The following is a 111,751-nucleotide window of genomic DNA, read 5'->3' on the forward strand; positions in this document are numbered from 1 at the left end:
CCACCTGCGGCAATTGCGCCCACGGCGCTGCCTGTTCGATGCCGGAGCGCGGTGCTAGAGTCGCGCCCCATGAAAATGGCCCGCCACACTCGCTCACTGACTGCATGGATGCTGTACGCCAGCGTGCTGTTCAGTCTGTTCGCGTGCGGTATTCATCACGGCCAGATGAGCGCGCTAAACCTCAGCGGCCTGGGCGGCGGCTTCTGCTCGGTGTCGGCAGCCAGCGGTGCAGGCGTGGAGCTGACCGGGTCGGATTCGCAGAGCGTGCACCTCGACCAAGTCAGTTGCCCGCTGTGCTCCTCGTTTGCAGCGGCGGTGGCGGTTAATAGCAGCGCCTGGTCGTTGGATTACATCCCCGCCCGCAGCATCGCGCCCATCGTCGTTCGCAGCTTCGCGCAACCGCCCCCGCGCCACGACTGGCCCTCGCTCAACCCCCGCGCTCCACCCATCGCCTGAACTGCCTCACGCGCCTTGCCGCGTTTTGTTGACGTGCCGTTTCGCAGGAAACGCGCACCCGCTTATCTGGCTTTTCAGGATTTCATTCGATGGCTTATTCGCCTGTGTTTTTCCGCTCATTCGGCGGCCTGTTTCTGCTCGTTCCCGCCTTCACTTTTGCCGCCACACCGGGCGATTCAACCCTGACCCTCGGCGCCGTGAACGTCACTGCGCCCGATGCCGGCCCGCTGGCCAGCCGCAATATTCTCAGCTCAGTCGATGTGGTCGGCAGCGACATCATTGAAAAGCAGCCGGTGCAATACAGCTGGGAGCTGTTCAACCGTGTGCCGGGCGTGATGCTTACGCAATTCAACCAGGGCACCACGTCCGGCAAGTTGTCGTTTCGTGGCTTCAATGGCGAGGGCGAAGTGAACGCCGTGAAGCTGCTGATCGACGGCATTCCCAGCAATACCAACGACGGCAACATGCCCTTTATCGACATGGTGTTCCCGCTGGATATCGACAGCATTGAAGTGGTGCGCGGCACCAACGACCCGCGCTACGGCCTGCACAATATCGCCGGCAACGCCAGCATCAACACCCGCATTGGCGGCAGCGAGGGCAAGCTGCGGGTGCGTTACGGCAGCTTTGATACCCAGGAAGTGCAGGTGGTCAAAGGCCTCGAAAGCGGCAACTGGAGCCAGAACTATTTCCTCGCCTACCAGCAAAGCGACGGCTACCGCGACCATGCCAACGCCGACCGCCAGAGCTTCGCCGGCAAGTGGTTTTACACGGCCGATGAAGACGCCTGGCGCGCCGGCTTGATCCTGCGCCACTACCAGGGCGACGCCGACGAAGCCGGTTACCTGAACCGGCGCGATGCCCACGATCACCCGCGCGACTCCTACGCCAACAACGCCACCGACCAGGGCAACCGGGAAATGAACCAGGCCAGCCTGCACCTGGATTTCAACCTGGAACACGACCTGTCGTGGGCCAGCAAGGCCTACCTTAATACCTTTAAAGACGAGCGCTGGACCCAATACTGGCGCAGCGTTTCCCAGCAGGAACGTGTGGCCGATGAACGTCAGTACGGCGCCCTCAGCACTCTGACATGGCGCCCGGAAGTGGAATACCTGCATGGCTTTGCCCTGGAAGGCGGCGCCGATGTGCAGCGTCAGGAAAACCAAAGTCGCCGCTACCGCACCACGCAGCGCGTACGCAGCGCGCAAACCCGTGATCAGCAGTTCGACCTGGATGTGGTAGGCGGTTATGTGCAGGCGGTGATTGAGCCAGTCGAGTCGCTGAAAATCATCCCGGCGTATCGGGTGGACAAGGTCTACGGCGACTACAGCAACGAACTCACCGGCGAGCGCGCCGACGTCAACGACTACGGCCTGATCCGCCAGCCAAAACTCAGCGTGGTCTACGCCCCGTGGGAGCACGCCAGCCTCTACGCCAACTGGGGCCGTAGCTTTCAGATCGGCGTGGGGTCGGCCAGCTACCGCCTGGCCAGCCAGCGCGACGACCTCAACCCCTCGATCAACGACGGCTGGGAAACCGGGCTCAAATTCAACCCGGCGTCGTGGCTCGACGGGCGCATCGCCTACTGGGAACAAAAGGCCTCGGACGAGGTGCAACGCAAACTCAACGATGCCGTCGGCGACTCGGAAAACATCGGCGAAACCCTGCGCCGTGGCTACGACATTCAGGTCAATCTGTACCCCACTGAGGCTACCAGTGTGTGGCTGTCGTACTCGCGGCAGTTCTCGGAAATTCTCAAACCCAACCCCAACCTGCCCGCCAGCAAAGGCCAGGAAATGGACCACGTGCCCCATCACCTGTATGCCTTGGGTTCCACCTACCAGGCCAGCGAAGCATTGCAGCTGTCCGCGTGGGTCAACGGGCAAAGCGACTACTACCTGGAACGCACCAACAGCACCGGCAAGTACGGCGACTTTGTGTTGCTCAACCTGGGCGCCACCTACCAACTTAGCGCTGAGGTGAGCATCGACCTGCAACTGAAAAACCTCACGGATCGCTACAGCGAATACGTGTGGTACGACGCCACCGCCAGCGTGCAGCAGTCATTGCACGCGCCGGCTGATGGCCGTGCGGTGTATGCGGGGCTGACGGTGGATTTCTAACGCGTGTTGCTGCGGTAGTCGGCTTGCCTCACAAACGAGGTGAGCCGGCCACACCGCTCAGCTACCATGGGCGCCCGACCGTTCTTTCTGGTAGTAAGCGTGCACGGAACCGAAGAAAGCCTTGAGCAGAAGTCCTTCGCTCAATTGCGCCCGCTGGTGGTTTCCAGCGAAGTACTGGCGGTTGCTGTCTGTCTGATCGTGCTGATCGTGGCCGATGTTAGCCAACGCATTTCGCCGCTGCTGTACGGCTTCAGCGTGCTGTCGGCTGGCATTTGTTTGCTCACCTATCGGGCGCGTACCACGCAACAACTCTGGCTCAGCGGGCTGCTATTGGTATGCGCGTGCACCGCCTGCCTCGGTGCGCTGGCCAACGCCATTGGCAACCCGGCCATCTGGTTTCTGCCTATCGGTCTCGTATTCAGCCTGCCGGTTTCAGCGATGCACGCCCATCCGAGCCACGCGCTAAGCACCGGCATCGCCGTATGGGCCACGTTGTTTGCCGTGGTGCAACCGAGCTTTGATCGGCCACTCGACCTCACCCTTACGCTCATGCTGATTACCGCCAGCCTGCTGATCGCCACCATGGTCTGCACCACGCTGTGTCGCACCCGCAAAGATGTGTTCAACCTGCAAAGCCAACTGCACGACATGGCGTACCGCGACACCCTCACCGGGCTGCCCAATCGCCGGGCATTTATTCAGCGTCTGACTGCCACGGTTAGTGCCAGCGAACCTCGCGTGCCGCTGTTTTTCCTGATGCTCGACGTCGACGACTTCAAGAAGATCAACGACGGCCACGGCCACGATGTTGGCGACCGCGTGTTAGTGGAAGTGGCCAATGTGCTCAGCGAACAAAGCCCCGGCCATAACGTCGCCCGGCTTGGCGGAGAAGAGTTTGCCGTCGCCGCGCAGCTCGCCGATGCAGGCGCCGCCAGCGCCCTGGCGCAGCGGATTGTCGATGCCGTGAATGGCCAGCCGGTGCTTGGCGTCGCGCTTTCAATCAGCATTGGGGTGGCGCAGCACCTGCCAGACGAAACCCTGTTCAGCTTGATGCGCCGCGCCGATCTGGCGCTGTATGAAGCCAAACACCAGGGCAAAAATCGCTATGCGCTGGCCGCGCCGGCTCCTTCAGCTGCCTGACAGCCGGATAAGCAAAACTAATACGCCATGAAGGCTAATCATTAGACCTGATGGCCTTCAGCAGCGAGGATTCAGCGGGCTGACCGATACTGGTCTTTACATCTGCTAAGGAAAATGCCGTTGAAATGCCGACTCCACGCCTTGATTCGCACGCTCCGTACCCTCGACGCGGCATGGGGCTGTTACGCCATGCGCAACCTTAAACGCCGCTGAACCGGAGAATTTCACATGCCACTGGTCTTGCCTGTTCTCGACGCTGAAATCGCCACCCTCGCGCCGGGCTTCCGGGCGCTAAGCATCGGCGTTGAAGCCGCGCCCATCACCCAGCCACAGGTGGCCGCCGACGCCATGGGTATTGCCTGCGCTGCCGTGTTGGCCGGTGACCCTGCGTGGGGCGAAGCGCACCTCGCCGCTTGGGCGGACACCTTCCGTCTGTTCGGCGCCAAACCGCAGCGCACGCCGTGTTCGGCCGAAGCACTGCGCAAGCGCGTATTGCGCGACGGCACGCTGCCGAGCATCGATCCGGTGGTGGATCTGTACAACGCCATCAGCCTGCAATTCGCCGTGCCGGTGGGCGGCGAGAACCTGGCCGCCTACGTGGGGCCGCCGCGTTTGACCGTGGCCGATGGCACCGAGCTGTTCGACACCTTCAAAGACGGCGCGCCGGCCAATGAGTCGCCGGAAAAAGGGGAAGTGATCTGGCGCGACGACATTGGCGTCACGTGCCGCCGCTGGAACTGGCGCCAGGGCGTGCGCACTCGCCTGGATTGCACTGCCACGCGTATGTGGTTTGTGCTAGAAGCATTGCCGTCGATGCCGCGCGACGCGCTGCAAGCGGCCGGCGATGCGTTGGTCGACGGGCTCGAAAAAATGATGCCCGGCGCTCGGGTAGACACACAGATGGTCGAGTTTTACTGAGGCATCTGTGTCTGGCAGGGCCCGTGGCCAACGTGATAATTCTTCGGCCTGCTCATTCGCTAAATAGGCGCGGCCATGGCTTTCGACTTCCATCACCTGCTGCTGGTGCTCACCGTGTACACTCTTGGCGCCGCCAGCCCCGGCCCGAGCAACATGCGCATCATGGGCGTGGCCATGCACCGAGGGCGGCGGCCAGCGCTGATGCTGGCGGCGGGCATTATCAGCGGCTCGTTTTTTTGGGGCGTGATGGCGGCGTCCGGGGTGTCGGCGTTGCTAACCACCTATGCGCAAGCCATCGGTGTGCTGAAGATCATCGGCGGCGCGTACCTGTTGTTCCTCGCCTTTAAAGCCGGGCGCTCGGCGCTTACCTCCCAAGCGCAGCATGAACAAGCGCTGGCCGCCGCTCCGCCTGTTTGCGGCGCGACGTTGTACAGGCAAGGCTTGCTGATGCACCTCACCAACCCGAAGGCGATTCTGAGCTGGATCGCCACCATGGCCCTCGGCCTTGGGCCCGGCGCCACCTTGTCGACGGTGATCACGACCCTGGGCGCCTGCGCGGTGTTGAGCGTGAGCATTTTTGGCGGCTATGCGCTGATCTTCTCCACCGCGCCGATGGTGCGCGCCTACCGCCACGCCCGGCGCTGGATTGAAGGTGCGCTGGCATTGGTATTTGCGGCGGCGGGCATAAAACTACTGATTTCCCGCACATAACGGGCGGCGTGGAGGGCAGGCCATGAAACCGATCACCCTGGATGTTTCCAACTCACCAAGCGCCGAGGCCCAGCAGGTAATTCTCGATGGGTTGCGAGCGTTTAACGAAGGCGACGTGGGCGCTTCCGACAATCAGCCCCTGGCCGTTCTGCTCCGCGGTGGCGACGCACCAGATGAGGTACTCGGCGGCTTGAGCGGCTATACGGCGTGGGGCTGGTTGTTTATTGAAAAGCTCTGGGTGCCTGAAGCACTTCGCGGCCAAGGTTACGGCGGCAAGCTGCTGGAAGCGGCGGAGCAGCAAGCGCTGAAGCGCGGCTGCCACGGCGCCTGGCTGGACACGTTTAACCCCGACGCCCTGGCACTTTACCAGCGCCACGGGTACGCCGTGTTTGGCCAATTGCCGGAATTTCCTAAAGGCCGGTCACGGTTTTTCCTGAAGAAATCCCTCGGCTGATTCAGCCCTCGTTCTGCGCTTCGCTGCTTTGCACCGGAGCGCTTTCAGCCTCGGCCGCGAGCTTCGCGCGGTCAGCTTTGCTGATGTATTTCGGCTTACTTTTCGGCGCGAGTTTGGCGCTGGCCTTTTTCGCGTGGGCTTTGAGGAGCTGATTGATTTTTTTGCGGCGGTTCATGGTGTTTGCTCTGGACTCGGCGAGGGCGTTTGCGCTGCCGGTTGGATAATTTTAATGCGCGCCAGCAGATGTTCATCACTGGACTGAAACGCGGCAATCGTCGCTGCGAAACCCAGCGAGACGAGTACAAAGGTGAGCGCCAGCGACAGGTTGATGAAATGCGAACGCGTCGGCCCGAAGCCAATGCTCGATTGCTCGGGCCGCGCAGAGTTGTAATGAACTTCAACGGTTTTTGCTGTGCGTAGTTTATCCAGCAGCTTGGCATGTTGCGCGTGCCCGGTGCTGGGGCCGTAGCCGAAATTCAGCGTGTTGCCTGGGTAGTCGGCCCCCGCGACCTGATAGCGGTACGCAACCTTGACCTCATAGGAGCTGGTGCCTTCGCTGTCCGCGTGAGTGTTCAGCGTGACGCGTTCTAGCTCGGCCACGGCGGTGGGCCAATGCTCGGCGCTGATAGCCAGGCGCATGGCGCTGGCGCTTTTCCAGAGCAGGTAGAGGCCGGTGCCGGTGGACAGGGTCAGTGCGATGGCGGCGATCCATAGTCCCACTTTCATTGCTCCTTTTCTCCTTGGGCGGGGCGGCGTTTTTTTGGGGGGACGGTGTTGGTCGGGCAATCCGGAATGAGTTTTACAGGTAACGGTACTCCTACCAAAACCTCCGTCATCCTCGCGCACGCGGGGATCCAGAGTTTTTCAGGTAACGGTGTTCGTCGGGCAATTCTGGATTCCGAATTGTCGGACCACCGCTTACGCGGGAATGACGGTGGTTTAGTTCAGTCCACCGTCACTTCCGCAAACGCTACGGATGTTTTTATAAATCCCCCCCGTCACACCAACATCGCCTGCATCAACCCCCTAAACGTATTCCGATAAATCTTCTGAAAGTGCTCAACGCTGTCCCCCAAATACCCAAACCGGTGCATGGTGATGAGCCCCTGGCAGGTGCTGAGCATCAGCGTGGCGGTGCGGACTGGGTCGGTGTCGGGGCGCAGTAGGTTGGCGTCGCGGCATTCGCGGATGCGGTCGATGAGCATCTGGAAGTTTCCCCGTCGTAGCGCCGCCAGTTGCTCTACTACCTCAGGGTCTACTTGCGGCGTGCGGTTGAGGAAAAACACGTCGTAGTGGCTGGGCTGTTCCAGGCCGAAGGCGAGGAATTGCTCGGAGCAGATCAGCAGCCGGTCCAGCGGGTCGTTGCCGGTCAGGGCGCGGCTTAAGTAGCGCGAGAAGGTGTGCACGCCTTCGAGAAAAATTTCACTGACCAGCTCTTCTTTGTTTTTGAAGTGCCAGTAAATTGCGCCCGGCGTAACGCCTACCACGGTTGCCAGTTTGCGCATGGAAAGCCCTTTGGCGCCCTCGTCCAGAAACAGGGTGCGGGCTTGGTCCAGTATCACGGCGCGTAGGTCTTGTTTGGACAACGTGAGCCTCATCGGGCAGGAAAAAAGCACAGCGTGCGAAGCGGCCATTATCGGCAAAGCGTCAGCGGCCCACCAGCGACGCGTTGGATTAAAAACAGGGCGTAAAAAAGGCCAGGAATCACTTCCTGGCCCGCTGCGCAAAACCCAAGCGCGTGCTTGAACCGCGCCAAGGGGACGGGGTGGCTAGCTCAGGTGAAGCGCTCGCGCAGGGTTTGTTTGTGCACTTTTCCGGTTGCGCCCATGGGCATCTGTTCGATGATTTCCAGCCGCTCCGGCAGCCACCAGTTCGGCACGTGCGCCTGCAAGTGCGCGCGAATGGTGGGCAGGTCCAACGGGTGGCCGTCTTTAAGCATAACGATCAGCAGCGGGCGCTCGGACCATTTGTCGTCGGCAACCGCAATCACTGCGGCCAGCGCCACGGCTTCATGGGTTTGCGCAGCCAGTTCAAGCTCCAGCGAGCTGATCCATTCGCCGCCCGACTTGATCACGTCTTTGGAGCGGTCGGTCAGTTTCAGAAAACCGCGGCTGTCGATGTGGGCGATGTCGCCAGTGGCGAACCAGCCGTCGTCGGTGCAGGCCGAGCCTGGCTGGCGGAAGTACTGGCCAGCCACCCAATGGCCTTTGACGTGCAAATGCCCGGCGCTGAATCCGTCCCAGCCCAACGGCTGACCAACGTCATTAACCACGCGTAAATCGATGCCCCAGATGCCGCGCCCTTGTTTGAGTTTTTCCTGCAGGCGCAGTTCTTCGTTCTGGTGGGCGGAGTCGGGCAGGGGACGGTTCACGGCGCCGATGGGGCTGAGTTCGGTCATGCCCCAGGCTTGGAGAACATCGATTCCAATTTTTTCGAAACGCAGCAAAAGCGATTTATCCACCGCCGCGCCGCCGATAAACACTTCTTCCAGGTAATCGAGCTTCAGCTTGTTATCGTCGAGGTAGTTGAGCACGCTTTGCCAGATGGTCGGCACGCCGAGCGCCAGGGTGACTTTTTCCTGCTGCATGAGCTCGGCGAGACTCGCGGCGTCCATGCCGCTGCCGGGCATCACCAGCTTGGCGCCGGTGAGCAGGGTGGCGTAGGGCATGCCCCAGGCGTTGACATGGAACATCGGCACCACCGGCATCACCACCGAGAGCGCCGACAACGCCGCGCAGTCGGGCAGGGCGCTGACCAAGGCGTGCAGCACGGTGGAGCGATGGCTGTAGAGCACGCCTTTGGGGTTGCCGGTGGTGCCGGACGTATAGCAGAGCGCGCAGGCGCTGCGCTCGTCCAGCTCGGGCCAGAGCAATTCGTCGCTCTCACGGCTGAGCAAGGTTTCGTAGGCCAGGCAGCCGGCGGGCAGGGAGTGGGTGAGTGCCTGTTCGTCGCTCAAGGCCACCCATTGCAGGTTGCCTTGGCGCACGTGGGCGATTTTTTCGACCACGTGGGCCAGGTCGGTATCGAAGAACAGCAAGGTGTTTTCCGCGTGTTCGATGATGTACGTGAGTTGCTCGGCATGCAGGCGCGGGTTGATGGTGTGGCAGATGGCACCGATGCCCGCGCAGGCGTAGTACAGCTCCACATGGCGATGAGTGTTCCAGGCAATGGTGGCGATGCGGTCGCCAGGCTTGGTGCCGAGGGCCAGCAAGGCGTTGGCCAGTTGCCGGGTGCGTTTGGCCAGGTCGCGGTAGGTGTTGTTCACGACACTACCGTCGCTCAGGCGGCTGACGACCACCTGTTCGGGGTGAAAGCGTTCGGCGTGTTCGAGCAGGCTGCTGACCAGCAGCGGTTTTTCCATCATCAATCCAAGCATCTTGTTTTCTTCCTTATGTGCCGGGCTTTTTACGGGGGGACTAGTGCAGGGCTTCTTCCAACAACCGCTGGTAATCGCTGGCTTTGGGTTGGCGCGGGTTGGTCATGGTGTTGAGGTCGGCCATGGCGTGGTGCTCCAGCCCTTCAAGGTGCTCAACGCGAACACCCATTTGCGCCAGGTTGGCGGGCAGGCCGAGTTGCTGATTCAGGCCGCTGAGGTAGTCCGCCAGGTCGGCGCTGGGCGCCAGGCCCATGGCGCGTTTGATGCGCTGGTATTTCTCGCCGACGTAGGCGTGGTTGAAGCGCAACACCGCCGGCAACAGCACGGCGTTGAGGGTGCCGTGGTGCAGGTTAAGTGCGTGCAAACGGCCGACCGCATGGCTCATGGCATGCACGGCGCCCAGCCCTTTGATAAACGCCAGGGCGCCTTCGGTGGAGGCCATCATCATGTTCCAGCGGGCGTCCAGGTCGCTCCCATCGGCGAACGCCTTGAGCAAATACCCCTCACCAATCGCGCGCTCCAAACCATCGAGCCCCACCGCTTCGGCAGGCGGATTCACCACCGGTGAAAGCACCGCTTCAATGCAATGGGTGACCGCGTCCATGCCAGTCGAGGCGGTGAGGCTGGCGGGCATGCCGAGGGTCAACAGCGGGTCGCAGATGGCCAATCGTGGCAGCAACAAATCGCTGACAAAAGTGAGCTTGCGGCCGTCTTCGCAGATGATCACGCTCGCCACGCTGGCTTCCGAGCCGGTGCCTGCGGTGGTGGGAATTGCAATCAGCGGGGCGACGTCGCGAATCTTCTGTTTGCCGCCTTCGGTGGCGGCGTATTGCGCTAGCGGCCCGGGCTGACGGGCGAGCAGGGCCACGGCTTTGCCCAGGTCCATGGGCGAGCCGCCGCCGATGCAAATCACCCCGTCGCAGTCGGCGCTGCGGTACAGGGCTAGCGCCTGCAGCACAGCGGCTTCGGTCGGGTTGCCGGGCACGTCGCTGAACAGCACGAACGGCACGTCGGCGGGCAATTGCTCGCGCAAGGTTTGCACAATCGCGCCTTTGGAAATGGTCGGCCCGCTGACAATCAGCGGCCGGTGCATGTTCAGGCGTTGCATGCCACGGGCCAGGTGCTTGATGGCGCCGTGGTCGAATTGAATCTGGGTGAGGTAGCTCAGCACTGCCATGGAAAGCTCCTGATCACGAAAGGCCGAGGTCGGTTCGGGCCGTGGCAATCAAGGCGCGGTAGACGTTGCCGAGCATGCGGTTGGCCTTGTTTTCGTCGATGCCTTGCGGCTCGTAGCTCGCGGTGAATGTCACCTCGCAGCGTCGCCCAGCACAGCTGATGCGCATGCTCGCCTGGTACTGCGCCAACGGCATCGGGCCGTGCTCGGTCATGGTGTAGCTGAGTACAAACGCCGCGTCGTCGCGCGCATCCAGGCGCTCCACCAGCACGCCGCCACCTTGCATGTGCAAGTGGCGCGTGCTGCCAATTCCGTCTCCTTGCATGTCCACGCGCTCTGCCAAGCCGGCTCTGGCAATGGCGGCAAAGTCGCGCATGGCGAGCCAGGTATCGGCGGCGCTTTTTTCTACGGTTTCGCTGTGGCTGAACGAGTGCATAGGTAAATCTCCTGAACGTGTGTTTATCTTGTACACCTACGCCTGTTGGCGGCGCAACAGCCTTATCGGCGGTTTTTTCCTAACGCTACAAAAATTTACTTAGCAGCCGCTTTACGTAAATAACTAAACATGCGTTCAATGATTTTGCGTTCCGCCTTATGCGGTGGAGACGGATGTGCGACCCGCTTGCTGGTCAGCTACGACATCTCGCCCCCATCCCTTCAATCTCACCCACCAGTCAGCGGGAGAAACACCATGGAAACGGTCGGCAAGCCCTATCGCAAAACCGTCGGCATCAGCGGCACCTTCGACGCCATCATCATTGGTTCGGGCATGGGTGGTTTGAGCGTCGCCTCGATGCTGGCCCAGGAAAACAAACGTGTGTTGTTGCTGGAACAGAACACCGTGATCGGCGGCATGACCCAAGCGTACTCGCGCAACGGCTACCGCTGGACCGTGGGCATGCACTACATCGGCGACGTCGGCTCCACGCAGTCGGCCGGGTGGAAACTGTTCAACTACGTAACCGGTGGCGGGCTGCAATGGACGCCCATGCCGAACATCTTCAACCGCATGGTGATCGGCGATAAGCAGTATGAAATTCCGTCAGGCATCGAAGCCTACGGCAACCTGCTGAAAGCGCATTTCCCCCATGAAGCCGACAACATCGACACCTACCTGGCGCTGATCGGCAGCGTGTCGAAAAGCTCGGCTGGCTACTTCGCGCAAAAAGCCCTGCCAGAGGCCGCCGCCGAACGGGCCTACGAGGCCATGTGCTCACGCTTTCACAGCTACTCCGACCGGCTGACCATTGACGTGCTGTCGGAGCTGTTCTCAGACCCGGAACTGATCGCCGTGATCTGCGCCAACTGGGGCGACTACAGCCTGGAGCCGAGCAAAAGTTCGTTCGCCATGCACTGCATGTTGGCCAAGCACTATATGAACGGCGCGCTGTATCCGGTGGGCGGCGGCATGGCGTTTTCGCGTTTGATGGCGCCCATCATCGAGGCGGCCGGCGGCGTGCTGCTGCACAGCGCCGAGGTCAGCGAAATTGTGCTGGAAGAGGGCGCCGCAGTGGGCGTGCGCATGAGCTCGGGCGAGGTGGTGCGCAGCCCGATCATCATCAGTAATGCCGGCGTGCAAAACACCTTTGGCCGCCTGCTGCCGGCGCCGGTCAGCGCCGAGTTGGGCCTGGATGCGCTACTGGAGACAGTGAACGACACCTACGCGGTGGTCGGCCTGAACATCGGCTTCAACCAATCGGCCGAGGCGCTGGGCTTTACGCCTGCGAACGTGTGGTCGCACCCGAGCAACGACTTACAAGCCAATCTGGACGCCCATAAGGCCGACTTCAACGCGCCGTTTCCGTGGTCATTTATCACTTTTCCCTCCACCAAGGATGCCTCGTGGGACAGTGAGTTTCCCAACAAAGCGACCGTGGAAATGTACGCCTACACCCACTACAGCCACTTCGAACAATGGGCCGGCACGCGCTGGATGAAACGCGGCGACGACTACCTGGCGCGCAAGGAAGTGATCCGCGAGCGGCTGCTGGAAGAACTGTTCCGCCACGTACCGCCGCACGCGCGCGACGCGGTGGATTACGTGGAGGTGTCGACGCCGCTGAGCTACGAAACCTTCGCCAAACGCGAGCGTGGCGGGTTTATGGGCATCGAGTCGTCGCCGGCACGCTTCCAGCAAAAATGGCTGCGGGCGCAGACGCCGGTGAAGGGGCTGTATATCACCGGCCAGGATTTGGCCACGGATGGGGTGATTGGGGCGTTGGTGGGTGGGGTGTTGTGTGCGTCGGCGATTGTTGGGAAGGATTTGATGGGGGCGATTCGGGGGGCTTGAGGGCGGGGGTGACGGTGGAGTAAATAAAAACCTCCGTCATCCTCGCGAAGGCGGGGATCCAGAATTGCCCGACGAACACCGTTACCTGAAAAACTCTGGATCCCCGCGTGCGCGAGGATGACGGATGTTTTTATCAAGACTCCCGCTCTCCTCAGCGCTGCCGCCCCATCTCCTCCAACAAATGCCCCACCGCATGCTCCACAAACGCCGTCACCGCCGCCGGTATCTGGCGACGACTCGGGTACACCACGTACATATCGATATCCCGCTGCCGATAGTCCGGCAGCACTTCAACCAATGTGCCCGCCGTGAGGCTGGCAAACGCAATCGGCTGCGGCAGAAAGCAAATCCCCATCCCGGCCGCCGCCGCTTTCAGTTGTGCCTGTGCCGTGTTGGCGCACACGCGGCCCGTCACTTCGCACTGCGCCTCGCCCTGCGGCCCGGTGAAACGCCAGGTGGTCGAGCCGCTGGGTGTGGCCGGAAAAATGCACTGGTGCTCGCTCAGTTTCTCGATGGCGGCGGGCGTTCCGTGGGTTTTCAGATAATCCGGACTGGCCACCAACACCCGGCTGCTGACCAGTATTTTACGTGCGACCAGGCTGGAATCCGGCAGGGCGCCCGCGCGGAAGGCCACGTCGATGCGTTCGGCGATCAGGTCGACATGGTTGTCGCTGAGCATGAATTCCAGCTGAATTTTCGGGTGCTGCTCAAGAAAGCGCGCCACAAACTCCATTTGGAACACGTCGAAGAAATCCGCCTGGGCGGTCACCCGAACGCGGCCTGCCGGTTCGTCGCTGCCGTCGACAAAGCGCCGGCTTACGTCCAGCAATTCGCCCACCTGGCTGGCGCTCTGCTCGAACAACGCGCGGCCGGCATCGGTGAGCGCCAGCTTGCGCGTGGTGCGGTGGAGCAGGCGCACGCCCAGGGTTTCTTCCAGCTGCTTTACGCGCCGGCTCAAGGTGTTCGAGGGCACGCCCATGCGCCGGGCGGCAGCGGCAAAGCTGCCCGCTTCGACAATCTGAACAAACAGGGCCAGGTCGTTCAGATCCAGCATCGCAATTGCTCCATAAGTGGACGAGTGAAAGGCAATTGTAGCCGCTAATCAAAGCAATGCCGACGCCCTATGATCACTCCCACATTCACCGCTGCCCCGTTCAACGGCAGCTTCCATCAGGAGTCGTCATGTCTATTTCAGCGCTTCGTACGGCCATTGGTAGCCGCACTGTCAGCCACCGCACCTGCGGCCATAAACATGGCGCCATCGTGCGGTTGATGAGCCCGAGCGATTTCGGCGAGCTGATCAAGCCGTTTGTGTTTCTCGACCTGTTCGAGGGCGACCGCTCGTTCCTCGGCCAAATGCCCATGCACCCGCACTCGGGCATTGCCACCGTCACGGTGATCACCGAGGGCAATTTGCACTTTGATGACCCGCAAGCCGGCAGCGGCGAAATCGCCTATGGCGGCGTGGAGTGGATGCGGGCCGGTGGCGGCGTGTGGCACGGCAAGGAAATGAGCGCCGGCACCTCGCAGCGTGTTCAGGGTTTCCAACTGTGGCTGGCCTTGCCGCCAGAACTGGAGAACGCCGAGGTCGACAGCCAGTACATCGAAGCTGCCGCCATGCCCCACGCTGGCCCGGCCCGAGTGATTGTCGGCGAGCACGCCGGGGTGCGCAGCCCGGTGCGAGCGCCGGAGGGCGTCAATTATTTGCTGGTCACGCTGGGTAAAGGCGAGACCTGGGAATACACGCCGCCGGCGGGACACAGCTCGTTGTGGGTGAGCGTAAGCCGGGGCCACCTGAGCGGGCCGGAATTTATCGAGGCCGGCGAATTGGCGGTGTTCGAACAAGGCAGCCAGCCCGTGCGGCTGACGGGCGGCAAAGACGGCGCGGTGTTCGTGCTCGGCTCGGCCAAACCCCATTCCCATGACCTGCACCTGGGCTACTACTCGGTGCACACCAGCCCCGAAGCGTTGCAGGCAGGCGAAGCAAAAATCGCTGAAATCGGGCGGCGGCTGCGCGAGCAAAGCAGGGCGAAAACGGCGTCCGGCTCGGTGCCCATTTTCAAATAACAGTGCGTTATCACACGGCCCCTCGGCCCTCGAATTTTCGGGAGAACATCATGAGTATCGGCATCATCGGTTCAGGCGCCCTGGGCGCAAGCGTGGCACGTGCGCTGGCGAAAAAGGGCATCGCCGCCACCATTTCTAACAGCCGTGGCCCGGCATCGTTGGCCGCCTTGGTGGCTGAGTTGGGCCCAAGCATCACGGCCGGCACGGTGGCCGACGCCGCTAGCGCTGACATTGTGTTCGCCGCCATTCGCTGGACCGACGCCGAGGCCGTGATGAGCGCGTTGCCAGCCTGGAATAATCGCATCGTCATCGACGGCACCAATCCGGTGGCGTTTCTGGACCCCGCCAGCGACGACGCCAACGACCCTAGCAATCCGCTGGCCGCGTATGGCATCAAAGCCATCGATCTAGGCGGCAAAGATTCCAGCGCGGTGTTCAGCACCTACGTAAACGGCGCCCGCGTGGTGAAGGCGTTCAACCATTTGGATGTGAATGTGTTGGCTGAGCCAGAAGTGGCCGGTGGCAAGCGCGTGCTGTTGTACTCCGGTGATGACGCCGCCGCGAAAACCGAGGTGCGCGCGCTGATCGAAGCCATGGGCTTTCACCCGGTAGACCTGGGCTCGCTGGCCGTGGGTGGCCCGTTGGCGGCGCTGCCGTTTGGCGCCTTTGCCGCGCAGAACCTGATCAAGATTTGAAGCCGTTTGCTTGAACGAAGGCCCGCCACCGTTGGCGGGCCTTTGGCGTTTTCGGCGATCAGGTTTCCACGCCGCTGTCGCGCTCCTGTTCGTTTTTCGCCGCTTCATTCTCGCTTTGTGGCTGGTCGTTTTCCGCCGAATCGTCGGTCGGTTTGCCAAGTAATTCATTGGTGGATTTCTGCGCGCTGTCGATCTGCTCGTTCAGCGCATTCACCGTGTCGCTCACCGTTTCACGGGCAATCTCTTTCGCGGCTTCGCCGGCTTTCTGTGTGAATTTTTGTGCCGAGTCTTCGGCCATTTCACAGCCGCTCAGGGTTAAGCCAAGCGCGGCGAAGAGGGCGAAAAGGGTCAGGCGTGGTGCGTTCATGTGTGTCTCCAGCAGGGGAGTGCGCCACGGTTTCAGCGGGGCGCGCAATGGATCAGGAATGTTCGGTGTTGGTGTCGGCAGGCGGGTCGTTGCGGGTTTTCCACAACGACAACAGCACGCCGCCAAACAACAGACCGAGGGTTACGCTCAGGGAAATAACCGGCGGGGTTTTACCGATTATTCCCACCAGGAAAATCTTGCAGCCGATAAACACCAGCACCAACGCCAGGGCGTATTTCAGGTAGGCGAAGCGATGGATCATCGCCGCCAGGGCGAAGTACAGCGCGCGCAGGCCGAGGATCGCGAAGATGTTCGAGGTGTAAACAATGAACGGGTCCTGGGTGATGGCGAAAATGGCCGGCACGCTGTCGACGGCAAACACCAGGTCTGCACATTCGATCAGCACCAACGCCAGGAACAACGGTGTGGCCCAGAGCACGCCACGACCTTCGGCGTTCGGCTGGCGCACGAAGAAGTGGCCTTCGTGCAAGCGGTCGGTGACGCGCATATGGCGGCGAAGAAATTTCACCATCGGGTTTTGCGACAGGTCCGGGTGATCGTCCACCTTGCTGAACAGCATGCGCACGCCGGTCAGCAGCAGGAAGGCGCCAAACACGTAGAGAATCCAGCTGAACTCGGCGATCAGCGCGGCGCCCAGGCCGATCATCAAAGCGCGCAGCACGATCACGCCGAGAATGCCCCAGAACAGCACCTCATGCTGGTACTTACGCGGGATGGCCAGGAAGCTGAAGATCATCGCCATGAGAAAAACGTTGTCCATCGACAACGACTTTTCAATCAGAAAACCGGTGTAGAAATCCATCCCGGCGTCGCCGCCTTTCATCTGCCAAACCCACAGGCCAAAGAGCAAACCGGCGGTGATGTAACCGGCAGACAACAGCAGGCTTTCCTTCACTCCAATTTCGCGATGCTCACGGTGAAGTACCCCGAGGTCGAAGACCAGCAGGCTGATGACGATGGTGATGAAGACGAGCCACAACCAGGTGGCGGTGCCGAGGAACTCGGCCATGAAGAACGGTTCTAGGGTGCTCATAAGCCCCTCCTAAGTCAGAGTTGTACAAACTGCAACTCCGACATGGCAGCTTGAGAAAGCTGTCAGAGGGGCCCGGCGTCGCCGCGACAATTTAACAGGCGATGCAACCGGCTCAAGTGCCTAGTCGTTGCAAAGTATCTCTGCCGGGCGGGGCTTTAGGGGCTATGAGCGGTTGCGGCGGGCGTTAGACCAACGCGTCCAGCGCGGCGATCACCTCGGGCGGCAGCACCAGTTCGGCGGCGCTGAGGTTTTCCTGCAAGTGCTTGACCGACGAGGTGCCCGGAATCAGCAGCAGGTTCGGCGAGCGTTGCAGCAGCCATGCCAACGCCACCCGCATTGGCGATGCACCGAGGCTTTTGGCCACGCTGGACAAGGTGTCGGACTGCAACGGCGTAAACCCACCCAGCGGGAAAAACGGCACATAGGCGATGCCCTGTTGCGCCAGGTCGGCAATCAATTGTTCATCGTGGCGATGGCAAAGGTTGTAGTGATTTTGCACACACACCACCGGCGCAATGGCCTGCGCCTGCTGCACCTGAACGGCCGACACATTGCTCAAGCCCAAATGGCGAATCAGCCCTTGCCGTTGCAGCTCGGCCAGCGTGCTGAAGCCGTCTTCGATAGACGCCTCGTCCGGTGCGTGCATGTTGCCCCAGGCGCGGTAATTCACCACGTCCAGCACCTCGACGCCCAGGTTGCGCAGGTTGTCATGCACCGCGCTTTTCAGCTCGGCGGGGCTGTGCGCCGGGTTCCAGGAGGCGTCAGCGCCACGTACTGCGCCGACTTTGGTGACGATCACAAGCTCGTCGCCATAAGGCGCCAAGGCTTCGCGAATGAGTTGGTTGGTCACGTGCGGGCCGTAGAAGTCCGAGGTGTCGATATGGTTCACCCCGGCGGCCACGGCAGCGCGCAGCACGGCGAGGGCGGCGGCGCGGTCTTTCGGCGGGCCAAACACCTGCGGACCGGCCAATTGCATGGCGCCGTAGCCCATGCGGTTAACGCGGCGGTCGCCGAGTAGAAAAGTGCTGGCGTTGCTCATGAGTACGGCCTCGTTTCGGTGGGGGAGGCGGCCACTATAGGCATTGACCACTGTGCTGATAATGCGCTGCAATCGGCACGGGTTGTGCGGAGCGGCGAACAATGCAAACAGACATTCAAGACCTGCTGGCCTTTGTCACCGTGGTTAACGCGGGCGGCTTTCGCGAAGGCGCGCGGTTGAGCGGCAAATCGGCCTCCAACCTCAGCGAAGCCGTGCGCCGGGTGGAAGCCGACCTCGGCGTGCGCCTGCTCAACCGCACCACCCGCAGCGTGGTGCCCACCGAAGCGGGCACGCGCTTGATGGAGCGCATCGTGCCGGCGCTGAGCGAAGTGGAATCGGCGCTGGACGTGGTCAACGACTTCCGCGACCGCCCCTCCGGCACGTTGAAACTCAACGTGCCGCTCAGCGCCGCGCGGCTGGTGCTGCCGGCGATCATCACGCCGTTTCTGCAAGCGCACCCGGATATCCGTCTGGAAATCATCGCCGAAGAAAGCTTCGTCGACGTGCTGGCTGCCGGTTGCGATGCCGGCATTCGTTACGACGATCGCCTCGAGCAAGACATGATCGCCGTGCCCATCGGCCCGCGTGTTCAACGCTGCGCCACGGCCGCGTCACCCGCTTACCTGGCCGCCCACGGCACGCCCAAACATCCGCGCGACCTGCTGCAACACGCCTGCATCCGAGGCAAATTCCCCAGCGGCGCGATGCCGTTGTGGGACTACGAGCGCAAGGGCGAAACCATCAGCGTGGACCCCAGCGGCCCATTGATCGTGCGCGTGGGCGGCGCCGTCGACCTGGCCGTACAAACGGCCGTCGACGGGCTGGGCGTGATTTACCTGTTCGAAGACTGGCTACGTCCGCATTTTGAAAGCGGCGCGCTGGTGCCGATATTGCAGCCGTGGTGGCAATCGTTCTCCGGCCCGTTTCTGTATTACCCGGGCCGGCGCTATTTGCCGTCGCCGTTGCGGGCGTTTATCGACTTTGTCAAAAGCAGTGCTTGAGCCGGGCCGCCGTAATCAGAAACCGGCCTCGCGCCAGGCCACCGCACCGGCTGTACGCAGGAACCGCGAAATCGGCGATTCCCAATTCCCTGCGATCGCCACGCGGCCGCGTACCAGCAGGCTGGTGGAGGGAACGGCGGTATCGAGGGCGAGTACCACGCGGTAGACAGCTTGTTCAGGATAGAGAAGGCCGCCTTTTTCGCGCACTAGAATATGCCCGCCCGAGGTGGCCGACAGCGAGGCTTCGCCGAGCGTGCGGCTGGCGTTGTGGTCGATGCTGGCGACGTGCGCTTTTACGTTTGGCCCGCCCATACCGTCGGCAATAAACAGCGCGCGATCGCCAATCTGCAAGCGGCGGATTTCGTCTTCGTCGACATAGGTCACCACCTGCCAGGGGCCGTCGCCGATCAGTTCGCCCAAGGGCTCCTGGCCTTGCAGCCAGTCGCCTTGGCGGAGGTCAGGGTCGATGTCCACCAACCGGCCGGGGTAGGGCGCAGCGGGTTGATAGCGCTGCAAGTCGGCGCCCACCGTGGCTTGTTCGGCGTTGGCGTGGGCGAGTTGGTCCTGCAACAACAGCCAGTCTTTGCGGGTTTTGTTGTCGAACGCGGCCGCGCCGGATTGCCAGCTCAGTGCATCTTGCCGTGCGCCGGCTTCCCTCGCGCGCAATTGCAGGTCGGGGGAAGCCAGGCGCAGCAGCGCTTGTTCAGCAGCCACGACCTGACCGTTGGCGACGGGAAGTTCGCTGACCATCGCGTTGGCCGGTGCGTACAACGCCATGTGCTGTTGCGGTTGCAGCAAGCCGCTGGTCAGCACGCGGTTGGGCCAGGGAATAAACACCAGGCCAACCAGCAACAGCATCAGCAATGCCGATAACCGCACCCGCCCGTGCTGTCGAATCGTCGGCCAGCGGCTGCGCCATTCCTTGACTTCACGCCACAGCGGCATGGCGATAAACCAGCTGATTTCGACGATAAACAAGAAGATGCCCACGGCCTTGATAAAGAAGTGATAGACCAGCGCGGCGATGCCCAGAAACAGCACCAGGCGGTAAATCCACACCGCCCAGGCAAAGATCACCAGCCCCTTGTGCCGGCGCGGCGGAAAGTATTCCGGCGGCGGTTCCTGAACATTGAACAGGCGTTCGCGCAAATCCCAGCGCGCCAGGGCAAAGGCGCGGCTGTGCAGATTGGGGATGCCGAGGTAGTCGGACAGCAGAAAGTAGCCGTCGAAGCGCATAAACGGGCTGCCGTTGATAATCAGCGTCGACACCCATGTGGTGGTCGAGAGCAGAAACGCGATCTGCTTGGGTCCACCTTCCGGCAACCAGGCCCACGCCAGCGTGGCCCAAGCCGCAATCGCCAGCTCGGTGAGGATGCCGGCACCGGCTACGGCCAGTCGTTGCTCGCGGCTGGGCAGGCGCCATACGTCGTTGGTGTCGGTGTATGCCACCGGCCACATCACCAGAAACGCCAGGCCCATGGTCGGCACGCGGCAGCCGTAGTGCTTGGCAGTGAAGGCGTGGCCCAGCTCGTGACAGGTTTTGGCGAAGAACAGCGCCGCGCCATAGGCGGCCATGCCTTGCCATGTGAGCGTGTCCATAAGGGTGGCGACGAAACGCTCGCTTTCGCGGTACGCCGACATGCCGCCGAGCACAGCGGCCAGTAGCGTTAGCCACCAGAACACCGGCGTGAAGGCAAACCCCACGTACGGCTTGGCGCGGCGTAGCAAACGGTCCGGGCGCACCAGCGGAATACGGAAGAACAGGTAGTTGTGCAGCAACCATTCACTCCAGGTGCCGCGCTGTTTGGCCAGGCTGGCGGCGAAAGCGGGCGCCGCGCCGAGAGAAGGCTGCAGCAGGTGCTGGTCGCGCAGGAATGTTTGCAGCTCGTCGAAGGCGGGCAGGTCGAGTTCGAGTGTGGTGTCCCGGTTTACTTCTTCGACAATGGCGCGCGGTTGGCCCAGGTGCCAGCGGCTGAGCATTTCAAAGTTGGGCCAGTCGATCTGGAAAAACAGGTTGCGGGCCGGGTCGTGTAGCGTCCAGCTCGGTTGCCCATCGCTCAGCCGTGGGCCGGGTTCGATGGTCAGTTCGTCGCGCAGAATGGGGAGTGTTGCGGCCATGTCCTGCGCCTCAGATCGCCAGGAACTGGCGCACGGCAGCCAGTGGCCGACGCAGCACCCAGTAGGCCAGCGGCACTTGGTCGCCGTAGAGCTTTACCGTGCCTTTCAAACCGATGCGTTGATCCGACGGGGTCACCAGCGTGGCGCGCACGCGGTAGGCGAAACTGCCGTCTGGGCGTGCCGTGGCACGGTGGCTCATGTAGCGAATGGTGCCCTCAAGCGAGGTGAGCGGCGAGGCGGCCAAGTACAACTGCAAAGGCGCACGGTCGGCCAACGGAATGGCGTCGCCGATGGGAATCCAGGCTTCGATTTCCACTTCATTGGCGGCGGCCACTTGCAGTATTTTCTCGCCGGTTTGCACCGGGCGGCCGATCCATTCGCTGGGGTCGTCGAGCAGTACGATGCCGGCGCTTGGGGCGAGCACGCGGGAGCGTTCGGACTGGCCCTGAAGGAACGTGGCTTGCGCTTCTTTCTCAGCGATCTTGCCCAGCAGCGTGGAAATCTGCGCGCGCGCTTGCGGGTCGTTGAGCATCATCTGGCTGGCCTGCCGGTACTCGGCGCGTGCGGTGGTCAGCGCTTCGCGTGCCACGGCCAGGCGGCTATCCAGCGGCGCCTGATCGAAGGTGAACAGTACCTCGCCAGGGTTTACGCTCTGGTTCGGGCGTACGCTGAAGTCGGCGATCACGCCGTCCAGCGGTGCGCGGATAGTGGCCGGGTTAGCCGGCACCAGTTCGCCTTGGGCCAGCACCGTGAGCCGCACCGGAAAACACAGCACCCCAAGCACGATAGCCGCGCCGATGGCATAACGGCGCCAACGCAAGCCGCTGCCCGTACGTTTGCCCCACGGCGTCCAGCGCGCCGGACGCTGTAAGGCCAGCCACGCGTGTTGCCAGATGTCGCGCCATTCGCTGAGTAACGGATTCAGCTCCGGCGCCAGCGGATGATCGGCGCCCAGCAGCAGGCCACCGTCTACGGCGGGCAGCGGCAACCAGGTGGCATAAGCGGGCAGCCATTCGGCCCATTCGGCGCTGATCTCGGCGGGTAGCGCGTTGATGTCGATGGCCAGCGGCGCGTCGCTGGTGTGTGTGCTCGAAAGATGCCGGCCGAGCCGCTGTAGCCACTGTGCGTACGGTACGTTGCCGTCCACCGACACCACGCCCGACAGCGCGCGCACGCCGCCATCGCTCAGCCATAACGCGGCCTGGCGGTAAGCGAGCAGGGCGCGGGTGTCGTTTACCAGCACAAAGCCCAGCTCGGCGGTGGTGGCTGCCGCGCGCGCCCGTTGTCCCAGTTCGATCAATGTCAGTAGCGGGTTGGCGGGCGCGGTTACCGCTTCATTCATGTGCGCCGACCATCCGCTGCGGCGGCGAGCCCGGCGAGGCGGTTGGCGCCGTGGCTGCGAGCGTCACGCAGTTGCTGGGTAAGGCTGCTGCGGCCGGCCAACTCTGCGGCTGCCGGCACCGCGGTCTGTGCCTGATCCGGCCGCGCAATAACGATGTCGAACTCCTGTATCGCCTCATGGCCCAGGCCGTCGCGGGCGATTACGCGCACGGTGAGTTTGCCGCTGAAATCAGCCGGCGCCTTGCCTTCAAAGCGACCATCACGGGAGTTGAATTTCAACCAGCTCGGCAGCGGACGGCCATCGGCCAGCTCTGCGGTCAGGCGCACGGTTTGCCCCGGCTGGCTTTGCATAAACGATTCGGCGTTCACCTGCAGATTCACGCGCTCGCCGCTTTGCACCACCAGGTCAGTAACCGGCGCGCGGCTGCCAAGGGCATCGCGACCGCCCATAAATACCAGGCCTGCCGCAGGGCTCATCAGTTCGGCCATGCCGCCGTTGACTTCGGCGCTGCCAGACAGCGCATCGCCAAACAAGGTCGGCGATTGCCAAGGGTTACCTACACCGTTATCGAACGTGGGCGGCATGGGTGCGGCCGGTTCGCTGACGCTTGGCGGCAGAAACGAGGGCGGTTGGGCAATCGGCGGCAATGGATCAGGGCGAACCGGTGGAGTTTGGAAGCCTTCGGTAGGCGCGGTCGGCACGGTCGGCGGCACCAGCGTGCCGACAATCAGCTCACCCGTGGTGGTGTCGGTGGCGCTGTTACCGGCCAGATCGACGACCGTGGCGGTCACGCTGTATTGCTGGTTCAACGTTAACGTCAGCGCGCCGCTCACCGGCACCGCCGAGGATAAATCCAGGCTCCAGGCGCCTGCCACCGGCGTTACGTCGTACGTCGCGCCGCCTACGGTGATGGTCAGGGTTTCTCCGGCCGCCAAGCTGGCATTGCCGGTGAGCAGCGGCGTCACGCTCGGCGTAGTCAGCGGGTCCACGGTCGGCACGGTGGCGGCGGTGTCGTAAATATACGACTGCGACAACACGGGGCCGTCGTTGCCGGCGATGTCGACCACTTTGACTTGCAGCGTGTCGGAGCTGACCAGCGTTTGCCCGTTGAGCACCCAACTGCTGCTGCCGACGGTGGCGGACGCGGTGGCCCACGTCGCGCCGCTGTCCAGCGACACCAGCACGCTTTCGCCGGCCGCCAGGTTGGCCGACAACGTGCCGCTGATGTTTTGGCCTGAGTTACGGGTAATGAAGTCACTTTGCGAGGTGCCGGAGTCGGCCGAGAAGTTCAGGCTTGCGACGGAGGTGTTGGAGCCCGTGGTGTCCAGCACGTACGCTGCGGTGCTGGCGTTGCCGTTATTGCCGGCAGCATCGGTGACACGAAAACGCAGCGTGTCGCTGCCGGCTAGCGTTACGCCCGTCCAGCTCAGCGTAGTGCCGGACACCTTGCTGGTGATGTCGGCCCAAGTGGCGCCGTTATCCAGCGAGCCGTAGACAATGTCCCCCGCACCGGGCGCGTTGCTCAGGGTGGCGCTGATGGTTTGCGCGGCGACGTTGGTGATCAGGTCGCTGTCGCTGGCGCCGTTATCAGCCGAAAACGAGATACCGCTGAACGTAGTGGTTGGGTTGGTGGTATCGAGCACATAGGCCTGAGCGAGGGCGCCGCCGTTGTTGCCGGCGTCGTCCGAGACACGAACCTTCAGCGTGCTGCTGCCCGTCAACGTCTGGCCCGCCAGCGACCAGTTTTTGCTGCCGACGCTGATAGTGGCCAGTGTCCAACTGCTGCCATTGTCGAGCGAGACATACACGTTCTCGCCAGCTGCCAGGTTGGAAGTCAACGTGCCACTGATGGTCTGCGCCGCTGTTTTGGTAATGAAGTCGGTGCCCGAAGTGCCGGTATCGGCGGAAAATTTCGCAGTGTTGACGGTATTGGTCGGCGCCGTGGTGTCGATGATCAGGTCTTTATTCGCGCTCAGCGAGCCCGCCGTGCCGGGCGTGGCCAGGGTTACCGAGGCGTTCTGGTGACTGCCGCCGGCTTCAATGATGGTGGCGCCGTTTAGCGCCAGGGCAGTGGTGGCGCTGTAGTCGAGGTCGCTGCTGTTCTGACCGGCAGCCACCACGTATGTAAAGGTCAGCGTGGCGCCGCCCGAGCCACCGGAATAGGTGGCAATGCCGCCGTCGCTAAGCGCCAAGGTCGGCGAGCCGTTGGTGGTGTCGACGGTGACCGCGCTGGAAAAGTCGACGGTGATGGTAACGGTTTGGCCCGCGCCATAGCTGCCGTCAAGGGTGCTGGCGGCGACGTTGGTCACGCTTGGGTTTGAGCCGTCTACGTTCACGCCGGCTGTGCTTGCCACGCTATTGAGCGTTGTACTGGCGTCATTGCCGGCCGTATCGCGCAGGGTGCCGCCGTTGGCAGATAGGGCCCCTACGCTAATACCGTTTGCGTCGGAGTCGCCGTTGACGACGGTGTAGCGAAACACCAACGCACTCGTGCCCGAGCCGGACACGTAGGTGGCAAAGCGCGTGGTTGCGCCGACCGTCAGGGCAATTCGCGGCGTGCCGCCGGAAGAATCGACGGTGACGGCTTCGCCGAAATTCACCGTGAAGTCCAGGTTGTCGCCGGTGTGGTAAGTGGCACTCGGCGGTACCGCCACCGCTGTGGTGGCAGGTGCCGAGGTGTCCAGCGTGTACGCCTGAATGCTCGTGACGCTGTCGTTTCCCGCCAGGTCGGTGACGCGAAAACGCAGGGTCGAGTTGGTGGAGACGAGCGTGGCGCCCGTCCACGTTAGCGTTGTGCCGCTCACTTTGCTGGTGACGTTGGACCAGGTAGTGCCGTTGTCGGTAGACGCCCACACGGTATCCGTGCCGCCTGGCACTGCGCTGAGGGTGGCTTGAATGGTTTGGCCGGAGAGGTTGGTGACCAGATCATTGGATGACGACCCGGTATCGGCGGAAAACGTGACGTTGCTGAACGAGATGGTGGGCGGTGTGGTGTCGAGGGTGTAGGTATGCGTGTAAGGCGTAGTGGTATCGCCGTTGGCAGCGATGACGCGTGCCTGAAAAGTATTGGAACCGGCCAACGTGGTGCTGGTGCTCCAGGTATTGCTGCCCACGGAGTAGGTGGAAGCATCCGCCCAGTTGGCCCCGTTATCGAAAGAAACTTGTACCCGCTCGCCGGTCGAGAGGTTCCCGGAAAGCGTGCCACTAATCGTTTGTGCCGCCGTCTTGGTGACGAAGTCGGTATTGGTGGTGCCGTTGGCGGCGGTGTCGGCCGATAGCGTGGCGCTGGCGACGGTCGGCGGTACGAAGAGGGTGATGCCGAAGTCTTGAAAAGTGGTGTAGTTGGCCGCAGTAAAAATCAGGCTGGTGACATTCTGCAAATTAAGCGTGATCGGATGAAGCAGGCCGTCGGCGGGGCCGAGGTTGACCGTCACATTGTCGGTGGTGCCGTCGGCCCGGGTGAGGGCAATATTCATTGAACTAACGAACGAAGCCACTTGAACGTTGCTTAAGTTGAAGCTGGAGCCGTTTTGGATGGTGACCTTTAAATAAATACTGTTTTGGTCGGCAGACATCGAATACAAACCCGAGCCGTCGCTATAGACATACAGCTCTGGCCCGCCGCTTTCGAATCGGATCGGTGTTCCACCGACCGCTTTGTTGATGGAATTTACCTGTCCGTTGCCATCGATATCTGCGCCGTTGTCATCGCCATCCTGGCCGTTAACAAAGCTGACCGTTTGAAGCACGCCGTTGTAGTCTGGCAGCGAAAGCGCTTGCGCTTCGATAGCGCCGCTATGCGCTTCCAGCACCCAGTCTCCTCCCTGTTTCGCTGCACCGGTCAGGTCAGTCGAAGCCGCTACATCAGCCCCGGTTGCCTGGGCCACGCCATTGAGCAGTGCCGTGCTGTCGCCGGTGTCGCACCCGTACAGCAATAAATCGCCTTCGCTACCCAGTGCCCGCCCCAACTGCGCCAGTTCGGCTTGGGTAGTGGCATCGCTCAGCGACGCTTCGCTGATATGGGCGGTGCCCAGGTTGAGCACGCCTTCGGAGCCATGGGACAAGATGTGAATGGCATCGAGCCCGCTCTGCGTCGAGGCCCATTGGGCAATCTGCGCCAGGCCGTCTTTGCTGCCGTCGAATTCGACAATGCCCATGCCGTCACGGACGCCGGCTTCCAGCGCCTTGTAGTTGGCGAGCGAGGTGTCGACCAGCACCACTTCTTTTCTGCCGTTATCTTTGGCTGGCTCCGCTTCACGTACGGTGACAGCAGGCGGCAAGGCCGGGGCGGCCGCCGCAGCAGCGTCGGGGGTTTGTGCGGCGTGGGCCGCATCGGCCACGGCGGCGCCGTCAAACATAAAGCGTTGTTCCAGAGACAACAGCTGCGAGGTGCGCCGCAAGCGTGGGCCGGCCGTTGCGTTCATTGCAGAACGAAGCAGGGACGCGATGGACTGGTTCATGGCTAACTCCTGAGGCAGCTGTTCGGAACAACGCTGATCACGTAAAGGCGGCTCGGGCCGCTTTTGTTCTTTATTGCGACGGCGGTTTCATCACCACGTTGCCGCTCATGCCGGCCATCAACTCGTCAAAGCGGCCATCAATCACCGCGCTGAGTTTGATCGACTGGGTTACCGCGTCAACCCGCGCGCCTATGCGCTGCACTTTGGCCGGGTAGGTGTTGCCGGTTTCATCAATGCTCACCTCAAACGGCGTGCCGGGCCGCAGCCAGGCCAACCAGCGCGAGGGCACGATAAATTCAAGTTCCAAGGTGCTGTCGTCGAGAATTTCCAGCAGCGCCTGGCCCGGCTGCACAAACTGCTGCTCGCGCACTTTCTGCTCGGCAATGCGACCGGGAAAGGGCGCGGCGATCTGACATTTGCTGAGCAACGTGCGGTTGGCTGCCACCTCGGCCTTGGCTTTCAGCGCCTCGGCTTTGGATACATTCAACTCGATGTTGCCTACCGAGTTGAGCTCCGCCAGTTTCTGGTTGCCTTTCCAGCCGGCGTCGGCGGCCATTTGCGCGGCCTCAGCCTTGTTCAACTGCGCTTGCTGGAGCAGGCAATCGAACTGCACCAGCGTTTGCCCTTGCTTGAACGACGCCCCTTCAGCCAACGGCAAGCGGGTGATCTTCGCGCCGATTTCTGCCGAAAGCGTGGTGTAGCGCTGTGGCGTGAGCTGGGCGCGAATCTCGCGGTGGTCCAGAGACGACTCAGCCGCATTCACGCTGCAGGCCGCGAGCAAGGCGACCAGCGTCAGCGCTGTGCAACCCGCTTTCATTGGGCGGCCTGCACCGGCGGCAGTTGGCCCTGGTTCCAGGTGTGCAGGGCGTTGCCGACCACATCGGTGAGCTGCGCCAGCGGCATGCTGTCGGAGCCTTCAACCACCGGCTCTAGACCCAACGTGGCTTGCAGGCGCGAGGCCGCGGCCTGGCTGTTGGACAGCGCCTGGTAACGACGCAGCTGCGACAGCACCGCCGCGCTTTGCTGCGAGACGCGGTCCAGCGGCGTGAGTTTCGAGGCCTCCGCCTGGTTGCTGATTTGCGTAGACATGCGCTCGTCTACCGAGGCAATGGCGTCCGCGCGCGCCAGTTGGCGAGTGGCGTTGGCGTATTGCAGGCGGGCGATATGCAGTTTGGTCAGCACCACCATTTGCGTGGCCATGCGGCGCTGGTCAGCGAGGGCGACGCCGGCATCGGCCAGGCGCATTTGCGCCGGTGCGGCCAGCAGACCCATGAGGTTGTACGAGATCTGCACGCCCGCATCGGTCCAGTGGCGGTTGATCAGGTACTCGTCATCGCTGGTGCGGTAGCTGTAGTTGAACGACACGCCCGGGAAGAGTTTAAGCAGGGTGCGGCGGGTTTCTTCCTGGGCAATGCGAGCGTTGTAAATGCCTTCGCGCAGGTCTGGGTTGCGAAGCAGGGCGTATTGTTCCAGCTGGTCCACCGGCTGGTTGAGCCAGGCACCGTTGTTGTCGTTGGCCGGCTCCACCACGCTGAAATTGGCCACCAGCGGCAGGTTGGTCAGCGCCGCCAATTCAACACGGGCGGTAGACAGTTCTTGCTGAATCATCTCTAGCAGCCGCAGGTTTTCCAGAAGCTGGCGCTGATAGCGCAGCGGTTCGAGCGGCGAGCGGATTTTCTCGTTCTCGGCGGCTTGGGCGTCTTTCAACGCCGCTTCGGAATCGGCGATGGTGGTGCGCAGCACCGGCAGCAACTTCTGCGCTGCAACCACGCGCCAGTAAGCACCGCGTACTTCTTCCATCAAATTGTGCAGTGCCTTGCGACGGCGTTCGCCGGCAATAAACACGCGGTCGGCGTTCTGTTTGGCGGCGTAGTAGCTCTGGCCGAAATCCAGCAGACTCCAGGAAATGCCGATATCGCTGGTGACTGCTTCGCGGCTGGAGGAGATATACGGGTTGGCCAGTGACGGTTCGCCAGTCACGGAATCTTCGCTGCGTGAAATCAATTCCTTGTCGCGGCCACGGTAGCCGGCGGAGGCGATGAGCTTGGGCAGCATGTCGAACTGGCCGACTTCAAACGTGCCTTGCGCCACCGCTTGTTCCATCGCGTGGTAACGCTGCTCGGCGTTGTACTTGATAGCGCGAGCCACCGCGCCTTCCAGGGTGAGCGGGCCGTTAAGCGGTTCTACATCGCGAACCAGGGCGGCTTTGTCGGCGGCCACCGTGCTGCGCACTTCATCTTCGGTCAGGGCGGCAGTGCCGAACTTCAATGTTGAGCAGCCCGCCAACATCAGCAGCCCCCCAACAAAAACCAAACGTGTGGAATAACGCAGTGTTGATGCGGGGAGGGACAGGCGCATTGAAGGCTCTCTGGTTAGAAGTCACAAAGCGACCTGTCTACGAACTTCCGTGGTCGCACAGCGGTTCGCGAGTGTAATCGTAGGAAGATTTCGATGAATAGAGGGGAACTTTAATAATTGCATTGGCTCTAAGCGCGCTTTTTCCGGCAGCGCGATAGATTTGGCGGCCAGCACCAGTCAGCGCCGCGTGCGAACCCATCACCACAATGGGCATCCACTGTTGCACACACCCACAAACAGGAGACCAGCATGAGCCAGTACCAGCCAATGAATTGCGACCTGTATGACTACCTCGAAATCGCCTGCATGCACGCGTATCCATTGCGCATTGAGTTAGTCGATGGCGGCGAGCTCAAGGCCACCGCGCTAGACACGCGCACCGCCCCGAGCAAAGAAGAGTTCTTGCGTATTCGCGATGAGCAGGGCGAGCGGGAAATTCGACTGGACCAGTTACTCGCCATCACCCCGCTCAACGAGGGCGCGCAGTTTGGCCGGGTAGAATTGTCCGGCCAGGCGTGCGAAGCGCCGAAGTCATAACGCAAAGAAAATAGCCGCCCACATGAGGCGGCTTTTTTTACGGATTAACCCAGCTTCACATTCATGGTGATGCGCGCCGTGAAAACCTTCACGCCGCCTTCGTCGAAAATGTCCACCGGCACCACTTTGTCGCCGCCGGTTTGCCAGTCGATGGCGCTGCCGTCGGCGATGGCGCGTACCGAAGTTTTGGCTTTGGCCAGGTATTCGACGGTCATGCCTTTTGGAATCCAGCGCGCGCCGGCTGGAATCGATACTTCAGTCATCATGCCGCCGGCCAGTTCGGCTGCGTTGCACAGGGCGATGGCGTGAACGGAGGCGAGGTGGTTGGTGATTTCTTTACGAAACGGCACGTTGACTTCGCCACGACCGGGTTCGAGCACGGAAATTTCCGGCGTGATGGTGCTGAAGTACGGGGCCATTTGGCAGGCCATGGAACTGAACGCCGAGGCGCCAACGCTTTGGTACATGCTGAGTGTCTGACTCATGGACGGTGACCTTTAACGAGTGAAGAAAGCGAAATAAACACAGAAGTAGAATTCTGTTCTAGAACAATATTCTGGTAGTTGGACGCTGTCAATCACTCGTCGGGTCGGTGCGTTTGTCTTACCATCGCGCTTTTTCCGGACGCGACCATGGAACCTGTTGATCTGCTTGAGCGTTGCTACCCTGGGCGTCGCGCCGAGACCAAGCGGCAAATCCTGCGCACGGCGCTGGCGCTGTTCAATTCCCAGGGTATTGAAGCCACCACCATCGACACCGTGCGTGCCGAAAGCCAAAGCAGCGTCGGTTCGATCTATCACCATTTCGGCAACAAAGAAGGGCTTGTAGCCGCGCTGTTCATGGCTGCGCTCGATGACCAGGCGCGCCTGCGCGACAGCTACCTCGCGGGCATCACCTCTACCCAGCAATGGGTGCACGCGCTGGTGCACAGTTATGTGGATTGGGTGGTGACCGAGCCGGACTGGGCACGCTTCCAATACCAGGCCCGCCACAGCGTGGCGCAGGGCGCTTTCAGTGAACAGCTCAAGGAGGCCAACCTGGCCAGAAGCGCGCAATTGCGCGACTGGTTCAGCGACGCCGCGCACCGCGAAGAATTGCTCGATCTGCCGCGCGAACTGATTCCCTCGCTGATCATCGGCCCGGCCGAAAACTACTGCCGCGCCTGGCTCTCGGCGCGGGTCAAACAAAGCCCCGACGCCTATCGCCAGCCATTGGCCGAGGCGGCGTGGCGGGCGGTGGGGCGGGTGTAGCGCTGCTGTAGGGCCGGTCCAGGCGACTCTCGTCAAATTGGGCAAGAAACGAAACAAATCAGGCAAGAAGCCGCCAGCCGCTGTGCGCATACTTCCGCGATCCATTCGTAGGAGTCGCCTGTGAAACAAGCCGTCAAATCCACTGCAGGTGAAAACCCCAACGTTGCCGTATTGGCGGACGCCGTGGCCCGGCTGTTGCGCGCCGATGACGACCTGGTAACGGCCTATCCCGCCCTCAGCCTGTTCCGCCGCCGCTCGGTTACCGAGCCCATGCATTGCCTCTACGGGCTGGGTATTGGCTTGGCGTTGCAGGGCGCCAAACGGGTGATGGTCGGCGACGAGGTGCTGCATTACCGGCCGGGCGAATCGATTGTCACCAGCGTCGACCTGCCGGTTCTGGCCCATGTCACCGAAGCCAGTGCGGCCAAGCCGTACCTCGGATTGATGCTCACGTTCGACCGCGCGCTGGTGATGCAAGTGGCGGAAACCCTGAACCTGGCCCCGCGCATGAAAGACGAGCGCTTCCGGCCCATTACCGTGCAAGCCCTGGATACCGACGTGGTAGATGCCCTGATCCGCCTGGTGGCCTTGCTCGACAACCCGGAGCTGTTGGCACCGCTGGCGCCGCTGATTCAAAGCGAAATCATCGTGCGCCTGCTCAGCGGTGTTCACGGCCCGCAGCTGCTGCACATTGTGGCGGCAGGCTCGCCCAAGCAGCACATCGCTAAAACCGTGGCCTGGCTGAAGAAAAACTTCCGCGAAACCCTGCGCGTCGACGACATGGCACAGAGCGCGCACATGAGTCCTTCCACCTTTCGCCAGCACTTTCGCGCGGTCACCGGCATGAGCCCGCTGCAGTACCAAAAGCAGCTGCGCCTGCAGGAAGCGCGGCAATTGATGCTCAGCCAGAACGTCGACGCCAACAGCGCCGGGGCCATGGTCGGCTACGAAAGCTCCTCGCAATTCAGCCGCGAATACAGCCGCCTGTTCGGCGCGCCACCGCAGCGCGACATCCGTCGCATACGCCTATAACGCGGGGCTTGCAGCCCAACGGTTGTGTCTGGAAATTTCGTTGAATCAGGCAATTGCGCGCGTGGATCAGGCAAGTGATCCGCGTGCCCAGCCGCGCATACTGGCCGCCAGCTATTCCCTCGACCATGCCGCACCGCGTTCTTCGCGCCGGAGGATTTCATGCTCACGCTCACCGTCAATAACCAAGAAATGCGTGTCGACGTCGCCCCCGATACGCCGCTGCTGTGGGTTCTGCGCGACACCTTGCAGCTAACCGGCACCAAGTTCGGCTGCGGCATGGCGATGTGCGGCGCGTGCACCGTGCACCTTGATGGGCAGGCGATTCGCTCCTGCGTAACGCCGGTGTCGGCGGCAGTGGGCAAGCCGGTGCACACCATCGAACACATCGGCGACAACGGCACGGGCAAGGCGGTGCAGCAAGCCTGGCAGCAGTTGGATGTCGTGCAGTGCGGTTACTGCCAGTCGGGGCAGATCATGAGTGCGGTGGCCTTATTGGAGAAAAACCGCGCGCCTACCGATGCCGATATCGATCAAGCCATGGCCGGCAACGTATGCCGCTGCGCCACTTACGTGCGCATCCGCGCTGCCATTCACCAAGCCGCCAAGACGCTGGCGTAAGCGAGGGATCAGCCATGAGCCATTCGATAGAAAACCAGAGCCGTCGCCGCTTCCTGCAAGGCTCTGCTGCCGGGCTGACCCTGGCGGTGTATTTTCCCTGGGCGATGAAACCGCATATCGCCCTCGCAGAAGGCCAGGCCGCCGCGCCGGCATTCGAGCCCAATGCGTTTGTGCGTATCGGCGAGGACAACAGCGTCACCGTGTACGCCAAGCACCTGGAAATGGGGCAGGGCGCCTACACCGGTCTGGCGACGATCGTGGCTGAAGAACTGGACGCCGCGTGGTCGCAAGTGCGGGTCGAAAGTGCCGCTGCCGACGCCAGTCGCTACAGCAACTTGCAGTGGGGCTCGCAAGGCACCGGCGGCAGCAGCGCTATCGCCAACTCGTGGGAGCAACTGCGCAACGCCGGCGCCTCGGCGCGCGCCATGCTGGTGGCAGCCGCAGCGCAACGCTGGCAAGTGCCGGCGAGTGCCATCGCAGTCGCCGACGGGGTGGTCAGCCACGCCGCCAGCGGCAAAACTGCGACCTTTGGCGAGCTGGCCAACGCCGCCGCTGAACAGAAAGTGCCGGCTCAGGTTCAGCTCAAAGACCCTAAAGACTTCAAACTGATCGGCCAAGCGATACCGCGCAAAGACTCCGCCGCCAAGGTCAACGGCACCGCGCAGTACACCCAAGACATTCACCTGCCCGACATGCTCACCGCCGTGGTCGCCCACCCGCCGCGCTTTGGCGCCACGGTGAAATCCTTCGACGCCAAACCGGCATTGGCGGTGGCCGGTGTGGTCGATGTGGTGCAGATTCCCAGCGGCGTCGCCGTGCTCGCGCGCGACACCTGGAGCGCCAAGCGCGGGCGCGATGCGTTGGTGGTGCAGTGGGATGAAACGGCCGCGTTCAAATCCAGTTCGGCCGAGCTGGAGGCGCGCTTCAAAAAGCTCGCGGAAAAACCTGGCGCCGTCGCCCTCAAGAAAGGCGATGCCGACACCGCCATGACCCAATCCAAGCACGTGCTGGAGGCCGCGTACGACTTCCCGTACCTGGCCCACGCCGCCATGGAACCGATGAACTGCGTGATTCGCGTAGGCAAGGACGTGTGCGAAGCCTGGTTTGGCGCGCAGATGCAAACCTATAACCAGCAAGTGCTGGCCGAGCTGTTCGGGCTAAAGGTCGAGCAAGTCAAAATCAACACCCTGTACGCCGGCGGCAGCTTTGGGCGACGCGCCAGCAAGAACGCCGATTACATTCTGGAAACCGCTCATATCGTCAAAGCCATCAACGCCCGCGCCCCGGTGAAAATGGTGTGGCTGCGCGAAGACGACATGCAGGCCGGCCTCTATCGCCCCATGTTTCACCACACCCTGCGTGCCGGTCTGGACGACAAGGGCAAATTGCTGGCGTGGCAGCATCGTCTGGTGGGCCAATCGGTGCTCGCCGGTTCTCCCTTCGGCGCGGGCATGAAAGACGGCATCGACCCCACCTCCGTTGAGGGCGCGTCCAATCTTCCCTACAGCATCGACGCCATGCTGGTTGATCTGCACACGCCCGACGACATCCCCGTGCCGGTGCAGTGGTGGCGCGCAGTGGGTTCCACCCACACGGCGTTTTCCACCGAAACCTTTCTCGACGAACTGGCCCAGGCCTCGGCGCAAGACCCCGTCAGCTGGCGCCTGGGCATGCTGGACAAACACCCGCGCCATGCCGGTGTGCTGAAACTGGCCGCCGAGAAAGCCGGTTGGGACAAACCGCTGCCGCCCGGCAAAGACGGCGAGCGCCGGGGCCGTGGCATCGCCGTGCATGAAGCCTTCGGCTCGTTTGTCGCCCAGGTGGCAGAAGTGACCGTGCAGAGCAACGGCCGCTTCAAAGTCGACCGCGTGGTGTGCGCCGTGGACTGCGGCATTGTCGTCAACCCCGACGTGGTCCGCGCCCAGGTTGAAGGCTGCGTGGGCTACGGCTTGTCGGCGGCACTGAGCGAAGCCGTGACCTTTATTGACGGCAAAGCGGAGCAGAGCAACTTTCACAACTACACGCCGCTGCGCATCAACGACATGCCCGTCGTTGAAGTGCACATCGTGCCTTCGGCCGCCGCGCCCACCGGCATTGGCGAGCCTCCGTTGCCGCCACTGGCACCGGCCGTGGCCAACGCGCTGGCGGCGGCGACCGGCAAGCGCATCCGGCGTCTGCCGATTGGCAACCAGTTGGTCGGTTGACCATGCAGCACCTCGACGTGCACGTCGCCGAGCAGGCGCTAGCCTGGGCGAGCGCCGGCGAAACGGTGTGGCTGTGCACCGTGCTCAGCACCTTCGGCTCATCGCCCCGTGAACCCGGCTCCATGCTGGCCGCGCGTGCCGATGGCCAGCACGTAGGCTCGTTGTCGGGCGGCTGTGTGGAGGAAGATTTTCTCGAACGTCTGCAAGCCGGTGCGTTCGAGCGTGACGTCAGCACCGTGCGCTACGGCGACCCGGATGGCCCACAAGGCGCGCGAATCGCCTTGCCCTGCGGCGGCATTCTCAACGTGCTGGTGGAACGTCTGGCGCCCACCATTGCCACGCGCGAGCAACTGGAAACGCTGCTGGACACGCTGCTCGGCCAGCGCCACGTGATCCGCCAGATCGACGTGCGCAGCGGCGCGGCAACGGTGCTCGCCGATGACGGACTGGGCCAACGGGTGACCGAACTGCCCGACCAGCATCAGGTACATATTCGCGTTGGCCCGGCGGCTCGGCTGATCATTGCCGGCATCTCCCCGGTCTCGGTGGCCTGCGCCGAATTTGCCCGCACCCTGGGCTTTGAAGTGATCGTCTGCGACCCGCGCGAAGACGCGCAGGCCGGCTTCACAGTGCCGGGCATTGAGGTGCGTAAGGAACTGCCGTCATCGTTTATAGCCGCCGGCGGTTGCCACGGCGCCACCGCCATCGTCGCACTCACCCACGACCCGCGCATCGACGACCTGGCCATGATCGAAGCGGTGCGCACCTCGGCGTTTTACATCGGCGTAATGGGCTCGCTGCAAACCTCACAAAAACGCGCTGAGCGTTTGCGTCGTTCTGGTGGTTTGAGCGACGCCGACATTGCCCGATTGCACATGCCGATTGGCTTGGACCTAGGCAGCAAAACACCGGCCGAAATCGCCCTGGCCGTGATGGCCGATATTGTTCGAGTACGGCGCGGTAGATGAATTGATTTTGTAGGAGCGGCTTCAGCCGCGAGTTTTTGCTCTATCGCTCGTGATCTACCCTGCACCCGTTCACAAAACGTTCAACCGACGCGGTAATGATTGAACATTCAAAATTCAGCCAGACGAGAAACTCGGGATCCAGTATTTCAAGCCGTACACGGTAGATCGGCGAACGTATTCATTACGGGGGGGTAGGTCAAAAGCGGAAGTCACAATCTCGCGGCTGAAGCCGCTCCCACAGGGGGGGCGCGGGCTATTTCTGTTTCGGCCGCTCAACCCGCAATGCATCCAGAATCAACGAAAACGCTGGCGAAGGCTGGCGGCGTGACGGGTAGTACAAGTGATACCCCGAAAACGGCGGACACCAGTCTTCCAACACCCGGCGCAGCAAACCCTGGCTCAGGTAAGGCTCGAATTCCTCCTCCGGCAGATACGCGATGCCCATGCCGCCGAGCACCGCGTCGGCCACGTGGGTGGTGGTGTTGAACACCAGTTGACCGTCGACCCGCACTTTTACCGGCTGCCCACGGCGCTCGAATTCCCAGGCATCGACGCCGCCATAGGTGGGAAAGCGAATGTTGATGCAGCGGTGATTGGCCAGGTCGCGCGGCGTTTTCGGAATCGGGTTGTCGGCGAAATAATCCGGCGAAGCCACCGCCGCCATGCGCACGTCCGGGCCGATGGCGACGGCGATCATGTCTTGCGCCACCGTTTCGCTAAAACGCACGCCGGCGTCGAAGCGGTCGGCGACGATGTCGCGAAAGCCGTAGTTCACGTCCAGCTCCAGCTTGATATCCGGATACTGGCGCAGCACCGGCATCAGTTTGGGCAGCAGGGTGGTTTTGATGATGTGGTCGCCGCAGGAAATACGCACGGTGCCTGCCGGTTTGTCGCGCAGTTCGGTGAGGGCATCCAGCTCGGCCTCGATTTCATCGAAACGATGGCCGATGGCTTCCAGCAACCGTTCGCCCGCCGCCGTGAGCGAAACGCTGCGGGTGGTGCGGGTCAGCAAGCGGATTTGCAACCGCGCCTCCAACGCCGACACCACCTGACTGATCGCCGGCTGCGTGACGCCTAAGTGCGCCGCGGCCCGGGTAAAACTGCCCTCGCGCGCCACCGTCACGAAGGCCAGCAGATCGTTGAAATTGTGTTTTGTCATCGCCGATTGCGCCTTGTGTCCGGTAACGAGATCGCAGGGTGTGCCCAACCTGTAGGAGCGACTTCAGTCGCGATCCCTGGCAACGAAATTCTCGCCCATTAATGGCTCCGTTATTCATCAGCTCAGCTTATAGCCCAAGTAAGCATTCATCAGCTAATCATTAGCTGCCTGCACCGTCACAATGGCCACCTCGTAGAACCGACGCCTACAGCCGGCGCCGCAATGCGTGCTTGCCCATTCCTTTCAACAGGTGCGTCCGATGAATCGATTCAGCGTTCTGCTCTGCCTTTTGCTCAGCTCGTTTACCGCCATGGGAGCCGACATGTCCAACGGTGCCAATAACTTCTACACCAGCGAAAACGTCACGGTGCAGAAGGTGCAGTTCAACAACCAATACCAGATGCGCGTTGCCGGCAATTTGTTTATGCCCAAGGGCATCAAGCCTGGCAGCAAGAATCCGGCGATTATCGTCGGCCACCCGATGGGCGCGGTGAAGGAGCAGAGCGCCAACCTCTACGCCACGAAAATGGCCGAGCAGGGTTTCGTCACCTTGTCGTTGGATTTGTCGTTTTGGGGCGAAAGCGAAGGGCAGCCGCGCAATGCGGTGTCGCCCGACATCTATGCCGAAGACTTCAGCGCTGCCGTGGATTTTCTCGGCACCCACGCCCTGGTGGATAAACAACGCATTGGCGTGATCGGCATTTGCGGCAGCGGCAGCTTTGTGATCAGCGCGGCGAAAATCGACCCGCGCATGAAAGCCATCGCCACGGTCAGCATGTACGACATGGGCGCCGCCAATCGTAACGGCCTCAACCACGGCTTTAGCCTGGAACAGCGCAAGCGCGCTCTCGCCCAGGCGGCCGAGCATCGCTATGTGGAATTCACCGGCGGCGACAAGGCCTACACCAGCGGCACCGTGCACAAGCTCGACGCCAATTCCACCGCGATTGAACGCGAGTTCTATGACTTCTACCGCACCCCGCGCGGCGAGTTCACGCCGGCTGGCCAGTCGGGCGAACTGACCACGCACCCGACGCTGACCAGCAACGTCAAGTTCATGAACTTCTACCCGTTCAACGACATCGAGACCATTTCGCCACGCCCCATGCTGTTCATTACCGGCGCCAACGCGCACTCCCGTGAGTTCAGCGAAGCGGCGTACAAGCTGGCCGGCGAACCCAAGCAATTGGTAGTCATCCCCAACGCCGGGCATGTGGACTTGTACGACCGCGTCGAGCTGATTCCTTTCGCCACACTCACCGACTTCTTTCGAGCGAACCTCAAGTAATGACTGTTGCCGATAACCCCACCACCCAACCCGCTGCGCACGGCTGGAGTGCCGTGCTGGCAATGTCGGTGGCTGCCTTTGCTTTGGTGGCCTCCGAGTTTTTGCCGGTGAGTTTGCTCACGCCCATCGCCACGGATTTGCACATCAGCGAAGGCCAGGCCGGGCAGGCTATCGCGGTGTCCGGCGCGTTTGCCGTGCTCACCAGTTTGAGCATCGCCAAGCTCGCGCGGCAGATGGACCGCCGCGTGTTGCTGCTGTGGCTGACGCTGCTGATGGTGGTCTCCGGCACGTTGGTGGCGGTGGCGCCGAGCTACCCGATTTTCATGCTCGGACGCGCGTTGATTGGCGTCGCCATTGGCGGCTTCTGGTCGATGTCGGCCGCCACCGTGATTCGCCTGGTAGTGCCGGCCAACGTGCCGCGCGCCCTGGCGATTCTTAACGGCGGCAACGCGCTGGCTTCAGTGGTGGCGGCGCCGGTGGGCAGTTACCTCGGGGCGATCATCGGCTGGCGCGGTGCGTTCTTCGCCGTGGTGCCGCTGGCGGCCATTACGTTCTTGTGGCAGTGGCTGACGCTGCCCCGTTTGCTGCCGTTGGCGGGTGCCAATGCGCGCGGGCTGCTGACGGTGCTGAAGCGGCCGGAAGTGCTGTCTGGGCTGTTGGCGGTGAGCCTGTTTTTTATGGGCCAGTTCACCTTGTTCACCTACCTGCGGCCGTTTCTGGAAAGCGTCACCCATGTCAGCCCGTCAGGGTTGTCGCTGATGCTGTTGGTGCTTGGTGTGTGCGGGTTTATTGGCACGGCGCTGATAGGGTTGCTGCTCAACCGCACGCTGTTCCCGACGCTGGTGATCATTCCGCTGCTGATGGCGGTGATTGCCCTGGTGCTCACCGGGTATGGCGACTCGCAACTGCTCACCGCCGGCTTGCTGGCGCTGTGGGGATTGGTCGCCACCTCGGCGCCGGTGGCCTGGTGGACCTGGTTGGCCAGAACCCTGCCCGACGACGCCGAAGCGGGCGGCGGCCTGATGGTCGCCATCGTGCAGTTGGCCATTACCTTTGGCGCCACGGCCGGTGGTGTGGTGTTTGACGCTCAAGGCTATCAAGCCACCTTCGGGCTGAGTGCGGGCATGTTGGTGGTGGCGGCGGTGCTGGCTGTTTGGGCGGCGGCATGCGCGCGCAGTAGCCGCTTGCGGGCGATGGATCAGCCGGCGGTCTAGGCCCATTGCAAGCGGTTATAGCGGCTATGCGCCTCTGATATTGGCGTGGGCGCCGAGGGCTCCTTAGAGTCGGGCGGCACCCATTCCAACAAGATCAGAAGAGTCTAGCCATGCCTCGTTTCCGCCTGAGCGCCCTTGCTGTGGCGCTGGTGTTTTCGTCTGCCACGTTTGCCGATACACCGCTCGAATCGAAACCCGCTTCGCCCGCCACCCGCGCCCTCAATCAGGCGTGGCTACAGCGTTTACCGTTCGCCGATACGGCCGACTTCGACGACGCCCGTCGCGGCCTGGTCGCGCCGTTCACCGGCGTAATCAACAACGAAGCCGGGCAGCCGGTGTGGAACCGCGCCGCCTATAACTTTATCGACAACGCCGCCGCGCCAGACAGCGTGAACCCGAGCCTGTGGCGTATCGCGCAGTTGAATAACCTCGCCGGTCTGTTTCAGGTGAGCGAACGCATCTACCAGGTTCGAGGCTTGGATTTGTCCAACATGACGCTGATCGAAGGCGACAGCGGCGTGATTGTCATCGACCCGTTGATCAGCGCCGAAACCGCCCGCGCCGGGCTTGATCTGTATTTCCAGCACCGCCCGCGCAAACCCGTGGTGGCAGTGATTTACAGCCATGCCCATGTCGATCATTTCGGCGGCGTGCGTGGAGTGATCGACGAGGCCGACGTGAAGGCCGGCAAGGTGCGCGTGATAGCGCCGGACGGCTTCTACGAACATGCTATCAGCGAGAACGTACTGGCCGGCCCGGCCATGATGCGTCGGGCGCAATACATGTACGGCGCGCTGCTGCCGCGCAGCGCCCAGGGGCAAGTGGACGCAGGCCTTGGCAAAGGCACGCCGAGCAATGCGCGGGTGACCTTGATCGCGCCCAGCGAAGTGGTCAGCAAGCCGTTGGAAACCCGCACGGTCGACGGCGTGGAAATCGAATTCCAGCTCACCCCCGGCACCGAAGCGCCGGCGGAAATGAACCTGTACTTCCCGCAATTCAAAGCGCTGTGCATGGCCGAAAACGCCACCCACACCCAACACAACATCCTCACGCTGCGCGGTGCCCAGGTGCGCGATGCGAAAGTGTGGGCGCAGTACCTCGACGACGCGCTGGTGCGCTACGGCAATAAAACCGACGTGCTGTTCGCTCAGCACCACTGGCCGACCTGGGGCGCGCAAGGCATCGGCAGTTACCTGGCCGATCAGCGCGACATGTACGCGTTCCTCGACAGCCAGACCCTGCGGCTGATCAACCAGGGCCTGGGCCCCGTTGAAATCGCCGCGCAGCTCACCTCGCTGCCGCCGCGTCTGGCCAACAAATGGTACAGCCGCGATTACTACGGTTCCCTCAGCCACAACGTGCGCGCCGTGTACCAGCGCTACATGGGCTTTTACGACGGCAACCCGGCCACCCTAGATCCCTTGCCGCCGCAAGCGGCTGGCGTGCGCTATGTGCAAGCCATGGGTGGCGCCCAAGCGGTGCTGAATCTCGCCCGTCAGTCGGTGGAAAGCGGCGACTACCGCTGGGCTGCGCAGCTTCTCAACCACTTGGTATTCGCCGAGCCGGACAACCAACAGGCCCGTGCCCTGCAAGCCGACGTACTGGAACAGCTCGGCTACCAAAGCGAGAACGCCACCTGGCGCAACGTGTACCTCAGCGGCGCTTTCGAACTGCGCAACGGCGTGGCCACCAGCAAACCGCGTAGCACCGCACCAGACATGGTTCGCGCACTCACCCCGAGTTTGTTTTTCGACTACCTGGCCGTGCGCCTAGACGCCCTGAAAGCCGCCGACGAAGACCTGACCATCAACTGGCACTTCACCGACCTCAACGAGGATTACGCCCTGACCCTGCGCAACGGCGTGCTCACGCACCGCAACGGCAGCCGTCACGAACACGCCGACATCAACGTCAGCATGAGCAAGGAACTGCTCGATCGCATCGCCTTAAAGGAAACCGGGTTTCTAAAAGAATCGATGATTGGCGGCATCGACATTGAGGGCGGGAAACTGAAATTACTGAAATTGTTGGGTGGGCTTGATGAGCCGAATTCGCAGTTTAATTTGGTGACACCGTAAGCAAAATGCATCGCGGCTGAAGCGGAGTGCCGCCCAGCCGCTCTTACAAGGGTTCACATACCCCCCGTAGGAGCGGCTTTAGCCGCGATGCTTTTAATCAATAGACGCCGGACTAAACGCAGCAAAGCCCAAAAAAACCGCCATTAACGCCACCGCCAACCCCGTGCCCAACACCATCCAAACCCGCGCTTCACCCAGCTCTCGCTGCATCATCGCCACGCTATGCCGGTACCGCCGGCCTTCGCTAACGGCCAACCACGCCGCCGTGCCCAGCGCTAGCCCCAGCACCCAGACCTGTTGCCCGCGCAGCGCCAGACACGCCACTACCAGCAACGACAATTGCGTACGCCGCCATGCCAGGGCAGTGCGTTCGGCTTGCAGGCCGAGGTCGGTTTCAGCCATGGCCGCGCAGCCAGAACAAAGCCAACAACAGCAGCGCCGCCAGCCCGCAGCACAGGGCCAGCAGCGGCACCAGCCCGGCCAAAGGCAACGGGCGGCCGTGGCGTAGTGCGCGCTCCACGGCCAGCCAACGTAAGCACGCGCCGCCGCATACCAACATGCTCAGGGCCAGCAGACTCAAGGTCATGGCCAGGCGCAGCAACGGTTCGAAGGCGTGGGTGGCAAAGGTTTCGACGGCGATACCGCCGCCCAGCAGGGCCAACGCCGTGCGTATCCAAGCGAGAAAGGTGCGCTCGTTGGCGAGGGTAAAGCGCGGGTCGGGCTCGGTGCCGCCGAGTAGGGTGTGCGCCAAGGGTTTGCGTGGGGCAGGTGGGTTCATGGCAGACCTGAATAAAAAACGCCGCCGAGCTCTCACACCCGACGACGTGGGGAAGGGATCAGCGCAGGCCTTTGCTACGCAGTGCGCCCGGCGAGTAATCCGAGGCGCTGGCTTTGTAGGTGAAGTCGAACGGCTGGCGCTGTTCGTTGGTCAGGCCCGAGGCCAGGTAGCGGCCGTTGTTGAGGTCGTAGGTGATTTCCATGGCGTTCACCGCCGCCTGGCCGACTCCGTGGTAGTAGCTGTGCGCTTCGCCCACGCGCCAGAGTTCGCCACGGTTGTCGTAGTGGTCGGCTTCGAGAATCGCCCAGGTGTCTTCGTCGATGAAGTAGTGACGCTTGCTGTAGATGTGGCGCATGCCGGGTTTCAGCGTGCCGATCACTTCCCACACGCGGTGCAGCTCGTAGCGGGTGGCGTCGGGGTTGATGTGGCCGGGCGTCAGCAGGTTTTCGTACTTCAGGTCCGGCGAGGCCAGGCGGTAGCTGTTGTAGGGCACGTAGAGGTTTTTCTTGCCCACCAGTTTCCAGTCGTAGCGATCCGGTGCGCCGTTGAACATGTCGCGGCTGTCGGCGGTGCGCATGCCGGCGGTGGTGGGGCCGGCGGTGTCGTAGGCGACACTTGGGGCACGACGAACCCGGCGCTGGCCGGCGTTGTACACCCAGGACAAACGCGGCTCAGTCACTTGGTCGAGGGTTTCGTGCACCAACACCACTTCACCGACCATGCGCGAGGGCGCGGTGATCTTGTGGCTGTAGTAGTAAAGAATATTGCCCGCTTCGTCCGGCTTGAGGCCGCTGACGGCTTCGCGGCGGCTGAAGTATTGCAGCGTGGTCATGAGGGTGTAGGCGCCGTCTTTTTGCGGCGCGGCGCTGTCGGTGGTCAGGCTAAAGCTGGGGTTGCGGTTGCGCGTCAGGTGGTTCCACAACACCTCCAGGCCGGTTTTGGGCATGGGGAAAGCGACCACGCCGGCAAAGCCTTGCACGCCATTACCGTCGTTGATCAGCTTGGCCTCGGTGGCGTTGCGCGCAGCGGCGTCGCTGGCTTGATCGTCCACGGCCACGGAGCGGTGGCTGGGGTAGACCGGCAGGCGAAAGGTGTCGGGGAAGTGTTGCAACAGGGCGATTTGCCCCGGGCTGAGTTGGTCTTTGTATTGGCTGTAGTTGCGCGCATCGATGGTGAACAGCGGCTTCTCGTTGGCATACGGATCGGCCGGCGTGCCGTTGCTGGTCAGCGCTGGCTTGGTGCTTTTCAGGCCGCCGTCCCAGGCGGGAATTTTGCCGTCGGCACTGGCGGCGCGCTCAGCGCCGATGGGGGTCAGGTCGCTTTTCAGGTGCGCCGCTTCGTCCGCCGTGACGGCAGCATGGGCCGCGCTCGCCAACAGGCTGGTGAGTAACAGGCCGCGTTGAATCAGGCAGTAAACAGGTTTCATGGGAACTCCTTAGAAATTCACGCCGACGCTGATGGACACATAGTCGCGGTCGCCGCGGGTGCCGTAGTCGCCGTCGATAAAGTCGGTGTATGCCAGGCTCGCGTTGTAGGTGTTGTTCAGCGAGGCATCGAGGCCGACGCTGATGGCCTTGGAGCCTTCGCTAAAGGCCGAGCCTTCGCCGGGGCCGTTGCCGTCTACGTCGTGTTGCCAGGACAGGTTCGGGCGCAGGTCCACGCCGGCAATCGCGTTCGGGTAGCTGAGGTTGGTGCGCAGCCGGTAGCCCCACGAGAACGGCGTGAGAAAGCCTTTGTCGTTGCAGTGTTCCGGCGTGCGCGAGTTGTTCAGGCATACGCTGTTGTTCGCCAATACGCCGCTGCCAAAGGTGCCGCTGCGGCCGTAACGCGGGCCGTATTTGCCTTCCAGCCCACCGACATAGGTGGCGCCCACTTCGCCGACAACCACCATCTGGTCGGCGCCCAGCACCTGGCTGAAGGAATGCGTGGCCGTGACTTGCGCCTGGCTGACTTCCTTGCGGCGGTAGCCGTTGAACAGCGCGCTATTGGCCGGTGGGCGTGTGCCGTCTGCCACCAGCGGCGAGCGCGAGGCGTTGTTGAGCAGCGATTGGATGATGTCGGTACCGTTGAGCTGAATCGGCATGTTTGGCCGGTAGCTGATCTCGCCTTGCAGCGCGGTGCCGGTGTCCAGGTTGGTGGAAAAACTCAGGCCGTACAGGCGAATGTCTTCCGGGTACTGCGCCAGGTATTGCGAGGTGCCCATGCGCAGGGCGCCTGCCAGGGTTTGCCCGGCGCCGGCCAGAAACGCATTGCAGTTGCCCAGCGGGATGCCGGCATTGCGGCACAGCTGGCCGGCAAACGCGGTGTTGGTGACGTAGGGGCTGCTGATGGTGCCCATGTAGGGCAGGCGGCTGTGGTAGTTGGCGATGTACGCGCCGAACTCGGTGTCCAGCTCGGCAGCAAACCAGCGCAGCGACATGCCCCACTGACCGCTGTTGCGCGCGTCGTCGTCTTTGGCGCGGGGGATGCGGATGCCTTCACCTGTCAGGTTGACGCCAAACGGCGTCAGCCCGCGCACCGCCGTGGCGTTGCCGGTCAACACGTTGCCCACGTCCAGGCCGTCGCAGCCGTCGGCGAGAAAGTCGTTGCTGGAAAAGAAGGTGCCGCAGTTGTCGAGCTGGGTCTGTTCCCAGTCCAACTGGTAGAAGAAATCGCTCGACAGCGACTCGGTGAGGTTCTGCGTCACGTAGAACATATTCACCGGCACCAGGCCTTCTTTCACTTCCGAGCCAGGGCGGCGCAGGGCCGACAGGTTGAACGGGTTGATCACGTTGAGCCCGCCCTGAATAAACGTGCTCTCACCCCAGTTCACCACCTGCTTGCCCAGGCGTGCCGAGCCCGGTTGATCGGCGAGGGTGTAGTTGTAATAGGCGAAGGCATCCAGCAGTTCGGCGCCGGCCGATTTCGCGGACTGTTTGCGGTTGTTGTCTTCCACGTTTTTGAAGCGCTGGTCTTCGTCGCGCAGCACGTAGTCGTACCAATAGCTGCCGCGCAAAAACACGCCCATGTCGCCGTGGCGCAGTTCCAGATCGTGGTTGCCTTTGAACAAGCCGGAGAAGGCATCGCCAGAGGCAAAGTTGCGGCGGCCATCGTCGCCGGTGGCGCTTTGCAGTTGCTTGGGGTCGGGGTTGGCGGTGGAAATGCTGGTGCCAATGGACAACGAAGAGTCCAGCTGGCCTTCAACTTCGCCGAGTTGGAAATCCACGGCCATGGCATTGCCGAATAGGCAACTTAGTGGCAATAACAAACAGGCTGGCGTGATAACGCCGTATCGCTTGAATTTCATCACTCTCTATCCTCTTGTTGTTGTCGAGTGAGTTAAAAGTTCAGGCGCAAAGGCAATAAGAGTTGAATCAGCAGGCACTGCCAGGCCTCGCCGTAGGCGGCGGGGTACGGGGGTTCGACGCGATTGAAGGGCGGACGAAAGTTATGCCTTGTTTTCAGGCTTATTGTTCTGCGCGGTGAGGTTTGCGTTATAAAGCGGTGTTTTAAAACTCCAGGTTTAACGTGTGCTCGTTGGTGTTTCATCGATACTATGGGCGCACGAAAAGCCCCACAAATAGTGTCTTCGCATACTTGCCATACCGCTTTGGCATAGCTTGAGAGAAGGGTGTTATGACCTTAAAACAGCTTCGCTACCTGATCGCCATTGCCGAGGCGGGCAGCTTTTCCTCGGCCGCTCGCCGGGCCTATATCGCCCAGCCGGCATTGAGCCGGCAGATCGGTTTGCTGGAGAGTGAATTGGAGCTGCAGTTACTCGAACGCCAGCACGATGGCGTGGTGCTCACCGATGCCGGGCGCCGGCTTTATGAAGTGGCGCGCTCGGTGGTGCAAAAGCTCGATTCGGTAAAAGACGAACTCAGCTCCACGCGAGGTGATCCGAAAGGCCAGGTGGCCATCTCCATTCCCGCCACGGCCTCGACATTGCTGCTGCCGGAGATCATTTCCCGCGCGGCGGAAAAATTCCCCAACATCATTCTCACCGTGTGGGACGGCCTGACCCGCGAAGGCGGGCAGGCAATTGAGTTGGGCAAAGTGGATTTCGGCGTGGTGCCCAATGCGGAAGAGCTGGAGCACGTCACCGCCGAGCCGATTTTCACCGAAGACTTGTATTGGGTTGGGCGGGGTCCGGGGCTCGAAAATGACGAGCCCATAACCCTCGCCGAAGCGGGCGCCACCCGTTTGGTAATGGCGCCACGGGCGTTGCACTTGCGCCGCCGAATCGAGCAGGCAGCGATGGAGGCGGGGGTGAATTTGAATGTGGCCTATGAGCAGCAATCGGCACCGGGCATTGGCAGTCTGGTGCGCACTGGCCTGGCAGCGACCATCAGCAATTGGCCGCCGCTGGAGGAGCTGTTCAAGCCCACTTCAGCGCGGCTGATTGTCGAGCCGCGCATCACCCGCACGGTGTCGATTGCCCACTCCATTCACAAGCCGCTGTCGTTTGCCGCCTCGTGCATGCACGACCTGGTGCGCACCATTTTGCTCGACGCAGTGCGCGACGGCCGGTGGCGCGGCAGCTTGATCGAGCGCAGCGCCGACGACTTCACTCAGGCGATGGAGCCGGCGGGCAGCCCGTCGTCCTGAGCCAGGCGCTGCTGCGAGCGCTGCGGGTTCATGGTCAGCAAACCGATCACCCCGGCCACCAGCGCCACGGCGCCGCACACCAGAAAGCCCAGCGCGTAACCTTCCGGGTGATTGGCGCCTGCGCCGTGCACCAACAAACCAGTGACTACCGGCGCCGACAACCCGGCCAGCGAGGCTACGCCATTGCCGATGGCCAGAATGCCGCCACGCTGGCTGCTGGGGGTGAACTCCGCAAGCATCGCCGGGCCAACGGAGTACATCACCAAGGCGAAACCGCCACTCAAGGTCAGGGCGATGATGCGCGTGGTCACCGACAACTCATGGAACATCAAACTGGCGGAAAACAGGCCGCTGGCAATCAGGCACACCGACACAAACGTGCCGCGCGCCACCCGCGATTGCACGCCACGGCGCATCAGACGTTGCGACAGCCAGGCCATAAACAGGCTCAGCGGCGTGGTCACCACCACGAACAGCACAAACATTTTGCCGGTCTTCAGCGGGTCGATACCCAGGCCGATTTGCAGGTAGCTCGGCACCCAGGTCAGCGTCAGCGCCAGCGACCAGTTGGCGGCGAAATGGCAGGCGTAGTTGCCTAGCACGGTGGGGTCGGTGAGCAAGCGGCGATAGGGCACGCGATGGCTGTCGGGCTTGAGTTGGGTGGCGCGCAGGGTGTCGAGCGTGCCTTCGCGGCCGAGCAGCAACCACAGCGCGCACCACACCAGGCCGATGGCCGCCAACACCGCGAAGTTGGCGCGCCAGCCGTAATTCAGGCTGATCCAGGGAATCATCGCGCCGGCCACCAACAGGCCCAGCGCGCCGCCCGAATGCAGCAACGCCACCGGCAGATTGCGGCGGTTATCGGGAAACCATTTGTACAGCGCGTGGGTGGCGACCGGCGACGCCGGGCCTTCGCCGATGCCGAGCAGCACGCGGCAGGCAACGATCATCCACAGTGAACTGACCAGCAGCATCGGCAGCTGAATCAGCGCCCAGAACAAACCCATGCCCAGCAGCAGGGTGCGGGTGGGCCGACGGTTGGCGAGAAAGCCGCCGACCACCGCCGACACCGCAAACAGCCAATGCAGCGCGCCGCCAATCAGGCCGAACTCGGTGGGGGTCAGTTGCAGCTCTTCGGTCATCGGCACGGCGACCAGGCCGATCACCACTTTGTCGAGGAAGTTGACCAGCATCATCAGCGCCAGCAGCACGGCAATGGTCCAGGCCGTGGCGGGGCGGTAGGCGGGAGTAGGGGGCGTCATGGCGCGATCTCATTGTTGTTATTCGGAAGGTGAAACAGCCCCGTCGTTCCTCCCTGGTGCGACGGGGCGAGGTGGGCGTTTAGCCCGGCAACAAGATGCCTTTGGCGATGGTGTTGCGCTGGATTTCGCTGGTGCCGGTGAGCACGCGCATCATGCGTGTGGCGCGGAATAACCATTCCACCGGATGACCTTGAATCAGCCCGGCACCGCCATGGATCTGCACCGCCTTGTCGGCAATGCGAAACGCGGTTTCCGAGGCGAACAATTTGCACATTGGCGCCTGCACCTTGATGTCGCCGCCGGCATCGTTATTGGCTGCTGTGGCGTACATCATGCTGCGGGCGGCATACAGCTCGGTGGCCATGTCGGCGAGCATATGGTTGATGCTCTGGAACATGGCAATCGGCTGGCCGAACTGCTTGCGGGTGCGGGCGTAATCCAGCGACAGGTTCAGCGCCAGGCCGGCCATGCCGAGCATGGTCGGGCAGTGCAGCAGGCGGTTGAGGGTAATGCGCCCCATCGCCAGTTTGAAACCTTCGCCTTCGTCGCCAATGCGGTTGGCCGCCGGCACGCGCACGGTGTTCAGGCTGATATTGCCATGGGCACCGCCGCCCGACATCACCGAATAATCACTGTCCACTTGCACGCCTTCAGCATGCAAATCGACGAAGAATGCCGAGATGCCTTTCGGCCCACGGCCCGGCTCGGTGACCGCCAACAGCACCGCCAGGTCGGCGTAGGTGGCGCCGGAGATATAACGCTTGGCGCCGCTCAATACGTAGTCGTCACCGTCACGCACGGCCGAGGTGGTGATGGCGGTGGCATCGGAACCGGCTTCGGCTTCGGTGAGGGCAAAGCACACGGCTTTTTCGGCGCGGCAGATCGGGCGCAAGAACGCCTCGACCTGATGTTCATTCGCCACCTTGAACAAATGCCCCACGCGCGGTGGGCCGGACAGCTCGCCAAGAATGTGCGGCGCCAGCGGGCAGCCGGTGAGCACAGCGGCTTCCTTCACCGCGCACAGCTCGGCAACGGTCAGCCCGGCGCCGCCTAGCTCCTGCGGCAGCATGGCGTTGTAGAAACCCAGCTCGCAGGAACGCTGCCACACCTGGCGCAGCAGTGGCTTGGCCACTGGCTCGCCCCAGACGATATTTTCGCGCTTCACCAACAGGTCGAGTTCATCGCGCACAAAGGCCTGAATGCCGGCAATCAGTGCGCTGGCTTTTTCACTCACGTTAATCATGGTCGTCCCCTTAAATGCGGCGTTCGCTGTTCTGCCAATACGCTTCGCGAATCAGGCGGCGCACGACTTTTCCGTTGGGGTTTTTGGGCAACTCCTGGACGAAATCCACCGCGCGCGGTTTTTTGAAACCGGCCAGCGATTGCCCGCAGTGTTCGATGATGGCTTCGGCGCTGAGGCTCTGGCCTGGCTTGAGCACCACCACCGCGCGAACCGCCTCGCCCCATTGGTCGTCCGGCACACCGACCACGGCGGCTTCGAACACTTCGGGCAGGCTGTACAGCACCTGTTCGACTTCGGTGGGGTAGATGTTGAAGCCGCCGGAAATGATCATTTCCTTTTTGCGGTCGACGATAAACACGTAGCCGCGCTCATCCACCGTGGCCAGGTCGCCGGTCAGGTAGTAGCCATCGCGCATGACTTCGGCAGTTAGCTCCGGCGACTGCCAGTAGCCCTGCATGATGTCCGGGCCCTTGACCACGATCTCGCCGATTTCACCGGGGCGCACATCTTCAAACGCGTCGTTGACTACCCGCAGATCGGTCTCGAAATAGCAGCGCCCGCAGGAGGCAAGCAGGCGGGGGTCGTCAAGGTGGTCCTGCTCGGTCAACACGGTGACCAGCGAGCAGGTTTCGCCGGCGCCATAGCCTTGCACCAGAATCGGCCCGAACACGTCGATGGCCCGTTGCACCAACGCGGGCGCCATGGGCGCAGCGCCGTACATGACCACGCGCAGGCTGGACAAATCGTACTGCTCCACGCCCGGCACATTGACCAAGCGATTGATCATCGCCGGCACCAAAAACAGGCGTGTCACGCGCTCGCGCTGGATGGTCTCTAGCAACAAACGGTCGTCGTATTTTTCCAGCAGCAAATTGCAGGCGCCGACTGCCAGCAGCGGCATGACCTGCATGCCGCTGGCGTGGGTGATGGGGCCGACGTGGGCCATGACGTCGGTCGGTGCCGCGCGCCGCGACGGGCTGGCGATGCTCTTGCGGATCAGCGCCTTACGGTTGCCGAACGACAACATGGCCGCCTTCAGCACACCGGAGCTGCCCGAGGTGTAATGCAGCACGGCCAGCGCGTCGTCCGCCGGGTCGGCGTGCACGGGCGCTTCGCTGCCGCCGGCGAGCACGGCGCTGTAGCTGATATCGCCGCTTTCGTCGTTCAGCGAAATGATCCACTGCAACCGCGCCACCTCGCCACGACGCGCCTTGAGCGCAGCGGCGAAACGGCTATCGGCGACTACCGCCTGGCTGTGGGAGTCGTTGAGCACCTGGATGATTTCATCCAGCGAAAGGCGCGCGTTGATCGGCACCTTGACCATGGCGCGCTTGTAGAGCGCGATTTCCGCCTCCACCAGCTCCACCCGATTGGGCGCCAGGATGGCGACATGCGCGCCTTCGGCCAGGCCGAGCGCCGACAGGCCGGAAGCCAGGCGATTGGTGCGACGTTCGAGTTCGGCGAAGGTCAGGCGTTGTTGGCTGTCGATCAGCGCCATGTGGTCAGGCCAGTACAACGCGCTGCGGCTGACGATTTTTCCTAAGTTCACTGTTGTTGTTCTCACCGGCAGGAAATGTGCGCCGATGCTACTGAGGGGGGGCTTAAGAGAACCAATACAACAGTACGATGCAGGCCATACCAATATGGAATGGCCGCGAACTTCTGGTCGTCGGCCATGCTGCGTTGAAATCCCTCCGGCCGTGCTCACGTACTTATGTACGCTGCGCGGTCCGGCGTGATTTCGCCTTGCCTGGCTCTAGCCAAGAAGCCCGCTATACCGCGTGTTTCTGTGGGAGCGACTTCAGTCGCGATTCCTGGAAACATGTGGGCCCGAGTAACGGCTGGCCCTCACCCCTAGCCCCTCTCCCGTAAACGGGAGAGGGGAAGCGATCGGCGTACACGGTTAGCTCCCTCTCCCGTTTACGGGAGAGGGTTGGGGTGAGGGGCTGTTGATTTTGAAGGGGCGAGGTTTATTGGAACAACAGCGCCGTAACGCCATCCGCTTCCAACGGCCGACTGAGGAAATACCCTTGTCCCTCGTCGCAACCCACGGCTTTAAGCATCTCCAAATGCTCGGCGGTTTCGATGCCTTCGGCGGTGACGGTTAGTGACAGTGCGTGCCCCAGGCCGACGATGGAGAGAATGATGGCTTCGTCGTCATCGCTGCCGTCGATGCAGTTGAGAAAGCTGCGGTCGATCTTCAGGCCGTCCAAGGGGAAGGTGCGCAGGTAGCTGAGGGACGAATAGCCGGTGCCGAAGTCGTCCATGGCCAGGCGTACGCCCAGCTGTTTGAGGGTTTCCATCATTTCCAGGGCGCCGGCAGCATCTTCGATCATCACGCTTTCGGTGATTTCCAATTCAACCCGTGCCGGGCTGATGGCCGATTCGCGCAGGGCGGTTTCGATGCGCTCGACCAGGTCGCCGCTTTTGAATTCGATGGGCGACAGGTTGATGGAAATAAACACCTCGTCCGGCCACGTTGCGGCCTGAGCGCACGCGGTGCCGATTACCCAGTTGCTCAGCGCGATGATCAACCCGGTTTGCTCGGCAATCGGAATAAAGGTGTCGGGCGGTATCAGCCCGCGCTCCGGGTGCTGCCAGCGCACCAGGGCTTCCACGCCCACCAGGCGGCCATCGGCAATGCGGTAGCGCGGTTGGTAGTGCAGGCGCAGTTCGTTGTGCTGAATGGCAAAACGCAGGTCGGTTTCCAGGCGGCGGCGTTCGATGATTTTCGAGTTCATCTCCCCCGAATAGAACCGCCATGTGCTGCGCCCGCCGGCTTTGGCTTCGTAAAGCGCGATGTCGGCATAGCGCAGCAGTTCGCTGGCTTCCATCGCGTCATTGGGCGCCATGGCAATGCCGATGCTGGCGCTGACGAAGGTTTGCTGGCCGTCGACGTCGATGGGCTGTTCGATGGAGTCGAGCAAGCGTTGGCACAGGGTTTCGACATGGCTTTGGGTGGTCAGGTCGGTGAGGATCAGCACGAACTCATCGCCGCCGAAGCGGGCCACCAGGTCGTCCTGGCGCACGCATTCGGTGAGCCGCGCCGACACCACGTTGAGCACCACATCGCCGGCCGCGTGGCCGAGCAGGTCATTCACCGGCTTGAAGCGGTCGAGGTCGAGGCTGAGCATGACCAAGGGTTTTTCACGGGTCGGCACGGCCTTGAGTTTGCCGTCGAGAAACTTCTGCAGGCGGGTGCGGTTGGGCAGGCCGGTGAGGGCGTCGTGTTGCGACAAGAATTCGATTTGCCGCCGTGCTTCCACCTCGCCCGTGACGTCGGTGGCGGTGCCGCGAAAGCCGTCGTTGCCCATGGCGCGGGCCGACACGCGGGTGATGCGTTCCTGGCCTTGGGTGCCGACATAGCGGCAGTGGATGCTCGTGTCGGTGCGCCGGTGGGCGCTGCTTAGCCACTGCGACAGCGTGCCTTGCTCGGTGGTTAGCAGGGTGTCGATGTGGCTGCCCAACCAGGTGCCGCGAGACAGCCCCGTTACCGCTTCGAAGCGCTCCGAGAGGTAGGTGAAGCGCCCGCTTTGGTCGATTTCCCAGATCCAGTCCGAGCTGATTTCAACGATGTCGCGAAACCGCGCTTCGCTCACCGCCAGGGCGCTCTCGCTGCTTTGCAACGAGTGATAACTTTCGTCCAGCGCCTTGGCGCCAGCGGTGGTGCGGCGCAGCAGAACCCAGGCCATCACGCACACCAGCAGCGCCACGCCGCCCAGCAGCGGTAAGCCCAGGGCCAGCAAGCGCTCGCCAGGTCGCTCGGGTTGCCAATGCAAATACCCGGCGATGCCGTTTTCGCCGAGCGGCAGAATCGAGCGTTCGTTCAATTCGTTCGGGGTTGCCAGGCGCAAGCCATCTACACCGAATTCGCGGCCGACCGTCGCCAGCCGGGAGTTGTCGAGGATGTCGACAAAGATCAGCACCGAGTGTTGCCGGTCGTCTGCTTTTACCGTCGGGTCGGTGCCGGGCGTAATGGCGGCAGCGGCCACCAGCGCCGGTGCGCCATCGAGGTTGATAAACCGGGTGGTCGGCGATTCGTCTTCGGCGCCGTCTCGCGCTGCGGCCACGATGGGCGCCAGTGATTCCTTGAGCCAGTCGCTCGCCGATACCGATTGCAGCTGACCCTGAATCACCGAGTACACCGTGCGGTCGGTGTCATCGACCACAAACATGGCCTGGAAGCCGAAGTCGTCGTACAGCGAGGGACCGATGTTCTGCCGCACGTAGGCCCAATCGGTGTCTACCTTAAGGTGCAGGTGTTGGTAGGCATCCCCCCAGAAGGCATAGTCCTTGACCACCGAGCGCAGGGATTTTTCAAACGAGTGCACCGCTTTCTCGGTGTAAAAGGTGCCCTCGGTTTCTTCCGTGCGGTCCATGTCGCGAGCAAGGTAGACGAGCAGATAACCGGCGAGCAGAAACACGCTGGCCAGCAAGCCGATAAATTTGAACAGGGAAATGCGCGTGAGAGCCACGCTGGTGCGATTAAGGGAAGCGGCAGGCTGGGGCGGTCGGACATCGGTCATAGGCTAGGTACAACTCTTAATTCAATTTTCTAATGCACCTTCAGTTTATGCGACCGTCATAGGAGCGCTAGGTGCTGAATGCTTAAACATCACCGGGGCTTGCGCCAGAGGGCTTGACCCGGCGCTTTGTGCTTTACAAATCAGGGAAAAAAACTAGCGTACACACCCAGTGGGCCCACCCATTTACCGCCGCTGCCGGCGCTGGCTACCGTTATTCAGGAGAGAAAAACATGGCTACGTTTACCCCCGGTCACCTGCACATCGAGCGCCACGCGCTGACGCCCAACGATGTGAGTTACAACATCTGCATCGATTACGAAGTTTCTTCCGATGAGCAAAAAGGCAAGGGCATGCTCTTCACCTTGCACGGCACCATTCAGGGCAAAGACGTGCGCGAGAGCTTCTTTCTGCCACGGGAAGAGGCGTACAACTTCGCCAGCAACGTGACGAAAATTGCCGAAAAATACGGCATTCCGAAAAGCCAGAGCAGCATCGGCTCGATCCACAAACACTACGACGCCATGTTCGAAGACGTACGCGCGCAACTGGCGATGAAACCAGGCGAGCCGATAAACCCTGAGCATTTTGAGTGAGTAACCGATGGCGTTAACCGAACAGCGCTGGCCAGCGGATGCACCCGAGCTGGCAGACATTCAGCGCTTCAACTCCAAACTGAAATGGATGCCGCGCTTTCGCATCCGCAATCGCATTGCCCCCACATTGCTGCAAGCGCTGTTGCGGGTCGGCCAGGTCGGCGGCGGTGCGAAATTGGCGCGTCATGGGCTGAGCGTGCATACGCGTTACGTCACCACGCCGGAAGGTCGGGTGCCGTTGCGTATTGTTCAGCCCAAAGGCCCGGTCAAAGGCGTGGTGCTGGATTTTCACGGCGGCGGCTGGGTGATCGGCAACGCGCAAATGAACGACCACCTGAATGCTGCCATGGTGCGCGACTGCGACGTCGCCGTGGTGTCGGTGGATTATCGGCTGGCTACATCAACGCCTATTCAAGGTTTACTGGCCGACTGCCTGGCAGCCGCGCGCTGGCTACTGAGTGACCAGACGGCGCTGTTCAAAGGCTTGCCGGTGATTGTGGTGGGCGAGTCGGCCGGCGGGCATCTGGCGGCAGCGACGTTGCTGGGACTGAAAGCCTGGCCCGAGTTACTGCAGCGAATAAAAGGCGCGGTGTTGTACTACGGCGTCTACGACCTGACCGGAACTGCCAGTGTTCGCAGCGCCGGCCGCGACACCTTGGTGCTCGACGGCCCCGGCATGGTCGATGCGCTGCGCCTGCTGACGCCGGGCCTTACCGACGAACAACGCCGGCAGCCGCCGTTATCGCCGCTGTATGCCGACCTCAGCGGCTTGCCGCCAGCGCTGAGGTTTGCCGGCGAACTGGACCCGCTGCGCGACGACACCTTTGAAATGGCCAAACGCTGGGGCGAGGTCGCTGACGTGGAAGCCAATCTGTTGCCAGAAGGGCCCCATGGCGTGGTTCAGTTTCCAACAGTGATGGGCAAACGCGTCACGGCCTATGCCAGAAGCTGGATCAACCAACGGCTGGCCTAGCGCCCACACTCTTTGTAGGAGCCAGCAAGCTGGCTCTTACGAAAAGCGTCGGCCTTAATCGGTCACTTTGACCACCTTGGTATCGCTCGGCGCAACGGGCGCGCCGTTCAATGTGGTCGGTATCAGCGGTGCCAGCGTCTGGCCGCTGGCTTTGTCGATCAACTGCGAATGCACTTCGCCCTCGCCAAACAAATGCGCTTCCCCCCATTGGCGTAACGCCACCACCACGGCGAACAGTCGTTCGCCCCGTTCGGTCAGTACATATTCCTGGTAGGCGCTGCCCTCGTTGACTGGGCGGGTGGTCAGCACCTCGGCTTGCACCAACAGGCGCAAACGGTCGGCCAAGATGTTTTTCGCCACGCCCAGGCTGCGCTGGAAATCGCTGAAGCGATGCTTACCGTCGAAGGCGTCGCGCACGATCAATAACGACCAGCGATCGCCCATTACCTCCACCGCTCGGGCGACAGGGCAGTGTTCAGCAGGTAGGGGTGCGTCTGTCGGCATGGTGTGCTCTTCAAGGGGGAATCTGGTTGCACTTTAAAACCACTGCGCCTAGGCTTCAAATGGTTTTAATTTGAAACCAGGTGGGCGGGCATGACTTCAGCAGGTTCTTCTTCGTTGTCTTTGACGGACGACAGCGCGGCCAGCACGCCGCGCGCGGTGGTGGCGCTGTTCGCGGCTGCCAGCGGACTCAGTGTGGCCAATGTGTATTTCGCCCAGCCGTTGCTGGACGCGCTCGCTGCGGACTTTTCCATCAGCCACGCCACGGTCGGCGGGGTGATTACCGCCACGCAAATTGGCTGCGCGTTAGCGCTGTTGCTGTTGGTGCCGTTGGGCGACCGCATGGACCGGCGCCGGCTGATGCTCCTGCAGTTAGTCGCGCTGGTGCTGGCGCTTATCGCGGTCGCCCTGGCGAACGGCACGCCGCTGTTGCTGGGCGCCATGTTGGCCATCGGCCTGCTGGGCACCGCCATGACCCAGGGCCTGATCGCGCTGGCAGCGAGTACCGCCAGCGCCAATGAGCAGGGGCGGGTGGTGGGCGCGGCCCAAGGTGGCGTGTTTGTTGGCCTGTTGCTGGCGCGGGTGTATGCCGGGGCAGTCAGTGACTTGGCCGGCTGGCGCTGGGTGTACGGCCTGTCGGCGGGGCTGATGCTGCTCATGGCCGCGGCACTCTGGCGCTATCTGCCGTTAACCCGCCGCACGCCGGTCACGCTGAGCTACCGGCAGTTGCTCGGCTCGATGCTCACCCTGTTGCGCCATGACCGCGTGCTGCAAACGCGCGGCATGCTGGCGTTGTTTATGTTCGCCGCTTTTAGCGTGTTTTGGAGCGCCCTGGTGCTGCCGCTGAGCGCGCCGCCCTATGGATTTTCCCACACGGCCATTGGCGCGTTTGGGCTGGTCGGTGCGGTGGGGGCGTTGGCGGCGTTTCGCGCGGGCGCCTGGGCGGATCGCGGCTTCGCCCAGCGCACCACGTTTGCCGCGTTGCTGGCGTTGCTGCTGGCGTGGTGGCCGCTGTCGATGCTCGAAACGTCGCTGTGGGCGCTGATGCTCGGCATCGTGCTGCTTGACTTGGGCGGGCAAGCGCTGCACGTGACTAACCAGAGCCTGATCTTGCGCAACCGCCCGCAGGCGCCCGGTCGGCTGATTGGTGTGTACATGCTGTTTTATGCGGTGGGCAGTGGTGTGGGGGCGTTGGCTACTACGTTGGTGTACGCGAGCGCTGGGTGGCAGGGCGTGTGCTGGTTGGGGGCGGGGATTAGTGCGCTGGCGATGGGATTTTGGTTGGCGACGCGTTGATGAGCGGACATTTCGTTGCGCCCGACCCTCTCCCCCAGCCCCTCTCCCGCAAGCGGGCGAGGGGAGACCAGCGGCGCTCGGCTTCCTTGGGTCGAAGTGCGATCGGCTCCCTCTCCCGCTTGCGGGAGAGGGCTGGGGAGAGGGCTAGTTTTTAACCGGCGCTCAGGGCGCCAAGCTGCGCAGCATCAGATTGGTCGCCGCGTTCACGCCTTTCTCCAGCTCTTCCCACGAGCGGTGGCTCAGGCAATGGGCGTTGGTGTACGGCATGATCATCTCGGCCAGGCCGTCGGTGACTTCATCCAGCGGCGTTTTCTTTTCGAATTCACCGGCTTTGCGGCCGTCGTCAGCCAGGCGTTCGAGAATCGCGTAGAGCTGCGCCTGGTGGCCGGCGGCGGTGCACCAGTCGCCGTTAATGGCTTCCACCACCACTTCATTTACGCGGCGCTCGACCACCAGCAAGTCGTAGCTGAATTTCAGCGCGCTTTTCATAAACAGGCGCAGGCGTCGGGTGGCGGATAGGTCCTGGTCGGCAATGGCGCGCAATTTGTCGCCCATCTTTTCCAGCGTGTGCGCGCAGATGGCTTCGCCGATGGCTTGTTTGGATTCGAAGAAGCGGTAGATGTACGCCGTGGAAATGCCCATGGCTTTACCAATGTCGGCCACCGAGGTTTTGCGGTAGCCGAATTCGCGAAACAAGCCTTCCGCCACGGTGATGATCTGCACGCGGCGATCATGCTCCGCCGGGCCGCGTTGGCCGGAGGTGGGGAGGGCGCTGGTGTCGAGTTCGCTGTGCATAGGCCTGGTAACTGAATAGGGGAGCCGGTGGCAGGTGGGCGATTCTAACGCAAACCGGCCAGCGGGCGCCGCGTCGGCAGCGCCCGCTTAATGCGCTCAGGTAATTGCAGGTTGCGCCACCGACGTTGCCGGCGCGTCGGCCGACGGCGGTTTGACCTTGAACCAAATGGCGTACAACGCCGGCAAAAACAGCAGCGTCAGCACCGTGCCGATGGCCGTGCCGCCAATCAACGTGTAGGCCATCGAGCCCCAGAACACCGAGAACGTCAGCGGAATAAACGCCAGCACGGCGGCCAGCGCGGTCAGCAGCACCGGCCGTGCGCGCTGCACCGTGGCTTCGACGGCGGCGTGGTACGGATCGAGCCCCTCTGCCTGATTGGTGTGAATCTGGCCGATCAGAATCAGTGTGTTGCGCATCAGAATGCCGGACAGGCCAATCAACCCGAGAATCGCGTTAAAGCCAAACGGCTGGTTGAACAGCAGCAACACCGGCACCGTGCCGACCAGGCCCAGCGGCGCGGTAAGCACCACCATGGTCATGGCCGCAAAGCTGCGCACCTGAATCATGATCACCACCAGGGTGAACAGCAGCATGATCGGGAAAATCGGCGCCAGGGCGTTGTTGGCCTTTAAGGATTCTTCAACGTTGCCGCCCATTTGAATCTGATAGCCCAGGGGCAGGGCGTCGATCACCGGCTTCAGTTCGGCCAGCACTTGCATGGACACCTGCGGCGGCTGCATCTGCTCGTTGATGTCGCCGCGCACGGTGATGGTCGGCATGCGGTTGCGGCGTTTCAGAATCGGGTCTTCGGCGCGCACTTCAACATGGCCAATCTGGCGGATCGGCACGCGCTGGCCGGTGCGGCTGGTCAGCGTCATGTCTTCCATGCGCGTCGGGTCCAGGCGTTCTTCATCGCCGGTGCGAGCCATTACCTCCACGGTACGAATGTCTTCACGCACTTGCGTCACGGCGGTGCCGGTCAGCAGAAACTGCAACTGCTGCGCGGCTTCGGCGGAGGTCAGGCCCATGACCTGCAAGCGGTCTTGGTCGAGCACGAAATGCAGGGTCGGTTGTTTTTCCGACCAGTCGGTATTCACCTGGCGCATGTTCGGGTTTTTGCGCATCACCTCGGCCACTTGCTGGGCGACGCCGCGCAGGGTGTCGGCGTCTGGGCCCATCACACGGAACTCCACGGGGAAACGCGTGTACGGGCCGAACACCAATTGCGTAACGCGCACCCGCGCTTCGGGCGCCAACTGGTTTTCCACCGCCACCCGCATGCGCTGCTTGAGCACGTCGCGGGCAGTTTGGTCATCGGTCAGCACAATGATTTTGGCGAACGAGGGGTCGGGCAGCTCCGGGTTATAGGAGAGGAAAAACCGTGGCGCGCCCTGGCCGATGTAGCTGGTGACAATCTTGGCTTCCGGCTGGCCCTTGAGCCATGCCTCGACCTTTTGCGTGGCCGCGCTGGTGGCGTTGATCGAGCTGCCTTCGGGCAGTTGCACTTCAATCAGCAACTCGGGGCGGTCGGAACTGGGGAAGAACTGTTGTTTCACCGCGCCCATGCCCACCACGGCCAGGGCGAACAGCCCGAGCACAGCGCCGGCCACCAGGTACTTGTGGCGGATGGCGGCGCTGATCAACCGGCGCAGGCGCTGGAAGTTCGGCGTGGCATAAATTGCAGCGTGGCCGCCTTCAACTTTCTTGATGTCGGGTAGCAGCTTCACGCCCAGGTATGGCGTGAAAAACACCGCCACCACCCAGGAAATAATCAGCGCAAACCCGACGATCCAGAAAATATTGCCGGCGTACTCGCCTGCGGTAGAGCGCGCAAAGCCCACCGGCATCAGGCCGATCACGGTCACCAGCGTACCGGCGAGCATCGGCGCCGCGGTGTGGCTCCAGGCATAGGAGGCCGCTGCCGCCCGTGAATAGCCTTCCTCCAGTTTCACCACCATGATTTCGATGGCAATGATCGCGTCGTCCACTAAAAGGCCGAGGCCGAGAATCAGAGCGCCCAAGGTGATGCGGTCGAACACCCGGTCGGTGGCCAGCATCACGATCAACACGGCGGCCAGCGTCAACGGCACGGCGGCCGCCACCACAATGCCGACCCGCCAACCGAGGCTGAGCAGGCTGACGATCATCACCACGGCAAGCGCGACGACGAACTTGATCATGAATTCGTCAACCGACTCGGTGATATTCACTGCCTGGTCCGTCACCTTGGTAAAGCTGATGCCTTGCGCCAGGTTGGCAGAAATTTTCTGCTCCTCGGCCTTCAGCGATTTGCCCAGGTCGAGGCCGTTCCAGCCCTCCTTCATCACTACGCTGAGCACCAAGGCGTCTTCGTCGTTGTGGCGGATTAAAAAGGTGGCCGGGTCTTCGTAACCGCGCTTCACCTCGGCCACGTCGCTGAGCTTGAGCGTGCGGCCTTGGGAGGCGGCGATGGGCGTGTTGCGGATTTTTTCCAGATCATCGAAGGCGCCGTCCAGACGCACAAACACTTGCGGGCCTTTGGCTTCAATGGAGCCGGCCGGGGTGATCGCGTTCTGGTTGTGCAACTGGTCGAAAATCGCCTGCGGGCTCACGCCCAGGGTGGTCAGGCGTGCATAGGAGAACTCAACGAAAATTCGCTCTGGCCGCTCGCCCAGAATGTCGACTTTCTTCACCCCCGGCACTTGCAGCACCTGCTGGCGAATGTCCTCGGCCTGGCGCGCCAGAAAGCGCTGCGGCAGGCCATGGGCTTTCAGCGCATACAGGGCAAACGACACGTCGGAATATTCGTCATTCACAAATGGCCCGAGCACGCCTTGGGGCAACTTGCGGGTTTCGTCGAAGAGCTTTTTGCGTGCCTGATAAAACTGATCGGGCACCGCAGCAGGCGGCGTGGTGTCGAGCAACGTCAGGGTCATCAGCGCCAGGCCGGGGCGAGTGATGGTTTCCACGCGGTCGTACCACTTGAGTTCTTGCAGGCGCTTTTCCAGCGGTTCGGCCACCAGATTCTGCATGTCTTGCGCGGTGGCGCCGGGCCACACGGCGGTCACGGTCATCACCTTGACGGTAAAGGCCGGGTCTTCGGCGCGGCCCAGTTTCATAAAGGCAATCAGCCCGGCGAGGGTGACGGCAATAATCAGGAACAGCGTGACCGAGCGCTCGCGTACCGCCAGCGCGGAAAGGTTGAAAGCACTCATGGCGTCACCGCCAGCGCATTACCCAGGCGCACTTTCTGATTGCCATGCAGCAAGTGCGTGCCTAGTGCCACCACGGTTTCGCCGGCTTTCAGTTCGCCGCTGATGCGCGCGGTTTCAAGCCCCAGCCCGATCACGCTAACGGCCCGTGCCTGCAACGTCAGCGCCACGGGGTCGACCACCCACACGCTGTACGCGCCGCCGTCATTGCGCAGCGCGCTGAGGGGCACGGTCAGTGCCGCTGAAGTGTTCGCCGGGTCGCCGCGCAAGGTGATTTTGATAGTGGCGCCCAGCGGTGCGTTGTTCAGCGTGTCGTCCAATACATAGCGGGCCGCGAAGGTTCGGGTGACGGGGTTGGCCGCTTCCGACAGCTCGCGCAACGTGGCGCTGGCGGGTTGGCCTTGGCTGCCATACAGCTGCGCGTCGGCGCGAGATTGCAGGGCGGGGCGCAGGGTTTCCGGCAGTTCGATGGCGGCCTCGCGGGCACCGTCTTTAGCCAGTTGCACCACCGTTTGCCCAGCCGTTACCACTTGCCCGGGTTCGGCAGCGGTGTTGACCACCAAGCCATCCACATCGGCCTTGAGCTCGGCGTAGTGGCTGGCGTTAGCAGCAACATCGGCCTGCGCTTGCGCGGCGTCCACCTGCGCCTTGGCACTGTTCAGCGCGGCTACCGACTGGTCGTAACTCATCGCCGAAATCGCCCCCGCCGTCACCAGCGTGCGCAACCGCGCTTCATCCGCTTGCGCCTGCACAAAGCGCGCTTTGGCGGCGGCCACCGCGCCTTTCTGGTTGGTGATGGCAAGGTCCAGATCAACCGGGTCGATCTTCATCAGCGTCTGCCCCTTGCGCACCCGCTGGCCCACATCCACCAGGCGCTGAACCACCTTGCCCGACACGCGAAACCCCAAATCGCTTTGCACCCGCGCAGCAACCACACCGGTAAAGGTTTGGCTGCGCGAAGTGTCGGGCCGCACCAGCGCCGTGCTCACCAACGGGTCGGCCACGCGTGGATCGCTTTGCGGCGGCTGGCCGCAGCCAGATAACACCAGCGCGCTGGCAGCGAGAGAGAGAAGGGCAGCGGGACGTATCGACATGACGAGCTCCGGAAAATTCAGGCTCGCATTATTCGTGGTTGTTTACGGTATTGTAAATGCGTAACTCGATTGCTTTTCGTTGATGTCGAAAATCAGCTATTTTGATGGGGTATGCATTGGCATAACCGTTTTTGCGGGTTACTGTTTTGCAAGTTAGTAAACAAAAAGCCGAACGCGACCACAGGAATCACCATGCCGCCCTTTGCCCTGCGCCCCCTCTGGATGGCGCGTCTGTTGCCCGTTTTTTTGCTAGCCGGTTGTGCTGTTGGGCCCGATTACCACGCGCCGTCAGCCCCGGCGCCGGCGCCGTTTCGCAACCAGGCCCTGCTCGACCAACGCTCCGCGGCCGGCCAGGCGGCAGACATGACGCAGTGGTGGACAGGCTTCGCCGATGACGGGCTGGTGACCTTGGTCAATCAGGTGCTGGCGCAAAACCTCGACCTCGCGCAAGCCGTGGCCCGCGTCTCGCAAGCCAGCGCTCTGAACCTGTCGGCCCGTTCCGCCCTGTTGCCCTCCGGTGACCTGAACGCACAAGCCAGCCGCGCCCATCAATCCCTCGAAGACCCCATGGGCCGGCTCGCCAGCTCGACGCCCGGCTATGACCGCAACGCCAGCCTGTACCAAGTGGGCGTGGGCGCCAGCTGGGAAGTTGACGTGTTTGGCGGCCTGCGCCGACAGCTGGAAGCGGCCGATGCCCAGCAGCAAGCCAGCGTGGCGCAAGCGGCGGCAGTGCGTTTGATGGTCACCTCGTCGGCCGCGCGCGGCTACATCCAACTGCGCGCCCTGCAAGCGCGGCAAGCCGTCGTGGAAAACCGCGTTCGCACCCAAAGCGAGCTGGTCAAACTCATGCAACTGCAATACGCCAAAGGCGTAATCGCCAACCTGCAACTCAAACAGGCCGAAGGCGTGCTGGCCACGGTATCGGCGCAAGTGCCGCCGCTGCGCAGCGCCATTGAAAGCACCCTTAACTCGCTGGAAGTATTGAGCGGCGTCGCGCCCGGCAGTTTGCACAGCACGCTTGCCGTGGCTGCCGCTATTCCGACCGCACCCGGCATCGACACGGCGGGCGGACAAACCCAGATGCTGCGCCGTCGCCCCGACGTGATCGCCGCCGAACGCACCCTGGCCGCCTCCAACGCCCGCATTGGCGCCGCCGTAGCCGACTACTACCCCTCGTTCTCCCTGGGCGCCTTGCTCGGCTCGGCCACCACCGTCAGCGGCAACCTGCTCTCCAGCGACGCCAACCTGGCCCAAGGCGTGCTCGGCTTGCGCTGGCGCCTGTTCGACTTTGGCCGCGTGCGCGCGGAAGTCGACTACGCCAAAGGCCGCGACGCCGAAGCATTGGCCGCCTACCAACAGACCCTGCTGCAAGCCACCGCCGACGTCGAAACCGCCATGACCCAACTGGTGCAAAGCGAACAACAAACCGCGCTGCTCGAAGGCGGCGTACGCGCCCTGACCGACGCCCGCAGCGCCGCGTATACCGCCTACCAACAAGGCAGCGTCAGCTTCCTCGAAGCCCTCGACGCCGACGACCGCCTGCAACAAGCCCAGGAACAGCACCTGCTTGCTCGGGCCGCGGCCGCGAGTGCGGCGGTGGACTGTTTTAACGCGTTGGGAGGGGGATGGAATACGCCGGGGGAAGTGGCAGTTAGTGATCAAAAGCATCGCGGCTGAAGCCGCTCCCACAGAGGCCAACGCCGTCCCTGTGGGAGCGGCTTTAGCCGCGATGCTTGTGACCTTGATCTACCGCTTTTGATTTACCGCTTGTGATCTACCGCTCTTGATCTACCCGCCCCATTCATCGCAGGCCGAATGGAGTCGACGTGTAGGGGGTTGAGCGGCCGGGAGCCGCGAAAGGCGTGTCGGGCCAAGGATGGCCCTTATCGCGGGGACGCCTAGTCCGGCCCCCGGAGCGGCGACGGAATGAGGGGACCTGGAGCGCAGCGGAAGGCCAAGGTAGGGGCAAGCGTTTTTGCTTACTTTTTCATGGTCCGGCATACCGGCGACTGGAAAAAGTGAGTCGCGCGTAAGGCGCGAAACAAAACGTTCAGCGCCCGCGGTAATGAATACGTTAGGCCAATTCAGCCGTACGACGGAAGATTCTGGATCCCGAATCGTCGGACCGCCGCCTGCGCGAGGATGACGGGGGGGGTGGTTGCGATGCGCGTAAGGCGCGAAAGCCAACGCTCAGCACGCGCGGTAATGAATACGTTAGGCCAATTCAGCCGTACGACTGGAAATTCTGGATCCCGAATCGTCGGACCGCCGCGTTCGCGAGGATGACGGGGGGGTGGTTGAAATGCGCGTTAGGCGCGAAAGCCAACGTTCAGCGCACGCGGTAATAAATACGAGCGGCCACTTCAGCCGAACGACTCGAAATTCTGGACCGCCGCCTGCGCGGAAATGACGGTCGATCACTGATCGGCTGGTGACGAAACACCAAACAAAGGAACCCCGTTATGCCCCACACCCGCATCGTCATCACCGGCATGGGCCTCGTCTCGCCATTGGGCGTCGGCATTGAACCCGTCTGGCAGCGCCTGCTCGCCGGCCGCTCCGGCATTCGCGCCTTGCCGGCCGAAACGGTCGACGACATCACCTGCAAAATCGCCGGCACCGTGCCGACTCTGGAAGAAGACCCCGAAGCCGGCTTCGACCCCAACGCCTTTATCCCGGCCAAAGAACAGAAAAAGATGGACCGCTTTATCATGTTCGCCCTGGCCGCCGCCCAGCAGGCATTGGCGCAAGCCGGCTGGCAGCCGAGCACCGACGCCCAGCGCGAACGAACGGCAACCATCATCGCCACCGGCGTCGGTGGCTTTGGCGCCATTGCCGATGCCGTGCGCACCACCGACAGCAAAGGCCCACGGCGTTTGTCGCCGTTCACCATTCCCTCATTTCTCGCCAACCTCGCGGCCGGCCATGTGTCGATTCAGTACGGCTTGCGCGGCCCCATCGGAGCGCCAGTCACGGCGTGCGCTGCTAGCGTTCAGGCGATTGGTGATGCCGCGCGGTTGATCCGCAGCGGCGAAGCGGACATCGCTGTTTGCGGCGGCGCCGAGGCGTCCATCGACCGCGTCAGCCTCGCCGGCTTTGCGGCGGCGCGGGCGATGTCCAGTGCGTACAACGACACGCCAGCCAAAGCCTCGCGCCCCTTCGACACAGCCCGCGATGGTTTTGTCATGGGCGAGGGTGCCGGTTTGCTGGTGATCGAGTCGCTGGAACATGCGCAAGCGCGCGGCGCCACGGTGATTGCCGAGCTGGCGGGCTATGGCACCAGTGCCGACGCCTATCACCTGACCGCCGGCCCCGAAGACGGCAACGGCGCGCGCCGGGCCATGCAGCAGGCCATCGCCCAAGCGGGCATTACGCCAAGCCAGATTCAGCATTTGAATGCCCACGCCACGTCGACGCAGGTGGGCGACAAAGGGGAGTTGGCCGCCATCAAAGCGGTATTCGGAGAGGAGTCGGGCGTGGCGGTCACGTCGACCAAATCGGCCACCGGCCACTTGTTGGGCGCGGCCGGTGGCCTTGAAGCGATCTTCACCATCCTCGCCATCCGCGATCAGTTGGTGCCCGCCACGCTCAATTTCAGCGACCCGGACGAGGCCGTCGGCGGGCTGCACATCGTGCATGGCGGCGCGCGAGAAATGCCCATTGAGTACGCGCTGTCCAACGGCTTCGGTTTTGGCGGCGTGAACGCCAGCGTCTTGTTCAAACGCTGGGCGGGGTAACCGCAACCGCAGCCTGCCGTGAGCGGCTGCGCCATTTGCTTTGGCGAACGCCTGAATGCTGCTGTGCCGACTACTCGATTTTTCATCGTTGAACGCTTTGACGAGGGGTTCACATTTGCAGCTCTAGACTGCCGGTCAATTGCGTCGCGGCTCTTTGGGGAGCAATGGTGACGGCGCAGCAGCCTGGGTTCGCTTATGTCCATTCACAAACGTCGTTTCAGCTTTGTCGTGCTTGCCGGCCTTCTGGTTTGTTTGATGGCTGGCTCCTTTGTTCCTCTGGCGTCCAAGGTGCGCTTCGGCTTGGAGTTTCGAGGAGGTTACGAGATTTATTACGTGGTCGGTCCTGCGGCAGGACACGCTGAGCTAGCCCAGAGCGACGTGCTGCAAACCGTAAATATTCTGCAAAAGCGCGCTGACAGCATTGGCATCTCCGAGCCGGATATCCGCTTGGAGGGCACCAACCACATTCGCGTCAAACTGGCGGGGCTTACGTCGGCGCAAGAGACACGATCACTGTTAGGCAGTGCCCAAGGACTGCCCACGCAACTGACCGAAAAATACACGCAGACGGTCGGCAGCGTACTGGGAAAGACCGCGTTAGCCGAAACAGTGCAGGCCGGTTTAATAGGCATCGCGTGTATTTTTCTGTTGCTGATTGGCGTGTACCGCGTTGCCGGTTTGATCGCAGCCTTTTGCACAGTCATGTATCTCTGGCTGCTGCTCATTGTATTCACCATCAGCGGCGCCACGTTGTCGCTTTCGGCGGTGGTGGCGTTCGTATTGGGGCTAGGAATGGCTGCGGACGCCAGCATTATTTGCTTCGAGCGGCTACGTGAAGAAATCGCCCTTGGCCGCCCGTTGCGCGATGCCGTGAGCAACGGTTTCTCCGGCTCTTTCGCCACCATTCGGGACGCCAACCTGGTGACCGCTTTGGCAATGATCGCCTTGTTTGTCGCCGGTATCGGCCCGATCCAGGGTTTTGCGTTGACGATGTTGGTGAGCATCGTAATTAGTATCGGCACCAACTTTTTTCTTGCCCGCGGGCTGATGCTGCTGCTTGTCGATACACAGTGGGTCACGTCCAGCCTGGTCACTTGCGGCGGCCAAAAAGCACCGTCAACGTGCACGGTATTTAACGTGGTGGGCCTGGGCAAGGCGGTGATTTTCACCTCGCTGTTGGTCATCGTCGCGGGCTCGCTTTACTACCGTGCCCATGGGCTCAACCTGGACATCGACTTCACTGCTGGTACCGCGCTGGATATCGATGTTGATCGCGCAATAACCCAGGATGACGCTACGCAAACCATGGCTGATGCCGGAACAGTGCCTGCCACAGTGGCCGTGGGCGGGGAAAAAAATACCCACGTTGCGGTGCGCTTTGACGAGATTCTGAAGCCTGAAGAACTGAGCCAAATCGTCCGTGCCTTTGAGGCTAAATATGCGTCCGTCGAGTATGAGGAGAACACCGCGGATCCGTCTGTTGCCCATGATTTCGCCAGACGTGCGATCTACGCAGTGCTCGCTGCATTCGCCAGCATTGCGCTGTTTATAGGGCTGCGTTTTTCAGGGTCGATTGCGCTGGCAACCGTTCTCGCAATCGTGCAAGACATTCTGTTCGTCTCGGCCATCTTCGCGTTGTTCAAGTTCGAGATTGATGTCACCTATATCGCCGCGCTGCTGACCATCATCGGCTACTCGCTGAACGACAAAATCGTCATATTCGGGCGAATCGTTGAAAACCAGGAAGGCGCGCCATCCAATGAGTCTCACTCATTGGCTGCCTTGATCAACCTGAGCATCCGCCAAACGTTAGGGCGCTCGTTGTACACCGTGCTTACGGTGGTAATGGCGTCTGCCAGCCTGTACCTGTTTGCGTGCGAGCCGTTACAAATGTTCGCCCTGGCGCTGGTTCTTGGGCTGCTGTCAGGGGCCGCCTCGTCGATTTTTATGTCCACCGCCATCTGGCTGACGCTGCAGCAACGCAAACGTGCTGCGCTCATGCCCGAGGAGGACCGCGCAAAGCTAAGGGCAAAGCCGTTTCTGGCGAGTGTGCTTATGCTGGGCGTTCTGGGCGTGGGGGGTTGGTTTTGGGTGCCCAGCCAACAGGCGGCCCCTGCCGTAGCGATAGGCTCGTTGGGTGAACTTGGCAGTTTCCGCCAGATTGCCGTGGACACCCTCGCCATGGTTGAACGGGGTGATATGAAGGGTGCACGCGCGCGCATTAGAGATTTGGAAACTGCCTGGGACCGCGCTGAAGAAACATTGCAGCCGCGCGCGCCGTCGGACTGGACAGCTGTCGATAAAGCGATTGACCGGGCGCTCTCGCAGTTGCGCTCGGCAACGCCAGAGCCCGAAGGTTGCGTGCTGGCGTTGCAGACGCTGCTGGCAAAAATTGACAGTAAGCAAGGTTTCTCGCCGCCCGTGGCTGCGAACCCCCATGCACGCGGCGACCCTTAGGGCCTCGACTGTTCAGCTGCGTAATGCATGAACCACTTCAGGGGCCAAGCAATAGCAGTCCCGGCCTAGCGATTGCACCATTCCTTTTCGCTTCAAACGGCGCAGCACGTCTCGCACACTGGCAATGCACAACGGCTCTGCGGCCAGACGAAGACGCTGATGCAAGTGCCTGGCTGAAATGCCAGGTGTCTGCAGATCGGCTTCGCCGGCGAGAAACAGAGTTGCCATGACTTTAAGACGAGGCATAGATGAACGCATGCCGGCTTGTTGAATCAGCTCGCGTAACACACGCTTGTTCGGCGTGGGCTCGGGGTGAAGTGTTTCGCTTGCAAGGCGAGGTGGTAAAACTGCCAGCATTTTTTTTCTCCAAGTCTGTCCGCAATATGCTCGCCGATTGCAGCTCGCTACCGCGTTCGGTCATTTGAGCGTTTCACAGAGGGAATGAAAAAATTGTCGCAGCGACACAACCTCGTACCCGCAGAACGAAGCGACTTCGGCGTCGATACGTTATGCAGCTAAGCCCTGAGCTGATGATTGAGACCAAGGCGCTGACGCGAACCGATGAGCGTCAGTGTCGCTTGCTGGGGCCAACTGATTTCAGGCTTTACGGTGCAGACCAACTGTCACTCACGGGCGCCTCAGGATCCGGCAAAAGCGTGTTCCTGCGGGCGCTTGCGCGTTTGGACGCGGCGAGCAGCGGGGAGCTGTTGTGGCGCAACCAACCGGTGGCCAATGCGCAGGTTCCAAGCTATCGCAGCCAGGTTTGCTACCTCGCGCAGCGGCCAACGCTGGGAAACGGTACGGTGCGCGACAGCCTGCGTTTCCCGTTTTCGCTCAAGTCGCTGAGCCACCTGCACTTCGATTTGGCCCGTGCCACCGCCTGGCTTTGCGCTGCTGGAAAGGATGCGGCTTTTCTGTCCCGAACCGCTGCCGAGCTATCCGCAGGCGAGGCACAGATTGTGGCGCTGGTCAGAACACTTCAGCTGCAGCCAGTGGTATTGCTGCTGGACGAACCCACTGCGTCGCTCGACGCCGAATCTGCTCAAGCGATTGAGGCATTGATACGACAATGGTTCGATGCGGCCCCTGCGAGCCGCGCTTACATTTGGGTGTCCCATGACCCTGCGCAAGCAAAGCGGATGAGCAACCGCCAGCTGACGATGTCTGGCGGCGTGCTCGGCGAACGGCCCGTATGAACTACGAAACACTCTCCACCGTGGACATAGCAATTGCCGCTTCGTTGGTACTGGTCAACGGTGCGATTTCGGCCGTATTGAGGTTAGGCCTTGAGCGCCAGCTGGTATGGGCCTCAGTTCGTACCGTGGTGCAATTGCTGATTCTTGGCCACTTGCTTGGGTGGATTTTCCAGTTTGCGTTTTGGTATGTGGTGCTGCCGGTAATGTGCCTTATGACGTTGATCGCAGGCTTTTCGGCGGCAGGGCGAGGCGCCTATACCTACGCCGGCCAGCACCTCGATAGCCTCGTTTCAATCTCCGTCAGCGCCTGGCTGGTGGCGGCTGTCGGCGTGTTGGCGGTGGTAGGCGCTGAGCCTTGGTACGCGCCGCACTATGCGATCCCGATACTGGGCATGATCCTGGGTAATACGCTGACCGCCGTCAGTTTGGGCGTCGAGCGAATGGTTCACGAATTGAGTGCCGAACGCGGCCGCGTGGAGACGATATTGGCCTTGGGTGGTTCTCGCTGGGAGGCGGCCCAAGCCGTGATTCGCTCGGCAGTCAGGGCGGGCATGATACCCACGCTCAATCAAATGTCTGTGGTGGGCATTGTGAGTCTTCCTGGAATGATGACCGGTCAGGTGTTGGCCGGTCAGAGTCCGACAGAAGCGGTTCGTTACCAGATCGTCATCATGTTTTTGATTGCTGCCGCCTCCGCCCTAGGCACTGTAATAGCGGTGCTCCTCACCTATTGCCGACTGTTCTCGGCGGACCATCGTTTTCTACGCGGCGCGCTAAAACGTCGTCGCTAGATGTCGACCCCCTCTGTTGGGCTATAGCGCCAAAGCCAAAAAATCTGCTACCCGAACGAGCTGAAAACGCGGGGGATTGTGAGGCGCTTTAAGCGCCTTTTTTTGACGAAATTTTGTCATTCGCAAGGATAAATTCTCCCGCCCTTGGCAAACGCGGCTTAACTGAGCTCAGTGACCAGGATATTAGCCCCCTCACACTGCATCACACGTCACTGGCGGGGGCGCCCAAAAGGACTTCGTATGCGTTTAGCTGCTTGCGCCCCATTGCGTTTTTTATCCCTGCTCTCAAGCCTCTGGCTGCTGGTTTTCTTTCTTACCCGTCTTACGCTGCTTATCGCCCACCATTCGGAGGCGGGCTCAGCGTTTCTTTCTATTTTTTCCGTCGGCTTTTTGTACGACCTCAGTTTTCTGGTGTATGCCTTGCTGCCGCTTGGTGTGTACGTTCTGCTGTGCCCGCCAGCGCTGTGGCGCACCCGCGGGCATCGCTGGCTGATGGAGGCGTTGCTGGCTGTCAGCGTGTTTTTGATGCTGTTTACCGCTACGGCCGAATGGCTGTTTTGGGACGAGTTCGGGGTGCGCTTCAACTTTATTGCGGTCGACTATCTGGTGTATTCCGATGAAGTGCTGAACAACCTGTTGGAGTCTTACCCCATCGGTAAATTGCTCAGCGGGTTAGCGGTCATTGCGCTGGTGTCTTGCGTGGTGCTGCACAAACCGCTGAGGCGAATTCTGGCAGCGCCACTGCCTTCGTGGCGCCATCGGTTGCTGCACATTGCCGCGCTGTGTGTTGTTGCTGCTGGCGTACTGCTCATGGTCGATCAAGACACACCGCGAGAGCAGGGCGGAAATACCTACCAGCATGAACTGGCCAGCAATGGGCCCTATCAGTTCTTCGCGGCCTTTAGAAACAACGAGCTCGACTACCCGCAGTTTTACGCCACGCTACCCAACGATGAGGTGGCGCAATTGCTGCGCGCAGAGCTCGGCCAAGAAGGTGTGCAGTTTGTGGGCAAGGAGGCAATCGACATTCGCCGAACGATCAACGCGACGGGTAATCACCAGCCCCACAACATCATTTTGGTAACCATCGAGAGCCTCAGCGCTAAGTACTTGGGTAGTAACGGCCATGCCGGCGGCCTGACACCCAACCTTGATCTGTTGCGCAAGCAAAGCCTGTACTTCAACAACTTTTATGCCACCGGCACCCGTACTGACCGAGGGCTGGAAGCCATTACGCTGTCGGTTCCACCCACACCAGGCCGTTCTATTGTCAAGCGCGTGGGGCGCGAATCCGGGTTCGCCAGCTTGGGTCAGCAACTCAAGCAGGTCGGCTATGACAGCGTGTTCGTGTACGGCGGCCGCGGTTACTTCGACAACATGAACGCCTTCTTCGGCGGCAATGGGTACCGCGTGGTGGACCAAAGCAGCGTTGATGAAGCGGATATCCACTTCAAAAATGCCTGGGGCATGGCCGATGAAGATCTGTACCGGCAAACGCTGAAACTGGCCGACGAAGACTTCGCCCAGCACAAGCCGTTTCTGCTGCAATTGATGACCACCTCGAACCATCGGCCATACACCTATCCTGACGGCAAAATCGATATTGCATCCGGAGACGGTCGTGACGGCGCGGTCAAATACACCGACTACGCGATCGGCCAATTCCTGCAACTAGCCCGTTCCAAGCCTTGGTTCGATAACACCATTTTTGTATTCGTTGCCGACCACACCGCTGGCAGTGCGGGCAAGGAAGACTTGCCGATACGCAACTACCACATTCCGTTGTTTATTTATGCGCCCAAGCTTGTGCCAGCCCGCGAGGAGAGCCAACTGGCCAGCCAGATCGACCTCGCACCCACGCTACTGGGACTGTTGAATATGGGCTACGAGTCGACGTTCTTCGGTCGTAACCTGCTCCAACCTGCTGTGCTGCCGCCCAGGGTATTGGTGGGCAACTACCAGCACCTCGGGCTGTTTGATGGCAAGGATTTAGCCATCCTTAGTCCACGCGCTGCGCTGCGCCGGCACGTGGATGCGTTGGGTGAAAGTGTCGAGGTTGCGGCCAATGTGCAAGACCCGGTGGTGGCCCGAGCAGTCGCTTACTACCAAGGCGCGAGCTATGGCTTTTCTCATCATTTGCTCGACTGGCGAGGCGGCGGCCCGCAGTCCGACCACTAACGTAAGCACCCGGTGATTTGCTTATCGCCACCTCGATTCAGACACACTGTGTCGTGCCGCGTGCGGTCGCTTTCTGGTGCTAGATATGAGCCATGGGCGCCGCCAGGTCCTCAGGTTGCGGTTGTGCCATGGCGCCTTGCGAGCCGCCGCGCAAGGTGTGGATTCGGGGCAGCTCAGGCGGCTCGGTGTTGTGTTGCAACAAGCGGCCAATTGCACAAGCCGACCCTCAACTGGCCCACTGCGAGGTGCGGATTACCTCGCAGAAGTTGCCGGCGGTAAAGCGCGGGTCTTTGTCGGCCAGCACGTCGGCTTTGACGTTGCCGAACGTGCTGTCGGGCTTGTGTTTAATGCCGTCGTAGAACGCTTGAATGATGTCCTCCTTAAACTGCGCGCCGCGCGGGTGTAGGCGGGTGATCGCCTCGCGTTCTTCGGCACTGTAGTTGGGGTACGTCAGGCCCAGCACATCCATTTCCACGCCAGCGGTTACCAGCGCAACCACCGGGTGCATGTGTTGGGGAATGCCCGGCGTGGTGTGCAGCGCGATGGAGGTCCACACCGTGTCGATGTCGGGTTGGGCGATGCCACGTTGCTGTAAAAAGTCGCGCGCGGCATTGGCGCCATCCACCTCGAAGCGCTCGCAGGCGCTGCTGTGCTGGTGGGTCAGGCCCATGTCGTGAAACATGCAACCGCAGTAGAGCAGCTCGGGGTCGAATTTCAGGCCCATGCGCTGACCGGCCAGCGCGGCGAAATAGAACACGCGGCTGGAGTGGTGAAACAGCAAAGGCGAGGCGGTATCGCGTACGCATTCGGTGATTTGCCGCGCCAGTTGGCTGTCGGGGATGGTGATGCCGGCAATGTTCGGGTTCATGACACGCTCCAGAGAAGAGTAGGGGGCGTTGTCAGTTTCATGATCGGCGGCTATGGCATCAAACGGCGTGTAGCGTCATATACTGCCATTTCGCGTGATACCGAGACGTGCACCATGCCTGCATCGAAAAACACTAAAACCATCGCCATTCTTGCCTTGCCGGGTATGCAGTTGCTCGACGTTTCCGGCCCACTTGACGTGTTCGCCCAGGCCAATCTGGAAACCGGGCGCGAGGTGTATGCGCTTCGCGTGGTGGCGTGCGAGGCGGGGCCCATTAGCAGTTCATCCGGCGCGCGGCTCTTGCCCGACGCCGTGGTGGGCGAGCCGCTGGGTGCGCTCGATACCTTTATCGTGGCCGGCGCGCCGCATGCCGCGAGCCTGCATTACAAGCCCGAACTGCTCGCCTGGATTCAGCACAGCGCGCGGCAGGCACGGCGTTTTGGTTCGGTGTGCACAGGGGCGTTTGCGCTGGCCGCCGCCGGCTTGCTCGATGGCCGGCGCATTACCACGCACTGGGCGTCTGTCGATGTTATGCGGGCCCAGTACCCGCGCGTGACCGTTGAGGCGGATGCCCTGCATGTGCGTCACGGCAAGTTGCGCACTTCGGCCGGCGTGACAGCGGGCCTGGACCTGGCCTTGAGCCTGGTGGAGGAAGACCTGGGGCGAGACGTGGCCATGGCCGTGGCCGCGCAATTGGTGATGTTTTTCAAGCGGCCGGGCGGCCAGTTGCAGTTCAGCCGCCGGGGCGAGGCGGGGCCATCCGGGCGCTCGGCGTTGCAGGAAGTGCAGCGCTGGGTCGCCGCTCATCCGGCGTTGGCGCACTCGGTCGAAAGCCTGGCGGCCCATGCCGGGCTGAGTGCGCGCCATTTTGCCCGGCTGTTTCACGCCGAAGTTGGCGTTACGCCGGCCGCCTGGGTTGAAGCCACGCGCATTGCTGCAGCCCGCGCCCTGCTTGAAAACGGTGGCGATGCGCCGAAGCAGGTGGCGGCCAAATGTGGCTTTGCCAATGTGGATACCTTGCGCCGCGCGTTCGTCAAACACGTGGGTGTAACGCCAGCCGATTACCGTCGGCGCTACGGCTGAGCGGTGCTTCGAGCGCTCCGGTTGGCGTGATAATCTCGCGCCTCGCATACCGAGGCTCAGCCAGTGATCAACCCCGAATACGCCGCCTCCGTCGAGGCCATCGCCCAGATTGAGGCGGTGCCGCTGATCCTCAAAATGGTCAAAAACCTCACCGGCATGCGCTTCGCCGCCGTGGCGCGGGTGACGGAGAAATACTGGGTAGCCTGCGCCGTCGACGACTCGATTGAGTTCGGCTTGCAGCCTGGCGGCGAGCTGGTGCTGGACTCGACGATTTGCCACGAGATTCGCGGCCACCGCAACCCGGTGGTGTTTGGTCACGCCAGCGTCCACCCCGAATACGCCACCCATCACACGCCGCTGCTGTATGGCCTGGAAAGCTACATTTCCATTCCCATCATCACCGCCAATGGCGACTTTTTCGGCACTTTGTGCGCGATTGATTCGGTGCCCGCCAACCTCGACGACCCGACCATCGTGCAGACGCTGACCCTATTCGCCCAGCTCATCGCCATGAACCTCGACACCCAGGGCCAGCTCAGCGCCTCGCGGGCCGACCTGGCCGAAGCGAACAACACCAGCCGCCTGCGCGAGCAATTTATCGCCGTGCTTGGCCATGACTTGCGCACGCCGTTAAGCGCCATTCGCATGAGCGCCGACCTGATGGACAGCAAACCCACCGACGCGCGCTCGTCGCGATTGATCGCCGCCATCCGCAACAGCTCGGTGCGCATGGGCCACTTGATTGAAAACGTGTTGGACTTCGCCCGAGGCCGGCTGGGCGACGGCATACCGGTGCACCGGACCGTCGTGGACGATCTTGAGCACACCCTGCGACTCACGCTCGACGAAATTTGCGCCTCGTACCCCGACGCCACCCTCGTTCGCCACATGACCCTGCCGGCAGGCGTGTATTGCGACCCGCTGCGCCTGAGCCAGCTGCTGTCGAACCTGGTCGGCAACGCCGTCACCCACGGTTCCATCACAGAGCCGATCACCATCAACGCCTACGCCGAGGGCCCGGAAATCGTCCTCTCGGTCACCAACCAGGGCACACCGATTCCGCCCGAACTGATGCCGCTGCTGTTCAAACCCTTCACCCGCTCCGAAGGCGGCGCCCGGGGCGAAGGCTTGGGATTGGGCTTGTACATCGCCTCGGAAATTGCCCTCGGGCACAACGGTAGTTTGAGTGTGGCATCTACGGCGCAAGAGGGGACGTGCTTTGTGGCGCGGTTTCCGGCGCAGGTTCGCTGGGCCTAAAGGGTTCGCGGAACTCCCTTAAAAGCATCGCGGCTAATCGGGATGCCGCCCAGCCGTTCCCACAGGTCGTGCTGACCGGAGGAGCGGCTGGGCGGCATTCCGATTGGCTGCGATGCTTTCTACACTAATGCGACGGTCGCCCCCCGTCGCTTTTACGCACCCTTGGCGCGCTGGCCGGTCTGACCTTTATGGCAACCAGCAGGATCAACTGACATGTGCGGCCGCTACGCGAAAGAACAAGACCTCAACCGCTGGCGTGACGTGCTGGCGATCATGCAGCCCATCGACGACCGCACCGATCCCGCAGCGGGCTCGCGCTACAACATCGCACCCACCCAGCGCGCGCCGATCATCTACAACACCGGCGATGGCCTGGCGGTCGAGAACGTTCGTTGGGGCTACGCGCCGCAGTGGGCGAAGGGGAAAATGCCGCGGGCGATCAATGCCCGGGTCGAAACATTGGCCACCGGTAAATTCTTCCGTGGCATCTGGACGCAGCGCGCCCTGGCGCTGGCGGATGGCTGGTATGAATGGGTCAAACACCCGGACGATGCCAAGCTGAAGCAGCCGTATTTCATCAAGGCCCGGGACGCTTCACCGCTGTTCTTTGCCTCGTTGTGCCACGTGACTAAAGGCCTGGAACAGGGCGAAGACGATGGCTTCACTATCGTCACCGGCGCCGCCGACGCAGGGCTGCTCGACATCCACGACCGACGCCCCGTGGTGCTGCCGCCAGACCTCGCGGCCGAATGGCTCAACGCCGAAACCGATCCGGTTCGAGCGCTGATCATCGCCGCTGAGCACGGGCTGGGTGCCGAGGCTTTTACTTGGTATCCCGTGCCTAAGGCGGTCGGCAATCCGCGTAACGAGGGGGCTGAGTTGATACAGCGCATCAATGACCCGGTGGTTACCGTGGCTGGGCCGATTTAGCCGCGATGTTCAACGTGTGAATGACGCCCTGAGCGCTTTTCTGCGAAACTGATTCCAGGTCCTGCCCGGCTGGGGAAGGGCCTGTTCTGCAGACGTTTGCAGTCTGCGGAAAAGACTTCTGCAGCGTTTTTAGGGAGATCGGTTTGCCTTCTGTTCCGGTAGATACAGACAGCGATGAGCGCTTGTCGCATGTGCTGAACGCCAGTGAGCGGCTGGTAATGGCCGGCACGGTGGACGAGGTGGTGGACGTGCTGCGCGACACCGCGCGAGCTACCGTCGGCGCACAAGGCATTACCGTGGTTATCGCTGACGACGGCTTCTGTTCGTATGTAGCCGAAGACGCAGTGGCTGAGCTGTGGCAAGGCCAGAGCTTTCCCGCAGACCACTGCATTTCAGGCTGGGCCATGCGTCACGGTGAGACGGTGGTCATCCCTGACATCCGTCTGGACTCGCGCATTCCGCAAGAAGCCTACGCGCGGACTTTCGTTCGCAGCCTGGTGATGGTGCCGATCGGTAGGCCGGCGGCGGTTGCGGCGCTCGGTGCGTACTGGTCCGAGGTTCACACCCCGGACAACGCCACGATCCAGCGCCTGGAAAGTCTGGCGCGGCTTGCCACCATCGCCATTGAAAATGCGCGGCTCACCCAAGCACGCAACCGTGCAGCTGAACAAAGAGCTGCGCAGAACCGCATTCTGGAAGTGGCGGTAGAGGAACATTCACTTCACGTTGCACTGGACGCCATGGTCCGCGAGGTTGAGGTGTTGTCGCCGTCGGGGTTTGTCGGCGCCATTTTGCTCTTCGACGAGGACGGCGCGCAGGTGCAGCACTGCGCCGCGCCTAGCTTGCCACCTGCGTGCGCCGACGCCGCCGCCATGCTCATACGCTCTGACGCCGATGCTGCGCACGCCCCGTTATGGTCGGGATTCCAGACGCTGGCCGGCGAACAGGGGCTGAACCTGTGCTGGTCCACCTCAATTTGTTCGGCGCAGGGCGGTGTGCTCGGCACGTTCGTATTGCTTCACCCGGAACCCCGCAAGCCGCTGCCAGCGGACACCGAAATCGTTGACTTCGTTGTGCAAACAATCGGCCTGATCGTGCACCGGGCTCGCGCGCAAGCCGCGATTCGGATCAGCGAGGCGCGCTACCGCCAGATTGTCGAGGGCGCCGAGGATTTCGCCATCATCACCTTTGATGCCCAAGGCACGGTCACCAGCTGGAACATCGGCGCGCAGCGGATCGTCGGCTATAACGGGCAGGAGGTGTTGGGCTGCGCGGGGGATCTGTTCTATACGGCCTCCGATCGGGCCGCGGGTGTGTTTTACGGCGAGCTTGAACTTGCTCAGCATCAGGGGCGCGCCATTAACGAGCGCTGGCATGTGCGCAAAAACGGCACGCGCTTCTGGGGTTCCGGGCTGATGATGCCGCTTGCCATGGATCATGGCGGTTTCGTGAAAATTTTCCGCGACCGTACCGTCGAGCACGAAGCGGACGCGGCCCTGCAAGAGAGCGCGGCGCGCTTGCGGTTTCTCGATGAACTCGACAACCAACTGTTCAACATTCGCCAAGCCGAAGACGCGATGCTCGCCGCGACCAGCCTGCTGGGGCGCAGGCTTAACGTGTCGCGCTGCGCCTATGCCGATGTGGATGCCGACCAGGACCGCTTCTGGATTCGCAGCGACTACACCGCGCCAAACATCGACAGCTCGGTCGGTGCGTATAGCCTCGATCTCTTCGGCTCACGGGCGGCGGCGGATATGCGCACCGGCCGCACGCTGGTGGTCCACCACGTTACTGCCGAGTTGGCAGCCGAAGATGGACGCGAGACGTTTCAAGCCATCGGCATCGACGCCATCATCTGCTGCCCACTGGTCAAAGACGGCCGGCTCACAGCCATGATGGCGGTGCATCACAACCAGCCACGAGAATGGACCCCGGCTGAAATTTCTCTGATTCGTGAAGTGGTGGAACGCTGCTGGGCGCATGTTGAACGAGTCGGCGCGGAGATGCGCCTGCGCGAGAGTGAGGAGCGCTTGCGCCTGGCCGTCGACCATGCCGAGGTGGGCTTCTGGGACGTGGATAATGTTCAAAACGCGCTCATCTGGCCGGCGCGCACCAAGGCGATATTTGGTATTTCACCGGACGTGCCCGTAACGATTGACGACTTTTACGACGGCCTGCACCCCGACGATCGACAAGCCACCATCGAGGCCTTCGCCGCCGCCGCCGACCCTGAGCTGCGCGCGCTGTATGACGTCGACTACCGTACGGTCGGCAGAGAGGATGGCGTTATTCGCTGGGTAGCGGCCAAGGGCCGGGGCGTGTTCGATGCCGCCGGGCGCTGCTTGCGAGTGACCGGAACGGCAGTCGACATCACCGCGCGCAAAGCGGCGGAAGAGCAACTGCGCGAACTCAATGCCAACCTAGAAAGCAGAATCGCCCGGGCCGTTGCCGAGCGCGAAGAAGTGCAAGCGGCGCTGCGTCAGAGCCAAAAAATGGAAGCCATGGGGCAGCTTACCGGCGGCGTTGCCCACGACTTTAACAACCTGCTCACCCCAATCGTTGGCACCCTCGACTTGCTGCAACGCAGGGGCGTAGGCGGCGAGCGCGAACAGCGGCTGATCAGCGGCGCCATGCAATCGGCCGACCGTGCCAAAACCCTGGTGCACCGGCTGCTGGCATTCGCCCGACGTCAGCCACTGCAAGCGGTTCCGGTCGACGTGGTGAAGCTGGTGAACGACATGGGCGAACTGATCGCCAGCACCAGCGGGCCGCAGATAAAAGTGGTGGTCGATGCGGCGGACAATCTTCCTGCCGCGATGGCCGATCCTAACCAACTCGAAATGGCGCTACTGACCCTCTCCGTCAACGCGCGTGACGCCATGCCCGAGGGCGGCATTCTGCGCATATCCGCTCGCGTGGAGTGGGTGAGCGCAGGTCACAGCTCCGGTCTGGAACCGGGCGACTACCTTTGCCTGTGCGTGACAGACACGGGTGTAGGCATGGATGCGGCAACGCTTGCGCGTGCGGTTGAACCGTTCTTTTCCACCAAGGGCATCGGCAAAGGCACTGGCCTCGGGCTTTCGATGGTTCATGGCTTGGCATCGCAGCTGGACGGCGCGCTGACCATTCAGAGCGTGCCCGGATCAGGCACGACCGTAGAGCTTTGGCTGCCCCGCAGCTCCGCAGCGCCGGCCACCGCAGCCCCCGTTTTTCTGGCACCAGAGCCGCTATCCGCACGCGGTGTGGCGCTGCTTGTCGACGATGAGGAACTGGTTCGCACCAGTACCGCCTACATGCTGACTGAGCTGGGCTATTGCGTGATCGAAGCCGGATCAGGCGAGGAAGCGTTACGCCTGTTGGACACCGGGCAGCAATTTGATTTGCTCGTCACCGACCACTTGATGCCCGGCATCAGCGGCACTGATTTAGCCAGACGCGTGAGCACCTCCAGACCCGGCACTGCCATCCTGCTGGTCTCCGGCTATGCCGAACTGGACGAACTCGACCCGAGCCTCGCGCGGCTCGCCAAACCGTTCCGTAAGGTAGAGCTTGAAATCGCGTTATCGGCGCTCGGTAATGGGGCTTGAGAGGCGTGGCGGGGAGGGTGCGCACGCAGCTACTTTCATTAGCGTTGCGAGGTTTGCGACGGGAATAGAGTGGACAGGAGCTGTTGGGGACTGGCAGTAGAGCCCGTGTTTGGGATGGCGGGCCGGTAGATGGGTAATACACAGCTCAAAAGGGAATGAAGATGGGCGTTAGGGAAGATCTGGTCTTTTCATCGGTTTTGGTCGCGCTGGTACTCGCTTACGCGGCGAGTGCTGGCAACGCACTGTACCTAGGTTATTGGTACGTCTTGGGCGTACCCATCATGATGCTGATTCCTGGCTTGATACTTCGAGCGCGCGCCCTGTTTCTAACCGGAACGACTGCCGCCGTGGTCGGCACGCTGGTGATCTACATGGCCCTCATATCAAACGCGGGCCGCGAAGGCGGCCTCATGGGGCTGGGACATTTGTTCTCCGTTCCAGGCATGCTCGTTGGCGCAACAGTATCGGCGTGGTTGCTGAAGTTTCGTTTAAAAGCGAGCTTGCCGTGGATTGTTGCGGGTATTGCGTTTCTTAGCGTCGGCTTCGGGTTCTTGATTTGCCAAGTCATTGTTTGCAACACCGTTATGTTTTGTGGCGCGCTGTCTCTTCCGATGGGGGGATAGGATGCAAACAAAAGGAACAGACTTATTAAATAGCTCTAAGTAGAGTCGTTTAATAAATCACTCCCCTTTGTCGCTCTATTATTTATCAGTTGTTGAGCGACTGATTGGGGTGGACCTCGAAGATACTATTGCTGAAGAACTGGTTGACCGAGGCAAAAAGTTGGCTGAGAGCGTCGCTGAAGGCGCCGGCATGTGCACGGAGGATGATTGATGACAGAAACTATTTCGCAGGTTTACAAAAATCTTGACGATCCGAATTCGGCAGAGCGTCGTGCTTTATACGATCAAGTGTCTGAATTTTGCGACCGTTTTGTAGGGCGCGCTTCTAAAGAGTTCGATACACGCCTGAAGCACCTGCACTTTACAGGGGAGTTGCGATTACAGCGCGAAGGGGGTGAAGGGATGACTCCTGCTTTCGCGCCTTTAGTTCTGTGCCTCAGCGCACCGACTATCTCCGAGGAAGAGTTCAGGCGCTATTTCGATGCGTATGGATCAGCCCATTCCCGCGAGACCATTACGGATCTTATGGATTCTCCAATAAAGTTCGGGAAGCTGTTGGAGTACCCACTGCTTCTAGAACGTTGGGAAATGATCGCGTACGTTCATCGAGATTTTCTAGCTTCTCCGTCGCAGTTGCGCAGACGCCTGCAAGGGGTCTTCTGGCACCTCGCCTATCGGGGGAAAGCTGCCGAAAGTCTTTCACCAGTCCTTTTCAATGAGGTCGAAAAAAATTTCACGCTAGAGTTACTCGATGCCGACAGAGAGACGTTTGACGAAGGGGCCAGCCAATTCCTGTTTGCTCTTTTCAGCGGGGGGGCTGGGGCGTCATCTGCTTACGAAGATCTTTGGTTTATAGATTTCTGTCGCCGCTTTTTTGCCCGCGATTTCGCGCCTGACTTACAAGCCTACTTCGACGGCGTTTACGAATCGATCAATGAATCTGAGCGGATAACCTTTGATGGAAAGCGCATTTTACTGCCTGCTGCGTAACGAAACCGCCACAGCTTCCTCGCTCGTCGAGTTTTACATTAGTGAAGCCAGACCGCTTTTCGAAAACGATGTGAACGCTGAGCTGCGTTCGGTTTTCAATGCTCTTGAATATGCCGCTGAGCCCGTCACCTCCCATCGTGTGGATGCGTTCACCGCGCAAGTTGGCTGGAACGTGGAGTTCGACCACTCGCCGGTCCATGAGCTGATTGTTTCGCTTCAAACCGCTGGTTGCGTGGTGAAGTCCCCGGTTCTTTGGCTTGAGTCCGGGGAACTGCTGCGCATTGTTCATATAGACGCGGAGCATTGGCATCTTGCGTCCGTTCTTGAGGATGGCGAAGAGCAGATGTTCGATGATGAAGAACTACTTCAGTACATGTTGAAGCATGGCGATTAGCTGCCGAGCAGGTGCTAGTTAGTAGAAAAAAGGGGGCAAAAAAAGCGGACAGATTTATTAAACGGCTCTAATTTAGAGTCGTTTAATAAATCTGAACCACCCCCGATATTTCGGACACCCATGAAAGGGGACAATCCCCGAGGAGGTGTTTGGTGGAACAACGTAATCGGTTCACAGCAGAGTTCAAGCGCGAAGCTGTCCGTCTTTTGAAGACATCCGGCAAGCCAGCCGCCGTCGTCGCTCGCGAGTTAGGCATCCCACGCAACCGGCTCTACAAATGGGCCCAAGACATGCAAGACAAGGGCGATCAAGCGTTCCAAGGCAGTGGCCGACCGAAAGCCAGCAGCGATGAGCTAAGCACCTTGAAACGTGAGAACGCGCGGCTCAAGGAAGAGAACGAGATTCTAAAAAAGGCGGCGGCGTACTTTGCACGAGAGCTGTCGTGAAGTACGCCTGGATCAGAAGCCAAAAGACTTCCTCGGTGCGCAAGATGTGCCAGGTACTCTCGGTTTCCACCAGTGGTTACTACGCTTGGGCCGGACGTAAACCAAGCGCCCGCAAGCTAGAAAATGCCCGACTGTTGAGCCAAATACGGCTGTTGCATACGCAAAGTCGAGAGGCTTATGGAACAGAGCGGATATGGCATGCGCTGCGTAGAAAGGGAGAGACGTGTGGGCGAAATCGAGTGCAACGGTTACGTCAGATCAACCAGATCCAGAGCCGCCGTCGGCGGCGTTATGTGCACGCAAGAGCGCCTTATCAACGTCAGGCAGTTGCACCAAACAAATTGAAATGGCCATTTGTCAGCCCCGGTCGTGATCGAGTTTGGGTAGCGGACATAACCTTCATACCGACTCGTCAGGGCTGGTTGTATTTGGCGGCAATACTGGATTTGTACACCCGCCGAATCGCGGGCTGGGCAATGGGCGAGCGAGCCGACCAACAATTAGCCAGCGCAGCCTTAAACATGGCCTTGCAAGGGCGCAGGCAAGCGCAAGAAACGATTCACCACAGCGATCAAGGCGTGCAATACACCAGCAACGCTTACCGGCAGCAGCTTGAAACCGAACAGTTAGTGGTTAGCACCAGCCGCAAGGGGATGCCGTATGACAACGCCGTTATGGAGAGCTTTTTCGGCTCGTTGAAACAAGAACTGACGCACCACGAAGACTTCGCAAGCCGTGACCAGGCACGCGTTCAGGTGTTTGATTACATCGAAGTCTTTTACAACCGCCAGCGGATACACAGCGCCCTGGGATACCGCACACCGCTGGAGTTCAGTGCGATGAATGAAGTACGTAATTAAACTGTCCGAGAAATCGGGGGTGGTTCAGATTTATTAAACGACTCTAAGTTAGAGCCGTTTAATAAATCTGTCCCCTTTGTTTTGGTCCCCTTTGTTTTGCTTGCCGCGATTGCCTGCATCGCCAGTTATCTGGTGTCCGGCCATACCGGCATCTATCACGCCCAACGCGTGGGCCACAGCAAACACCGCCATGCCCTACCGACTGATATCCGTCTTTCGGACATCAATAAATTTCACTCTCAGCGCAACGCCGTGAGCGCCCCGAAAAAAGTCGAGGAGGACGAACCAAAATGAGCAAGTCAGACCCCGATTCATGAAGTAACAGGCGGTCACCTGAGCCTGTTCGAAATGCCACAACCGAGCCCGCTTTCAGTGTGTACAAATCCCAATGCAGCCAAGGCTATCGTTGCGAGGCTGTCGCGGGCATCGAGGCGGATACATGATTTGAATTAACGCTGCGCCTGCTTTGCCTTGAGAGAAGCAATGCAGGGGGATACGAACAGATTCCCTCGGTAAGCACCTATGGTGGTCTTCGCCGCCACCACCAACCACATTACCGCCAACATCAACACCAAAATCACACCCAGAACGTCAAAAAATGCCAAGTCCAAGATCACGCCCAATTTCAAGGTGGTCACGGCGTAGACGCCTAAAGGAAATGTGAAGCCCCACCAGCCCAAGTTGAATGGAATACCACCTTTCGCATATCGAGCAGTGATAAGCAGTGCCAAGAGCATCCACCACAAGCCAAGGCCCCAGAACAAAATGCCAGCGATCAGGCCAATCCCTGCTGCCACGGCTCCAACATTAGCCATGCCGTGAGCGGTAAAGATGGCAGGGGCGTCGCCGCCGATGACCAGCATGCCCAGCGCTCCTGTTCCAATAGGCCCCAGCGATAACCACGATGATGCAGCCATGTTCTCGTGAGGCAGTTTATGAAGCGCCAGGCGTAGCACCAGGATCACCAGAATGCTCAAGGCTACAGGGACGGAATAGGCCCACAGCACGTAGCTGGTAATTAGCATATTGAACTGCGCGCTCGCGTCGTCCAAATGTGGAGCGATCACCCCACCACTGGCGGCAGCGACTTCCGCAGCGACAACGGGAAGTAACCACACAGCAGTCATCTGGTCGATGCTGTGCTCTTGCCGCGTGAACATCATGAATGGAATTAGAACACCGCATGCCAGTGCCATGGCGACATCTAGCCACCACAGGCCATGGGCTAATGGTATTAGGGCATCACCCCAGGTCGGCACGCCATACTGCATCAAGCCGTTGATGATGGTTGCCAGCCCCATCGGGATCGTGCCGAAAAACATAGAGACGGTTGAATGACCAAAGATTTGCTTGGCTTCGTTGAAAAAGAAAACCCAACGTGCCGCGTACATAAGCGTAAAGGCACTGAAAAGCACAATGTTGAACAGCCAAAGTGCTTTTCCCGCGTATGACAGCAGCTCGATATCTCCTGGAAGCTGTCCTAACGCCAGCGCCAGGATGCCCGTACCCATCGTGGCGGCGAACCAGTTCGGGGTGAACTGCCGGATCGCTTCTCTTGGATTTGAGAGCGCCGACAGCGGCTGCCCTCCTTGCATTAGTTTTGACAAGCTGATGTCTCGCATGGTGCCTCCACGGCGTGCTTCATCGGAGCAGTGTCTACAGAATAGCGGGGTGAATTTATCTAGGAAAACGGGTAATTTCGCTATGCCATACCCACTTAATAGGTAAGTTCGTGAAGCTGACTCTCCGCCAGCTCGACATTTTTCGAAGCATCGCTCAACTCGGCTCGACGACCCGGGCGAGTCTGTCACTGGCTTTGTCCCAGTCAGCTACGAGCGCTGCCCTCCAGGAGTTGGAAAGCGCGCTGGGCACTCAGTTATTTGATCGGGTCGGCAGACGCCTAGTGCTGAATGACAACGGGCAAACGCTTCTACCTCAGGCCATCCGGTTGCTGGAAGCGGCGGCACAAATTGAAGAAGGTTTTCAAACGGACACGACGGCTCGGATGAGGATCGGTTGCAGCACTACAATTGGCAATTACATCATGCCCCTGCTGATCGAACGTTTGGCTTCGCGAGCGCCGGGCATTCAAGTCGATGTCATCATGGGCAACAGTGCAGATATCGCCAAGCAAGCCGCACAGCTTTCGATTGATATCGGCCTGATTGAGGGGCCGTGCCGCCAACCCGAGCTGACGATTCGTCCATGGTTTGAGGACGAACTGGTGATCATCGCAGCCTCAAATCATCCCCTTGCCGCTCAGGAAAAGCTGACTTCAGACGACCTCAATGCCGCTACTTGGCTGATTCGCGAGGACGGCTCAGGAACTGCTGATGAGGTGCTTCAATGGCTACTGCCCTACCTTGGCGACTGGAGCGACGCTCGCCGGATCGGTAGCTCCGAAGCCATTAAGCGAATGGTCGTTTCCGGAATCGGAATCAGCTGTTTGTCTTACTGGGTAGTGAGCGATGCAATCGCGGAAGGTAAGCTGAGGTTGTTGAACCATGACTTGGCGCCTAATAAGCGACAGCTCCACATCGTGCATCACCGCGAAAAATTTATTTCTCGATCTCTCGAAGTTTTCTTACGGACTGTGGAAGACTTTGAGGTGAGCGCGGGGAAAAGGGGACGGATTTATTAAACGACTCTAAATCAGAGCTGTTTAATAAGTCCGTCCCCTTTTTTCTAAGCTGTAACAATATTTAGCGCTCTCGGCCGCCATACCATGCGGAAACTTCTCGTTTGCAGTGATTCAATCAGCGCGCCTGGTGGATTAATTGTGTGGGTTGGCAGACTAACCTTTCGCCCGGCTGGCTCAGACTTCCCCCAAATACCTGCCCATGTTGCGTTCGAATTCCGCCGCTCCTACAGCGACGACTTTGGCGTAGATCTTCCCCCTTCGCTCTGGCAGGGTCGGCCAGCTGGCGGCGTGCCCAAGGAACAGATCCTGTACAGCGAGCAAATCCTCGGGGTCAGGCAGAGTGCGCCGATTGACGAAATCTTTGGCAGCTACCAGTGCGGGCCTGTCGAATGAGGCGATGCGGCTCGCGATAAGGTCGACGTGAGCGTCAAGCTCCGCGTCCGGCAGCGCCCGGTTCACCCAGCCATAGAGCTCGGCTGTAGCGGCGTCGTAGTCCAGGCTACCAAGGATGACCTCCAATGCGCGGGCGCGGCCTAGCAATGGCGGTAAGCGGTCGAGCGCACCGCCTCCCGGAATTATGCCGGCCCCGACTTCGGGTTGGCCGAAAACTGCCTTTTCCCGACTCGCAAAACGCATGTCCATAGCTCCGGCCAGCTCAGCTCCACCGCCGCGAGTACGGCCCCGGATTTTGGCAATGCTTACCACCGGTAATTGGCTCAGACGCACTGTCATATCTATCCACGTCGGAAAACCCGTAGGCCCGGCCGAGGTCGGCGTTTCGTCAGCGCGCGCAAGGTCGTAGCGGCCGAAAAAGTAATCGGGGTTGGTGCTTTCAAAGACCACTACCTGCAATGTATCGCTGGCTTCGATCTTGTCCACCAGCGCCTGAAACTCCAGCACTGTTTCCGGGTTGATGATGTTGGAGGGCGGGTGGTCGAAGACGATGAGCCAGTGCTTGTCAGACAGCTCTTTAATGAGGAATTGATTGCTGCTCATGTCAGCTCCTCTACGATCAGCTTGGAGGTGTCGAGCACCAGCTTGCCGCGCGTGCGACCGGTACCCACTGCCTCATAGGCTTGCTTGAGTTGGCTCAGCCCAAACACGCGGCTGACGTGCGGCTTAATAATGTCGGCGTCCATCAATTCTGCGATCTCTGCCAACTGGATGGCGTCCGGTCTGGTCAGCGGCCCATGGAACTCGGTGCCACATGAGGCGGCAAGCGCTTCGTATTTCGCTACTCCTGCGGCAGCAACCTTGGCAATCGCCTCTGGTAGGCCCAGCGACATTAACGCGCGGGCATCGGCCACCATCACCAAGCCCACATAACGCCCGCCGGGCGCCAACGCATTTATGGAGCGCTCGACCAGGTCGCCACACACGCCGTCGTAGATCACGTCGAATGGGCCGAAGTCTTCGAAACGCTGGCTGGTGTAATCAACAGCAACGTCGGCACCGAGTTCCTTCAGGAACGTCTGGTTGGCGGTACCGGCAGTGGCTGTCACATGCGCGCCAATGTGTTTGGCCAACTGGATCGCAAACGTACCTACGCCACCGGCGCCGGCTTGAATCAGAACACGCTCTCCTTTTTTAAGGTTGGCGCGTTCGAAGAACGCTTGCCAGGTGGTCAGGGCCACGGTGGGCAGGCTGGCCGCTTCGATGTGGGATATCTGCGTGGGTTTCTTGGCCAGCAAGTCACTGGCGACCACCGCGAGTTCTGCATATGCACCCGGCGCGCGATTGGCCATGCGTGCGTAAACCTCATCACCGACCTGGAACCTCGAAGGGCCACTGACCGCGCGCACCACACCGGACACGTCGAAGCCCGGCACCTGAGGGAAGGAATAGGGCAGCACTTGCTGGAAGCCGCCGGCACGCATGGCAAGCTCAACGGGATTGACCCCCGCCGCCTTGATTTCAACCAGCGTCATGCCGTCGCTAAGGACCGGGTCTGGCAGTTCGCCGGATGAGACAACGTCGTTGCCGCCGTACGCGGTCAGATAACTCGCTCGCATTGCAGATCTCCTCTGAAAGTAAATTCAAGGTAGGTGAATGATCTGCAATAGTCTAGTTATTGAACTTATCTGATCCAAAAATCTTCTGCTGAAATACCAGGCTATTTTTGCTGGCAATGTTGCTTGCTAATGTGGGCTTTGAGCCGTAGGTCGGCTAGCGGTACTGCGCGACCGTTTACCGAACGTACTTCCAGAGGCGCCACTTCGCTGCCGTCGCTGGCGTCAAGCATGTCAGCCGGGTAGCCGTCTTCGGGGAACAGCCATCTGTCACCCCATTGACGCAAGGCCACGACCACGGTGAAAAGGTCTATGCCCATCGGCGTTAGCACGTACTCGTGCCGCCGGGCATTTTCGCTAATCGGTTGGCGCGCTAGCACGCCGCCGTCCACCAGGCGCTTGAGGCGCTCAGTAAGCAAGTGGCGGGATATTTGTAGCCGTTCCTGGAAGTCGTCGAAGCGGCGCACGCCGCCGAAGGCCTCTCGGATGATTAAAAGGCTTCCCCATTCACCAATCAGATCGACGGAGCGCGCCATCGGGCAGTTTTCTTGCGCCCAGCTTTTTCGTTGCATAGCCATTCTTTCCATTTACATAAAGTCCAGCTCCGGAGAGAGGACTGCCTTTTTCCGAGCCGGCAGCATACCCCAGACCATCTATCCACTCGTCAATACGCTCGTTTCGTCAAAGCTGGGTGCAATCCGGCTAAGTACGACACTCACACGATGAGACGAGCGAGGCATCACCGACCTATCGGACAGGAAAAAGGGGACAGATTTATTAAACGACTCTAAGTTAGAGCCGTTTAATAAATCTGTCCCCTTTGTTGCGCCTCGATCTGAACCTCGTTGCTGTTCGGCGCTTGTACGGCAACGTCGTCGAGTGACAGAACGTCAGCGCCACCGGTACGGTGAAATCGGACGACTTTAGGCATGGCTCACCTCGTGAGTGATGATGTCGAAAGGAAGTGCGACATCTGGAAAAGTTGTCGCCATGCTACGGCCTCTTACTCACCGGATAGAGCGCTGCATGCTTCACAATCTGTTATCCACAGAGAACTAATCAGTGAGCAAGCAAGGCGGGCGGACTTATAGGTCAGCTTGCCTTCGCCGAACGCAGACCTTGCGCAGCCTCACAATAACGTCCACGCGCCACTGCACGTTGCCTGTGCCAAGCGCTAGCATTCCCACCCCCTTCAACGCCTTCGGATTCTCGCCATGAACCTGCGTGTGCTTGCCGCCAGCCTATTGTTCGTTTGTACCGTTGCCCATGGCGCCGAGCCTGCGCCGCTTCCCAAAGCGTTGGAGCAGCAGGTCGAGCGATTGGTGGCGCTGGTTAAAGACAGCTATGCCACTGGCTACCCGGAAGCGGCCATGACGCAAACACTCAACACCGGCGAGGAAAGCCAGGTCACGCTGGTGGTGTTCACCGTCGAGGGCTTCGGCATGGGCAACAATTACAGCCAATACCTGGCGGCATTTACCCCGGACGAAGACGAACAAGACGTGCCCTATTACAGCCTGCTCGATGTGGTGCGAATTGGTGGCGACAGTTGGCGAGCGATTGAAACGCTGGAGGCGAAACTGGTCAGCGACCCGGCGGGTGAACAAACGCTGATCGACATTCCGGCAATGGAAAATACCCCCGACGATCAGGCGAATTCACCGAGCAAAGCGGCGGTTATTCATCTGTCGCTGGAAGGCTCGCAGACGCAGCGGCTGGTTGAGGTCAAGTAACGACGCAGCGCCGTCTACCGGGCGCAACGTGGGCAAGCGCATTCGGGTTTGCGCTCCAATCGTCGCTCCGCTCGCTACTAGTGATGCTGCGCGGTTTCAACGTAACGTCGGTTAACGATGCCGATCATCGGCGGCGCTGGTTTGGACAGTCACCAAGCGAGTATCGGAAAGCCATAAAACGCTGACGGGTCAGTTATGCCATTGAGCAGTTCGTGGCCTTTTCAATCTGCCATTTGCAGCGGCTAAACCCGCCCATCAAGGTTCAGCTTTCATCCGTCCCTGCACCGCCATACGCAGGCAGCCCCAGGCGATGAATCCAAGAAGCAACACCTCGCCAATGCCGACCAGCACGTTGAACGAAAAGGTCCACGGTTGCTCGGCGAAGAAGAAGCGCGATGTGCCCGAGCGCACGCCGCTGAAGCGCAGCTCCCCGGTAAACAGCGCACGCACCAAGGCGATCACCTGTGTCAGCTCCAGCACGGCCACGAACGCGCCGATCAGGGCGAGCAGAATGCGGCCGGGAACGCCTATTTTTTCCGTGCGCTCTTGCTCCGCCGGCGGCTTTTTGCCCTTGTGTTGGGTGCGCTTGGCTGAGGCCATTCGGGCCGGTGCGGGAGCCGGCTGGTAGGCGGCTGCCAAGCCTGCTGGGGCCACCTCGACGACTTCGGTAGGCACCGGCACTTCCAGGTAGTCGGCAAGTTCGCGCAGCCAGGCATCCGTGCGTTTACTGCCCGGCACCACGGGCACCGTGGAGGTTGTCAGGCGGTGCTCGGGGCCGTCGCGCATCACCAGCCACAGCTGGGTATAAATCGGCTTGGCGTCTCGATTGCGGCGAAGTTCAAGGCGCTTGGGGCCTCGAATTTTAAAGGTGGTTATGCGTTCGCGGCGGCCGAAAAAGTTCTGCATACGCTGCTTGCCCACACCCTCTTCGCGGGAGAACACAAACGTCTCACGCGAGCCGATGTATATCGCCATCATCAGCGAAATAGCCGGAATCAGCAGCAGCGCCAGAATGAGTGTGAGCAGGTGCAGCGGGTGCATCTGTCCCGGAATGTCGCTGACGATGGCAAACACCACAAACGCCACGGGCGCGGCGACGGAGACCGCGCCTGCCAGCACGATGGCGATCGTCTGCGCCCGGTTGTACGAATGGATATGCAGGTCACCCTGCGCGGTGCGTTCAAACCGATGACCAACCAACATGCAACGAACTCCCTGTCCTCGTTTTAGCGCTTAACCGTGGTGCCGCAAGCTGACCCCAAGGCTCCGTTTTTTAGGTTTGCGTCGGTGAGTTGGTGGCGGGCGCGTCGAAGACCAGCTCGCGAATTTCCATCTCCTGTTCAATCGCTTCCACGATCGTTACCAGGTCGTCTTGCGTGGCGCTGGCGCTCCACGGCAACCCGGCCAGGACGGCGAAATCTTCGCCGGTCTTGATATCGAAAACCCGCGCGGTCATCGAGGTCGGCGACTCAAGTACAGCCTCGAAGCCCAACGGTGAGAAGTATTCTCTCAACCGGGCACACGCAAAGGGGAGCGTCATCTTCGCCATGGGTCATCCTGGGGTGGGGGCAAGAGGTGCAAGGATACGCGACGGCATGCCCGCTTGCTCGCCAGGCTTGCGGACGACGCTAGCCTCCGCGCTTTCCCTGTGTGAGCTATTTCCGAGCACCCGATCACCGTTAGCGTTCCTCGCCTCTGATGCTGTGAGAACGACGGACTTGCTGGATTTATGGCAGAGCAAAATCCCGGTGACAGTGCTCCTCGCAGTAAACAGCTCGCGGCTAAAGCCGCTCCTACAGGCTGTGCGGTCTGTGGGAGCGGCTTTAGCCGCGATGCTTTTAGCGTGCAAATCGTCCGTCTTTCCAGGCCGCCTTAACCCGCTTACGCCCTCTGCCTAAACGCCGCCTCACCCGTCCCATCCCCACCCGGCGGCTCGCTTCCCACGTCAGGCCAGTTCAACACCGCCTCGGTATTTCTTAGTAGCTGAAACACCGTTTCGATGTCGGGTGCCAGCCAGCGGTCCTGGTCGTAGGGCGGTACGTGTTGACGCAGGCCGCGCCAGGCGTGGTCGGTGCCGATGCCGAAGGTTTCCAGGGTGAGCAGTTCGAAGGCCTGACCGGCCAGCAGGTATTCGATGGCAAGCACGCGGTAGCTGTTTTCCACGGCTTTGAGCAGCTTGAGTGCGGCGCTGGTGCCCAGGCTCAGGTGATCTTCTTGCAGGCCGGACGTGACGAAGTTGTCGACCACGGCCGGCTGGGCCAGTTGGCGGTTTTCGCCGACCAGGGCGGCGGCGACGTATTGGGCAATCATCATTCCTGAGTTGACCCCAGGCTGTGCCACGAGAAAGGCGGGCAGGCCGCTGACCAGCGGGTTGATTAGCCGGTCCAGGCGCCGCTCGGCGACGCCGGCCAGTTCGGCGACGGCGATGCACAACAGGTCGGCGGCCATGGCGACCGATTCGCCATGGGGGTTGGCTTGCGACATCACCCGGTAGTTGTCGGGCGTGCCGAGCAGCAGCGGGTTGTCGCTGACCGAAGCCAGTTCGATGTTGATTTGCGCCTGGGCGTGGGCGATCTGGTCGCGGCACGCGCCGTGTATTTGTGGAATGGAGCGAATGCTCAGGGCGTCCTGAGTGCGCAGGTTTCGCTGGCTGGCCAGGCGCTGGCTGCCGGCCAACAGGGCGCGCAAATGGGTGCCAACCTGTTGCATGCCGGGGTGCGGTTTAAGGGCGAGCACCGCTTCGTCAAAGGCGTTGAGCTGGCCGCCCAGGGCTTCGAAACTCATGGCGCCGATCACGTCTGCCCAGTCTGCCAATTGCCACGCGTCGGCGAGTGCGAGGCAGGCCAGCCCGGTCATGCAGGGGGTGCCGTTTACCAGGCTGAGGCCGTCTTTGGCGGCAAGCTGTACGGGCGCCAGGTTGGCGTCGGCCAAGGCCTGGGCGGCAGTGATGCGTTGGCCGCGGTAGCTGACGTCACCCATGCCCAGCAAGGCGATGCCTACGTGTGCCATGTGGGTGAGGTAACCCACCGAACCCTGTGCCGGAACGCAGGGGGTGATGCCGTGGTTGAGCAAGTCCAACAGCCCTTGCAGCACCGAGCGCTGCAAGCCCGAGCGGCCGTGGGCGAAGTTGTTGACGGCGGCGCACATGATGGCGCGGGTTTGCTCCACGGGCAGCGCGGCACCCACGCCGCAGGCATGGCTGAGCAGGGTGTTGCGCGAGAGCTGCGCCAGTTGCTCGCCTTGCAAGGCCACGTTGCACAGCGCGCCCAGGCCGGTGTTGATGCCATAGGCCCGCTCGCCGCTCAGCACAATGTGTTCAACAATTGCCCGCGCGGCTTCCACCCGTTGCCAGGCTTGTGGAGACAAATCCAGGCGCGCGCCGTGACGAGCGACTGCCACCACCTGGCGAAAGGTCAAGGGTGTGCAGTCGATCACCACCGGGGTTGCGGGTTGGGTCGGCAGGGGCAACAGCGCCGGCGACATCATTCGGTGCTCCGCAGTTGGTGGCTGGAAATGAATTGGCGGAAACGTTCGCTGGCAGGACCGTCGAACAGTTCATCCGGGGTGCCGGTAACGTCGACCAGGCCTTGGTGCATAAACACCACGCGGTTCGATACATGCCGGGCAAAGCCCATTTCGTGGGTGACCACCAGCATGGTGCGGCCTTCTTCGGCCAGACTGCGCATCACGCGCAGCACTTCGCCGACCAGCTCCGGATCGAGGGCCGAGGTGGGTTCATCGAACAGCAGTACTTCCGGGTTCATGGCCAGGGCGCGGGCGATGGCGACGCGTTGTTGTTGGCCGCCGGACAGGTGCGCCGGGTAGTAGTCGCGTCGCTCGTACAAACCAACTTTTTGCAGCAGCTGTTCGGCGTCGTGCAGGCATTCAGCGCGAGGGCGCTTGAGCACCCGCAGCGGGCCTTCCATCACGTTTTGCAGCACGGTCATGTGCGACCACAAATTGAAGCTTTGAAACACCATGCCCAGACGCGCCCGCATACGCTCCACCTGTTTGCGGTTGGTCGCGGCCATGGAGCCGTCGCGTTTGCGATGCAGGGCGATGTGTTCATCGCCCACTTGAATGCTGCCCTCGTCGGGCGTTTCCAGCAGGTTGATGCAGCGAAGAAAGGTACTTTTACCCGAGCCGCTGGCGCCGAGTATGGAAATGACGTCGCCTTTGTTGGCCTGCAGGTCGATGCCTTTGAGCACATGGGCGCTGCCGTAAGACTTATGGATATTGGCAACCGTGAGGGTCGGGGCAGGAGATGTCATGGCGCTCCAGGCAACTTGTTTTCGGTGGAGGGAACAGGGGCGGGCGAGGCGCTGGCGTCTTGCCGGGGCCGGGCGGGAATGGCCAGGCGACTTTCAAACCAGCCCACGGCGCGCACGACGAGGAAGTTCAGCACCAGGTAAATCAGCGCCGCGCAGGCAAACACTTCCATGGTGCGGTAGCTGCGCTGGATGATTTGCTGGGCTACGCCAGTCACGTCCCACACGGTCAGCAGGCTGGCCAGTGCGGTGGATTTCACCAGCAGCACCGCTTCGGTGGAGTACGCCGGCAGGGCTTGGCGCAGGGTCACCGGCAGAATGATGCGGTACAGCAATTGCCAGCGGGACAGGCCGATGGCCATGCCGGCTTCGATTTGCCCGTGCGGCACGCTCAGCAAGCCACCGCGAATGATCTCGGCGGTGTAACCGGCTGTGCACAAGGCCAGCGACACAATCGCGCAGCCATAAGGCGAGCGCAGCACCGACCAGGCGAAGCTTTCGCGCACCAGCGGAAATTGCCCGAGGCCGTAGTAGATGAGGAACATCTGAATCATCAGCGGCGTGCCGCGAAACAGGGCGATGTAACCGCGCGCCGGCAAGCTGAACCACGGCCAGCGGCTGACGCGCATCGCGACAATGACCAACGACCAGGCGAGGCCCACCACCAACGACGCGAAGAACAGGCTCAGCGTGGTGGGCAGCGCGGCCAGCAGTTTCAGCAAGGTGCTGGTAAGGAAAGGCAGGTCGAGCATGGGTCAACCTCTATGGCGACAGGAAGTTAGCGCGCTGGGTGCGGCGCACCCGCGCTTCGGCCCGGCTGAACACGCGGCTGGATGCCCACGTGAGCAGCAGGTAGCCGATACCGCCAACGATGTAAAAGGTGAAGTACTGCCGCGTTGAACCCGCGGCTACCTGACTGGCGCGCATTAGCTCCACCAGACCGATTACCGAAATCAGCGCAGAGTCCTTGAGGGTCATTTGCCAGACGTTGCCCAGCCCCGGCAGCGCATAACGCATCACCTGAGGAATAAGCACATGGCGCAGCCGCTGGCCGGGGCTCATGCCGATAGCGGCCGCCGCTTCCAGTTCACCCACTGACACGGCCTTGTAGGCGCCGCGATACACCTCGGCTTGGTAGGAGCCGGAAATCAGCCCCACCGCCAGGGCGCCGATGGCGAACGGCGGCAGGTCGACATAGCCGCTGCCGCCGAACAGGCTTGCCACGGCCGAGACCATCGTGCCGCCACCGAAGTAGAACAGGTAGATGATCAGCAGCTCCGGAATGCCGCGAAACAGAATGGAATACAGCTCGCCGACCCAGCGCAACATGCGCCGTTTTGACAGTTTCGCCGCGGCCACCAGGCCGCCGAACACCGCGCCCACCAGCAGCGCGGCGGCGGTGAGCACAAGGGTCATGCCGGCGGCCTGTAACAGCGCCGAGCCCCAACCCTGATCGCTAAAACCCAGCAATTGCACAAGGTTCATGCTGTCTCCTTTTCAACAAAGCGCCCGGCGTTAACCGGGCTGAGCACTCATGGAGTGAGGTCGACCTTGAACCATTTTTCGCTGAGCTTTTTCACCGTGCCGTCGGCGATGGCGTCTTTCAATGCGCCGTCGAATTTGGCTTTCAGGTCGGTGTCGGCCTTGCGAAACGCCAGGGCTTCGCCTTCGCCCCAGATCGGACCGGCGATCTCTGGGCCGGTGTACACCAGGCCCTTGTTGTCGGCTTTTTCCATCAAGGAATTGAGGAACGTCACGTCGTCGAACACTGCGTCGATACGGCCTGCGGTCAGGTCGAGCACGGCGTCGGCCGAGGTGCTGTATTCGCGGATGGTGGCGACGTCTTTGAAGTAAGTGTCGATAAAGGGCGTGTACACGGTGCCCGATGCGATGCCGATGGTTTTGCCATCCAGCGCTTTGCGCAGGGCTTCGACGGCGGGCTTGATTTGCGCGGCGTCGGTGCTCAGGGTCAGGGCGTTGGCCTGGCCGGTTTTACCGGGCAGCAAGTTGGCGTCCATCGAGGCGAAGCTGGCGGGTGTGCGGGCGTAGGGAATGGAGAAATCCATCACTTCCTTGCGCTCGGGGGTGATGACGATGGCGTCCATCAGCACGTCGAATTTGCCGGCGTTGAGGCTAGCGATCATGCCGTCCCAGTTCTGCACCTGAACATCGCACTTCAGCTTCAGGCGCTGGCACAGAATCTCCATTAGCTCGGGCTCGAAGCCGCTGATCTTGCCGCCCGGCAGGGTCAGGTTCCACGGCTCGTAGCTGCCCTCGGTGGCGATTTTTACGGCGTTCCATTCCTTGGCCTGGCTGGCCGTCGCGGCCGCCAGCACGCTAAGGGTGAGGAGGGCGGTAGCGCTAAGTCTTTTCGCGTTAAGCATCGGAATCATCCTGTTGGGTGGGCCTGGTTATGGAATCAAAAGCTCGAATAACGGCGCAGCAGTAAAGCGATGCATCAGGTAAAGCCGTGTCGCTGGAACGAAAAGCTTTGAATCGGCAGTTGCGTGTGGCCATCGCTTGCCAGGTCGGCCAAGGCCTCGCCCAGGGCGCTGGCGAATTTGAAACCGTGGCCCGAACAGGGCGAGGCAATCACCAGGTTGGGGTCTTCGGGGTGCAGATCGACCAGGAAGTCTTCGCTCGGCAGCAAGGTGTAGCGGCAGGTGTCGGCGCGCTGGCGCTGACCCGCCCACGCTGGCAGGTAGCGGGCCACGAAGTTGTCGAGCAAGTTGAGGTCTTCGGCGTTCACCGGCGGGTTCGGCTGGTTGGGGTCGATGGGCTCGCGGAAATGGCAATGCAGGCCCACCTTGATGCCGTGGCCGTCGATATCGCCAAAACCAAAATAGGAACCTTGCTGGCCGAGGTCCCGCAGGAACACCGGCATTTGGCTGGGGGCGGCCTGCACGCCCTCGGGCGTGCGGTACCAGGCCACCACCTGTTTGATCGGCTGCGCGCGGCCACGCAACTGCGGCACCAACTCGGCAATCCACGGCCCGGTGGCCACGATCACGCGGCGTGCCTGATAGCGGCCGAACTCGGTATGCAGCGTGACGCCGGCATCGCCGCTGTCGATGTGGGTAACGCGCTCGCCTGTGCGCAGCGTGGCGCCGTTGTTTTCAGCGAGGCGCAGAAACGCCCGAATCGCGCGCTCGGGCCGAACAAAACCGCCCTGGGCTTCGAACAAACCCACCTCGTCGTCCGCCAACGCGAACTGCGGGTACTGCGCGCGAACGCGTTGCGCATTAAGCAGGGTGTAGGGCAGCTCATGGTTCTCACACGCCCGACGCGTGCCGTCCACAATCTTGCTGTCGGCACGGCCGATGTGCAAAACGCCCGTCACCTGCAACACCGCCTCGCCGGACGCCGCTTCCAGCGCGCGCCAGTTTTCATAAGCGCGCCGGCCCAGCGGCACGTAATCATCGCCCTCGAAATAACCCAGGCGAATCAGGCGGCTATCTCCGTGCGATGAACTGCCGGCATGGGCCGGTTTCGCCGCTTCCAAGCCCAGCACGTTCAGCCCGCGCTGCGCCAGAAAATGCACGGCGGCGCTGCCCATGGCGCCAAGACCGATTACTGCTACGTCATGCATAAAGGTATCCAAATTAAGCCGATGTATTAGCTTGTATGTACATGTAAAGCAAAATTAAGGCCAGGGTGCGCGAAGGCTCTGGAGCGGGGAGTTTTGCAAATCGATCAGAAAAAACGTTACGACGGCGCACGCTTTTTGCGCGTGGCTGCACCGCTTTTACTCACACATGGAGGGGAGTTGTGAAGCGGTGAGCAGCGCAGGCCAAACGACGGGTCGGCTTGTTGCGCGACGGCAGCCGAGCGTCGGCGTCGAACCTAGCCTGCGCGTTCCAGCAAGGTGCGCAATTTGCCCGGCGACATGCCGAATTCGCGCTGAAAGTGGCGAATGAAGTGCGGTGCATCGGCGAAGCCACATTCATAGGCGATTTCGCCGATCTGCCTATCCGAACTCACCAGCAACCAACGGCCAAAGCGTAAGCGCATCTGTCGGTAAAACTGGCTGGGCGTGCTGCTCGTTTGCTCCACGAAGATGCGCTCGAGTTGGCGCTTGCTGGTGCCTACAAGGGTGGCGATGGTGTCGATTTCCAGCGGCTCGGCGAGGTGTTTTTCCATCAGCATCACGGCTTCGCGCACCCGGCGGTTGGGCAGGTTGGCGTAACCGAGGGCTTTGCGTTTATCGATGCTGCCGGGGCTGGCGGTTTTCGCCACGGTCATCTGGTGAATGACTTTCGCGGCGCGGTCGGCGCCGCAGTGCAGCCCGATCAGGTAAACGGCCATTTCCACCACCGAGATGCCGCCGGCGCAGGTAATGCGTGGGCCGTCCACCAAGTAGTCGCAGTTATTCACTTGGCGCAGGCCGGGGTTCAGGCGTTTCCAGTCGTCGCGGTGGTAGGCGTGCACACAGGCCGTGCGGCCTTCGAGCAACCCGGCCTGGGCCAGCACAAAACTGCCGGTGCACAGGCCAATGAGGGGAATGTTGGCGGCCGCCGCCTGCTGCAGAAAACGCCAGTAGGCGGCAGGCACCTCGCTGTCGCCGTTGAGCAGGCCGCCGATCACGGCTATGTAGTCGAAGCGTTGCGGCTCGCTCAGCACATCATCGGTGGGTACATCGAAGCCGCAACTGGCGACGGTGCGCTGGCCGGGTAAGCCGAGGATTTTCCATTGGCAGCGAATTTGCCGGCTCTGGTCGCCAATGTCGGCGGCGTGGCGCAGCGCGTCGGTGAGCCCGGACAGCGACAGCAGCGGAAAACGCGGCCACAACACAATGCCAATCGACAGCTCAAGCCCGGCTCGGCGAGGCGTCACGCTGGTGCTGTCGAGCCGCTCGATCAGGGCTTCGGTGCGGCTGGCAACATGTCGTGATTGTTCAATCATCTGTGCAGAACCTCCAATTCGTTTCCCCTTCCTGCGCTCTACAGTGGCAACGCGGGCCAAGCACTCGCCACGCACCTAACAACAGCCTCAGGGGACGCAGAATATGAACGCAGCAAAACCGTATCGGTGGTGGGTCATGGGCGCAGCGTTGCTGACGTCTGTCGTGTTGCTACCGGTTACAGCAGCGGCACAGACCGTCGAGCCAGGCGCACTGACGATTGCCTTCAGTGGCGACATGCCGGGCACAGGTTATCAGGACGGTCAGATGATCGGCTACGACGGAGAAATTCTTCAACTGATCGCCGGCAAGCTCGGGTTGAAAGTGAAGCCGGCATTGATGGAATGGTCAGGCACCATTGCCTCGGTGCAAACCAAGCGCGTCGACGTAATGGCCGGCACCATGGGCTGGACCGAACAGCGCTCCAAGCTGATGACCCTCAGCGACCCGATCCAGTACTTCAAAAACGGCATTACGCAAACCGAAAAAACCGACTGGAAAACGCTCGACGATCTCACCGACAAACGCGTGGGCACCATCACCGGGTTTTCCTTTATTCCAGAGTTGCGCAAGTTGCCGGGCGTGAAAGTTGCCCTGTACGACACCTCGGACGCCGCAGTGCGCGACCTGTTGGCGGGGCGCATTGATGCAGTGATTGGCGACCCACCCGTCATGCAGTTCGCCATCTCGCGTAACCCTCAATGGCACCTGCGTTTTAACGCCTTTACCGATGACAACCCCAAGTACCCCTTGCTCACCGGTTTGGGGCAGGTGGTGTTCGGCTTCAGCAAAGACAACGCCGAACTCGCCGAGCAGTTCAATCAGCAGATCGCCAGCCTTTGGCAAAGCTGCGAGATGCGCAAGATCGGCGAGCGTTACGGCCTCACGCAGGACGTTTGGTATGTGCCGCAAGGCGGCACGCCGCGCCCTGGCCTGGACCGTGCGGTGGCCTGGCAGCTGCCGGGCTGCAAATAACCCAAACAGCCCTCGAGGCATGGCGGTAGCCCTCACGGGGCTACCACTTCTCTGTTTATTCGCTTGCCGGGAAATAACAATGAAAACCCCTGACAGCGCGGTGTTGCTGCGCGTGCACGAGCTGCACAAATCCTACGGCAACCTGGAGGTCCTCAAGGGCATCAGCCTGGAGCTCAAGGCCGGTGAAACCTTGTCGCTGCTGGGGCCCAGTGGGTCGGGAAAATCCACCTGCCTGCGCTGCATCAATTACCTGGAACAGCCCACTAGCGGCGAAATCTGGTTGGGCCAGGCGTTGGTCGGCCAACTGCGCAAAGGGGCCGGGCTGCGCGCAATGAGTGACCGCGAGCTGGCACCGCAGCGGCGCGAGATGGCCATGGTGTTTCAGCTGTTTTACCTGTGGCCGCACCTGAGCGTGCGCGACAACGTGGCGCTTGGGCCGATGGTGGCTCAGGGCCTGTCGCGCAAGGTCGCCTATGAGCTGGCCGATGCCATGCTCGACAAGGTGCACCTGCGCCACAAGGCTGATGCGTACCCTGAACATTTGTCCGGCGGTCAGCAGCAGCGCGTAGCAATTGCCCGCGCATTGGCCCAGCAGCCCAAGGTGATTTTGTTCGACGAGCCCACCTCGGCACTGGACCCTGAACTGGTCGGCGAAGTGCTGGCGGTCATCCGCGAGTTGGCGGAGGAGGGACGCAGCATGATTCTGGTCACCCACGAAGTGCGCTTCGCTCGCGACGTGGCGGATCGGGTCATTTTTATGGCCGACGGGCACATCGTCGAGCAAGGGCCGGCGGTGCGCCTGATCGACCAACCCGAGCATCCGCGAACCCAGGCGTTCCTCGGCAAAATGGCGGCGGGGGCCTGAACCATGGAGACCCTTCACACCTTTTTTGGCTTATTACCGGTGTTGCTGCGCGGCGCCTTGTCGGCGCTGTTGATCGGCGTCGGCTCCCTGCTACTGGCCACGTTGGGCGGTGCGTTGCTGGCCGTGGCCCACACCTTTGGTGGCCTGCGGGCGCGAGCGCCAATCAACCTGTTTGTGGAGTGGATGCGCAATGTGCCGGCGCTGGCGCACCTGTTTTTGATCTACTTCGGGCTGTCGTATTTAGGGCTTAACTTGCCGCCGTGGTTGGCCGCGATCATCGGTTTAGGCTTGGTGGGCAGCGCCATTTTGACCGATGTATTTCGCAGCGCCCTCAAGGCGTTGCACCTGGGCCAGCGCGAAGCAGGGCTCACGGTGGGCCTGTCGCCGCGTCAGGTGCTGGTCCATATTCTGCTGCCGCAAGCCTGGCGTATGGCGCTGCCGTCGTACGCCAATTACGTCAGTCAGTTGCTTAAAGACACGTCCATTGCTTCGGCCATCGCCGTGCCGGAAATCATGTTCCTGGCGCGCAATCTGGTGACCTCGACCTTTGAAACCACCCTGATCTACCTAGCCGTGATCGTGCTGTACGCCGCCATGATCTTGCCCATCGGCTACGGCTTCGCCGGCCTGGAACGCAAGTTGGGGGTGAGCCGATGATCGAGTTCTTTTCCCAGTACCCAACCTACTGGAGTGATTGGGGCCCGCGTTTGGCCGAAGGGGCGAAGATCACCGCGCAGCTGTCGCTGGTCAGTTTCACCTTGGCGTTGGCGCTCGGCCTGCTACTGACCTGGGCCACGCGTCAGCCACGGCGGTGGTTACAGCGCGGTGCCGGTGGGTTTATCCAGAGCATGCGTGCGGTGCCGCTTCTGGCCTTGCTGCTGTTGCTGTACTTCGCCCTGCCGGCGTTCGGCCTCACGCTTTCAGCGTTTGCCGCCGGGGTGCTGGGCCTTGGCTTGCAGGGCTCGGCGTATGTAGCCGAAGTGCTACGCGGCGGGTTGCAGTCATTGCACCGAGGGCAACGCGAAGCCGCCCTGGCCGTTGGCCTGACGCCGTTGCAAGCGTTCACCCGCGTGACGCTGCCGCAAGCGGTGCGCATCGTGCTGCCGCCGCTTCTCAACACCTACGCCTCGCTGCTCAAAGACAGCTCTCTGTGCGCATTAATTGCCACCGATGAGCTGATGTTGGCGGCACGGGCGATTGCTTCCGAATCGTTTCTGCCGCTGCACATCTTCCTGCTGGTGGGGCTGTGCTACTTCGCCATTGCGTTCCCGCTGTCGATGCTGGCCCGGGTTTTCGAACGCCGTTTTGCCCGCGGCCGCCGCGCCCTCTAAGCACTTTTTACTGCCGATTGTTTTGAGAGGTTCCATGACCCATTTCGCTATTCCAAGCTTTGCCAGCATGGCTGAGCTCAGTCGCCTGATGGCCGAAGGGGCGTTGCGCAGCGAGCAGTTGGTCGCGCATTACCTGGCGCGCATCGACCGCTTTGATGGCCAACTCAATGCCTATATCGACGTGTACGCCGAGCGTGCCCTCAGCGCGGCGCGGGCAGCAGACCAGCAGCGCGACGTCGGCATCAGCCTGGGGCCGTTGCATGGCATTCCCGTGGCCATCAAAGACCTGTTCGACATTGCCGGCCAGCCGCTGACCGGCGGCTCCAAGGCCCAGCCGGCGCGTATTTCCAGCCACACCGCCACCGCCGTGCAGCGGCTGCAACGCCACGGCGCCATCCTGCTGGGCAAAACCCACACCGTGGAATTTGCGTTTGGCGGGTGGGGCACCAACGCCGTAATGGGCACGCCCTGGAACCCCTGGGATAAAACCGAGCACCGCGCCCCAGGCGGCTCGAGCAGCGGCTCGGCGGTGGCAGTGGCCGCTGGCCTGGCCTGCGCAGCGCTGGGCACCGACACCGGCGGCTCGGTCCGAATTCCGGCAGGCATGTGCGGCCTGGTGGGGTTGAAAACTACCCGCGGTTTGATCAGCCGCCATGGCTTGATCGAGTTGTGCCCGTCGCTGGACACCGTCGGCCCGATCACCCGCACCGTCGAAGACGCGGCCTGGATGCTCGATGCCATGCTTGGCCCCGATCCGCTGGACCCGGTCTCAGCCCATGCCCCCACCTTCCTTTCCAGCGCGCAGCTGCACGACGACATGCGGGGCTTGCGGGTCTGGGTGTTGCCGCGCGCCGAGCGCAACCAGATTGCACGGGGAGTGCTGGCCGCCTACGACCGATCGTTGGGCGTGTTGGAGCGCCTGGGCATGCAGTTGGTTGAGCAGCCGTTGCCGGTGTCTTTGAATGAATGCATGCAAATTGCCGGCGGGCTGATGAGCGCCGAGGGCTATGCCAATCTGGGCGCGCTGTTCGAACGTGACGACCTGAGCTTTGACCCCCATGTGCAGCGCCGCATCCTCGGCGGCAAGGCGATTGATGCGGCCACCTACATCAGCCTGCAGCGCCGTCGCCTCGCTGCCCGTCAGGCCATGGCCGAGGCGATGCGGCGGGTGGATATTTGCGCATTTCCCACCAACGCCATCGGCAGTTTGCCCGTGGCCGAAGTCGACGAATACGGCACGCCATTGGCGCTGCTAGGACGCTTCGCCAATCTACTGGACCTGTGCTCGGTGGCTTTGCCCGTCGGCTTTGATGAGCGGGGCATGCCGGTATCGATGCAATTGGTCGGCCCGGCATTTACCGAAGCGCGGGTGTTGGGCGCGGGCATGGCGTTTCAACAGCACACCGACTGGCATACCCGGGTGCCGCCGGGCTGGCAGTCGCCCACGCAGGAGGTGGCCTGATGCACATTTGCGTCATTGGCGGCGGCATCATCGGCCAGACCAGCGCCTATTTTTTGCGGCAGCACGGCCACCACGTGACAGTAATTGAACGCGAAGCAGGGCCAGGGCTTGGCGCCAGTGCCGCCAACGGCGCGCAACTGAGCTACAGCTACGTGCAGCCGCTCGCGGACCCGTCGGTGATCGCCGCTATTCCCAAGCTGCTGCTGGCGCGCGATAGCCCGCTGAAGTGGGTGCCGCAACTGCACGTTGCGCAGTGGCGCTGGTGCCTGGCATTTCTGGCCGCGTGTCGCACCGCGCAATCGCAGCAAACCACCCTGCAACTGCTGCAATTGGCCGAAGAAAGCCGGCTGGCCTTTGAGCAATTTCGCCACCACGAGCAGTTGGATTGCGACTTCGCCGCCAGCGGAAAACTGGTGTTGTACCCGGATGCACCGAGCCTGGAAGGCGGCAAGCGCCAAGTGGACTTTCAGGCCCGACATGGCAGCCGGCAGCGCGTGGTGACAGTGGCTCAGGCCCTGGAGCTTGAGCCGGCATTGCGCGGCTACGCCGCCTCGTTTCATGGCGCGGTGTACACCGAAAGCGAGTGCGCCATCGACGGTTTGAAACTCTGCCACGCCCTCGACCGTAGGCTGCGTGCCGACGGCGCCACCCTGCTGTACCAGCATCGCGCCGAGCGTTTTATCAGCCAGGCCAAGCGGATTCATGCCGTTCAGGTCACTGACGCCGATGGCCAGGAAAAAACAGTGGAAGCGGACCAATTCGTGGTCGCCGCAGGCGCCCTCAGCGCGCCCTTGCTGAGCACCTTGGGGCTCAAGCCAGCGGTCTACCCACTCAAGGGCTACAGCATCACCGTGCCGGTAAATGCGGTGGGCCAGGCGCCGCGCGTCAGCATCACTGACCTGCGGCGAAAAACCGTGTTTGCCCGGCTGGGCGAACGCCTGCGCGTGGCCGGCATGGTGGAACTCTGTGGCTATGACCGCAGTATTCCTGCCGGGCGCATTGCCGAACTGCACAATGCCGCCGTCGCGCTGTTCGGGGCGGGCACAGTGCCGAGCGAAAACCACGCCTGGATGGGCTGGCGCCCGGCGACGCCAACCGGACGGCCGATCATTGGCGCGTATGGATTCGAAAATCTGCTGCTTAACTCGGGACAGGGCGCCCTCGGCATGACCTTGGCGTTTGGTAGCGCCCAACGGTTGGCGCAACTGTTGGCGTGAAACCCACTTTTTGAAGGACTTTTTTATGCCCGATATTCAACGTTTTTCCACCACCGAACGGCTCTCCGGCGCCGTGGTTCATGGCGGCTTGGTTTACCTCTCCGGTCAGGTACCGGATAGCCTCGGCGCACCCATCGAACAACAGACTCAGGAAGTGCTGAACAAAATTGACGCCCTGCTGGCCGCCGCGGGCAGCGACACCCGCCGCCTGCTGAGCGCGCAGATTTGGGTCAGCGATATCAGCCGCCACTTTGCCGGCATGAACCAGGTGTGGCAGGCCTGGCTGCCCGAAGGCAGCGCACCCGCAAGGGCCACCGTACAAGCGACCTTGGCTCGACCCGGCATCGACGTGGAGATCATGCTGGTGGCCGCCATCGGTTGAAGGTCAATTGCCACATCGCGAATAAACGCTGCTGCCCTGTGCGCGAACGTTAGTCGCCGCTCGCTACACGGGGATTGCCGGCCATAAAATCAATCAACGCCCGGGCCGCCGATGACAGCTGTCGGTGTGGTGCGTAGATGATGGAGAAGGGCCGGCTGCGCCCGCTCAGTGGCTGCAGAATCTCCACCAGTTCGCCGCGCTGCACGCGCTCGCGGCTGATGAAGTCGTACGTTTGGCAAATGCCCATACCGCTTTGCGCCAGGGAAACCACGCCGAGTACATCGTCCGAGACCACCACGTTGGCGTGCGGTATCCAGTCCACGTCCTGACCCTCAACCCGAAACAGCCAGGGCGCGACCTTGCCGCTGCTGGGCATGATGAAGGGCAAACACACGTGCTCGCTCAGCGCTTCCAGCGTCGCAGGCTGGCCCGCTCGCGCCAGGTAGTCGGGCGAGGCGACCAGCGCCAAGCGCGCCGCTTCCAGGGTGCGACCCACCAGGCCGCTGTCGGGCAGCTGGCCCAGGCGAATGGCCAGGTCGTAGCCCTCGGCCACGAGGTCGACGTTGCGATTGGTGATGCTCAGTTCCACCTGCACGGCAGGGTAGTGGCGGGCAAAAGCGCTAAGCAGCGGCGGCAGGCGGTAGTGCCCGTAGGTGGTCGGCACGCTCATGCGCACGCGGCCGCTTAGCTCGCCGTCCTGGCCACGAATGGTGTGCTCCACCTGCTCAATCTGGGTGAACGCTTGGCGCGTTTGTTCCAGGTACAGGCTGCCGGCGTCGGTCAGGCTTAGCCGGCGGGTGGTGCGTCGCAGCAACTGCACACCCAGGCGCGCTTCAAGCCTGGCCAAGGCCCGGCTGAGCACCGAGGGCGTAGTGCCCAAGGCAACGGCGGCGGCGCTGACGGTGCCTTGCTCTACCACGCGGATAAAGGCTTCCACATCACCCAAGTGATCGAATTTACGGGGCATTATTGCTTCCTGGGGCCAAATGATTTGCGGCTGAGGGCGTTTATCGTCATTTAACGCATCAATACAGTGTCTAGCCAAGAGGTGACGCCCGATCACCTGCGTATTTCTGGACTCGACATGAAACGACTGACCCGCATCGCCCTGGCCACCGCCTTGGTCGGCAGCAGCCTGACCGCCCACGCCGCGAACGTACTCGTGGTGCTCTCCGACTCAGCCAGCCTGGACCTGAAAGACGGCAAGGTGTTCGCCACCGGCTTCTACCTGAACGAGGCCCTGCAGCCGGTGAAGATGCTCCTGGACGCCGGCCACCACGTCACCTTCGCGACCCCGAACGGCAAGGCGCCGACCGTAGACAAAAGCTCCGTCGATAAAATGTATTTCAACAACGACGCGGCCACGCTTGAAACCTACCGACACCTGCTTGACCAACTGCAACTGACCCAACCCGAGCACTCGCCGGTTATCAGCCTCGCGCGGGTCGAACAGATCGGCTACGAGCAGTTCGACGCCGTGTACATTCCGGGCGGCCATGCGCCCATGCAAGACCTGCTGCATAGCCGTGCCCTGGGTCGCTTGCTGACCGACTTCCATACCCACAAAAAAACCACCGCGCTGGTATGCCATGGCCCGATTGCGTTGCTGTCGACACTGCCCGACGCCGAGCGCTTTACCGCGCAATTGCAGACGGCGAAACCGGCGAGCGCCAGCGCCGACTGGATTTACGCGGGCTACAAGATGACCGTCATCAGCAACAACGAAGAGCAGGCCGCCAAGGCGCTGCTCAACGGCGGCGAAATGAAGTTCTACCCGCAAACGGCACTGGAAACAGCGGGCGGTGCGTACAGCAGCAACACCAGCAACTGGACGGCGCATGTGGTCACCGACCGCGAGTTGATCACCGGACAAAACCCGGCCTCGGCGGTAGACGTTGGCAAGGCGCTGCTTGAGCGCTTGAAGTAACGCAGGTGCGCCGCAGGGCGTGAATGCACGCCCTTTTTAAATCGTCCAACAGGCGGGTTTTTCATGAGCAACCGTACGTTTTTGATTACCGGTGCCAGCAAGGGCATCGGCCGCGCGCTGGCGCACACCTTGGCAGACGCTGGGCACACTGTTGTCGGTATTGCTCGCCAGGCTGGCGATGCCGATTTCCCCGGCGTTCTGCTGCCGCTCGACCTGGGCGACCGCGAACAGACCCAGCACACACTCGATGCATTAGCCCGGCAATACCGCTTCGACGGCGTGGTAAACAACGTCGGCCTGGTGCGCCCGCAAGCATTGGGCAGGGTCGAGCTGGACGATTTCGATGCGGTGATGAGGCTCAATCTGCACGCTGCGCTGCAAGCCACACAGGCCCTGCTTCCGGGAATGCGCGAGCGCGGCTGGGGTCGCGTGATCAACATTTCCAGCCTCACGGTATTGGGCGTTGCCGAGCGCACCGCTTATGCCGCCGCCAAAGCGGCCATGGTGAGTTTCACCCGCACCTGGGCGCTGGAATTGGCAACCACTGGCATCACCGTCAACGCCGTTGCGCCAGGGCCAACGGAAACGGAGCTGTTCCGAGCCAGCAACCCGGCGGGCAGCAGCGGTGAAGCGCGCTACCTGGCCGGCGTGCCCATGGGGCGTCTCGGCAAGCCCGAAGAAATTGCCGCAGCCATTGCCTTTCTGCTGTCCGAACACAGCGGCTTTATTACCGGCCAGACGCTGTTCGTGGATGGCGGTGCGTCTATTGGCAGGGCGGGGTTTTAATCGCTGTCGGTGGCGACGTTGCGCGTGCGCTCACCTAAATTTCCCGCTGATTCACCCTCGCTGACAGCGCGTGTGCCGACTCATTGCGCTCTGAATAGCGGTCGACCAAGTCAGGGCGGTCGCGCAGTAGCAGGGTGAATTTCATCAGTTCTTCCATCACGTCGACGACGCGGTCGTAATACGCCGACGGCTTCATGCGGTCGTGTTCATCGAATTCCAGGAACGCCTTCGGTACCGACGATTGGTTAGGGACGGTGAACATGCGCATCCAACGGCCGAGGACGCGCAACTGGTTGACCACGTTGAACGATTGCGAACCGCCGCACACCTGCATCACAGCCAGGGTTTTGCCTTGAGTGGGTCGCACTGCGCCCAGGGCTAATGGCACCCAGTCAATTTGTGCTTTGAACACGGCGGACAGCGCGCCGTGGCGCTCGGGCGAGCACCACACCTGGCCCTGCGACCAGACCATGAGGTCGAGCAGCTCGCGCACTTTGGGATGCTCCGTAGGGACGTCATCCGGCAGGGGCAAGCCGCTGGGGTTGAAGATGCGTGTTTCGGCGCCCAGGTGTTCGAGCAGTCGTGCCGCTTCTTCCACCAAAAGACGGCTGAAGGAACGCGGCCGGGTCGAACCGTACAGCAGCAGAATGCGTGGGCGCGAGGCAGTAGTGTCGATGGGCGCAAGGAGCGTGTCGTTCAGATTGGGAAGGTCGTGGCTCACGGTTGTCTCCGGACTAAAGGTTGCCGATGCGATCAAGCTCGCGCTGCAATTCATCGCGGCTCAAGTGTTCGAATGGCAACGCTTGAAACGCCCGGCAGCGCTTTCCAATGGTTGCCAGGGTGGCGCTAAACGCAGCGCTGATAACCGCTTCGTCGCCTTTCACATCGGACGGATCATCCAGCCCCCAATGCGCTTTCAGTGCGGGGCCGAAGTACACCGGGCAGGCTTCGCCGGCGGCTTTGTCACACACAGTGATCACCACGTCGGGCACGCTGGTTTCGAAGGCGTCGTTGCCTTTGCTTGAAAGTCCGACGGTTGAGATGCCGGCTTCTTCAAGCGTCACCAAGGTGCGCGGCAGCACCTGGCCTTTGGGGAAACTCCCGGCGCTGACGGCTTCGAACCCGGCCGGGGCCAGGTGGTTGAACATGGCTTCGGACAGAATGCTTCGGCAGCTATTGGCCGTGCACATAAACAGCACTTTCACGATGGCGTCTCCGGATTGGAAGGGTGTTAGCAGCAGGCCGCGCGGACGGGGCGATCGCCCATGTGCTGAAGTCGCGAGGTGTTTTCGTACAGCCAATCGGTGTTGGCCAGCAACGCTTCGCGCAGCACGGCCTGAACCCAGGCGGGCACCTCAGGATTAACGCGGTAGTAAATCCACAAGCCTTGGCGGCGGTCGAGCAGCAGGCCGCTGGCGCGCAATTGCGCCAGGTGGCGTGACACTTTGGGCTGGCTTTCTCCCAGCGCATGCATCAGTTCGCACACGCAAAGCTCACCTTCGCTGACAACCAATAGCGTGGCGCGAAGGCGGGTTTCGTCTGCCAGGCATTTGAATAAGAGGGTGGGATTCATGGCGTCGCCAGACCGGGTAAATGCGGGATGGCGAATATATGGGTAAACGAATATAGGGGTAAAGTTCTTTGCGTGTTGGGGGCTGTTTTTGCGCCTATTTGTACTCCTTCGCCGGTTCGCTTAAGCGAAGCGGGCCGCTCTATTTCGCACTTCTTCGCCTATCAAATGTTCTGAGCTTCCGGCAAAAAAACCACGTCCTTCCCTATGCCTGTAGTGAAACCAATGCGCTCGGCAAGCCGTGCAGTCTGCCCAGCGTTTCAAACGATGGGGAACGAAAAATGAGCATATCGGGACAACCACAGCAGGGGTCGGGTGCAGGTGCACCGAACGACTCGACGCAACATCACATTAAGGGTCTTGCTGATGCCGCCGGCGCGACGTTGAACGATGCAGCCGGTCAAGGTGAGGCGCAGTTCGAGCAGCTGCGTGAGCGCGCGACCGAGCAGATCGACTCGCTGGCCGAGGGCGCGCATTCAGCAGCCTCTGCCCTTGAAGGAAAAGACGCCTTAGGCATTTCCAGCTACCTCGGGCAACTCGCTGACGGCCTGGGCGCATTCGCCGATCGTGTGCGTGACAAGAGCGCCGAAGACCTGCTTCACGAAGGCGCGCGTTTGGCCCGCGATAACCCCGCGCTGTTCGTAGCGGGCAGCGTGGCGATTGGTTTCGGCCTGTCACGTTTCCTGCGCGCCAGTGCCGAGCATGGCAGCGAAGCGCAGACAGACAATTGGCCCTCGGCCTCGGCTACCTCGTTCAGCAGCGTGCCGACCGCTACGCCTGCCGGGACGACAACCTCGTCGTCCGCGTTTACCAATGGTGAGGCGGGGCTAGCCGCTGGCTCGGGGTCCGGTTCACTGCTCGATAGCGATGTGCGAGGTATTTGAAATGAACACTGATCCGTTTGATACCGCGTCATCAAACGCGCGACCTGCCGCCAACGACAACGCCTCCATCGGCGCTTTGTTGCGTCAACTTAGCCGCGAAGTGCCGGAGCTGTTCACCAAGGAAATTGCCCTGGCCAAGGCGGAGTTACAGCACAGCCTGACCACGCTCAAAGCCGGCGTCGCGGCGGTTGCGGGCGGCGCCATGGTGCTGCTTGCCGGATTGATCATCCTGCTGATGGCGGCGGTGTACGGCCTGGGCACCATGATGCAGTTGTGGCTCGCCGCACTGATTGTCGGAGTGGTCACATTGGTGATCGGTTTTGTCATGGTGCAGTCCGGCAAAAAACAATTCGAGCCATCGCACTTCACGCCTGAGCGAACGCTGCATGCCGTGCAGCAAGACAAGGACGCTTTGAAGAGGAAAGTCCCATGAGCACTTCATTTCAAAACGAATCGCACAAAAGCCCGGAAGTCCTAGAACAGGAAATCGACGCCAAACGCCGCAGCATCAACAACATTGTCGACTCACTGGAAAGTCGCTTCACGCCCGGCCAACTGATCGATCAGGCGCTGGCGTACACCAAAGGCAATGGCGGCGAGTTCTTTCAGAACCTGGGCACCACGCTTAAAAACAACCCCGTGCCCACCACCTTGACCGGCCTCGGCTTAGCCTGGCTGGCGATGAATCAGAACAAGCCGTTCAACCCGGGCCCGGCGCATTCCGGTCCCGGTTTGGGCGAGAAAATGGGCGACGCCTTTCACAGCGTGACCGGTGCGTTGTCGTCTGCCGGTGATGGCCTGCGCAGCGCCGCAGATTCGGCCAAGGCGAAAGGGCAGCACATGCGCGACCGCGCCAGCGACTCGCTGCACCGCACCGGCGACTCGCTGAACGAGTCTTCCACTGCCTTCAACGACAACGTCCACCACATGGGTGACCAGCTCAACGCCCAGGCCAGTCAGCTCAAAGGTCAGCTCAATCATGTGATGAAAGAGCAGCCCTTGGTGCTCGCCGCCATCGGCATCGCCTTGGGCGCTGCCATCGGCGCCGCGTTGCCCACCAGCAAGCGCGA

At 61.6% G+C, this 111,751-nt stretch carries 102 protein-coding genes and 1 pseudogene (1 of these 103 cut by a window edge); 54 read left to right on the top strand and 49 right to left on the bottom strand.

Going from position 1 to position 111,751, the window contains the following annotated elements; translation table 11 throughout:
* The first annotated feature begins 69 nt into the window (after window positions 1-69).
* From ACZZ0Q_RS07300 to ACZZ0Q_RS07325, 6 genes are all read left to right on the top strand, one after another.
* Entirely contained in the window at window positions 70-456 is a 387-nt protein-coding gene (locus ACZZ0Q_RS07300; RefSeq protein WP_463539556.1) for a DUF2946 domain-containing protein, read from the top strand.
* Between the two features lie 89 nt (window positions 457-545).
* Window positions 546-2,582 carry a TonB-dependent receptor gene (locus tag ACZZ0Q_RS07305; protein ID WP_463539555.1) on the top strand — a complete coding sequence of 679 codons (2,037 nt, stop codon included), beginning with the start codon at window positions 546-548 and terminating at the stop codon, window positions 2,580-2,582.
* A 99-nt stretch (window positions 2,583-2,681) separates the two neighbouring features.
* The gene (locus tag ACZZ0Q_RS07310) at window positions 2,682-3,722 is read left to right on the top strand and encodes a GGDEF domain-containing protein (RefSeq protein ID WP_463539554.1); all 1,041 of its coding nucleotides are present in this window, start codon (window positions 2,682-2,684) and stop codon (window positions 3,720-3,722) included.
* A gap of 228 nt (window positions 3,723-3,950) precedes the next feature.
* The gene (locus ACZZ0Q_RS07315) at window positions 3,951-4,640 is read left to right on the top strand and encodes a B3/B4 domain-containing protein (RefSeq protein WP_463539553.1); all 690 of its coding nucleotides are present in this window, start codon (window positions 3,951-3,953) and stop codon (window positions 4,638-4,640) included.
* A 75-nt stretch (window positions 4,641-4,715) separates the two neighbouring features.
* Window positions 4,716-5,351: a LysE family translocator gene (locus tag ACZZ0Q_RS07320; protein ID WP_463560417.1), complete on the top strand. Its 636-nt coding sequence runs from the start codon at window positions 4,716-4,718 to the stop codon at window positions 5,349-5,351.
* A 22-nt stretch (window positions 5,352-5,373) separates the two neighbouring features.
* Window positions 5,374-5,805 carry a GNAT family N-acetyltransferase gene (locus tag ACZZ0Q_RS07325; RefSeq protein ID WP_463560418.1) on the top strand — a complete coding sequence of 144 codons (432 nt, stop codon included), beginning with the start codon at window positions 5,374-5,376 and terminating at the stop codon, window positions 5,803-5,805.
* A 1-nt stretch (window position 5,806) separates the two neighbouring features.
* Here ACZZ0Q_RS07325 and ACZZ0Q_RS07330 read toward each other — a convergent pair whose 3' ends face one another.
* The 6 genes from ACZZ0Q_RS07330 to ACZZ0Q_RS07355 form a co-directional block, all read right to left on the bottom strand.
* Window positions 5,807-5,980 carry a DUF2986 domain-containing protein gene (locus tag ACZZ0Q_RS07330; protein WP_463539549.1) on the bottom strand — a complete coding sequence of 58 codons (174 nt, stop codon included), beginning with the start codon at window positions 5,978-5,980 and terminating at the stop codon, window positions 5,807-5,809.
* Complete coding sequence (locus tag ACZZ0Q_RS07335) at window positions 5,977-6,531, bottom strand: DUF3592 domain-containing protein (protein WP_463539548.1); 555 nt, start codon at window positions 6,529-6,531, stop codon at window positions 5,977-5,979. Before ACZZ0Q_RS07335 ends, ACZZ0Q_RS07330 begins: the two co-directional genes overlap by 4 nt.
* A 272-nt stretch (window positions 6,532-6,803) precedes the next feature.
* Window positions 6,804-7,391: a TetR/AcrR family transcriptional regulator gene (locus tag ACZZ0Q_RS07340; RefSeq protein WP_463539547.1), complete on the bottom strand. Its 588-nt coding sequence runs from the start codon at window positions 7,389-7,391 to the stop codon at window positions 6,804-6,806.
* A gap of 188 nt (window positions 7,392-7,579) precedes the next feature.
* Window positions 7,580-9,181, bottom strand: a complete 1,602-nt coding sequence (locus ACZZ0Q_RS07345) for a long-chain fatty acid--CoA ligase (RefSeq protein WP_463539546.1) — start codon at window positions 9,179-9,181, stop codon at window positions 7,580-7,582.
* 40 nt (window positions 9,182-9,221) lie between these two features.
* Entirely contained in the window at window positions 9,222-10,358 is a 1,137-nt protein-coding gene (locus ACZZ0Q_RS07350) for an iron-containing alcohol dehydrogenase (protein WP_463539545.1), read from the bottom strand.
* Window positions 10,359-10,371: 13 nt separating this feature from the next.
* Window positions 10,372-10,791 carry an SRPBCC family protein gene (locus ACZZ0Q_RS07355; protein ID WP_463539544.1) on the bottom strand — a complete coding sequence of 140 codons (420 nt, stop codon included), beginning with the start codon at window positions 10,789-10,791 and terminating at the stop codon, window positions 10,372-10,374.
* 255 nt (window positions 10,792-11,046) lie between these two features.
* Between ACZZ0Q_RS07355 and ACZZ0Q_RS07360 the strand changes: the two genes are divergently transcribed.
* Window positions 11,047-12,645, top strand: a complete 1,599-nt coding sequence (locus tag ACZZ0Q_RS07360; RefSeq protein WP_463560420.1) for a phytoene desaturase family protein — start codon at window positions 11,047-11,049, stop codon at window positions 12,643-12,645.
* A 151-nt stretch (window positions 12,646-12,796) separates the two neighbouring features.
* Here ACZZ0Q_RS07360 and ACZZ0Q_RS07365 read toward each other — a convergent pair whose 3' ends face one another.
* On the bottom strand, window positions 12,797-13,699 hold the full coding sequence (locus ACZZ0Q_RS07365) for a LysR family transcriptional regulator (RefSeq protein ID WP_463383339.1): 903 nt from the start codon (window positions 13,697-13,699) through the stop codon (window positions 12,797-12,799).
* Window positions 13,700-13,827: 128 nt separating this feature from the next.
* On the opposite strand from ACZZ0Q_RS07365, the gene ACZZ0Q_RS07370 reads away from it, so the two are divergent.
* The gene (locus tag ACZZ0Q_RS07370; RefSeq protein ID WP_463539541.1) at window positions 13,828-14,712 is read left to right on the top strand and encodes a pirin family protein; all 885 of its coding nucleotides are present in this window, start codon (window positions 13,828-13,830) and stop codon (window positions 14,710-14,712) included.
* Window positions 14,713-14,762: 50 nt separating this feature from the next.
* Entirely contained in the window at window positions 14,763-15,407 is a 645-nt protein-coding gene (locus ACZZ0Q_RS07375) for an NADPH-dependent F420 reductase (protein WP_463539540.1), read from the top strand.
* 58 nt (window positions 15,408-15,465) lie between these two features.
* On the opposite strand, the gene ACZZ0Q_RS07380 is transcribed toward ACZZ0Q_RS07375, so the two are convergent.
* The 3 genes from ACZZ0Q_RS07380 to ACZZ0Q_RS07390 all read right to left on the bottom strand — a co-directional run bounded on the left by ACZZ0Q_RS07380 (window position 15,466) and on the right by ACZZ0Q_RS07390 (window position 17,867).
* Window positions 15,466-15,774 (bottom strand): hypothetical protein, encoded by a 309-nt coding sequence (locus ACZZ0Q_RS07380; protein WP_463539539.1) that lies wholly within the window; start codon window positions 15,772-15,774, stop codon window positions 15,466-15,468.
* A gap of 52 nt (window positions 15,775-15,826) precedes the next feature.
* On the bottom strand, window positions 15,827-16,828 hold the full coding sequence (locus ACZZ0Q_RS07385; protein WP_463383335.1) for a TerC family protein: 1,002 nt from the start codon (window positions 16,826-16,828) through the stop codon (window positions 15,827-15,829).
* A 184-nt stretch (window positions 16,829-17,012) separates the two neighbouring features.
* Entirely contained in the window at window positions 17,013-17,867 is an 855-nt protein-coding gene (locus ACZZ0Q_RS07390) for an aldo/keto reductase family oxidoreductase (protein ID WP_463539538.1), read from the bottom strand.
* 101 nt (window positions 17,868-17,968) lie between these two features.
* Here ACZZ0Q_RS07390 and ACZZ0Q_RS07395 point away from each other — a divergent pair, with 101 nt between their 5' ends.
* Window positions 17,969-18,868 carry a LysR family transcriptional regulator gene (locus ACZZ0Q_RS07395; RefSeq protein WP_463539537.1) on the top strand — a complete coding sequence of 300 codons (900 nt, stop codon included), beginning with the start codon at window positions 17,969-17,971 and terminating at the stop codon, window positions 18,866-18,868.
* Window positions 18,869-18,883: 15 nt separating this feature from the next.
* Here the strand turns inward: ACZZ0Q_RS07395 and ACZZ0Q_RS07400 are convergent, their stop codons facing one another.
* The 5 genes from ACZZ0Q_RS07400 to ACZZ0Q_RS07420 all read right to left on the bottom strand — a co-directional run bounded on the left by ACZZ0Q_RS07400 (window position 18,884) and on the right by ACZZ0Q_RS07420 (window position 29,146).
* Complete coding sequence (locus ACZZ0Q_RS07400) at window positions 18,884-20,986, bottom strand: efflux RND transporter periplasmic adaptor subunit (protein ID WP_463539536.1); 2,103 nt, start codon at window positions 20,984-20,986, stop codon at window positions 18,884-18,886.
* Window positions 20,987-20,996: 10 nt separating this feature from the next.
* Entirely contained in the window at window positions 20,997-22,328 is a 1,332-nt protein-coding gene (locus ACZZ0Q_RS07405; protein WP_463539535.1) for an efflux RND transporter periplasmic adaptor subunit, read from the bottom strand.
* Complete coding sequence (locus ACZZ0Q_RS07410) at window positions 22,325-26,788, bottom strand: DUF4347 domain-containing protein (RefSeq protein ID WP_463539534.1); 4,464 nt, start codon at window positions 26,786-26,788, stop codon at window positions 22,325-22,327. Before ACZZ0Q_RS07410 ends, ACZZ0Q_RS07405 begins: the two co-directional genes overlap by 4 nt.
* Before the next feature lie 70 nt (window positions 26,789-26,858).
* On the bottom strand, window positions 26,859-27,605 hold the full coding sequence (locus ACZZ0Q_RS07415) for an efflux RND transporter periplasmic adaptor subunit (RefSeq protein WP_463539533.1): 747 nt from the start codon (window positions 27,603-27,605) through the stop codon (window positions 26,859-26,861).
* A complete protein-coding gene (locus ACZZ0Q_RS07420; protein ID WP_463539532.1) occupies window positions 27,602-29,146 on the bottom strand; it encodes a TolC family protein in 1,545 nt (514 codons plus the stop codon). The genes ACZZ0Q_RS07415 and ACZZ0Q_RS07420 overlap by 4 nt, the downstream gene beginning before the upstream one ends.
* A 249-nt stretch (window positions 29,147-29,395) precedes the next feature.
* Here ACZZ0Q_RS07420 and ACZZ0Q_RS07425 point away from each other — a divergent pair, with 249 nt between their 5' ends.
* Complete coding sequence (locus ACZZ0Q_RS07425) at window positions 29,396-29,683, top strand: Rho-binding antiterminator (RefSeq protein WP_463539531.1); 288 nt, start codon at window positions 29,396-29,398, stop codon at window positions 29,681-29,683.
* Window positions 29,684-29,727: 44 nt separating this feature from the next.
* Here the strand turns inward: ACZZ0Q_RS07425 and ACZZ0Q_RS07430 are convergent, their stop codons facing one another.
* Entirely contained in the window at window positions 29,728-30,168 is a 441-nt protein-coding gene (locus ACZZ0Q_RS07430) for a hotdog fold domain-containing protein (RefSeq protein ID WP_122493691.1), read from the bottom strand.
* Between the two features lie 147 nt (window positions 30,169-30,315).
* Between ACZZ0Q_RS07430 and ACZZ0Q_RS07435 the strand changes: the two genes are divergently transcribed.
* The 5 genes from ACZZ0Q_RS07435 (at window position 30,316) to ACZZ0Q_RS07455 (ending at window position 35,755) form a co-directional block, all read left to right on the top strand.
* Window positions 30,316-30,933, top strand: coding sequence for a TetR/AcrR family transcriptional regulator (locus tag ACZZ0Q_RS07435; RefSeq protein ID WP_463539530.1), 618 nt, complete (start codon window positions 30,316-30,318; stop codon window positions 30,931-30,933).
* Window positions 30,934-31,104: 171 nt separating this feature from the next.
* Window positions 31,105-31,965, top strand: coding sequence for an AraC family transcriptional regulator (locus ACZZ0Q_RS07440; protein WP_463542218.1), 861 nt, complete (start codon window positions 31,105-31,107; stop codon window positions 31,963-31,965).
* A gap of 159 nt (window positions 31,966-32,124) precedes the next feature.
* Window positions 32,125-32,583, top strand: coding sequence for a (2Fe-2S)-binding protein (locus ACZZ0Q_RS07445; RefSeq protein ID WP_463539529.1), 459 nt, complete (start codon window positions 32,125-32,127; stop codon window positions 32,581-32,583).
* Between the two features lie 14 nt (window positions 32,584-32,597).
* Window positions 32,598-34,787 (top strand): xanthine dehydrogenase family protein molybdopterin-binding subunit, encoded by a 2,190-nt coding sequence (locus ACZZ0Q_RS07450; RefSeq protein WP_463539528.1) that lies wholly within the window; start codon window positions 32,598-32,600, stop codon window positions 34,785-34,787.
* 2 nt (window positions 34,788-34,789) lie between these two features.
* Window positions 34,790-35,755 carry an XdhC family protein gene (locus ACZZ0Q_RS07455; RefSeq protein ID WP_463539527.1) on the top strand — a complete coding sequence of 322 codons (966 nt, stop codon included), beginning with the start codon at window positions 34,790-34,792 and terminating at the stop codon, window positions 35,753-35,755.
* A gap of 253 nt (window positions 35,756-36,008) precedes the next feature.
* Here the strand turns inward: ACZZ0Q_RS07455 and ACZZ0Q_RS07460 are convergent, their stop codons facing one another.
* The gene (locus tag ACZZ0Q_RS07460; RefSeq protein WP_463539526.1) at window positions 36,009-36,914 is read right to left on the bottom strand and encodes a LysR family transcriptional regulator; all 906 of its coding nucleotides are present in this window, start codon (window positions 36,912-36,914) and stop codon (window positions 36,009-36,011) included.
* A gap of 259 nt (window positions 36,915-37,173) precedes the next feature.
* On the opposite strand from ACZZ0Q_RS07460, the gene ACZZ0Q_RS07465 reads away from it, so the two are divergent.
* The 3 genes from ACZZ0Q_RS07465 to ACZZ0Q_RS07475 all read left to right on the top strand — a co-directional run bounded on the left by ACZZ0Q_RS07465 (window position 37,174) and on the right by ACZZ0Q_RS07475 (window position 41,494).
* Window positions 37,174-38,202 (top strand): alpha/beta hydrolase, encoded by a 1,029-nt coding sequence (locus ACZZ0Q_RS07465; protein WP_463539525.1) that lies wholly within the window; start codon window positions 37,174-37,176, stop codon window positions 38,200-38,202.
* The gene (locus ACZZ0Q_RS07470) at window positions 38,202-39,416 is read left to right on the top strand and encodes an MFS transporter (RefSeq protein ID WP_463539524.1); all 1,215 of its coding nucleotides are present in this window, start codon (window positions 38,202-38,204) and stop codon (window positions 39,414-39,416) included. The genes ACZZ0Q_RS07465 and ACZZ0Q_RS07470 overlap by 1 nt, the downstream gene beginning before the upstream one ends.
* 110 nt (window positions 39,417-39,526) lie before the next feature.
* The gene (locus ACZZ0Q_RS07475; RefSeq protein ID WP_463539523.1) at window positions 39,527-41,494 is read left to right on the top strand and encodes an alkyl/aryl-sulfatase; all 1,968 of its coding nucleotides are present in this window, start codon (window positions 39,527-39,529) and stop codon (window positions 41,492-41,494) included.
* 93 nt (window positions 41,495-41,587) lie between these two features.
* Here the strand turns inward: ACZZ0Q_RS07475 and ACZZ0Q_RS07480 are convergent, their stop codons facing one another.
* From ACZZ0Q_RS07480 to ACZZ0Q_RS07495, 4 genes are read right to left on the bottom strand one after another with little or no spacing between them, the layout of a single operon-like run.
* Complete coding sequence (locus tag ACZZ0Q_RS07480; protein WP_463560421.1) at window positions 41,588-41,896, bottom strand: DUF202 domain-containing protein; 309 nt, start codon at window positions 41,894-41,896, stop codon at window positions 41,588-41,590.
* Window positions 41,889-42,272 carry a YidH family protein gene (locus ACZZ0Q_RS07485; RefSeq protein WP_463383316.1) on the bottom strand — a complete coding sequence of 128 codons (384 nt, stop codon included), beginning with the start codon at window positions 42,270-42,272 and terminating at the stop codon, window positions 41,889-41,891. The genes ACZZ0Q_RS07480 and ACZZ0Q_RS07485 overlap by 8 nt, the downstream gene beginning before the upstream one ends.
* Window positions 42,273-42,330: 58 nt before the next feature.
* On the bottom strand, window positions 42,331-43,698 hold the full coding sequence (locus ACZZ0Q_RS07490; RefSeq protein WP_463539521.1) for a DUF1329 domain-containing protein: 1,368 nt from the start codon (window positions 43,696-43,698) through the stop codon (window positions 42,331-42,333).
* Window positions 43,699-43,707: 9 nt separating this feature from the next.
* Window positions 43,708-45,558, bottom strand: coding sequence for a DUF1302 domain-containing protein (locus ACZZ0Q_RS07495; RefSeq protein WP_463539520.1), 1,851 nt, complete (start codon window positions 45,556-45,558; stop codon window positions 43,708-43,710).
* A gap of 329 nt (window positions 45,559-45,887) precedes the next feature.
* Here ACZZ0Q_RS07495 and ACZZ0Q_RS07500 point away from each other — a divergent pair, with 329 nt between their 5' ends.
* Window positions 45,888-46,859 (top strand): LysR family transcriptional regulator, encoded by a 972-nt coding sequence (locus ACZZ0Q_RS07500; RefSeq protein WP_463539519.1) that lies wholly within the window; start codon window positions 45,888-45,890, stop codon window positions 46,857-46,859.
* Here ACZZ0Q_RS07500 and ACZZ0Q_RS07505 read toward each other — a convergent pair.
* From ACZZ0Q_RS07505 to ACZZ0Q_RS07520, 4 genes are all read right to left on the bottom strand, one after another.
* Window positions 46,823-48,121: an MFS transporter gene (locus ACZZ0Q_RS07505; RefSeq protein ID WP_463539518.1), complete on the bottom strand. Its 1,299-nt coding sequence runs from the start codon at window positions 48,119-48,121 to the stop codon at window positions 46,823-46,825. The genes ACZZ0Q_RS07500 and ACZZ0Q_RS07505 overlap by 37 nt on opposite strands.
* Before the next feature lie 79 nt (window positions 48,122-48,200).
* Window positions 48,201-49,364, bottom strand: a complete 1,164-nt coding sequence (locus ACZZ0Q_RS07510; protein WP_463539517.1) for an acyl-CoA dehydrogenase family protein — start codon at window positions 49,362-49,364, stop codon at window positions 48,201-48,203.
* Window positions 49,365-49,374: 10 nt separating this feature from the next.
* The gene (locus tag ACZZ0Q_RS07515) at window positions 49,375-50,913 is read right to left on the bottom strand and encodes a class I adenylate-forming enzyme family protein (protein ID WP_463560423.1); all 1,539 of its coding nucleotides are present in this window, start codon (window positions 50,911-50,913) and stop codon (window positions 49,375-49,377) included.
* 421 nt (window positions 50,914-51,334) lie between these two features.
* On the bottom strand, window positions 51,335-53,890 hold the full coding sequence (locus ACZZ0Q_RS07520) for a bifunctional diguanylate cyclase/phosphodiesterase (protein WP_463560424.1): 2,556 nt from the start codon (window positions 53,888-53,890) through the stop codon (window positions 51,335-51,337).
* A gap of 230 nt (window positions 53,891-54,120) precedes the next feature.
* Between ACZZ0Q_RS07520 and ACZZ0Q_RS07525 the strand changes: the two genes are divergently transcribed.
* Window positions 54,121-54,483, top strand: a complete 363-nt coding sequence (locus ACZZ0Q_RS07525; RefSeq protein WP_463539515.1) for a DUF5064 family protein — start codon at window positions 54,121-54,123, stop codon at window positions 54,481-54,483.
* A gap of 7 nt (window positions 54,484-54,490) precedes the next feature.
* Window positions 54,491-55,456: an alpha/beta hydrolase gene (locus tag ACZZ0Q_RS07530; protein WP_463539514.1), complete on the top strand. Its 966-nt coding sequence runs from the start codon at window positions 54,491-54,493 to the stop codon at window positions 55,454-55,456.
* Between the two features lie 54 nt (window positions 55,457-55,510).
* On the opposite strand, the gene ACZZ0Q_RS07535 is transcribed toward ACZZ0Q_RS07530, so the two are convergent.
* Window positions 55,511-55,960 (bottom strand): winged helix-turn-helix transcriptional regulator, encoded by a 450-nt coding sequence (locus ACZZ0Q_RS07535; protein ID WP_463560426.1) that lies wholly within the window; start codon window positions 55,958-55,960, stop codon window positions 55,511-55,513.
* A gap of 90 nt (window positions 55,961-56,050) precedes the next feature.
* On the opposite strand from ACZZ0Q_RS07535, the gene ACZZ0Q_RS07540 reads away from it, so the two are divergent.
* Window positions 56,051-57,253, top strand: a complete 1,203-nt coding sequence (locus ACZZ0Q_RS07540; RefSeq protein WP_463539513.1) for an MFS transporter — start codon at window positions 56,051-56,053, stop codon at window positions 57,251-57,253.
* 162 nt (window positions 57,254-57,415) lie between these two features.
* On the opposite strand, the gene ACZZ0Q_RS07545 is transcribed toward ACZZ0Q_RS07540, so the two are convergent.
* From ACZZ0Q_RS07545 to ACZZ0Q_RS07555, 3 genes are all read right to left on the bottom strand, one after another.
* Window positions 57,416-58,048, bottom strand: a complete 633-nt coding sequence (locus tag ACZZ0Q_RS07545; RefSeq protein ID WP_463539512.1) for a TetR/AcrR family transcriptional regulator — start codon at window positions 58,046-58,048, stop codon at window positions 57,416-57,418.
* A gap of 96 nt (window positions 58,049-58,144) precedes the next feature.
* A complete protein-coding gene (locus tag ACZZ0Q_RS07550) occupies window positions 58,145-61,243 on the bottom strand; it encodes an efflux RND transporter permease subunit (protein WP_463539511.1) in 3,099 nt (1,032 codons plus the stop codon).
* A complete protein-coding gene (locus ACZZ0Q_RS07555) occupies window positions 61,240-62,334 on the bottom strand; it encodes an efflux RND transporter periplasmic adaptor subunit (RefSeq protein ID WP_463539510.1) in 1,095 nt (364 codons plus the stop codon). Before ACZZ0Q_RS07555 ends, ACZZ0Q_RS07550 begins: the two co-directional genes overlap by 4 nt.
* 192 nt (window positions 62,335-62,526) lie before the next feature.
* On the opposite strand from ACZZ0Q_RS07555, the gene ACZZ0Q_RS07560 reads away from it, so the two are divergent.
* From ACZZ0Q_RS07560 to secF, 3 genes are all read left to right on the top strand, one after another.
* Window positions 62,527-64,011, top strand: a complete 1,485-nt coding sequence (locus tag ACZZ0Q_RS07560; protein ID WP_463539509.1) for an efflux transporter outer membrane subunit — start codon at window positions 62,527-62,529, stop codon at window positions 64,009-64,011.
* A 785-nt stretch (window positions 64,012-64,796) separates the two neighbouring features.
* Window positions 64,797-66,071, top strand: a complete 1,275-nt coding sequence (fabF, locus tag ACZZ0Q_RS07565; RefSeq protein ID WP_463539508.1) for a beta-ketoacyl-ACP synthase II — start codon at window positions 64,797-64,799, stop codon at window positions 66,069-66,071.
* Between the two features lie 195 nt (window positions 66,072-66,266).
* Window positions 66,267-68,528 carry a protein translocase subunit SecF gene (gene secF / locus ACZZ0Q_RS07570; protein ID WP_463560428.1) on the top strand — a complete coding sequence of 754 codons (2,262 nt, stop codon included), beginning with the start codon at window positions 66,267-66,269 and terminating at the stop codon, window positions 68,526-68,528.
* 12 nt (window positions 68,529-68,540) lie between these two features.
* Here secF and ACZZ0Q_RS07575 read toward each other — a convergent pair whose 3' ends face one another.
* Window positions 68,541-68,885: a Fur family transcriptional regulator gene (locus tag ACZZ0Q_RS07575; protein WP_463560429.1), complete on the bottom strand. Its 345-nt coding sequence runs from the start codon at window positions 68,883-68,885 to the stop codon at window positions 68,541-68,543.
* Between the two features lie 173 nt (window positions 68,886-69,058).
* Between ACZZ0Q_RS07575 and ACZZ0Q_RS07580 the strand changes: the two genes are divergently transcribed.
* From ACZZ0Q_RS07580 to ACZZ0Q_RS07590, 3 genes are all read left to right on the top strand, one after another.
* The gene (locus ACZZ0Q_RS07580; protein WP_463539503.1) at window positions 69,059-69,724 is read left to right on the top strand and encodes an ABC transporter ATP-binding protein; all 666 of its coding nucleotides are present in this window, start codon (window positions 69,059-69,061) and stop codon (window positions 69,722-69,724) included.
* Entirely contained in the window at window positions 69,721-70,515 is a 795-nt protein-coding gene (locus ACZZ0Q_RS07585; RefSeq protein ID WP_463539502.1) for an ABC transporter permease, read from the top strand. Before ACZZ0Q_RS07580 ends, ACZZ0Q_RS07585 begins: the two co-directional genes overlap by 4 nt.
* A 240-nt stretch (window positions 70,516-70,755) precedes the next feature.
* On the top strand, window positions 70,756-72,693 hold the full coding sequence (locus ACZZ0Q_RS07590) for an LTA synthase family protein (RefSeq protein ID WP_463539501.1): 1,938 nt from the start codon (window positions 70,756-70,758) through the stop codon (window positions 72,691-72,693).
* Window positions 72,694-72,919: 226 nt separating this feature from the next.
* On the opposite strand, the gene ACZZ0Q_RS07595 is transcribed toward ACZZ0Q_RS07590, so the two are convergent.
* Window positions 72,920-73,561, bottom strand: coding sequence for an HD domain-containing protein (locus ACZZ0Q_RS07595; protein WP_463539500.1), 642 nt, complete (start codon window positions 73,559-73,561; stop codon window positions 72,920-72,922).
* 114 nt (window positions 73,562-73,675) lie between these two features.
* Between ACZZ0Q_RS07595 and ACZZ0Q_RS07600 the strand changes: the two genes are divergently transcribed.
* From ACZZ0Q_RS07600 to ACZZ0Q_RS07645, 10 genes are all read left to right on the top strand, one after another.
* Window positions 73,676-74,644 (top strand): GlxA family transcriptional regulator, encoded by a 969-nt coding sequence (locus tag ACZZ0Q_RS07600; protein ID WP_463539499.1) that lies wholly within the window; start codon window positions 73,676-73,678, stop codon window positions 74,642-74,644.
* A gap of 63 nt (window positions 74,645-74,707) precedes the next feature.
* Entirely contained in the window at window positions 74,708-75,901 is a 1,194-nt protein-coding gene (locus ACZZ0Q_RS07605) for a GAF domain-containing sensor histidine kinase (protein WP_463539498.1), read from the top strand.
* Window positions 75,902-76,114: 213 nt separating this feature from the next.
* Window positions 76,115-76,831, top strand: a complete 717-nt coding sequence (locus ACZZ0Q_RS07610) for an SOS response-associated peptidase (RefSeq protein WP_463539497.1) — start codon at window positions 76,115-76,117, stop codon at window positions 76,829-76,831.
* Between the two features lie 143 nt (window positions 76,832-76,974).
* Window positions 76,975-80,418: a PAS domain S-box protein gene (locus ACZZ0Q_RS07615; protein ID WP_463539496.1), complete on the top strand. Its 3,444-nt coding sequence runs from the start codon at window positions 76,975-76,977 to the stop codon at window positions 80,416-80,418.
* Window positions 80,419-80,579: 161 nt separating this feature from the next.
* The gene (locus ACZZ0Q_RS07620) at window positions 80,580-81,041 is read left to right on the top strand and encodes a hypothetical protein (RefSeq protein ID WP_463560431.1); all 462 of its coding nucleotides are present in this window, start codon (window positions 80,580-80,582) and stop codon (window positions 81,039-81,041) included.
* Between the two features lie 210 nt (window positions 81,042-81,251).
* Window positions 81,252-82,031: a hypothetical protein gene (locus ACZZ0Q_RS07625; protein ID WP_463560432.1), complete on the top strand. Its 780-nt coding sequence runs from the start codon at window positions 81,252-81,254 to the stop codon at window positions 82,029-82,031.
* A complete protein-coding gene (locus ACZZ0Q_RS07630) occupies window positions 82,000-82,425 on the top strand; it encodes a hypothetical protein (RefSeq protein WP_463539493.1) in 426 nt (141 codons plus the stop codon). The genes ACZZ0Q_RS07625 and ACZZ0Q_RS07630 overlap by 32 nt, the downstream gene beginning before the upstream one ends.
* Before the next feature lie 152 nt (window positions 82,426-82,577).
* The gene (locus ACZZ0Q_RS07635) at window positions 82,578-82,871 is read left to right on the top strand and encodes a transposase (protein ID WP_463549378.1); all 294 of its coding nucleotides are present in this window, start codon (window positions 82,578-82,580) and stop codon (window positions 82,869-82,871) included.
* Window positions 82,868-83,731 carry an IS3 family transposase gene (locus tag ACZZ0Q_RS07640; protein ID WP_463539365.1) on the top strand — a complete coding sequence of 288 codons (864 nt, stop codon included), beginning with the start codon at window positions 82,868-82,870 and terminating at the stop codon, window positions 83,729-83,731. The genes ACZZ0Q_RS07635 and ACZZ0Q_RS07640 overlap by 4 nt, the downstream gene beginning before the upstream one ends.
* Before the next feature lie 96 nt (window positions 83,732-83,827).
* Window positions 83,828-84,025 carry a hypothetical protein gene (locus ACZZ0Q_RS07645; RefSeq protein ID WP_463539492.1) on the top strand — a complete coding sequence of 66 codons (198 nt, stop codon included), beginning with the start codon at window positions 83,828-83,830 and terminating at the stop codon, window positions 84,023-84,025.
* 155 nt (window positions 84,026-84,180) lie between these two features.
* Here ACZZ0Q_RS07645 and ACZZ0Q_RS07650 read toward each other — a convergent pair whose 3' ends face one another.
* The gene (locus ACZZ0Q_RS07650) at window positions 84,181-85,353 is read right to left on the bottom strand and encodes a TDT family transporter (protein ID WP_463539491.1); all 1,173 of its coding nucleotides are present in this window, start codon (window positions 85,351-85,353) and stop codon (window positions 84,181-84,183) included.
* A gap of 110 nt (window positions 85,354-85,463) precedes the next feature.
* Here ACZZ0Q_RS07650 and ACZZ0Q_RS07655 point away from each other — a divergent pair, with 110 nt between their 5' ends.
* Complete coding sequence (locus ACZZ0Q_RS07655; protein WP_463539490.1) at window positions 85,464-86,372, top strand: LysR family transcriptional regulator; 909 nt, start codon at window positions 85,464-85,466, stop codon at window positions 86,370-86,372.
* Window positions 86,373-86,546: 174 nt separating this feature from the next.
* Here ACZZ0Q_RS07655 and ACZZ0Q_RS07660 read toward each other — a convergent pair whose 3' ends face one another.
* The 3 genes from ACZZ0Q_RS07660 to ACZZ0Q_RS07670 all read right to left on the bottom strand — a co-directional run bounded on the left by ACZZ0Q_RS07660 (window position 86,547) and on the right by ACZZ0Q_RS07670 (window position 88,953).
* Complete coding sequence (locus ACZZ0Q_RS07660; RefSeq protein WP_463539489.1) at window positions 86,547-87,368, bottom strand: enoyl-CoA hydratase/isomerase family protein; 822 nt, start codon at window positions 87,366-87,368, stop codon at window positions 86,547-86,549.
* Entirely contained in the window at window positions 87,365-88,384 is a 1,020-nt protein-coding gene (locus ACZZ0Q_RS07665; protein ID WP_463539488.1) for an NADP-dependent oxidoreductase, read from the bottom strand. The genes ACZZ0Q_RS07660 and ACZZ0Q_RS07665 overlap by 4 nt, the downstream gene beginning before the upstream one ends.
* Before the next feature lie 101 nt (window positions 88,385-88,485).
* Window positions 88,486-88,953, bottom strand: coding sequence for a winged helix-turn-helix transcriptional regulator (locus ACZZ0Q_RS07670; protein WP_463539487.1), 468 nt, complete (start codon window positions 88,951-88,953; stop codon window positions 88,486-88,488).
* A gap of 15 nt (window positions 88,954-88,968) precedes the next feature.
* Between ACZZ0Q_RS07670 and ACZZ0Q_RS07675 the strand changes: the two are divergent.
* Window positions 88,969-89,118 (top strand): annotated as a pseudogene (locus ACZZ0Q_RS07675) (integrase); the annotation flags it as partial.
* Window positions 89,119-89,183: 65 nt separating this feature from the next.
* Here the strand turns inward: ACZZ0Q_RS07675 and ACZZ0Q_RS07680 are convergent.
* Window positions 89,184-89,312: a hypothetical protein gene (locus tag ACZZ0Q_RS07680; RefSeq protein ID WP_463539486.1), complete on the bottom strand. Its 129-nt coding sequence runs from the start codon at window positions 89,310-89,312 to the stop codon at window positions 89,184-89,186.
* 283 nt (window positions 89,313-89,595) lie between these two features.
* Between ACZZ0Q_RS07680 and ACZZ0Q_RS07685 the strand changes: the two genes are divergently transcribed.
* Entirely contained in the window at window positions 89,596-90,114 is a 519-nt protein-coding gene (locus ACZZ0Q_RS07685; RefSeq protein WP_463539485.1) for a hypothetical protein, read from the top strand.
* 255 nt (window positions 90,115-90,369) lie between these two features.
* Here the strand turns inward: ACZZ0Q_RS07685 and ACZZ0Q_RS07690 are convergent, their stop codons facing one another.
* The 9 genes from ACZZ0Q_RS07690 to ACZZ0Q_RS07730 all read right to left on the bottom strand — a co-directional run bounded on the left by ACZZ0Q_RS07690 (window position 90,370) and on the right by ACZZ0Q_RS07730 (window position 99,284).
* Window positions 90,370-91,317, bottom strand: coding sequence for a hypothetical protein (locus ACZZ0Q_RS07690; protein ID WP_463539484.1), 948 nt, complete (start codon window positions 91,315-91,317; stop codon window positions 90,370-90,372).
* Between the two features lie 70 nt (window positions 91,318-91,387).
* Window positions 91,388-91,663: a DUF1652 domain-containing protein gene (locus ACZZ0Q_RS07695; RefSeq protein ID WP_463539483.1), complete on the bottom strand. Its 276-nt coding sequence runs from the start codon at window positions 91,661-91,663 to the stop codon at window positions 91,388-91,390.
* A gap of 332 nt (window positions 91,664-91,995) precedes the next feature.
* Window positions 91,996-93,597: an HAL/PAL/TAL family ammonia-lyase gene (locus ACZZ0Q_RS07700; RefSeq protein WP_463542217.1), complete on the bottom strand. Its 1,602-nt coding sequence runs from the start codon at window positions 93,595-93,597 to the stop codon at window positions 91,996-91,998.
* Window positions 93,597-94,385: an ABC transporter ATP-binding protein gene (locus tag ACZZ0Q_RS07705; protein ID WP_463539482.1), complete on the bottom strand. Its 789-nt coding sequence runs from the start codon at window positions 94,383-94,385 to the stop codon at window positions 93,597-93,599. The genes ACZZ0Q_RS07700 and ACZZ0Q_RS07705 overlap by 1 nt, the downstream gene beginning before the upstream one ends.
* On the bottom strand, window positions 94,382-95,134 hold the full coding sequence (locus ACZZ0Q_RS07710) for an ABC transporter permease subunit (protein ID WP_122493616.1): 753 nt from the start codon (window positions 95,132-95,134) through the stop codon (window positions 94,382-94,384). Before ACZZ0Q_RS07710 ends, ACZZ0Q_RS07705 begins: the two co-directional genes overlap by 4 nt.
* 10 nt (window positions 95,135-95,144) lie before the next feature.
* Window positions 95,145-95,867 carry an ABC transporter permease gene (locus ACZZ0Q_RS07715; RefSeq protein WP_463539481.1) on the bottom strand — a complete coding sequence of 241 codons (723 nt, stop codon included), beginning with the start codon at window positions 95,865-95,867 and terminating at the stop codon, window positions 95,145-95,147.
* A 47-nt stretch (window positions 95,868-95,914) separates the two neighbouring features.
* Window positions 95,915-96,766, bottom strand: a complete 852-nt coding sequence (locus ACZZ0Q_RS07720; RefSeq protein ID WP_463539480.1) for a transporter substrate-binding domain-containing protein — start codon at window positions 96,764-96,766, stop codon at window positions 95,915-95,917.
* A gap of 74 nt (window positions 96,767-96,840) precedes the next feature.
* Window positions 96,841-97,971: an N-methyl-L-tryptophan oxidase gene (solA, locus tag ACZZ0Q_RS07725; RefSeq protein ID WP_463539479.1), complete on the bottom strand. Its 1,131-nt coding sequence runs from the start codon at window positions 97,969-97,971 to the stop codon at window positions 96,841-96,843.
* 254 nt (window positions 97,972-98,225) lie between these two features.
* Window positions 98,226-99,284 carry a GlxA family transcriptional regulator gene (locus ACZZ0Q_RS07730; protein WP_463539478.1) on the bottom strand — a complete coding sequence of 353 codons (1,059 nt, stop codon included), beginning with the start codon at window positions 99,282-99,284 and terminating at the stop codon, window positions 98,226-98,228.
* A gap of 103 nt (window positions 99,285-99,387) precedes the next feature.
* Here ACZZ0Q_RS07730 and ACZZ0Q_RS07735 point away from each other — a divergent pair, with 103 nt between their 5' ends.
* From ACZZ0Q_RS07735 to ACZZ0Q_RS07765, 7 genes are all read left to right on the top strand, one after another.
* Window positions 99,388-100,257, top strand: coding sequence for a substrate-binding periplasmic protein (locus tag ACZZ0Q_RS07735; RefSeq protein WP_463539477.1), 870 nt, complete (start codon window positions 99,388-99,390; stop codon window positions 100,255-100,257).
* A gap of 79 nt (window positions 100,258-100,336) precedes the next feature.
* The gene (locus tag ACZZ0Q_RS07740; RefSeq protein WP_463539476.1) at window positions 100,337-101,122 is read left to right on the top strand and encodes an amino acid ABC transporter ATP-binding protein; all 786 of its coding nucleotides are present in this window, start codon (window positions 100,337-100,339) and stop codon (window positions 101,120-101,122) included.
* Between the two features lie 3 nt (window positions 101,123-101,125).
* On the top strand, window positions 101,126-101,779 hold the full coding sequence (locus ACZZ0Q_RS07745; protein WP_463539475.1) for an amino acid ABC transporter permease: 654 nt from the start codon (window positions 101,126-101,128) through the stop codon (window positions 101,777-101,779).
* Window positions 101,776-102,453: an amino acid ABC transporter permease gene (locus tag ACZZ0Q_RS07750; protein WP_463539474.1), complete on the top strand. Its 678-nt coding sequence runs from the start codon at window positions 101,776-101,778 to the stop codon at window positions 102,451-102,453. The genes ACZZ0Q_RS07745 and ACZZ0Q_RS07750 overlap by 4 nt, the downstream gene beginning before the upstream one ends.
* Window positions 102,454-102,487: 34 nt before the next feature.
* The gene (locus ACZZ0Q_RS07755; RefSeq protein WP_463539473.1) at window positions 102,488-103,915 is read left to right on the top strand and encodes an amidase; all 1,428 of its coding nucleotides are present in this window, start codon (window positions 102,488-102,490) and stop codon (window positions 103,913-103,915) included.
* Window positions 103,915-105,132 carry a D-amino acid dehydrogenase gene (locus ACZZ0Q_RS07760; RefSeq protein WP_463560434.1) on the top strand — a complete coding sequence of 406 codons (1,218 nt, stop codon included), beginning with the start codon at window positions 103,915-103,917 and terminating at the stop codon, window positions 105,130-105,132. Before ACZZ0Q_RS07755 ends, ACZZ0Q_RS07760 begins: the two co-directional genes overlap by 1 nt.
* 25 nt (window positions 105,133-105,157) lie before the next feature.
* Window positions 105,158-105,514, top strand: coding sequence for a RidA family protein (locus ACZZ0Q_RS07765; RefSeq protein WP_463539470.1), 357 nt, complete (start codon window positions 105,158-105,160; stop codon window positions 105,512-105,514).
* Between the two features lie 49 nt (window positions 105,515-105,563).
* Here the strand turns inward: ACZZ0Q_RS07765 and ACZZ0Q_RS07770 are convergent, their stop codons facing one another.
* Window positions 105,564-106,481, bottom strand: a complete 918-nt coding sequence (locus ACZZ0Q_RS07770; RefSeq protein WP_463539469.1) for a LysR family transcriptional regulator — start codon at window positions 106,479-106,481, stop codon at window positions 105,564-105,566.
* A gap of 117 nt (window positions 106,482-106,598) precedes the next feature.
* On the opposite strand from ACZZ0Q_RS07770, the gene ACZZ0Q_RS07775 reads away from it, so the two are divergent.
* Together ACZZ0Q_RS07775 and ACZZ0Q_RS07780 are read left to right on the top strand one after the other, a co-directional pair.
* Entirely contained in the window at window positions 106,599-107,441 is an 843-nt protein-coding gene (locus ACZZ0Q_RS07775; RefSeq protein WP_463539468.1) for a type 1 glutamine amidotransferase domain-containing protein, read from the top strand.
* Between the two features lie 63 nt (window positions 107,442-107,504).
* The gene (locus tag ACZZ0Q_RS07780) at window positions 107,505-108,227 is read left to right on the top strand and encodes an SDR family oxidoreductase (RefSeq protein WP_463539467.1); all 723 of its coding nucleotides are present in this window, start codon (window positions 107,505-107,507) and stop codon (window positions 108,225-108,227) included.
* Between the two features lie 34 nt (window positions 108,228-108,261).
* On the opposite strand, the gene arsH is transcribed toward ACZZ0Q_RS07780, so the two are convergent.
* The 3 genes from arsH to ACZZ0Q_RS07795 are packed head-to-tail and all read right to left on the bottom strand — an operon-like array spanning window position 108,262 to window position 109,800.
* Window positions 108,262-108,948, bottom strand: a complete 687-nt coding sequence (gene arsH / locus ACZZ0Q_RS07785) for an arsenical resistance protein ArsH (RefSeq protein ID WP_463539466.1) — start codon at window positions 108,946-108,948, stop codon at window positions 108,262-108,264.
* Between the two features lie 13 nt (window positions 108,949-108,961).
* Window positions 108,962-109,432 carry an arsenate reductase ArsC gene (locus ACZZ0Q_RS07790; protein WP_463539465.1) on the bottom strand — a complete coding sequence of 157 codons (471 nt, stop codon included), beginning with the start codon at window positions 109,430-109,432 and terminating at the stop codon, window positions 108,962-108,964.
* 26 nt (window positions 109,433-109,458) lie between these two features.
* The gene (locus ACZZ0Q_RS07795) at window positions 109,459-109,800 is read right to left on the bottom strand and encodes a metalloregulator ArsR/SmtB family transcription factor (protein WP_463539464.1); all 342 of its coding nucleotides are present in this window, start codon (window positions 109,798-109,800) and stop codon (window positions 109,459-109,461) included.
* 98 nt (window positions 109,801-109,898) lie between these two features.
* Here ACZZ0Q_RS07795 and ACZZ0Q_RS07800 point away from each other — a divergent pair, with 98 nt between their 5' ends.
* The 3 genes in view from ACZZ0Q_RS07800 to ACZZ0Q_RS07810 are tightly spaced (at most 1 nt apart) and all read left to right on the top strand, a layout consistent with a single transcriptional unit that may run on beyond the window.
* The gene (locus ACZZ0Q_RS07800; RefSeq protein WP_463539463.1) at window positions 109,899-110,681 is read left to right on the top strand and encodes a hypothetical protein; all 783 of its coding nucleotides are present in this window, start codon (window positions 109,899-109,901) and stop codon (window positions 110,679-110,681) included.
* Between the two features lies 1 nt (window position 110,682).
* Complete coding sequence (locus ACZZ0Q_RS07805; RefSeq protein WP_463539462.1) at window positions 110,683-111,114, top strand: phage holin family protein; 432 nt, start codon at window positions 110,683-110,685, stop codon at window positions 111,112-111,114.
* Window positions 111,111-111,751: the 5' portion of a DUF3618 domain-containing protein gene (locus ACZZ0Q_RS07810; RefSeq protein WP_463539461.1), read on the top strand. It continues 202 nt past the right edge of the window; the window shows 641 of its 843 coding nt (coding positions 1-641); the start codon lies at window positions 111,111-111,113; its stop codon lies beyond the right edge, outside the window. The genes ACZZ0Q_RS07805 and ACZZ0Q_RS07810 overlap by 4 nt, the downstream gene beginning before the upstream one ends.

Source organism: Pseudomonas sp. AC070, from assembly GCF_979258635.1.

Excerpts from the sequence above, each read along its gene's own strand:
- ACZZ0Q_RS07305 (WP_463539555.1), top strand. The coding sequence starts at position 546 with ATGGCTTATTCGCCTGTGTTTTTCCGCTCATTCGGCGGCCTGTTTCTG.
- ACZZ0Q_RS07450 (WP_463539528.1), top strand. The coding sequence starts at position 32,598 with ATGAGCCATTCGATAGAAAACCAGAGCCGTCGCCGCTTCCTGCAAGGC.
- ACZZ0Q_RS07330 (WP_463539549.1), bottom strand. The coding sequence starts at position 5,980 with ATGAACCGCCGCAAAAAAATCAATCAGCTCCTCAAAGCCCACGCGAAA.
- ACZZ0Q_RS07805 (WP_463539462.1), top strand. The coding sequence starts at position 110,683 with ATGAACACTGATCCGTTTGATACCGCGTCATCAAACGCGCGACCTGCC.
- ACZZ0Q_RS07430 (WP_122493691.1), bottom strand. The coding sequence starts at position 30,168 with ATGAGTCAGACACTCAGCATGTACCAAAGCGTTGGCGCCTCGGCGTTC.
- ACZZ0Q_RS07650 (WP_463539491.1), bottom strand. The coding sequence starts at position 85,353 with ATGCGAGACATCAGCTTGTCAAAACTAATGCAAGGAGGGCAGCCGCTG.
- ACZZ0Q_RS07715 (WP_463539481.1), bottom strand. The coding sequence starts at position 95,867 with ATGAACCTTGTGCAATTGCTGGGTTTTAGCGATCAGGGTTGGGGCTCG.
- secF (WP_463560428.1), top strand. The coding sequence starts at position 66,267 with ATGTCCATTCACAAACGTCGTTTCAGCTTTGTCGTGCTTGCCGGCCTT.
- ACZZ0Q_RS07670 (WP_463539487.1), bottom strand. The coding sequence starts at position 88,953 with ATGCAACGAAAAAGCTGGGCGCAAGAAAACTGCCCGATGGCGCGCTCC.
- ACZZ0Q_RS07315 (WP_463539553.1), top strand. The coding sequence starts at position 3,951 with ATGCCACTGGTCTTGCCTGTTCTCGACGCTGAAATCGCCACCCTCGCG.
- ACZZ0Q_RS07395 (WP_463539537.1), top strand. The coding sequence starts at position 17,969 with ATGCAAACAGACATTCAAGACCTGCTGGCCTTTGTCACCGTGGTTAAC.
- ACZZ0Q_RS07425 (WP_463539531.1), top strand. The coding sequence starts at position 29,396 with ATGAGCCAGTACCAGCCAATGAATTGCGACCTGTATGACTACCTCGAA.
- ACZZ0Q_RS07490 (WP_463539521.1), bottom strand. The coding sequence starts at position 43,698 with ATGAAACCTGTTTACTGCCTGATTCAACGCGGCCTGTTACTCACCAGC.
- ACZZ0Q_RS07390 (WP_463539538.1), bottom strand. The coding sequence starts at position 17,867 with ATGAGCAACGCCAGCACTTTTCTACTCGGCGACCGCCGCGTTAACCGC.
- ACZZ0Q_RS07710 (WP_122493616.1), bottom strand. The coding sequence starts at position 95,134 with ATGCTCGACCTGCCTTTCCTTACCAGCACCTTGCTGAAACTGCTGGCC.
- ACZZ0Q_RS07685 (WP_463539485.1), top strand. The coding sequence starts at position 89,596 with ATGAACCTGCGTGTGCTTGCCGCCAGCCTATTGTTCGTTTGTACCGTT.
- ACZZ0Q_RS07695 (WP_463539483.1), bottom strand. The coding sequence starts at position 91,663 with ATGGCGAAGATGACGCTCCCCTTTGCGTGTGCCCGGTTGAGAGAATAC.
- ACZZ0Q_RS07335 (WP_463539548.1), bottom strand. The coding sequence starts at position 6,531 with ATGAAAGTGGGACTATGGATCGCCGCCATCGCACTGACCCTGTCCACC.
- ACZZ0Q_RS07540 (WP_463539513.1), top strand. The coding sequence starts at position 56,051 with ATGACTTCAGCAGGTTCTTCTTCGTTGTCTTTGACGGACGACAGCGCG.
- ACZZ0Q_RS07765 (WP_463539470.1), top strand. The coding sequence starts at position 105,158 with ATGCCCGATATTCAACGTTTTTCCACCACCGAACGGCTCTCCGGCGCC.
- ACZZ0Q_RS07400 (WP_463539536.1), bottom strand. The coding sequence starts at position 20,986 with ATGGCCGCAACACTCCCCATTCTGCGCGACGAACTGACCATCGAACCC.
- ACZZ0Q_RS07435 (WP_463539530.1), top strand. The coding sequence starts at position 30,316 with ATGGAACCTGTTGATCTGCTTGAGCGTTGCTACCCTGGGCGTCGCGCC.
- ACZZ0Q_RS07365 (WP_463383339.1), bottom strand. The coding sequence starts at position 13,699 with ATGCTGGATCTGAACGACCTGGCCCTGTTTGTTCAGATTGTCGAAGCG.
- ACZZ0Q_RS07525 (WP_463539515.1), top strand. The coding sequence starts at position 54,121 with ATGGCTACGTTTACCCCCGGTCACCTGCACATCGAGCGCCACGCGCTG.
- ACZZ0Q_RS07660 (WP_463539489.1), bottom strand. The coding sequence starts at position 87,368 with ATGAGCAGCAATCAATTCCTCATTAAAGAGCTGTCTGACAAGCACTGG.
- ACZZ0Q_RS07455 (WP_463539527.1), top strand. The coding sequence starts at position 34,790 with ATGCAGCACCTCGACGTGCACGTCGCCGAGCAGGCGCTAGCCTGGGCG.
- ACZZ0Q_RS07355 (WP_463539544.1), bottom strand. The coding sequence starts at position 10,791 with ATGCACTCGTTCAGCCACAGCGAAACCGTAGAAAAAAGCGCCGCCGAT.
- ACZZ0Q_RS07775 (WP_463539468.1), top strand. The coding sequence starts at position 106,599 with ATGAAACGACTGACCCGCATCGCCCTGGCCACCGCCTTGGTCGGCAGC.
- ACZZ0Q_RS07755 (WP_463539473.1), top strand. The coding sequence starts at position 102,488 with ATGACCCATTTCGCTATTCCAAGCTTTGCCAGCATGGCTGAGCTCAGT.
- ACZZ0Q_RS07460 (WP_463539526.1), bottom strand. The coding sequence starts at position 36,914 with ATGACAAAACACAATTTCAACGATCTGCTGGCCTTCGTGACGGTGGCG.
- ACZZ0Q_RS07535 (WP_463560426.1), bottom strand. The coding sequence starts at position 55,960 with ATGCCGACAGACGCACCCCTACCTGCTGAACACTGCCCTGTCGCCCGA.
- ACZZ0Q_RS07380 (WP_463539539.1), bottom strand. The coding sequence starts at position 15,774 with ATGAACGCACCACGCCTGACCCTTTTCGCCCTCTTCGCCGCGCTTGGC.
- ACZZ0Q_RS07780 (WP_463539467.1), top strand. The coding sequence starts at position 107,505 with ATGAGCAACCGTACGTTTTTGATTACCGGTGCCAGCAAGGGCATCGGC.
- ACZZ0Q_RS07345 (WP_463539546.1), bottom strand. The coding sequence starts at position 9,181 with ATGCTTGGATTGATGATGGAAAAACCGCTGCTGGTCAGCAGCCTGCTC.
- ACZZ0Q_RS07580 (WP_463539503.1), top strand. The coding sequence starts at position 69,059 with ATGATTGAGACCAAGGCGCTGACGCGAACCGATGAGCGTCAGTGTCGC.
- ACZZ0Q_RS07730 (WP_463539478.1), bottom strand. The coding sequence starts at position 99,284 with ATGATTGAACAATCACGACATGTTGCCAGCCGCACCGAAGCCCTGATC.
- ACZZ0Q_RS07740 (WP_463539476.1), top strand. The coding sequence starts at position 100,337 with ATGAAAACCCCTGACAGCGCGGTGTTGCTGCGCGTGCACGAGCTGCAC.
- ACZZ0Q_RS07480 (WP_463560421.1), bottom strand. The coding sequence starts at position 41,896 with ATGGCTGAAACCGACCTCGGCCTGCAAGCCGAACGCACTGCCCTGGCA.
- ACZZ0Q_RS07665 (WP_463539488.1), bottom strand. The coding sequence starts at position 88,384 with ATGCGAGCGAGTTATCTGACCGCGTACGGCGGCAACGACGTTGTCTCA.
- ACZZ0Q_RS07630 (WP_463539493.1), top strand. The coding sequence starts at position 82,000 with ATGGAAAGCGCATTTTACTGCCTGCTGCGTAACGAAACCGCCACAGCT.
- ACZZ0Q_RS07370 (WP_463539541.1), top strand. The coding sequence starts at position 13,828 with ATGTCTATTTCAGCGCTTCGTACGGCCATTGGTAGCCGCACTGTCAGC.
- ACZZ0Q_RS07680 (WP_463539486.1), bottom strand. The coding sequence starts at position 89,312 with ATGCCTAAAGTCGTCCGATTTCACCGTACCGGTGGCGCTGACGTTCTG.
- fabF (WP_463539508.1), top strand. The coding sequence starts at position 64,797 with ATGCCCCACACCCGCATCGTCATCACCGGCATGGGCCTCGTCTCGCCA.
- ACZZ0Q_RS07585 (WP_463539502.1), top strand. The coding sequence starts at position 69,721 with ATGAACTACGAAACACTCTCCACCGTGGACATAGCAATTGCCGCTTCG.
- ACZZ0Q_RS07470 (WP_463539524.1), top strand. The coding sequence starts at position 38,202 with ATGACTGTTGCCGATAACCCCACCACCCAACCCGCTGCGCACGGCTGG.
- ACZZ0Q_RS07595 (WP_463539500.1), bottom strand. The coding sequence starts at position 73,561 with ATGAACCCGAACATTGCCGGCATCACCATCCCCGACAGCCAACTGGCG.
- ACZZ0Q_RS07770 (WP_463539469.1), bottom strand. The coding sequence starts at position 106,481 with ATGCCCCGTAAATTCGATCACTTGGGTGATGTGGAAGCCTTTATCCGC.
- ACZZ0Q_RS07410 (WP_463539534.1), bottom strand. The coding sequence starts at position 26,788 with ATGAACCAGTCCATCGCGTCCCTGCTTCGTTCTGCAATGAACGCAACG.
- ACZZ0Q_RS07420 (WP_463539532.1), bottom strand. The coding sequence starts at position 29,146 with ATGCGCCTGTCCCTCCCCGCATCAACACTGCGTTATTCCACACGTTTG.
- ACZZ0Q_RS07745 (WP_463539475.1), top strand. The coding sequence starts at position 101,126 with ATGGAGACCCTTCACACCTTTTTTGGCTTATTACCGGTGTTGCTGCGC.
- ACZZ0Q_RS07300 (WP_463539556.1), top strand. The coding sequence starts at position 70 with ATGAAAATGGCCCGCCACACTCGCTCACTGACTGCATGGATGCTGTAC.
- ACZZ0Q_RS07575 (WP_463560429.1), bottom strand. The coding sequence starts at position 68,885 with ATGCTGGCAGTTTTACCACCTCGCCTTGCAAGCGAAACACTTCACCCC.
- ACZZ0Q_RS07795 (WP_463539464.1), bottom strand. The coding sequence starts at position 109,800 with ATGAATCCCACCCTCTTATTCAAATGCCTGGCAGACGAAACCCGCCTT.
- ACZZ0Q_RS07590 (WP_463539501.1), top strand. The coding sequence starts at position 70,756 with ATGCGTTTAGCTGCTTGCGCCCCATTGCGTTTTTTATCCCTGCTCTCA.
- ACZZ0Q_RS07375 (WP_463539540.1), top strand. The coding sequence starts at position 14,763 with ATGAGTATCGGCATCATCGGTTCAGGCGCCCTGGGCGCAAGCGTGGCA.
- ACZZ0Q_RS07495 (WP_463539520.1), bottom strand. The coding sequence starts at position 45,558 with ATGAAATTCAAGCGATACGGCGTTATCACGCCAGCCTGTTTGTTATTG.
- ACZZ0Q_RS07350 (WP_463539545.1), bottom strand. The coding sequence starts at position 10,358 with ATGGCAGTGCTGAGCTACCTCACCCAGATTCAATTCGACCACGGCGCC.
- ACZZ0Q_RS07560 (WP_463539509.1), top strand. The coding sequence starts at position 62,527 with ATGCCGCCCTTTGCCCTGCGCCCCCTCTGGATGGCGCGTCTGTTGCCC.
- ACZZ0Q_RS07735 (WP_463539477.1), top strand. The coding sequence starts at position 99,388 with ATGAACGCAGCAAAACCGTATCGGTGGTGGGTCATGGGCGCAGCGTTG.
- ACZZ0Q_RS07545 (WP_463539512.1), bottom strand. The coding sequence starts at position 58,048 with ATGCACAGCGAACTCGACACCAGCGCCCTCCCCACCTCCGGCCAACGC.
- ACZZ0Q_RS07415 (WP_463539533.1), bottom strand. The coding sequence starts at position 27,605 with ATGAAAGCGGGTTGCACAGCGCTGACGCTGGTCGCCTTGCTCGCGGCC.
- ACZZ0Q_RS07520 (WP_463560424.1), bottom strand. The coding sequence starts at position 53,890 with ATGACCGATGTCCGACCGCCCCAGCCTGCCGCTTCCCTTAATCGCACC.
- ACZZ0Q_RS07620 (WP_463560431.1), top strand. The coding sequence starts at position 80,580 with ATGGGCGTTAGGGAAGATCTGGTCTTTTCATCGGTTTTGGTCGCGCTG.
- ACZZ0Q_RS07610 (WP_463539497.1), top strand. The coding sequence starts at position 76,115 with ATGTGCGGCCGCTACGCGAAAGAACAAGACCTCAACCGCTGGCGTGAC.
- ACZZ0Q_RS07325 (WP_463560418.1), top strand. The coding sequence starts at position 5,374 with ATGAAACCGATCACCCTGGATGTTTCCAACTCACCAAGCGCCGAGGCC.
- ACZZ0Q_RS07320 (WP_463560417.1), top strand. The coding sequence starts at position 4,716 with ATGGCTTTCGACTTCCATCACCTGCTGCTGGTGCTCACCGTGTACACT.
- ACZZ0Q_RS07360 (WP_463560420.1), top strand. The coding sequence starts at position 11,047 with ATGGAAACGGTCGGCAAGCCCTATCGCAAAACCGTCGGCATCAGCGGC.
- ACZZ0Q_RS07555 (WP_463539510.1), bottom strand. The coding sequence starts at position 62,334 with ATGTCGATACGTCCCGCTGCCCTTCTCTCTCTCGCTGCCAGCGCGCTG.
- ACZZ0Q_RS07720 (WP_463539480.1), bottom strand. The coding sequence starts at position 96,766 with ATGCTTAACGCGAAAAGACTTAGCGCTACCGCCCTCCTCACCCTTAGC.
- ACZZ0Q_RS07475 (WP_463539523.1), top strand. The coding sequence starts at position 39,527 with ATGCCTCGTTTCCGCCTGAGCGCCCTTGCTGTGGCGCTGGTGTTTTCG.
- ACZZ0Q_RS07465 (WP_463539525.1), top strand. The coding sequence starts at position 37,174 with ATGAATCGATTCAGCGTTCTGCTCTGCCTTTTGCTCAGCTCGTTTACC.
- ACZZ0Q_RS07600 (WP_463539499.1), top strand. The coding sequence starts at position 73,676 with ATGCCTGCATCGAAAAACACTAAAACCATCGCCATTCTTGCCTTGCCG.
- ACZZ0Q_RS07750 (WP_463539474.1), top strand. The coding sequence starts at position 101,776 with ATGATCGAGTTCTTTTCCCAGTACCCAACCTACTGGAGTGATTGGGGC.
- ACZZ0Q_RS07445 (WP_463539529.1), top strand. The coding sequence starts at position 32,125 with ATGCTCACGCTCACCGTCAATAACCAAGAAATGCGTGTCGACGTCGCC.
- ACZZ0Q_RS07500 (WP_463539519.1), top strand. The coding sequence starts at position 45,888 with ATGACCTTAAAACAGCTTCGCTACCTGATCGCCATTGCCGAGGCGGGC.
- ACZZ0Q_RS07485 (WP_463383316.1), bottom strand. The coding sequence starts at position 42,272 with ATGAACCCACCTGCCCCACGCAAACCCTTGGCGCACACCCTACTCGGC.
- ACZZ0Q_RS07705 (WP_463539482.1), bottom strand. The coding sequence starts at position 94,385 with ATGACATCTCCTGCCCCGACCCTCACGGTTGCCAATATCCATAAGTCT.
- ACZZ0Q_RS07385 (WP_463383335.1), bottom strand. The coding sequence starts at position 16,828 with ATGAGCACCCTAGAACCGTTCTTCATGGCCGAGTTCCTCGGCACCGCC.
- ACZZ0Q_RS07690 (WP_463539484.1), bottom strand. The coding sequence starts at position 91,317 with ATGTTGGTTGGTCATCGGTTTGAACGCACCGCGCAGGGTGACCTGCAT.
- ACZZ0Q_RS07505 (WP_463539518.1), bottom strand. The coding sequence starts at position 48,121 with ATGACGCCCCCTACTCCCGCCTACCGCCCCGCCACGGCCTGGACCATT.
- ACZZ0Q_RS07530 (WP_463539514.1), top strand. The coding sequence starts at position 54,491 with ATGGCGTTAACCGAACAGCGCTGGCCAGCGGATGCACCCGAGCTGGCA.
- ACZZ0Q_RS07700 (WP_463542217.1), bottom strand. The coding sequence starts at position 93,597 with ATGTCGCCGGCGCTGTTGCCCCTGCCGACCCAACCCGCAACCCCGGTG.
- ACZZ0Q_RS07625 (WP_463560432.1), top strand. The coding sequence starts at position 81,252 with ATGACAGAAACTATTTCGCAGGTTTACAAAAATCTTGACGATCCGAAT.
- solA (WP_463539479.1), bottom strand. The coding sequence starts at position 97,971 with ATGCATGACGTAGCAGTAATCGGTCTTGGCGCCATGGGCAGCGCCGCC.
- ACZZ0Q_RS07405 (WP_463539535.1), bottom strand. The coding sequence starts at position 22,328 with ATGAATGAAGCGGTAACCGCGCCCGCCAACCCGCTACTGACATTGATC.
- ACZZ0Q_RS07510 (WP_463539517.1), bottom strand. The coding sequence starts at position 49,364 with ATGATTAACGTGAGTGAAAAAGCCAGCGCACTGATTGCCGGCATTCAG.
- ACZZ0Q_RS07760 (WP_463560434.1), top strand. The coding sequence starts at position 103,915 with ATGCACATTTGCGTCATTGGCGGCGGCATCATCGGCCAGACCAGCGCC.
- ACZZ0Q_RS07550 (WP_463539511.1), bottom strand. The coding sequence starts at position 61,243 with ATGAGTGCTTTCAACCTTTCCGCGCTGGCGGTACGCGAGCGCTCGGTC.